Raw genomic sequence first — 115,343 nt, 5'->3', positions numbered from 1 at the left:
GACCTGTTACACCAGCTACCGAGGCGAATAATTTTTTGAGGATCGATCTGCGTTCTGTTTTCATACGGCTATTGTTATTTGAAAAAAAATGAATTTGCGACATTATTTATCCCACCACACAACACTGGAAAGGTCATTGGTACCTCCCTGTCTGGTTCTGGCTTCGATGAAGTTATCCTTATTGTAGGTGCCTTCTGAATCAGGGATCTGGAATCTGGTAGGGATTTTGCCTCCGGTCAGGTTACCAGGATAATTTGTTGGGGTTAACTTAGGATATCCGGTACGTCTCCAGTTGGAGAAAATTTCGTATTCGTCTTCCAAAAATAACGTTACCCATTTCTGCGTTCCGATCTGCTCCATTTTTTCATCAACGGTACCGGCGGTTTTGAAAGCATTGGCTGCGAGGTATGCGTTGATTTTGGCATCTGAAATTACACCTGCAGTACCGAACAATGTCCATTGCTTAAGGCCGGAAGTGACGGCGCTGTTGTATTCGGCTTCCGCAGTTGTGGCGGTATACCATCCACGAAGCGAGGCTTCTGCTAAAAGCAAATGCACTTCCGCACTTGTGAATACCAGTAATGGCGCATTGTATTTCAAAATGGTTGCCGGATTAGGCTCAGAATACGTGTCGAAATCGGCAGGACGGGAATTGAAAGCTGCATTCGGCATTCCTTTTTGAAGCGCCGTAGCGGTATCTGCAACATAAGGAGCGTTTGCAGAGGCTTTTGTCCAAACTACTGAAATGACATTCAAACGAGGATCTTTGGTCGTTTTCAAATGATCAATCAACGTTTTGGCGAATTTACCACCTTCCACATTATCTGCACCCGGCGAGATATAGTCGGAATTCATCAAACCGGTAGCAATAAAGTTTCTGCTTGCTGTAACCGAACCATCCACGTAGGCTATTGTAGCAATGTCGGAATCACTCGTAATAACCCCTCCGGCAATAGCTTTCTGAACCCAGGTTTTGGCCATAGCCGGATCCACCTGTGTAAGCCGCATCCCCAGACGAAGCATCAGAGAATATCCGAATTTTTTCCATTTGGTAATATCTCCTCCATAAATCAAATCAGCTTTCGCAAAAGTAGTTTTGGAGGCATCAAATGCATTGATGGATGCTTCAAGCTCCTTCAATAAATCCGCGTAAATAGCCGATTGCTGATCATACTTCGGTGTGTAATTTTTATCCGTAAGTGCCTTGGCAGCATCAGAATATGGGATATCTCCGTACAGGTCCGTAAGCCTGTGGTAAATGTAGGCTCTCCAGATACGTGATGAGGAAAGTTTATTTACATCATCGGCAGATTTGGAAAGCGCATCGATCACTTGTTCGATATCAATGACTGCACCCTGGGTGGTCTGATCTGTACCACCGTACATTCCCCAGCTGCCGGTAGAATACGTATAGTTGAAATATTTATCTCCAGCCGCAGGTACCTCTTTATAAGTTGCGAAATGCTGCATGGATCCACCGATGGTAAGATAGGCAGCGCCTGTATAATTATTGCTGACAGCCGAAAGTTGTGCTCTTGTAAACAGGAAGCCCGGAACTACTTCAAGTGAGGCATTCGGGTTGATGTTCATTTCTTCAAACCCGTTGTCGCAAGAGGCAAAGAGCAGGGCTGCGGGAGCCAGATATAGTAATCTTAAAAACTTTTTCATATTCACTAAAATATTTTAATGATTAAAATTTCACTGTTAGGTTCAGGCCAAGACTTCTTGTTCTTGGTACCCCAAATGCTTCAAGTCCCTGTGCATTACCATTGGTATAGCTGGATTCAGGATCGAAATAATTGTTTTTCTTATCCTTATAAAGCAGCAGCAGGTTACGACCAACCAGTGAAACCGAAGCAGATTGTAATTTCATGAATGACATTTTACTTACAGGTAGGTTGTAGCTCAAAATCACCTGACGAAGCTTGATAAAGTCATTATTGAAAGTGAACATGGACGTGTAATTCTTGTCGTTATCATAGTAAGTATCAATTTCCTCTTTTTTCCAGGTTTTGCTGAATGGGGCTCCTTCAGGCGTAACACCTGTAACAGTTAAACCATTTTCACGTCCGGGCAGGGTTTCTTTTGGCAAGCCGAAACGGTAGGCGTACTGGTACATGTTTGAGTAAACGATACTTCCGAACTTACCATCCACCAGAATGTTCAAAGAGAAATTTTTATACTTGAAAGTATTGGTGATACCCATCGTCAATGGCGGGATACCTCTTCCAAGTTTTTCAAGGTCGCCACGTACTGCATAACCGCTGGCTGTGTTGTACACGATGTTACCTTTATCGTCTGTTTTTTTCTTGAAACCCCAAACTTCGCCGTAAGATCCGCCAACTTTATTGTTGATTACACCGCCACCAACACCCGTTCCTACGGTAAGTGTAGGCAAATTGTCCGCTAACTGGATGATCTCACTTTTGTTGTAAGCCATGTTGTAGCTCACATCCCAGGTGAAGTTGGTTTTTTTAAGGGGCGTACCCGTGATCAGTAATTCAATCCCTTTGTTGCTCAATTCACCAACATTCAGAAGCGCCTGCGTGTAGCCGGATGATGCTGCGATATCACTTTTTACAATATCGTTCGTTGTCTTACGATTGTAAAGCGTTACATCAAGTCCCAGACGATTGTGTAAAAATCTTGCTTCAAGACCCGCTTCGTAAGTCGTTGAAGTTAAAGGTCTCAAATTTGGATTGGGTACCAATGATGAGTTTAACTGCTGAACCGGCTGGCCATTGTGACCACCCTGTGCCATGGCATAGCTTTGGTAAATGATATAGGGATCCACCGTTGCACCACCCACCTGTGCCCATGAACCGCGAAGTTTTGCAAAACTCACGGCAGATGGCAATTTGAACGCTTCGGAAAGGATAAAAGTACCACCCACAGCAGGATAGAAAATGCTGTTGCTTGCAGCATTCAAAACAGAGAACCAGTCCTGACGTCCCGACATGGTGATGTAAGCCAATCCTTTATAACCTACGTCAACCGAACCAAATAAGGAATTGATACCGGTTTTTGCGTAGTACGGTGTCGTGGTAGATGTAGCCAGGTTGGTGAAACTATAAAAATACGGGATCGTAAATTCCGTTCCCCGGTAGGTTGTTTCATCATAAATGCTTCTTTGCATGTTACCACCTGCCATAGCAGAGAAACTCAGATTTTCAAAGAAGTTGGTATTGTAATTCAACGTTAACATGCCGTTGGTTTCCGAAGAAGTCGTAGATCTTGATTCATAGGTTCCTAACGGTTGAAAAGCATTGTTTGTAGGGACAATGAATTCGTATTTGAAATTATAGTAATCCTGACTTACACTACCTTTTACGAATAAATTATCTAGGATGTCATAACGGATATTAGCCTGACCCAGGAAACGATTTTTCTTGTCATCGTTTTTGAATTTATTAACAACCATGTAAGGGTTTGGTGCAGCCGGTACCGGATTCCACTGGATCTCATTTCCGGACGCGTCATAGCCAGGAGCCAGGCTTCTGATGTCAACGGTGTTGGCAATCAAATACGTTGCCCAGTGCGGGTTATAATCGGCGTATCCAACTTTCGGGCGGTTGTGACCTTCTTCAATATTGTACTGAACAACCGTTTCGATACTTAGTTTTTTGCCAAGATTGGCATTGACGTTTAAGTTGGCAATGCGTCTTGTAAAATCCGAATTCGGTACAATGGCATTTGATTTTGTATTATTTAAACCGAAACGAAAATTGACAACTTCATTACCACCCGTAAAAGCTACTGAGTTAATATAGTTTGTACCCGTTCTGTAAAAGTTTTTCAGGTTATCTTTCTGAGGCGAATACGCGTGCATTTTGCCATCTACCTGTATGACCTGTGAACCGTCCATTTTCGCTCCATAAGACAAACGACCTGTACTTTTAGCCTGATCCAGTGTGGTTGGTTTTACGCCATCCAAACCTTGGCCATATTCATACTGCCAGTCAGGAATGATCGATAAATTGTCTGTTGTGAAATTGCTGTTTACTTCAACTCCGATACCTTTTTGCGCACGTCCTTTTTTAGTTGTGATCAAAATGACACCGTTGGAGGCACGTGCACCGTACAAAGCCGCTGCCGGGCCACCTTTCAAAACGCTGATCGATTCGATGTCGTCAGGGTTAATCCCTCCGATACCATCACCACGGTCGGTGTTGTTACCTTCCCCGTTGGAAGCGTTACCACCACCCGGTACGCTGTTGTCCATCGGCATACCGTTGATCACGTATAAAGGCTGGTTGTTTCCGCTCAGAGAGCCGTTACCACGAATGATAATACGGCTTGATCCGCCCGGACCTGTTGACATCCCCGTGGCATTAACACCGGCAATTTTACCGGTAAGGGCGTTTGCCACGTTGTTTTCACGTGCTTGTGTAAATTCGCTGCCTTTTACTTCGGTCACGGCATAAGCCAATGCTTTTTTCTCTTTGGAAATACCAAGCGCCGTTACCACCACTTCATTAAGCGCTTTGGCTTCCGGAGCAAGCTGAACGGAAATTTCCGATTTGCCGCCTACGGGTACATCCTGCGACGTGTAACCAACAAAGCTGAATGTTAAAACTGCGGTGGTCAGTTCTCCATCAGGAATTTCAAGAGAATACTTGCCATCCGCATTGGAGGAAGTACCGCGTTGCGTTCCTTTTACCAAAACACTAACCCCAGGGAGTCCTAAGCCTGTTTCATCGGTTATTGTTCCGGTTATATTTTTTTTTGGCGCTTCCTTGATTGAAGGCTTTGTTTCGGTCGTACTTTGTTCGCGCTTTAAAATGATGCGATCCTGGACGACTTCATAAGTCACGTTATATGGCGATAGAATTTTTCCAAGTACCTCGGACAACGACTCATCCTGGAACTTGAAAGAACCTTTTTGATTATTAAAGATTTGAGGGTTATACATGAACTTAACCTTCGTAACATTTTCTATTCTATCCAGTACTTTGTCGATTTCGGCATTGGATAAACGTAAGGTTACTTTTTGATCAAGCACACGCTGTCCGTTCACGCTGTTGGCATGAACGAAGGTCGTGAAGATCACTGCTAATAAAGCTTGATACAGACTCATGCGTATGATTTTCTGCAAAGCATGTTGATAATGTATTGATTTTGACATAATTTTGTTTTTGTCGGGTTAAATGGATTCGGCAAAATGATTCCCAGGTATCCGCAGCAGTGCGGAAGGTGTAATGAGCTTACAAATGGGATGACTGCGGTCGGTGATGTTGGCGCATCATCGACTGTTTTTTTTGGAGCGTAATCAGGCGAAGGTTGTTGTCATAGGCTTAATTTCATTTAGCGTTCATAATCGTTTAGGTTGCAGGGAATGCCCGTTTATTTCTGAAATCGGTAATGCTTTTTTAATACCGCGCTTGTGTGTTTTTTGGTGAAAGCGACTGGATTTAGCCTTTTTAAAGATTATTTACTCATTTTGATAGGAGCAGCCTTTGCTGTAAATGATAATACTTGCGTCAAGTTGTTCATACTGTGCGTTAATGGTACGGCAAATCAGGTCTACTTTTTCAAAAAGAGGCTCGTCTGATAATGAAGCGGTCAGATAGCAATTTTTCATGATCTCTGCGTCGAATAAAATTTTGACACCATATGAATTTTCAAGGGCGGTGAAAACATCCTTGATCGGTGTACCCTTGAAGTTAAATGACTGCTTTTGTATCGGTAAGTCAAGAAGTGCCGGATCGGCGATGAGACTTCTGGTCAGGCGGAGATCTTTCGGTGAAAAAACAATCTGCTGATTAGGCGTGAGTATCATGCCGCCAATTTTATTATCAGCCTGTTGTGTTTCCAGATTCTCGCCCGTCAGGGCAAAAACTGAAACTTTCCCTGTTTTAACAACGACCTTCACATCTTTATCGGTGTCAAAGGCGCTGATAATGAAGCTTGTGCCTAATACTTTGGTCACCAGATTATTGGCGTAAACGTAAAAGGGTTGCTCCGGGTTTTTAGCAACTTCAAAGAAAGCCTCCCCGGAAAGAAATACCTCTCTTTTTGTACTTGTAAAGGACTTCGGATAGCTGATGCTGCTTTTAGGTTGCAGCAAGACTGTACTTCCGTCCTGTAAAGAAACCAGTTTCGGGTGATCGGTATCATTACCGACCTTTAAAAGCGGTTCTTTAAGCTGGCTGATAATCTGGTTATATAAAGGATTATTTTGTTTGGTCGGAGCATATTTGTTGGTCAGCCACCAGCCAAGACCCAGAATAAACAGAATGGAAGCGGCTGCCCGATACCATTCCGGGCGGAAAACCAATCGCTTTGCAGACGCATTTTCTACGTGTTGTTCCAAAGAAACCGACAGGCGATCTACTTCATCACGCACCTCGTTGTCGCTAACTTTATCGAACGCCTGAAATACGGTGTCCAGTAAATGGCTGGCCTTATCGATCGTGTCTTGTTTGTCTGGATTTTCAGATAACCAGTTTGTCCAGAAATTGCCTGCATCCGTATCATTGGATAGTTTCCAAAGACGGAAGGAATGGTCAACAGCTAGTTCTTCAGGTTGTATATTTCTGTAATCTTGCATCGTAAGTCAGACGGTAGTATTGCGTATTCAGATAAAGGATGTAGAAATCATTGGCTAATACTCTCTTTTGTAAAATTATTTTTTGATTTTTTTTAAAAGAGTGGAATAAACTACGGGTTCGTAGTGAGCGATCGGGAGGTTTCGCTTAATAAATAAGTGTGTAAATAATTAGTATCCAGTGGCTTATAAATGGTATCTGGCTTTTTAACGTAGAAATGGCTTTGAACAGTAAATTGGCAACAGACTGTCTGTTGACGTGCATTAAATCTGCGATCTGCTCATTTTCCAAACCCTCATAAAATTTCAGAAATATGGCCTCTTTCTGGCGTTTCGGAAGTTCATTGATTGCATTTTTTACCCTGCGCTGGCTTTCGGAATACGCCTCGCTTTCTTCAATTTCTGTCTCTATCGTTTGGCTGTCGGTTATCTCTTCAATTTCATCAATATCCAAAAACGGACGCTTGTTACGACGGAACTCCTGTAAAAGCTGGTTGCGGAGAGATTTGAGAAAATAAATGGTAACAAACTGAATATTAATCGTCTGACGTTTTTCCCAGATATGGATTAACAGTTCCTGAATCGCGTCTTTTATATATTCGCGGTCTGTGGTAAAACTGGTGGCGTAGTTGAAAAGCGTGCGGTAAAGTTTATCAGCAAGGTGGCAGAAAGCAACATTGTCTCCGGCTTTTGATTGTTGCCAGAGATCCAGAAGAATTTCATTTTCTAAAAGGATGCGTTGCTTTTTATCCAAGAACATTAATCAATAAGTTATTGTAAAATAACAGTCAAATTATTGAAATATGAAATTTATGGCATAAAAAATATTATTTGCCAGAATATAATATTGTTTGTTTGTGTAATTTCAAAATAAGGTAAAGTTTATGACTGAAAATTTCGAAAAGATAATCCCACCGAATCAGCTAAAAGGCAGAAATTCAGTGGGATTGTCTTTTGATAGACCAATATTGAATGGACTAGATATAGGCGATGCAGTCAATTTCAACCAAGGAATTACCTGGTACGCCTCCGTAAACTGCAACCGTCGTACGAACGGGCGGTTTATTGCCGAAACGTCCTTTGTATGCCGCATTCATTGCTTTGTAGTCGTTCAGGTCATTAAGGAAAACACTGCATTTTAAAACTTTGCTCATGGAAGAGCCCGCTGCGATCAGTTCTTTTTCAAGTTCGTCCAAAACGTGTTTGGTATGTGCGGTAATATCACCTTCAAAGTGGGCACCTTTTCCGGCAATGAAAACCATATTATTGAATTTGGTATGACCTGAAAATAGCGGTACATCCTGCAAAGTAGTAACATTTCCAACCTCTTTTTCAGGTGCGCTGTCTGCCGCGTTGGCAACTGTTCCCAAACCTGCAACACCCGCGATGGATGTGAATAATTTTTTAAGGATTGATCTTCTTTCCGTTTTCATCTTCTAATTGGTTGAAATTTTGTTAAAGATTTATTAGACTCTCTTCATTTTCTTCAGCGCCTTGGCATCGCCGGGCAACGTGATTTTCCAAAGCGTACCGCCTGATTTTGTACCGCCCTGTTTACCACCGTATTCAATGATGTACATGTCATTGCCTATCAATACGGCGTCGGTCGGGCTGGTAAAGTTATCGACAATCCGGGTTGTTTTGACTTTATAATTGTCTGTTTTTTTATCATAAATCATGCGTAAATGAAGCAGATCCTTCCCTTGTCTTCTCAGCGGGTTCGGATTGGCCGAACTGGCCTTACCGCCTCCGGCATAACGCATGACAAAGCCGTCGCCTTTAAATTCCTTTGAAAGTGCCTGATCCTTGTCAAAAATTAAAGCCAAAGGGGAGGAGTGGGCATTAAAAGTACCAACGGTTACGCCGGTCGTATCGCCGTCCATCACTATGCCGGTTTTGCGGTCACGGTATTCATTGGCGTCCGGGCCCAGGTTTTGAACGGCTGGCGTAAAAGTTACACCTGCAGGGCGTTTCGGGAACTCAGGATCGTTGTGGAAATATTTCATTAACCACGCAAAAGCAAACTTGCTCAGGAACGGATCCGTTTCAGGATTTGGCTGCCAGTCAGGGTTTTGCTGCGGATTGTCAATGCCACCCATCACCCACGGAAAACCATAATGATGCCCTTTGCGTATCCAGAACATGTCTTCGGGATGGTCATAATCACCTGAATTTGAAACGGCGAAAAGGTTCCCTTTTTTATCATAAGCCATGTCATAGGCATTACGGATTCCTTCGGCAAAAATGTAACCCTGCTCCTTTAATTTGTCTGTATCGTCTACCAGTAACAAATCCTTCGAATTGATCGGAAAGCGGTATATTTTGGTCGTCAGGGCTTTGTCGCGGGCATTTGGGTAAATTCCGCCGTTGTCCTGCACTTCGCCATGGTCCGTCCGGGCGCCCGAGTTGACGATGATGTATTTACCATCGGGACTTATTTCCAAAGCATTCCAGCCATGGTCAAAGGTCGTTTTGTTGGCTCCGTACTCCACGGTATTAAACACGACAGCCATTTCAGGCTTGGCATCGTCCGGTAAAATTTCATAACGGACCATTCTTCCCTTGTTGCCTTTGTTGTTATTTACGTTGATATTTCCGGCAAGGAAGAGCGTGTTTTTATGGAATGCTGCACCTTGCAAACGTGTGATCCCGTGGTCGGCGGCGGTTAGCAACTGTACGCTGGTGGGTTGGCCTCCCTTGTTTACAATATGAAAAACGCCTCCGTCAAAACTGGTATAGTACATATCGCCGCTCACCGGGTTGACTATCAAACGCACGGCTTCCGGTTCTACTTTCATATAAGCTTCGACTTTAATGTCGTCGCGTAGTGCGTGGGGGATCTGTGTAGGCTGGTCCCTGCCTCCCTGCGCAAAATTTGTCAGTGGTATGGATAACAGCGAAAGTGCTAAAAATCCATTTTTAGCGATCTGGCTCATGGGGTTTTTCATGGTTATTAATTCAGAAAGGGTTATTCGGTTACGGATAATTTTCTCAGGTAAGCAACAAGCTGCCAGCGTTGTTCGGCAGTAAAAACATCCTGGAACGGCGGCATATTGCCTTTCCCGTTTGATAATTTCCAGAACAGTGCGCCGTTGGTCTGCTTTTTGACGATCGAATCGTGGAAATTGGCTGGTTTTTGGCCTAGTGCTCCACCCGCTGCGCCGTCTCCGTAGCCACTTTCTCCATGACATGATGCGCAATATAATCCAAAAAGTTCTTCTCCGTTGGCCAGGGTCAGTGGCTCGTCATGGTACGGACTTTTGAGTGTATCCGCCCAAACGGGCGCAACCCAGCGGTCCTGGGTATGCTGATGCACGGGGTGATTACTGCTGGTAAACGAGGACAAACCAACGCCCCCGATTCCCGCGGAAATTAAAAAGCTTGCGGCTATTTTTTGGTATAAAATCATTTAAAACTAATTATTGATTTAGGAATTGTATTGCTGTTATCATTTCAGTGCTTGTCTGGCCTTTTTTACTTCATCGGCGTCAACCGCGGGTGCAGTATTTCCGAAGCTTTGCCTTATAAAGGTCAGTACCTGTGCTATTTCCTCATTGCTTAGAAAACTGTGTGAGGGCATGATGTTGTTATACGGAAGTCCTTTTACTTCAATCGGGCCTTCAAGCCCTTTCAGCATAATTTCAACTAACCTTTTCTTGTCGCCATTGACCCACTCGGAACCTGCAAGCGGAGGGAATCTTTGGGAGTCGCCCATGCCGTTTCGCTGATGGCAGGCTGCGCAGTAGACGCTGTAAACCTGACCGCCGGCAACAGGTTTGTCTTTGTCCAGATTATCGGCAACAACATCGGGCGTGCGGATATGCGACATCGATTTACGCTTTTCCATTTGCGCCAAAGCGGTTGTTCCAAATTTGGATTTATTGCCCGTATAAGTGATTTTCCATATCTTTCCTTTCTCCGTTTCTGCGAAGTAAAGCGAACCATCCGGCCCCATGGCGATACCCATCGGACGATAAGCCGCGTCACTCGTATTGACGATTGGATCAACGCCGGCAAAACCGTCTGCGAAAATATCCCAGCCGCCGGATGGTTGTCCTCCCTTAAAAGGGACGAAACCGATGATGTAACTGGCCTGAGGATACGGTGCCCGGTTCGTGGAGCCATGGAATGAAATAAATGCCCCATTTCTGTAACGCTCAGGAAACTGCTTACCCTGATAAAACAGTAAATCATTGGGTGCCCAGTGACCCGGAAAACCCAAAAGTGGCTTCTCATATTGGTCGCAGTCGCCAACAATTTTTCCGTCTCCGCCATATTCCGGGCCGAGTACTTTTTTTTGCTGCATCTGATCAAAGTAACAATATGGCCAGCCAACGTTGCTTCCGTCTTTTACTCTTACAAATTCTTCCGCGGGCAAAACAGCACTTTGCCACGGGGTATAAAGGCCCGCCCATAACCGCAGCAGATCGTCCCGGCCGTGTTGTACGAGGTATAAGTTATCGTCTGATTTGTTCCAGTCAATCGCCACGACGCTTCTAATTCCGGTTGCGAACTTGTATCCGTCTTTTTGGGTCTGGTTTAATTTATTGGCATCAAAACGCCATACGCCGCCGTGGTCTTCAAGAAACGGGCATGGCGTCATGCCTTTTGAATTTGGCTTTCTGAACAGTTCTTCGCAGGCATTGGAAGGTGCGCCGAAAGGAACATACATATTGCCTTTACCGTCAAAAGCGAGCGGTTTTGCAATATGTTCGTGCATGCCATGCGCGTGGTCATCGGTTAAAATGATCTCTTGTTTGCTTTGCGGAACAAGCTCGCCGGGTGTAAGTTTATAGCGGTAAACGATCAGTTCGGAGCTGAAATACAGATATCCGTTGTGGATCCGCATGCCGGTTCCGTAACCGCGTTCTTTGACAGAACCTCCGAATCTTTTGATGATGTCCGCTCGTCCGTCGTTGTTGGTATCACGCAACGCAATAACCGATTCATCTTTTTCGGCGAATCTTGCTTTTACGTAAATATCACCGTTTTCGTTGACAGCAATATGGCGGGCCCTGCCGGGAAGGCTGTCTACAACCACGGTTGCTTCAAAACCCTCCGGTAAAAAAAGACCGCCATTTTTGGTATTGACTACTTCTGAATCGGGACGGGTGACAAATCCTGCGAAAAAAATAAGGATTAACGAGGAAGTAAGCTTTAAGTTCACGATCGACGGGTTTAGGGGGCCGAATGGAATTAACAATTATGAAATAAAAATAAGAGGGTATTTTTCTTATTTTAACTCAACGATCATTTCAATTTCAACGGGGATATTGCCAGGTAATGAACCCATGCCAACGGCTGAACGTGCATGTTTGCCATTCTCTCCGAAAATTTCTACCAAAAGATCCGAGCAACCATTGATCACCATCGGATGCTGGCCAAAATCCGGTGTGGAATTAACCATACCCAGCAGCTTTACGATTCTTTTTACTTTGTTCAAGTCACCGCCAAGAAAGCCCTTTAACGTCGATATCATTGAAATTCCGGTAAGACGTGCGGCTTCTTTGCCTTGTTCCAAAGTCAGTTCTGTTCCTACTTTTCCGATCATTTGTCCGCCTTCCGGCTTGTCGGGTCCGTGACCGGATAGGTAAACCAGCTTGCCTACCTGGACAGCCTTTACGTAATTGGCGATCGGGGCAACGGGCTTAATCAGTTTGATGTTTCTTTCTTTGATCCGGGCTTCATAGTCTGTCACCGTTTGCGCCTGAGCGTTCAGTGAAACCAGGGCGCAGCAAAGCGTCAAAACCGGTACCAGGAAAAATAAATTGCATGTCTTTTTCATGTAAATTTTTTAATTAATTGGCTGAATTGAGATTTTTTTATTTCGCAGCGACAGGCAGTGCGATGCCGTTTAAATCATAAACGATCTTCCCGCCTTTAATGGTCATCTCACATTCCAGTTTTTGTTTGCCTTCCATTTTATAACCTGTTTTGTCATAAAAGCCGAAATTTCCTTCCCGCATGGAAAAGATAGCCACATCTGCGATCGCATTTTCGGAAATATGTCCAAGATTTTCGCGTTTGATCACCTGTGCAGGCGCCCAGGTACTTTCCTTGATAACGGTTGGAAGGTCAATACCCAGCACCAAAAATTTTGACATGATGCTCAGCATATCTTTCATCGAGCCGTTCATGCTTCCCGTGTGCAAATCGGTGCTGATGGTATTGGGGTAAAATCCGCTTTTAACGGCAGGAATTGCCTGTGAATAGTTAAAGCTGGCACCACCATAACCGACATCGAAAATGATTCCTTTTTTGCGTGCGTCCAGCGCAAACTGGTTCACCTTTTTGGTCTTCTCATCTACGATCGTTTCTCTTACATTGCCTTCCAACAAGGTATAGGCGTGCGTGAAAATATCGCCCGGACGAAGATATTTCATGAATAAAGTTTCGAGTGAAAGGGGAGGATTGTTGCCTCCAAAGTCGATCATGACCGGCATATTTGCCAGTTTTCCGGCTTCAACGACACGCTTGATCGGTGTCCAGTCGGGCCCTATAAAGTGTGCCACTTTAAAACCAACGATGTCATTTTTATTTTTGATCGCAACGGCGGCTGCCATCTGCGTATCCATATCGCTCGTATCCTGTTCGTAGGCGCCGCCGCGCATGCCCTGCCCGACAATGTTCAGAAAGGAAAGTACCCGTGTTTTTGAGTTTAGGATAACGTTCTTTTTAAATTCAGGAAAGGATTCCCAGCCTGCGCCTCCGGCATCCACAATCGTGGTAACACCGACACGAAACGTAAAGCCGTCAGGCGGCAAAGCCACCAGGCCATTACTGAGATAATGATCGGGCTGGGTACCAAAAAAAACATGGCCGTGGATATCTATGAGGCCTGGAGTTACGTACATCCCCTTGGCATTCACGACCTGCTTGGCTTCTTTTGGGTCAATATTTTGCGCAATCTTTTTTACTTTTCCTTCATAAATTCCCACATCCATCAGCTGGTTGAGGTTATTCTTCGGGTCAATTACTGTTCCGCCTTTGATCAGAAGGGTGTAAGTCTGAGCACTTACAACGAAACTGTTCAGACTTAGCAGGCAGCAGATAATAAAGGATTTGCACTTCATTTTTCAAGTTGGGTTTAGGAATAATATCTTGTATCGGTGCTGCGCTAGACAGCCGCTTTCGACAATTCTTCTTTGAGTCGGGTTGCCACAATTTTCTCTTCACCGGGTTTTAACATCCAGGTCGTGATGGTTAATGTATTGTTTTCACCCGGCATGATTTCAATCGATGGGTTTCCGTTGCGCAGGTTTTCCTGCAACGTTTTAACCGGCAGATTTACTTTTGTGGCGTCCCAGGAAATCCGAAGCGTTGGTGTATGGTTTCCAAGTTCCGGTGCGAAGGTTTCTACTTGAACACCTTTTACACTTTTTGCCGCATTGGCAATCAGAGCGGCGCGGCCTTCCCACATTTTCCACTCTTTTTTGTGGTCCATTTTGACGAAATTGTCAAGGGCCACGTACATGCCAAGAATTTCTTCTTTATTTACCTTCATACCTCGTCCGATGGTTGAACCACGGGGTGGCATGCTTAATCTTGCCGCTTCTATCAAATGTTTTTTGCCCATCAAAATGCCAGCACTTTGCGGGCCACGCATCGCTTTTCCACCCGAAACACAAACCAGGTCAAAACCAAGGTCATTAAATCTCCACAGGTTTTCAACCGGTGGCACATCGGCAGCCATGTCGATCATGGTTGGTATGCCGTGCTTTTTAGCCACTTCAATCCATTTTTCATGCATGATCTGACCCTTATCGGATTGGATATGGAGAAACCACATCAGAGCCGTTTTGTCGGTAATGGCTTTTTCCAACTCATCCAGTGTTTCGATTTCTACCATCTTACAACCGGTATTGGTCAAAGCGTGAGAATATCCGATGCTATGGCCTTTCTGAATGATCACTTCTGATTTCATTCCGGTACCTTCCAGATGCGGAAGTGCTTCCACTTTCTTTTGGTCCATCCCCGTCAAAACGCCTGCGAGTCCCAATGTTAATGCAGAAAAGCAACCCGCAGTAACAACGGCCGCTTCTGCGTGTGTAAGTGCAGCAATTTTTTCTCCGACTTTGGTCTGAACTTCGTCCAGGATCATAAATTCTTTGGCAGCTCCCTGAATTACCTCAACGACCTCATCCTGCATCAGCGAACCCGTCATAAACGTGTAGGTACCCGCGGCATTGACAAATGTACGGATGCCCAATTCCTTCGCCAGATTCCGGGCTGGAAGCTTGGCCGTGAATCCAATAGACTCGATATTTCCTTGTCCCAGAAATCCACCTAAAAGAGGAAAAGTGGATAAATGTTTAATTAAATCTCTACGGTTTATCATAAAAGTAACAAGACTGAATAAAAGTGATAAGGGGGCGTTAAAACGGATTTGACCGATCAACAGAGAAAGGATGCAGGAAATATGCGGGAATACTCTTTTTAGTAAGAATTAATTTTTTTGATTGTTAAAAGTGTAGGAATAATATTTTGCCTATGTGGTTTTTGGAGCTTTTTTATTTCGAATGGATTGTTTTGGGAATTGCCTTCCGAGAAATGGTTTCGGAAGGCAATTCCAAATTGTTAATCAATATCCCACCAGATCGGTGTAGCGGCACTATCTTTTCCATTCAAATAAGCGGCTACTGCTGCTTTTACGGCATCGCCGCTGGAATTGGTAACAGCCGACGGATAAGTCAGGCGCTTGATAAATGTGCCAAGAGGTAGATCAGGATTTTTGCTTACTGCTATCGGATAGAGCTTTGGATAGCCAGTTCTGCGGAATTCAGACCAGGCTTCTGTTCCTTCCGGGTAAAGGGCAATCCATTTCTGGGTAATAATTCTTTCCAGTTTCGTTTCAAAATCTGCTCCATCATCCCATTTAACTGTAATCTTTGTCAGTGCAGGTGAGTTGTTTGCGGTGTTTTTAGGATCGACATAACTGATCTGAGGGGTTGTTCCTAACAAATAGGCTTCTGCACCAGATGCTCCATTGGCTTTGAATGAAGCTCTTACACCTTCTTCATAAAATGACTGTGCAGTACCACCCATGTTCCAACCTCTCAGCGCGCCTTCCGCTTTAAGGAAATAGCTTTCGGCAACATCAACCTGCTTTACCGGTGAAGTTGTCGTTACGTTTGGTAGCGAGAAAGACTGATACCTTGTTTTTTCAGGTCTTTCTGAGCCGGCTCTGATACCTTTTATTTTTCCTCCTGCGGCGGCGTCAGTGGCCGGTAGCGCATATAATGGTAATCTAGGATCGGCAAAGCCGGAAAGGAAAGTTTCGATGGCAGCCGACATACGCGTATCCGACCAGGCATTAGCCATGGTGTAATAAGGATTTGTAGTTGTAGGTATTACGGAAAAGCCGACGGTTTCAAGTAATCCGCCATTTTCAGCAGCCACAGCTTTTTCAGCCTGTGTTTTTGCCAGGTCAGGTTTTATCTTTGAAATACGGATTGCCAGACGAAGTTTAATGGTATTCGCCAGTTTTATCCAGTTGGTGTATTCGCCTCCGAGCGAGGACTTGTCCCATTTTGCAAAGCGGGTTTTGTCCGCATTCGGATTGGCTGCTTCTGCGGCTTTTAGGGCGGTAACGGCCTTGTCCAGATCTGCAAAGAATGCAGTATATGCCTCTTCTTCTGAATCAAAAGTTACCTGAGCGGCTGTTCCGTATTTTGTATAAGGATAAGGGCCAAAAGTATCTACCAGACGATGCGCGGCAGTCACCTTTATAATCAACGCGATCGCATATAAATCCGGATACTTGGTCTCATAACCTTTTTTCCACATTTGAAGCCATTGGTCCATTACATTTTGGGTGGAGGTGTTCCAGGCAGCATTGTTCCAGCCATCCACCATGAAATAAGTGGTGGTGTTTTCATTGTTCAGGAAAGGTGTTGGCGTTTCCAGATAACCGGCGTAGGATTCAGCCTGAAGATTTTGCTGGGTTTGTACTCCGGTAGTGGTGGCTACAATCCGGTTCATCATCAAAGGCAGAAGAATTCCTCCTTCATTTGCATCCTGAACGAGTTGTTCGTCCGTTAGTAGTTTTTCATCCTGGTTAAGCGTTTTCATGTAATCCTTACACGAAGTAGCGAAAGTCATCAGGCAGCTTAGAGCCAGGATGTTGTATTTATTTTTATCTATAAATAATTTCATGTGAATAATTTTTAGAATGTGGCACGAAGGGTTACACCATAGGAACGTGTTGCCGGAATGCTGAAGCCTTCAACGCCCTGCATGCTGTTTGCCGTTGTGATACTTACTTCCGGGTCAAATGGAGCATCTTTATAGAAGAAGAACAGGTTTCTGCTGATAAACGAGATGCTGATATCTTTTATCGCCTTGGAAACCTTCGGGAAGGTGTAACCAATTGCCAGCTCTCTTAAACGTACATTGCTAGCGCTAAACATATACTCCTCTGCCGCTGCCGCAACATCCCCTTTGCCAGAAATAAAGTTATAGTAAGTTTCTGCCGGGATGGTTTTGCCATTCACATTGACTCCACCTGCATCTCTGGCTTCACCAGATCTTTTCGATAAGCCTTTGAAGTCAAGCCATTGTTCCGTCAGAGACGCGATCTTACCTCCGAAACGTCCGTCAACCAGGAATGATAGGCTTACGTTTTTGTACTTGAACTGGTTGTTAAAACCAATCAGGAATTTAGGATTGGCGTTACCAAGGTACTGATCCGTTCCACTTGACAGAAGCGGAAGTCCGGTTTTTTCATTATACTTGATGTTGCCTTGATCATCACGCTGATAAGTTTTACCGAACAAATCGCCATAAGATCCATACTCACGTCCGCCAAGATTCGATATTCCCGGGCGAGTCAGGAATAGTTGTAACATACGCGTGTTTCCACCGGATTGAAGTACAAACCAGTCAGATTTTAAAAGACTACTCAGTTCTCTGATCTGGTTGACATTCCTTGAAAAGTTAACCGAAGGAGACCATGAAACACCACCAAAATCGGCTTTGTACGTTACTACTGCTTCCAATCCTTTATTACGGATTGTACCTCCATTGATGTAGAAATTGGATGCTCCCGCTCCGGCCGGTGCCTGAATCTGGAAAACCTGATCGTAGGTCGTAGCATTGTAATAGGTAAGATTCACACCCAGCTTGTCCTTGAAGAATTTAAGTTCGGCACCGATTTCGTATGAACGTGTACGCTCTGGTTTCAGACTAGTTGTATCTGTTCCGCTGAAAAATGGAAGGGTTGTTCTACCATTAACATTTTCATCATTTCCAAGCGAATAAGGAGGTGTCCAGTTGGCAAAACCGAAAGGAAGTGCATTTCCCACCTCAGCATATGAGCCCCGGATTTTTGCAAAAGACAAAACGTTGTTGTTTTTCAGGATATTCTCAGGCAACACGTACGACAAACCGACAGAAGGGTAGAAGAATGACTGATTTACCGTAGAAGACCATTCTTTTCTTGCCGTTACGTCAAGGAAAAGAGTCTCTTTATATCCCAATGTTGCTGTTCCGAAGAATGCCTGGGTTAGCCTTTTTTGAAGACTTTCCGTCGCATTGAAAAATCCCTGTCCTGTCAAACTTTGCAAAGCATAAATTGAGAAGAAGTTCGGGAATGACAAGGTGTTAGTGGATCCGTTGTTGCCCACGTTCATGTCATAAAAAGTGTTTTGCGTATTGCTAAAACCAAGCGTGACAGAAAGAAAAAGATCTTTTCCCAGTGTTTTTGTTCCACTTAACAAAAGGTCGGAATACAGCTGATCTGTATTGGTAAGGTTCTTTCTGTAACCCCCGTTGCTGCCTACGAGTGTTGGATCCGACGAGGCGTATTGACGGTATTCAAATGTGTCCTGCACTTTGTCATATGTCGCTCTTCCCTGAAGGTGAAGCCAGTCGGTAAGATTCCATTTCGCAGAGAATGAATAAATCGTTCTGTTACGAAATTGATCACTCTGGTTTCTATGGGATAACCAATAAGGGTTTTGGTTGGAACTCGCTTCGTTTTTAATGTAAGGCCAGTTCTGAACATTCATCAAACGTGCCGGATCCCATTTCTCAAAATTGTTGCCACTATATTTTGAGAAGTCATCTCCTGTTGGAAAAAGATAAAGACTGAAAATTGGGCTGTAATAAAATCCTGCCTGTGGGCGGTTGTATACTTTCTGCTCTATATAGTTTACGGATGCGTCGAGGGATAGTTTGTTTTTGAAAAGTTGTGTAGTTCCTCTCAAATTGACATTATGTCTTTTGTAGTCATTTTCAGGAACGATACCGTTGGCTTTGGTATTGGCATAAGACAAATAAAATTGTCCGATGTCGTTGCCATTGGTAATCGAAAGGCTGTTTACGAAGGTCTTTCCCGTGTTGAAAAAGTCTTTTAAATGTTTGTCGCTTCCATTGGTGATTTTTGGTCCCCAGCTATCGTTAACGGCAGTGTTGGCCACCCCTCCGTAACCCTGTCCGTAGGAAGTTTGCACCTGAGGCAAAGCAATCGGATTTTCGAAATTGGCAGAGGAGGAGAAGTTAATGGAAGAATAACCTTTACGCCCCTTTTTGGTCGTGACCATGATCACACCATTGGCAGCCTGGCTTCCGTATAAAGCCGCCGCCGAAGCTCCTTTCAGGATGCTGATATTTTCGATATCCTCGGGGTTAAGATTTGAAATCGCATCGCCCGCGTCTCTCGTATCAAATAAAGTACTTCCCTGTGCGCTGTTGGCATTATTCATCGGGATACCGTCAATCACATAAAGAGGCTGGTTGTTACCCGTGATGGATTTGTTACCGCGAAGTAAAACTTTGGAAGAAGAACCTGGCCCGCCGGTACCTTTTGTGATCACAACACCAGCGGCTTTTCCCGCCAACGAGTTAATCATGTTAGGGTCTTTTACCCGTGTTAACTCATCGCCGCCGACGTTTTGCTGCGCATAGGTTACACTTTTGGAGTCTTTTTCAATACCAAGAGCGGTTACGATCACCTCGCCAAGTTGTTTAACATCGTCAGTTAACACGATATTAACAGTCGTGCGGTTTCCAACCGTTACTTCCTGGCTTGTGTAGCCAATTGAAGAAAAAATTAGTACCGAACTGTCGTCAAGTACGTTAATGGCATACTTCCCCTCAGCATTGGTGCTGGTTCCTGTCGTAGAGCCTTTTACCAGGATGTTAGCACCGGGAATACCTGCACCCTGCGCATCCTTCACCGTCCCTGAAACTTCCTTAGCCGCCATTTTCACAGCAGCTGGTTGCGGAACATTTTCAGAAGAACTGGTTTTTGATACCGGTTTTGTGTTGATAATGATGTTGTTATTCACCTGCGTGTAGCCTAGTCCTGTGCCTTCCAGGATGGTTTCCAGCGCTTCTTTTACGGTTTTGTTTTCAAGTGAAACATTGACTCTCTTTTTGTTATCAATGCGTTCGATGCTGGTAATAAACTTGTAATCACTCTTTTTTTCGATCGCAAGAAAGGCTTTTTGCAGGGTGGCCTCTTTGAGGTACAGGGAGATTTTTACTTCTTCGATGCCTTGAACCGAGCCAGTCCGGATGGCGAATGAGGGCTGGATAACAAACAGCAATGCCAGCAGCAGGGCAATGGGTTTCCAGTGCCACTTTAGCGGCGGCTGTGTACGTAATGTTTTGTTCATACGTCTTTTGTAGAAAGGTTAAATTGATTTAGGTGATAATAAAACTCTGATACTGAAAGATTTTGGTTAAGTAAAACAATGTTACAGTTATTGCGGCTGCACTTATTTATCGTTACTTTTTTAATTTTCAAATCACCTGCACACGCCACCCCGGATCGTGACCTGTTTGCCATCAATGGTATAGCTAAAATGGTTAGATATACTGAGCAGCTTTAAAACCTGTTCCAGACTTGCATTTTCATTAAAACTCGCCATGACGCTGCAATGGGCAAGTGCTTCCTTCTTTAAATCAATCTCAACCTCATAATTTGCTTCCAGTCTCGCGATTACTTCAGCATAAGTATTGTTGCGAAAAACCAGTTGATCCTTTCGCCATGCACCAATGCCTGATGCGCTAACGATATCTATATACGTTTCATCCTTTTCTGTATCAATAACCAGTTCCTGCTGTGGGGTCAGCTGGGTGATCCGGATGGGATTTCCCTCCTTGATTTCTTTGCTTACTTCAACTTTCCCGGTGGCCACCGAAACGGAGGACATCTGATCGTTTTTGTATGCTTTGACATTGAACGAGGTTCCCAATACACGTGTCGATACGCTATTGCATTTTACGACAAATGGCTTATTCGGGTTTGGGATAACTTCAAAAAATGCCTCACCTTCCAGAAAAACTTCCCGTTGTTTTCCGGCAAACTGATCCGGAAATATGATTTTACTGTTTTTGTTTAACCAAACTTTTGATCCATCTGATAAGATAATACTCAGGATCTGGTCATTACCGCTGACTTTTTTAATGAATGCGACATTCTTAATCTTAGGATCAGATTGCTTTTTAGCGATAAAAAAGTAACCAAACCCAATCAGAAACAGAATACTGGCTGCGACCAGCCAGGAATACGTTCTGAAATAACTTTGCTTTCCATCCGCATGTACCGAATCTTCAGCATCGGAAATTAAGGCATTCAGCTTGCTTAGGCCTGACTCAGGATTAAAGTCCTCACTGATCTCAAAGGCGGACTGCTGCAACCAGGCACTTTTTATCTGTTCAAACAAAATCTTGTTGTCAACTTCTTCAAGCCACCATTCCATCGTGAGCTTCTCAGCTTCGCTGCATTCGCCTGCTATATACTTGGCGATTAAAGGCCATGGTGTATGATCCGACATGAATTTTTTGCTTTCTACTGTTAGGACAAATAAAAAATGGCTATACCCCCATTCGGTCAGAATATTTTTTATATCTGATAAGTTTTTTGCAGAAGTTTTAATTGCTTAATGGCTTTACCCATTTGATTTTCTACTGTTTTGGATGACAGCGAGAGGATTTCAGCAATTTCATTGTAGGTAAAACCTTCGAAACGGTTTAACTGAAAAATTGCTTTTCTTTTTTGGGGGAGATAATTGATAAGATTGGTGATGCGGGATTCCAGTTCGTGATAGAGAAAAACGTCTTCAGGGCCCGGCATATCTTCTATGATATCTTCACTGAGCTCTTCCATGACCAGTTTTTCCTGCTTCATATAATTGATCGCGGTATGACGGGTGGCCGTAAAAAGGTAAGCGCGCAGGTTCTTTTCGACTGCCAGATTTTCCCGTTTGTCCCAAATCCTGAAAAAAACATCGGCCACGATTTCCTCAGCCAGATCGTTCCGGCTGGTCAGGTATGAAGCAAAACGGCAAAGCGAATTATAGTATTTTTTGAAAAGACTATCCAGGGCACGCTTATCCCCCTGTTTAATCAGGGAAATTAGAAACAAGTCATTCTGGCCGTTAATCATAACAATACGGTTGCTTTTTTGATATCTGAGAATCTTAAAACCATTCAATTTTCAGGGGTGATGACCGATATTAATATTACCTTTTTATTGCATGTTATTTGCAGTATCATCAATAAAATTGGCAATAACTAATTTGGTTATTTTATAATTCGGTAGAATTATAAAATATTAATTGATAAAATTAAAAAAGTAAACGTGAATTTATATAATTGTTGTAAAATAATATTTTCCCGTTGCATGCGACAGGATTGGAGTTGCTTTTAAATAAGATTAACGGAAATGTTAAATTATTGTCGGAATACATGCTATATCAGCGGTTAATAATACCTAAAGAGCACAAGTATGCAACTGATGGTTACTGCCAAGCGCTGACAATACGCAAAGTTAACCCCCGGCTAATCCTGATTTAAACTGGGCTAACCGGGGGCTTTTTATTTAGAAGTTTCTTATTTCAAAAACAACTGCTTCACACAAACCGGTGTCGGGATGCTGATCTCCTTTTCGGTATAAGTCAACAGACCTGTGGCACTGTTCCTTTTGAAAAACACAAGGTTGTTGTTGTCGCGGTTTGTGACATAAACCAGTTCTCCTTTTTCGTCAACCAGGAAATTACGCGGATGTTTTCCGTGCGTTTCCGGATAGCCAACGGTGGTAAGTTTTCCCGTTTTGGCGTCTACGGCGTAAACCACCAGACTTTCGTGGCCACGGTTTGAGGCATAAAGGAATTTCCCGTCAGGCGAGAAATGGATATCAGCGGCATAGCTTTTTCCGGTGAAGTCAGCCGGAACCATACTTACCCGTTCTAAAGGCACCAAAGCACCGGAATTTTTCACGATCTGGAATGAATTCACGACGGAATTCAACTCGCAAGCCGAGTAACCAAAATTCCCGTTGGGGTGAATGGCAAAGTGGCGCGGGCCGTCGCCGGCTTTTACTTCTACATAGGGGACAGCTCCGGGCGTAAGTTTTCCGGTTTTTTGATCCACCTGATAAACCATAATTTTATCGATCCCAAGGTCCGATGCATAAATAAATTTGCCGTCGGCCGATGGGATAATCGAGTGCATATGCGGTTTTTGTGTCGCCGCGCCTTTGTCCTGAATGGCGTCAGCAAGCTCGCCGATGCTGCCATCCTTGTTTAAAAGATACACCGCCAGCTGTCCGCTCCCGTAATTGGAAACATAAATAAACCGTCCTTTCGGGTCAATGCTTACGTGACAGGGGCCTTTTCCTTCGGATGATTTTTCGTTTAAGGGCGTAAGTTTGGCCGTTACGGGATCAATTTTATAAGAGGATATCGTGTTATTGCCTTCGTTTGAGGCATAAAGGAATTGTTTGTTCGGGTGAAATTCCAGAAAGGAGGGACTGTTTTTGCTGGGTAAAATCTGTAATTCCTTGTAAGAGAAATTGCTTCTGTCGAATTCGTATACATAAATACCTTCGCCTTTTTGGGTATAGGTCCCTACGTAAAGTATCTCTCTGGTTTTGGGTTTCTGTGCAAATGTCATGATTGCAGATAGTAAACAAATGAAGGTAAGCGTGAATTTTTTCATGATTTAGGATTGATCTGAAACTAAGTTTATTCAAAAATGAGTGTGCCAAACTTGTTGAATTCGTGAAAACTGCCGCTGGTTTTTTTCCAGGAATAGTAGGCCGTCTCCGAATCGTAGTCAATACGATAGAAATTTCCTCTCCATTTGGTGCCGGATTTTGGGGGAGATTGTACGATCGGGTTCATCAGCGTATAAGGGATGAAAAATTCGGCTTTCCAGCCTTCCACAGCAGCCATGCTTTTCTTTTGGCCCCCTTGTACGCTGGTTGCGTGCTGAACCCGGTTGCTGTCGTTGTAAAACCAAGGTCTCCAGCCCTGGGCCCTTCCTTTTAAGTTGGGGACGAGAATGGCCAGCTCATAATCCAGGGGCGAAATTTCATATTCGAGATAGATCGGTTCCGAGGTATCCGGCCACAAAAAAACTTCTACAACATCTTCCTTAAATAAGGTGCCGAAATCTTCCGTGATGGTGGCGGTCAGTTTTTTATCCGCACAGTCAAAAAGGAAATAGACACCTTTATCGGAATAAAGGATTTTAACTTTGGTTGGAAAAGATTTTCCGGGAGCAGCTTGTCTGGGTCCCGTTTGAACGTTTAAATTAAACCAGTTTGTGGCGGCCCAATTTTTGGCATTTCCTTCGCCGTCCACTTTAAAATCCGTGGTTTTTTTTACAATCAGTGTAGAATCGGAAGCAGCGCCGGAAGCCTGGCTCTGATAGAAAACCCCGGTCAATAAGATAAACAGAGGGATGATTTTTTTTAACATTTTTAAATGGTTTAGGAAATTAGGGATAGTGAAAGGCAGCCGGTCTGGCAACAGAGCGGGGCCGAATAAGGAGTAAGAAATAAATTATGGTCTGGCAATTTCACAACGATTTTAGATAATACCAAATGTGTTGGTTAAATCAGTGGAAATATTTTTTATTGAAACTTTACCAGATTATTAACTGGCCGCCAACCCGATTTTATTGTGTACATCCTCGACAAAACCTAAAAATTTTCGATACTTAATTGGCCGTACCACGAATTGTATTGTAAGAAAATTTTGCTTCGGCTTTCGACTGTTATACAAATCCAAGAAACAATATTTTAGCGGATTGCTGATAGCCGACGGCCGATGTAAAAGAGGTTTACAGTATAATTCGTGATAAGATTTATTACTGGATTATTTGAGGAATGATTATTTAATAGTTATTGTTATACTAATAGTTAGATAATCAGGATTTTAAACTGATATTGTGATGATAACCAGGAGAAAAGACCCAGATGTATTAGATACAAGCAAGCCTATTCTGGAAGCGCCTGTATACCCCAGGTTTCCGGAAAATACCGCGAAACATCGAATGCCAAAGGACGAACCCAGTCTTTTTAAAGGTCGGGAGAAAAAAACGGCAATTCAAACGGAAAAAAATGACACTGCTCCAGTTGATGGTCTGGACGAAAAATAATGGGATACAATGAGTACTTTTTGTTCCGTAATGGTACTTTTTTAGGAGCCTTCCAATTGAGTTGGAAGGCTTTTTTTACTTTTTAACGAGTATCGAAAGGTAATTTTTGCCTTATCCTGCTAATTAATTGCCTTTTATCCTGGCAACCCTATTCCTTTTCATTTAATCATTACTCACCTTTTCCTGACCAATGCGTACGGACGACAATGCTACACAAAGCATCACGAAAGTGATTGCAGCCTCTTCACTGGGAACATTAATTGAATGGTATGATTTCTACATTTTCGGTAGCCTGGCCGTTATCATCGGGCATCAGCTATTTCCAAGCGACGCCGGGGCTTCGGCGTTGATCAATACACTGGCTATTTTCGCGGCTGGTTTTATCGTACGGCCTTTTGGTGCGCTGGTTTTTGGCCGGTTGGGCGATTTAATCGGACGGAAATATACTTTCCTGCTGACACTGGTTTTAATGGGAGGCTCCACGTTTCTGATCGGGCTGATTCCTTCCTATTCCAGCATCGGCTATGCCGCACCGATTCTTGTTTTGATATTAAGGTTGGTACAAGGCCTGGCACTTGGCGGAGAGTATGGCGGTGCCGCGACTTATGTTGCCGAACATGCGCCTGAGGGAAAACGCGGATTTTTTACAAGCTGGATCCAAACGACCGCTACGCTGGGTTTGTTTTTGTCTCTGGGCGTGATTGTGGGTACCAAAAATATTTTAGGTGCTGATGTTTTTGCCGACTGGGGCTGGCGAATCCCGTTTCTGCTTTCTATTTTATTAGTCGGTGTTTCGATATACATCCGGATGAAAATGCATGAGTCGCCGGTGTTCTCTAAATTGAAATCAGAAGGGAAAATTTCTGCAAATCCGTTAAAGGAAAGCTTTCAGAAAAAGGCGAACTTTAAAATGGTTTTACTTGCACTTTTCGGGGCAACGATGGGGCAGGGCGTGATCTGGTATACAGGGCAGTTTTATGCACAATCTTTTCTTGAAAATACCTGTAAACTTGATTTTAACGAATCGCGTTACATACTGTTATGGGCCATATTATTCGCCACGCCGTTTTTTGTCGTATTTGGTTCATGGAGCGACAAGGTAGGCCGAAAATGGATTATGCTTACGGGGATGTTACTTGGAATTATTTTCTACCGACCTATTTATCAGTATTTTATTGACGCTACCAACGTAGGTGAATTTCAGAAAACAGAATTGTTGTCTGTTTCGGAACCGGTTGTGACGCGTGCATTTTTGCAGGAAAAAGGAGACTCGCTTATCACGAGCGCGGTTGTAAAAACGTTAAAGGATGGCAGTACTTTCAAGGAGGTAAAAGTAGAAACCATTCATGCCGATCAGACATTGGCGGCTGTTGAACCGAAAATTTCCTTTGCGGATGTTACGCTGCCTTCAAGTACTTATTGGACGATCATTGCACTTGTATTTTTCCAGGTTTTACTCGTTACGATGGTTTACGGTCCGATCGCAGCTTTTCTGGTTGAATTGTTCCCAACACAGATTCGATACACGTCGATGTCTCTGCCTTATCATATCGGGAATGGTGTTTTTGGAGGATTAGTACCCTTTATCGCGACACTCGTTGCATCCTTTCAGGGGTCAACGCCTTTGTCGGGTCTGTGGTATCCGATCGGAATTGCTTCCCTTTCATTTATTATCGGGGCGGTTTATATCAATAACAAAGGTGATGAGAACGTGGCGGACTAGGCAATGAGTGCTCCCGGATTTTTATTTTGACATTTATCCAATAAATAACATGAACGCTTTAAAAAAATTATTAGGCATTGTCTGGATTGTGCTCGGACCCGTAATTATTCTATTTCTGGCCATGCAGGCCATCGAAAAAATTGCGGCTGCGGCAGAAGGAATTGACAGAACCAATACGACATTACAATGGTCGATTATCATCATCATCTTTATTCCGATTTGTGCGGGATTAATGATTTTTGGCTACTACGGGCTGAAAGGGGAATATGATCGTTTACCGCGAAGTTCAGAAGAGCTCTGATTTATCGGTTAATTGTTTTAAATTGTTGAGGGGATGAAGTCTTATTTTCTAACCCTTATATATTTATACTAAATCATTAAAACCGCTAAGATGATCGCTACGAAAGGTTATGCTGTTCATAACAGCAAGGATAAATTGGCTCATTGGGATTTTGAAAGAAGAGAACTGGGCCCGAAGGATGTCTTTATTGAAATTATTTTCAGTGGCGTTTGTCACTCCGATATTCACCAGGTGCGCGGCGAGTGGGGTAATTCGAAGTATCCGATGGTTCCCGGTCACGAAATTGTTGGACGAATTACGAAAGTAGGAACCGAAGTTTCTAAATTTCAGGTTGGAGAACTTGCCGGGATTGGCTGTATGGTTGATTCCTGCCGGGAGTGTAATAATTGCAAAGGCGGACACGAGCAGTTTTGTGAAAAGGGTCAGACTGTTTATACATACAACTCCGTGGAGCGTGACGGAATAACGCCAACTTATGGCGGTTATTCCAATCAGATTGTTTGTGATGAAGCCTTTGTGGTACACGTTTCGGAAAAGCTGCCGTTGGAAGGTGTGGCGCCGCTTTTGTGTGCGGGTATCACGACTTATTCTCCTTTAAAAAGGTGGAAGATCGGGCCTGGACATAAGGTAGCCGTTTTAGGTTTGGGCGGTTTAGGGCATATGGCGGTCAAGTTTGCCGTTGCTTTTGGTGCAGAGGTGACCGTGTTAAGCACATCACCATCAAAAGAGGCCGATGCAAGGCAGCTGGGCACGCATAAATTTTGCAATACCCGTGAGATATCACAGGTCAAAGAGCTGGGCAACTATTTCGATTTTATTGTTGACACGGTTTCCGCGCCGCATGATTATGATATGTACCTCAAATTGTTGCATACCAATGGGGTGATGATCTGCGTGGGAATACCACCAGAACCAATACAATTAACTGGTTTCTTGTTATTGGGAGAAAACAGAACGATTACGGGCTCGTCGATCGGAGGGATTGAAGAAACACAGGAAATGCTGGATTACTGTGCAGAACATAATATTGTTTCAGACGTGGAAGTCATTAATATCAATTACATCAACGAAGCTTACGAAAGAGTAATGAAAAGTGATGTAAAGTACCGGTTCGTGATTGATGTTGCTACTTTGTAGCGTATCGGTTTATAACTTATTGAACGGGACATAAAAACTTCTTCTTTTTCAGACCGGGTTTGTTATATTTATTGTTAAAGTAAATATGGCCGGATGGAGATAAACTCCGTCCGGGAATCAACAAAACCAGGAACATGAAAGAAGAAGTTTTTATTCTTGCCGCCGCCCGTACACCCATTGGCAGTTTTGGCGGCGCATTATCTTCCGTGCACGCCGCCCGTCTTGGTGCCGTTGCAATCAAAGGCGCCCTTCAAAAATCCTCAATTGCCCCGGATTTGGTGGATGAGGTATACATGGGTAATGTTATTGCTGCGAATTTGGGACAGGCCCCGGCGCGTCAGGCGGCTATTTTTGCAGGCTTGCCTTCCAGTGTTATTTGTACAACGGTCAATAAAGTTTGTGCTTCCGGGATGAAAGCGATGGCTTTCGCTTCGCAGACCATTCAGTTGGGGGATGCACAGGTTGTTGTAGCAGGAGGTATGGAGAATATGTCACAAATCCCATATTATTTGCCCAAAGCACGAAATGGTTATGGTTATGGACACGGCGAGGTGCTGGACGGATTGTTAAAAGACGGTCTGACCGATGTCTATGATCAGAGTGCCATGGGACTTTGCGGTGATAAAACGGCTTCAAAATATACAATAACCCGGGAGCAGCAGGATGAATTTGCCATCCGCTCTTACCGTTTGAGTGCAGAATCAAGTGAAAACGGATATTTTAAAAATGAAATTATTCCGGTAGAAATTCCTTCGCCGAAAGGTGCACCTTCCACTTTTGTTGAAGAAGATGAAGAATTTAAACGTGTTAAGTTTGAAAAAATACCTTCTTTAAAACCCGTCTTTTCACCTGAGGGAACGGTCACGGCTGCGAATGCTTCCACGATCAATGATGGTGCGGCGGCGCTTGTTCTTGCCAGTGCTGCGGTGGTTGCAAAGTCAGGGGTGAAACCCGTCGGAAGGATTGTTGCGTATGCGGATGCCGAGCAAGATCCATCCTGGTTTACCACAACGCCGGTTCTGGCGACGCATAAAGTGCTGAAAAAAGCGGTCTTGTCACTGTCGGATATCGATTATTTCGAGGTCAATGAAGCTTTTGCTGTCGTGGCGCTTTATTATATCAAAGAGCTTGGGCTGGATTTGCAAAAGGTTAATGTATTTGGCGGGGCGGTTTCCCTGGGGCATCCGCTCGGTGCATCCGGTGCCAGAATTGTTACAACGCTACTATCTGTTTTGGAACAAAAAAAAGGCAGATACGGTCTGGCTGCCATATGCAATGGTGGTGGCGGAGCTTCTGCCGTCATTATTGAAAGACTTTAAATCGTGTGATGATATAGCAACAAAAAATGCACCGGCGTCCGGTGCATTTTTTGTTGAAAAACCTTTTTTACTACCGGATAAGCACTTTCAGACGGTTGTAAAAACCTGTGCTTTTGAAAGTAAAAGTTTTATGCAGGATATAATTGCTGATAAAACTGAAACCCATCCCGACGATATAGCATATCATTTCATTGACGTTAACAAACTTTTTTGACCAGGGCAGCAGGTAATTGTACTGCTGAAAATAGTTGTCTGAAATGTAATAAGCACCCGTTGAAAAAATGTAGGTTACAAATCCTGAAAATACCGCAACCATTAAAAACTTCACCATTTCCCGTCGGGTCTGGTTGGTTTTACGCGCGTTAAACGCGAACAATTTTGTTAGGGCAAAACCGACAACGAAAGAGGCGGCGTAGGCAGGTAAAATAGATTCCTGAAATGTGAGTCCAAACCAATCTTTGAATAAACTACTGCAAAGCAACTGAACAACTGCCCCTGTTCCGGCTACAAGAAAATACGCAATTAAGTCTTTGGAATTAAAGATTTTACTCTTTGTCTTATCAGCCACCGGGCAATATGTTAGTTTTGAATAAAAGAAATATTGGGTCAATATTAGAAATAAATTGATCCTGAAACAAAGACCAATGCATAATTTGATTTAAAGGAAACAATTTATACCTTATCTTCAGGTAGTCGATATGTGACCAAAACACTACTTATTCGTCAAAGAAAATATTCAGACGCAGTCGTGAACCGGCCTGATTTTAATAGATTCATTATAAGCTGGTTTCTCGGGAAGTCGGATGTTTTTAAACCCAATTCTTAATTTTAGTCATACACGTTTATGAAAAAAGCTATTTTAATTTTTGCATTGTTTTTTACTTTTTCCATCGCCCATGCACAGCCTGAAAAATGGGCACTCGGTTTTAAACTGGGCGAGCCCGTCGGTGTTGTTCTCCGGAAATATGGAGACCGGAATGCCCTGGATGTTTCGATTGGAACTTATACGGGGCTGTTAAAAAGTAAAAAAACGTACAGAGCCGGTGAATATTCGAATATTGGTTTTATGATTAACGGAACTTATCTGTGGTACCTGCCGATGTTCAACGAAAAAATGCTGGCTTACGGTGGAGCGGGTGTTCAGATCAATTCGCGCCGTTATTATCCTAATCCAAACATTAAGGATGTACACACCAATAATATTTCCACCGGGCCTTCTGTAACGGCCGGTGTAGAATTTTTCTTTGCGCAGAAACCGGCATCATTTTTTATCGAAGGGGGAGGGTTTCTGGAGTTACTGCCCAAGGTATTTTATTTCAACCCGAATTTGAGTTTAGGATTGCGACATAACTTTTAAAACCCTGTTGTTGTATGCGTCGGATATCTATTTTCATCATAACCATTTTAGCGGCCTTACTTAATTTTTCCTGCGCGAATGTAAAAAGCAGCTTGAGTAGGTCAGATTCCTCGGGTTCCAGAAATTATTCGGGGCAGACGGATTACAGCAAAACGTCCCAGCAAAAGGACTCCGTGGCAGCGGTCAGATCTGCCGACGATGCTGGGCGGACTGAAAAGAAAAGTTATGCCACACCCGTCAGCAATACCGATAGCCGGGCAGCCAACGTGTCGGGACAAGGGGGCAAAGCGGAGAATAACCAGCGTTTGGTTGATCAATATGCCGAGATGGACAAGCTTGGCGAGTTGGTTTTGTACGAGCTCGATATCACAGAGCGCCGGAAAGACAGCCTTTTAGACCGCTTTAAAAATGCTTCTTCAAGTGAGCGGGAAAATATTACGCAGGAGCTTAACAAGCTCGATGGGAATCAGCTCACTTTGTATAAGGCCTATGTAAAGGTTTATAAAGAGGGAAAAACGGATTGGTCCGCTACGCGCAAGCAGGTAGAGGATACCCTTTTTAATATCCGTGGTATAGGCAATAAATAAAAATAAGGCTGTCGCAAAGCAAAAGCGGCAGCCTTATTTTTACCAGTTCGCTCCTTTTGTATTGGTTTTAATTCTGCACAAATACCCATCGACGGTCAGGTACAACATGGAACCATCGTTGCCCCATGCACAGTTGGAGGCAATTTCAAGTGTTTCTATTTTTCCGAGCAATTTACCCTCCGGTGAGATAATCAAAATACCGCCCGGACCCGATGTCCAGATATTTCCTTCAATATCCAGCTTGAAACCGTCAGGCAGGCCCGTAAGTCCGGTTTTGCTCATGGCGGTAGCATCATAAAATAATTTTCCTTTTCCCACTGAACCGTCGGCCAGTACAGGATATGCCATTAAAATCGCCTTTTCTGGGTCAGACTGACTGACGTACAGCGTTTTTCCATCGACTGAAAATGCCAGGCCATTTGGTCTTTGCAAATCGTTGATAATCATTTTTACCTCGCCCTTTGGCGTGATCTGATAAACGCCGAAATAGGGAGTTTCTCGCGAGGGGTCCTTTTCATAACCGGCCAGTCCGTAAGGCGGATCTGTAAAATAGTAGCTGCCATTGGCATGCTCAACAATATCGTTGGGGCTGTTGAACCGCTTTCCTTCGAAATGATCAGCCAGTGTAATTTTGCCGCCTTTGTTTAATGACATCGCTGAAATTCTCCTGTCTCCGTGTTCACAGGATACCAGTCTTCCTTTTTTATCAATCATCAACCCGTTGCTTCCCGGCTCATTGCTGTACTCGCCCAGGCCGGTATAACCCGACGGTTTTAAGAAAACGGAAAGCTCATTTTTTTCATCCCATTTGTATACCGTGTTTTTGGGGACATCCGAGAAAAGCAGATAACCGCCGTCCTTCACCCAAACAGGGCCCTCACACCAGACGAAACCCATGGCCAGTACTTCCAGTTTTGAATCTTTGGGCAGCAGCTTTTCTAGTCTGGGATCGTTGTAAGTAATTTTCCCTAATGTTGGATAAGCCTTTTGTGCGTGGCTAAAAGAGGCGAAAAGGGACTGTAATAAAAGGAAGAGGTATGTTGCTGATAATCTCATTTTACAGGACTGATCTGGTGTTCGATAGTTATCTGATAAAAAGAGCAGGCAGGCTTGTTCCCTACTGTATTTTAAATTTTTGTTCCGGGGTGTCCGGCGTTTTTATTAACAGAAGACTTCCAAATGGCGGAAGTTCCCATTTTTCTTTTGCATCCAATGTGGATGGGGCTGATGCAAAAAGTACATTTGCGAAATCCTTTTTACTTTCCGGCAAGCCAATAGATTTAACATCTGCGCTCAGGTTATGAATCATTAAAACCGGTTCGGTCGGATGTGTTCGGACGTACGCGATGATTTCGTCGTCGAGCGATTCCACTTCTTCGAGATTTGGATAAATAATCTGGGAAAGCGCCGGAGTATTTTTACGTATGGCAATGAGTTTTTTATAATGGTTGTATAGAGAGTCCTGATCCGTTTTTTGAACGGAAAGCGGGTGAATTGTTTTCAAAGTAGAAAATTCAGCCTGTTGCCAGTTGGTTTTATCGGGATCGTCTTCCTGTTCAGACCACAGGTAGGGTTCCCGGATATACGGATCGGGTTTTGTACCCAGCATCCCGATTTCCTCTCCGTAATAAATATAAGGCTGCCCAGGTAGGGTTAACAGCAGACAGGCCGCCAGTTTCATCTTTGCATGGCTGTTGTCGACAACACTGCCGATCCGGTCCTGATCGTGGTTGGTGAGCATAGTAGCATCTACAAATTCGGGGTTATAGGTCTCAAACTGCTGGTAACTTGCCAGGAGCTGCTGAACAATATTCTCATCCTTCTCCTGAATCAGGATACGTTGTAGGGCAAAACTCAGATCAAAATGGAAGGTGGCATTCAGGCTTTGCAGGTAGGGAGCGACTTCGTGCGTTTCTGCCCAAACTTCTGCGACCGTATAGGAACCGGGTTTTACTTTCTGAACAATCTGATTAAAATACGCCCAGAAATGCAGATTTTTTTCGCTTTCCCAAATGGGGTAAATATGCCTGGCTGCATCCAGCCGAAAGCCATCAATACCGATTTCAACAAGCCAGAAAGTGATAATTTTTTCCAGTTCTTTTTTTAACGACTCGGAATCATAATTCAGATCAGGCATACCTTTCCAGAAAAGTCCGTAATATTTTTCGGGGTCTCCCGGAATTTCATGCCATGGACAGACTTCATCCGAATCATCGGAAGTCTGGCGTTCGGCGACGCCAAGCTCCTCAATTTTTACCGGAGGCAGCCACCAGTAAAAGTTCCGGTAAGGATTGTCTTTTCCTTTGCTTGCTTCTGCAAACCAGGGATGATAGGTACTGGTGTGATTGACAATCAGGTCCAGGTAAACGGCAATGTTTCTTTTGTGTGCTTCGGTGAGAAGCCGTTTGAAATCAGCCATCGTCCCAAACTCAGGTTCGATAGCATAGTAGTCAACCGGATCATACTTGTGGTAACTCGGCGATGGATGAATAGGCGTGAGCCAGATACATTCAATGCCCAGGTCGCTCAGGTAATCGAGTCTCGAAATAATTCCGTTTAAATCACCAATTCCATCGCCGTTCGAGTCGCAAAAGGACCGGACAAATATTTCATAGCAAACGCGTGGAATAAATTTGGGAAGTGCCGGACGCATCAGAATGGTTGTAAAATTTAGACTGTGATACTTATTATCAGGACTATATTTTAATAAAAGGTTTTAAAAGCTGGTAAACGATATGAACCGGCAATCCCATAATGGTATAAAAGGAACCTTCGATCCGTTCGATGCCGATCATGCCGATCCATTCCTGAATTCCGTAACCGCCGGCCTTGTCAAAGGGCTTGTAATGCTCAATATAATGGTTTATTTCCCTTTTATCTAATGTACGAAATGTTACCTGGGCCGTATCAGACACGGTGTGAATGCTGTTATCAGCCAGTAAACTGACTGCTGTGATCACTTCATGGATTGTTCCCGACAGCATATTGAGCATTTTTAGCGCTTCCTGACAATCCTCTGGTTTATTGAGAATTGTATCGCCGATGATCACGACGGTGTCAGCCGTTAAAACCAGTTTTTCCGGATGTAAGGCGATGAACATTTCTGCTTTTTGCGCTGAAATGTAAGCGGCCACTTCACTGGTAGGCATGTTTTTTGGGAAAGTTTCATCGGTTGGGATGACTTCAACTTCAAAATCAAATCCTGTTTCCTGTAATAATTGTTTTCTACGGGGTGAGTTGGAGGCAAGGATTAAAGGTCTTGATAAGGGGAACATATTTTTTTATGAGAAAATTATTCTTAATAATATACTTGTAATCAGTCTGTTGTGTGTTTTGTATAAATGAAATGAAAAATATTTTCAAATATTTTTCAAGCACGTGAACTTAATCGAGTTAGATAGATGTTTTAACATTATATGTATATACACAGTATTGCATTTGAACGATTTAAGCTATGTCAATAGAAACCGATATAAAACAAATAAAATTTCGAAGCCCATATCAGCGCTTGGCGCTCAACTTGATTTATACCAGCAATTGGATTCAATACCAGCAGGTTGATGGTTTTCGTGAACACGATATTACTTCGCAACAATACAATGTTTTACGGATTTTGCGCGGACAATATCCCAGCCCGATCAAAGTTAGTGATATTGCCGAGCGAATGCTCGATAAAAATTCCAATACCTCGCGGTTGATCGATAAGTTGCTGGTGAAAAAGCTGGCGGACAGAAAATCCTGCTCCAATGACCGTCGTGCCGTGGATGTGATTATTACGGAAGCAGGTTTGGAACTTTTAAAAAAACTGGACCCGATGGTGGACGAATGGGATAACAATATGAATGCCATTACCCATGAAGAGGCTGATCTGATCAGCTCGTTGCTTGACAAAATACGCGAATCAAAAAATAACAACTAATCAATAAAAACAAACAACTCAATTTAATTTTAATCATGACTACAATGAATTCTTTAAAATCGTTTGCTGCTTCTGTTGCGGTTTCTTTGTTCACATTTACTGCGGTTTCTGCTGCTGATGGAAAAGTTAAGGCTACCAACCTTAAAGTTGATGCTACTAAAAGTGATTTAGTTTGGACAGGTAAAAAAGTTACTGGCGAGCACACAGGTAAAATTACTTTGAAAGAAGGTGCTGTGACTTTGGACGGTGCAAAATTGACTGGCGGTAAATTTGTTGCTGACCTTAACAGCATCACTTGTACTGACCTTACTGACAAAGAATACAACGGTAAATTGATCGGTCACTTGAAATCAGAAGATTTCTTTGGTGTTGAAAAACACCCAACGGCTTCATTCGTAGTTACAAAAGCGGTTGTAAAATCTGCTGGTACTTACGATGTAACGGGTAACCTTACGATCAAAGGAATTACTAAGCCTGTAACTTTCCCTGTAACGGTGAAACCAACTGCAACAGGTGCTGATGTAACTGGTAAATTGGTTGTTGACCGTTCTAAATACGACATTAAATACAACTCAAAATCATTCTTTGATGCTTCTGCTTTAGGAGATAAAATGATCAATGATGATTTCGTAATTGATATCAAATTGGTTGCAGTTAAATAATTGCTGCCCAGACGAAATTAGAATAACCCTCTTGGAGAAGTCTGTCGGCGTAATGCCCGGCAGACTTTTTTGTTTTGATGAGCCAGACTTAATTCCACTCTTTGTAAAAAGGAAAATCATTCAAAAACTGAATTCTGCCGTCGCTGGCCTTGAAACAATAATGGCTCATGCCATTTGTGACGGCAAGATAGGCGGGTTGGAGCGTGAAATTGTAACGGCTGATCTGCGCAAAAGTGGCTTCGGTTACGGGAATGAACGGTGCTTTACATTCGACCAAAAGAAACGGAGTACTTTCTTTGGAAAGAATCATAATATCGGTCCGCTTAGCGAGTGTATGGTAGCGCATACCGGTTTCAATGGCAAAAAGCGATTTTGGATAGCCGTAATGGTTGATCAGCAAGTGAATAAAATGTTGACGGACCCATTCTTCAGGCGTTAAGGATACAAATTTTCTTCGTATTATGTCAAAAATATAGGGTTTGCCGTTGACGTCCTTTACTTTGTATTCGAAAACCGGCAGATTTAATGATTCCATAAACGAAGATACTCAACACGGTTTCCGAAGCCAACAAACACAAGAAAATGATGACAACAAAAGAGCAAATCGTAGAAAACTGGCTTCCACGTTATACGGGCACAGCCGTTGAAGATTTTGGGAATTATATATTGCTGACCAATTTTGTTAATTACGTGACCATGTTTGCCGAGAAATTCGGCGTGGAAATAAAAGGGCAGGGCAGGGCCATGCAAACGGCCACAGCCAATGATATTACCATCATCAACTTTGGTATGGGCAGCCCGATGGCAGCTACGGTCATGGATCTACTTTCGGCCATCAGCCCCAAAGCCGTCCTTTTTCTGGGGAAATGCGGAGGATTGAAAAAAACACAGGTCGGTGATCTTATCCTGCCAATCGCGGCGATTCGTGGCGAAGGAACAAGCGACGATTATATGCCAAGTGAAATTCCTGCATTACCGTCTTTCCGTTTGCAAAGTACGGTTTCAGCCAGCATTGCAAAACATAAGCTGGATTACTGGACGGGCACTGTTTACACGACAAACCGGAGGATCTGGGAGCATGATGATTCCTTTAAGGAATATCTTAGAGAAATCCGGGCGATGGCCATAGATATGGAAACCGCCACGATCTTCATTGTTGGTTTTGCCAACGCGATTCCTCATGGCGCATTGCTTCTGGTTTCAGACAATCCGATGGTACCGGAAGGTGTAAAAACGGAAGAAAGTGATAAAAAAGTGACCGCTGACTATGTGACAACGCATTTGGAAATTGGCATCGAAGCCTTGACTGAACTGGCGAAATCAGGCGAATCGGTAAAACATTTAAGATTTGAGTAAATTTGTAAAATTCAAAAGATAAGATCGCCGGGAGATTTTTAAACTATAAAGAATTAACCGCTGTTGTGTTACGCATAGATACATTGAAAATAGATCTCAATCATAAACAAACTGCAAATACAGTTGTGGTCAGATGATTGAATAAATTATACGTTAGTTTACCCATGGAAAGTGCATCATTATACGACCGTATCGGCGGGGAAGAGACATTGAGAATTTTGACAGACCGGTTTTATGATCATGTGTTTGCGCATGAATTAATTTCACGGCTTTTCAAAAGTGATAAAGAGGAGATTAAGGAAAAACAACGTCTTTTTCTGACGCAGTTTTTAGGTGGCCCCGCATTATATTCAGAAGTACACGGGCATCCCAGGTTACGCGCCAGACATTTACCGCACCCGATAAGCGAAGAAGATGCCATAGCCTGGCTCACCTGCATGGACAGGGCTATTTCGGCATTAGATATTACGGACGATCTGAAAAAAGAATTGTTCGGCCGGTTTCCCCAATCGGCCATGTTTATGGTAAACAGCTGATTTACTCCGTTTTTTATGAAATTCCACAAACCTAATATGCTAAATATTAGGTTGTGTAGTTTATGTAAATAGCTTATTTATAGTGTATTAGTTTTATTTAATGTAATAGAGTTGATAATTATTATTGATAAAAATTACTATTTCAATAATTTTTAGGCTAATTTCAATTAAAAATTACGCCTCCGTCAATCTATTCTTAAAAAGGATACGTATATGTGAAATATACGTAGACCGACCCACCTGCGAGAATGAAAGTTTTCACAATTTTATCCTCTCTATTAGTTATGAATATGATTATTGAGTTTTTTCTTCGGAGTCTTATCGGTATAGTTTTACTCGCCGCTTTAATGATCACCACCGTTTTACTGGCGCCTGTACACTTATTGCTCATGTTGTTTGGCTCGATCAGGGAAAATGATGTCAGTTCGCAATGGGTCTGGTAAGCAGTTGATTATATCTTGCAAGAAGGCTCTATTATAAGAAGCATATCAGTGAGCCGTCTCTGCGGACCCAATTATAAATTCATCTTTCGTGTTTTGAGTAAGCTGTTGCCAAGGGGCTTTCAGGCCATCATTGGCAATGGAATCAATTCTTTTAGAATAAGGCAATAAATCAAAAGAACAAGAATTGCTTACCTTTGCGGCATGAATTTTAAAGAGCAACTGATAAATTACCCCATACTTGAAATAGTGGCCCGGGCTTCTGCTGAGCTGGGTGTTGAAGCATATATTATTGGCGGGTTTGTTCGTGACTTAATATTAAAAAGGCCAAGTAAAGATATTGATATTGTTTCCATTGGCAGTGGAATTGAGCTGGCTGAGCTTGTGGCACAGCAGCTTGGACCGGATGTGCATGTAAGTATTTTTAAAACTTTCGGTACCGCGCAGATCCGTCAGGGAGACCTGGAAATTGAATTTGTTGGTGCCAGAAAAGAATCTTATAGTCCTGATTCACGGAAACCTGCCGTGGAAGATGGTACACTTAAAGACGACCAGAACCGTAGAGATTTTACGATCAATGCCATGGGGATAAGTCTGATGCGCAATACCTTTGGAGATTTGATTGATCCTTTTGAGGGCATGCGGGATCTGCGCAAGAAAATTATCCGAACACCACTTGAACCGGGAATAACCTTTTCTGACGATCCTCTGCGTATGATGCGGGCGATCCGTTTTGCATCCCAGCTGAATTTTGATATCGAACCGGATACTTTTGATGCGATCATCGGCATGAAGGACCGTATTGGTATTGTTTCGATGGAAAGGATCTCGGATGAGTTGAATAAAATTGTGCTTTCACCTGTGCCTTCCTATGGCTTTAAGCTGCTTTTTCATGCCGGACTTCTGCATATTATTTTTCCGGAGATGATCGAATTGCTGGGGGTGGAAACCATCGATGGAAAGGGGCACAAGGATAATTTCTATCACACGTTGCAGGTTTTGGATAACGTATCGGAAAACACAAACGATCTGTGGTTACGCTGGGCGGCGATTTTGCATGATATTGCCAAACCGGCTACGAAACGTTTTGATAAAAAAGTAGGATGGACCTTTCATAACCATGAAGAAATCGGGGCCAGGATGGTTCCGGTGATTTTTAGGCGGATGAAGCTGCCGCAAAACGAGAAAATGCGTTTTGTGAAAAAACTGGTACGATTGCACTTACGCCCGATTGTTTTATCAAAGGAGGAAATTACTGATTCTGCGATGAGGCGGTTACTGGTAGAAGCTGGTGAAGATATTGAAGCATTAATGAAACTTTGCCGGGCCGACATAACGTCGAAAAATCCGGATAAGGTCAAGCGCTTTTTGCACAATTTTGATATCGTCGAACAAAAGCTGAAAGACCTGGAAGAGCGTGATAAGCTGCGAAGTTTCCAGCCTGTGATCACCGGCGAAATCATTATTGAAACTTTTGGCCTGAAACCATCACGTGAAGTGGGGATCATGAAAGAAATTATCCGCGAAGCTATTCTGGAAGGGATTATTCCGAACGAATATGAGCAGGCATATGCTTTTATGGTAGAAGAAGGCAAGAAAATGGGGCTTTCTGTCCAGTAAATGGCCATATTATGTAAAGAGTACGTTGGATAAATTCACGTATTTTCTATTTTTGCACACCTAAATAAACCGAATAAATCCCTTCATAATTATTCAAGATGGAAAGTACACAGTTTAAACGTTTTTTTGGCGCACTCCTTACCCTTCTTGGCATTGCGGTTTTGTTGTTCGCATGTGTAGCATTTCTTTCTGAAAAACCGGTTTTGGGGCTTACAGTGTCCAAATGGGAATCTGTCGTTCCATTTTTAGTAGGTTCTGTTTTTTTGCTGACGGGTGTGAATCTGATCAGCAGAATCTAAAACGGACGCACAAGCGCAGCGCCAACCACACAATCCAGACACTTTTTTGCCGAACAATAATGATTGTACCAGCCGATAAGGGCCTGGGAATCCGCAGCAGTTTTAACTTTCATCCCCAGCGTCTCCCATGTTCTGGTGATGTGGTTGTTTTCTGCCGGTATTTCGGACAACCAGCTCAATGCTTTATCCAGTAAATCCGGTTTTTGACGATGCCTCGAATATGCTACTAAAATGGGGACTGCTGCATTGATGATCAATAAATTAATGGCATCTTTGCCCATCACTGGGACGGTGTTTTTGGACGGTTTCCCAAATTGGAAATGATGAATCCAATAGTCTGATTGCTTTGATTCAAATAGGCAGTGAAGATCTTTTACTTTTTTTGCAGTCGTTAATGTTGAAAATAAAGCGCTGTTGCGGTTGAGCAAACTGGCAAATTGGGAGAGCCGGATGGTGGGAAAACCAGATGGTCTTAGACGAAGAAATTTAAATTCATGTGCATTCATTTGTAAATCAGTAAGGCCGTATTTATTCGCCATGAAGTTGTATTCTCTTCGTAGATCCGTTGCGTAAACTTCATCCACATCGTCGGATAAATCAGGAATGAGTCCGGCGGTCCCGAAGAGTAACGCTTCAAGCTGTATGATTTGACCGCGATGTTTTTGCAAAACTTTCAGGGGAATAATCTGCGTCAGCCTTAAAAATGCAGGGTCGTTAAGCTTGAAACCAAAATGCTGTCCGAGCCATTGATAGGTTGTTTCTTCCCAATCCTGTTGATTGGCTTGGAATAATTGAAGTACTTTGGAAGCCTTTTCGTCGAGCCTTTCCAGCAGCACCTTATCAAGCATTGAAAATTTTTGCAGTGCACCGACGCTTGGAAACTGTTCTGCACAAGGAATTGCATCGGCATTGTATCGCTCTTCGGCATGTATCAAATTGGCATATCGTTCCAGGATGGATAATCTGACAAGGCCTTTGAGGGACAAAACCGGCAGGATAGTACCGTCCGGGCGGTGGATAGGTTTATCGTTTTCCCAGACGACATGCAGAATAACACTTTCATAGGCAGCGTCGTTATTGTGCTGGTGTGAAAGCCAGTCCGAAGAAATGGTGTGAATTTCAACCGAACCGACCCATTCCACGCCATCGATACGAATACGGGCGCCAGAAAAATCCGGACCTGCGTTGGTATTACGATGTCCCGTCCGTAAAATATCAATATTTTCACCTGCTTCGGTATGTAAATCTGAGGCATCAAAATATTGGAATTGCCATATAAAACTGAGCAGATCTTCATTCATGGTAATTTCAGATAGTATGTGTTAAAAAAATATCCAATTCTGTAGGGTTTTTTCTTTGTCTTAACCTGAATTGTTTCTGTACTTTGTACGTGTTTTTATTGGTTTGGTTTCTTACCCTGAGGAAATAATTATTATATGCTCCGCCGTTTGCTATTATTTGCGTTTAAAATTTCCATTTACTTTTTGGTTATCTCCATCGTTTGGGTTGTGGTGCTGAAATTTGTGCCTGTCTGGGTGACACCTTTTATGATCTCACGAAAAATAGATGCTTTCAGAGCGGATGAGGATACGGAAATTCATAAAGACTGGGAATCTTACGATAACATTTCAAAAGAAGTAGCTTTGGCGGTCGTGGCCTCTGAGGACCAGAATTTCCCAAACCATTGGGGATTTGATTTTGACGAGATCTATGATGCAATGACGGAAAAGCGTAAACGAGCCAGGGGTGCCAGTACCATATCGCAGCAAGTGGCCAAAAACGTGTTTTTGTGGCATGGAAGAAGTTATATCCGGAAAGGGCTTGAAGTTTATTTTACCGTTTTGATTGAATTAATCTGGGACAAACGGCGTATCCTGGAAGTTTATCTGAATGTTGCTGAAATGGGAAAAATGACATTTGGCGTAGAGGCAGCTTCTCAGCGTTTTTACAAAAAATCTTCCAAGGACCTCACGAGATATGAGGCAGCCCGAATCGCGGCAGTCTTGCCAAATCCGGTCCGGTTTTCTATCAAAAATCCTTCGGCCTACGTCAATAAAAGGACCAATCAAATTGTAAGGCAGATGAAATATCTTGGTGGACGGGATTATATTGCCGATTTGTAGTGGTTAATGCGATTCTTTGTTTGGTATGTCTTCAGTTAGGCGACTCCGATGGAGTCGAAAAGGGATATTTTCTATAAACAGGCGGCTCTACGGAGCCAGAAGATTGAAAATTCGACCTCGTAGAGGTACCCTGTTTATAGCAAAAAAGAGCCGTTTAAATATTTTAACTCCGTAGGTGTTTCCTGTAAATGTTGAGGCGACTCCGATGGAGTCGAGAAAATCTTCGAAAAGGATATTTTCTATAAACAGGCGGCTCTACGGAGCCAGCAGGTTGAAATTCCACCTTGTAGAGGTATACTGTTTACACAATCAACCTTTTACCTCGTTCACCAGCCCTTTGCCACTCTCAAAATCCGATAGATTTCCGAGCGTGATCGTGGCGATTTCTTCCAGCGCTTCTTTCGTGAAAAAGCCAAGATGACCTGTGATCAGTACATTGGGAAAGGATATCAACCGGGCAATAACATCATCCTGAATGACAATCTCAGACAAGTCCTGGAAGAAAAGATCGGCTTCCTGTTCGTAAACATCAATCCCAAGAAAACCTATTTTTCCAGTTTTAAGACCGTCAATAGCGTCCCGTGTATTCATCAGCGCGCCACGACTTGTATTAATGAGCATGACCCCGTCTTTCATTTTTGCAATGGAAATCTGGTTGATCATATAAGCAGTCTGTGGATTGAGCGGACAGTGCAGCGAAATGATATCGCTATTCGTGAAAACTTCGTCCAGTGCTTTGTATTGAACACCCATTGCGACCAGCTCCTCCGATTCCCGGATATCATAGGCAAGGACTTTGCAGCCGAAACCCAGCATGATTTTACAAAAAGAGACGCCTATCAGGCCCGTCCCAATGACCCCAACTGTTTTTCCGAACAGGTTAAAACCAGTCAGATTCTCAATCGAGTAATTGCCTTCTCTAACCCGGTTGTATGCTTTATGTGTTTTTCTGTTTAAAGTAAGGATCAAGGCCACAGCATGTTCAGCTACCGATTCGGGAGAATAAGCCGGAACCCTTACGACTTTGATATTCCTGCTTTTTGCAGCTTTGAGGTCAACATTGTTAAATCCTGCACAGCGTAGGGCAATCACTTTGATTCCGTTGGCGCTGATTTCTTCAATCGTTTTTTGATTTATTACATCATTAACAAATACACAAACCGCCTCAAATCCGGCCGTCAGGCTAGCCGTTTGTTCATTCAGTGGGACTTCAAAGAATGTTAAATCATGACGATTATCGTTATTGAATTGATTGAAATACGCTTTGTCGTACGACTTGGCGCTAAAAAAAGCTACTTTCATGAGATTGCGTTATTGAATATTGTAAGAGGCGTTCAGGAATTAAGGTAGCAAATACTGCACTAGAAAATCCTCATTTCTACTTTTTTTCATAAATTTCCTTGGGAACATAGTCCATTATTCCCGTTTTCAGCGCATCGATCAAGCGCGTTTTTACCTGTTCACGGTTTACAACAAGGCAAACTTCCCGGGCTGGTTCTGGAAATTGAAAGTGGCGGATATGTTTTTTTCGTTCTTCTGATAATTCGAGTACTGCAAGTTCGGGCAGGATGGTTATTCCTCCGTTTTTTTCAACCATACGTATCAGGGTTTCAATGCTTCCTGAACGATAATGAAAGCTGTTGCCAAACTGGCTGCTGCGGCTTAGCTCGCATAACCGCTGGATTTGTGTGCGAAAACAATGTCCTTCTTCCAAAAGCCACAATTCGTTTGGTTCGATGTCGCCGGGAAGTATGTATTTTTTGTTGTATAAATCCGTATTTTCAGAAACATAAGCATAAAAAAGCTCTTTGTACAAGGAAATCTCCTGCAAGCCGCTATCTCCCGAAAGGGAAGCAACAATACCAACGTCCAGATTCCCGAGTTTAAGCTCTGTAATAATACGTTCCGTGATCATTTCCGAAACATGAAGACGGATGTTGGGATAATTTTCAATGAATGGCTGAACCAGGTGAGGCAGTAAATATGGGGCAATTGTTGGAATAATACCAATACGAAGTTCTCCGGAAAGGTCACCATTGAAATGTTTGGCGATTTCGGTTATCCGCCTTGCTTCAAAAAGAATCGTTTTTGCCTGATCAATGATCAAGCGTCCGATCGCTGTTGGAACGATGGGTTGTTTGGTACGATCGAAAATTTTTACACTCAACTCATCTTCCAGTTTCCGGATCATCATCGACAACGTGGGCTGCGTGACATGGCAATGTTCAGAAGCCTGGACAAAATGACGATGGTTATCAACGGCGACTATATATTCTAATTGTTGAATGTTCATAAAAAGGTATTGTATAATTATTTATCCGAACAGTTTAATTTTATTAACTTGCTCTTAATAAGACGTCGTCTAAGGGTATAAATTTGATCTATGCAAAGATAGATATTATCAGTTTGATTGATTTATTTAAATGTATTTTATTTGTAACATACTTCTTCTTAAAGGTTACTAAAACAGTTTAAGTTTAATTACTATGGCAGACGAAAAGAAAAAATTGACAACCGCTTCGGGCAAACCGTACACGGAAAATGAAAACAGCCAGACCGTTGGTCCGCGTGGTCCAATCCTTTTGCAGGATTTTATTTTGCATGAAAAAATGGCGCATTTCAACCGTGAGCGTATACCTGAGCGCGTAGTGCATGCAAAAGGTTCCGGTGCCTATGGTACTTTCACGGTTACCCATGACATTACAAAATATACCAAAGCCAAGCTATTTAACGAAATAGGGAAAAAAACGAAGACTTTTCTGCGTTTTTCAACGGTGGGAGGAGAAAAAGGATCGGCAGATACGGAGCGCGACCCGAGGGGTTTTGCGCTGAAATTTTATACCGAAGACGGGAACTGGGATTTGGTTGGAAATAACACACCGGTATTTTTTATCAAGGACCCTAAGAAATTCGGCGATTTTATCCATACCCAAAAGCGCGACCCGCGCACAAACTGCAAAAGTGCGACCATGATGTGGGATTTCTGGTCATTGAACCCTGAAAGTCTGCATCAGATCATGATTCTTTTCAGCGACCGCGGAACGCCGTACAGCTATCGCCACATGCATGGTTTTGGGAGCCATACATTCTCGCTGGTGAATGCGGATAATGAGCGTGTTTTTGTCAAATTCCATTTCAAAACACAGCAAAAGATCAAAAACTTTACGGATTCCGAAGCCGGAAGAATGAAAGGAATGGATGCCGACTGGGCGCAACGCGATTTGGTAGACTCGATTGATAACGGTGATTTCCCAAAATGGGATGTGAAAATCCAGATCATGACAGAAGAACAAACACAAACTTTCCGCTGGAATCCATTCGATTTAACGAAGATCTGGCCGCAAGGGGAGTTTCCATTGATCGATGTGGGTGTACTGGAATTGAATAAAATACCTGATAATTTCTTTGCTGATGTAGAACAGGCTGCTTTTGCACCGGCTCACGTGGTGGACGGTATTGGCTACTCGCCGGACAAAATGCTGCAGGGGCGTTTGCTTTCTTATCCGGACGCACATCGTTACAGGCTAGGTGCCAACTATGAGCAATTGCCGGTAAACCGCTGTCCTTATGCAACCAATAACTATCAGCGCGACGGCAGTATGCGTTTGGATGGAAATGGGGGGGGAGCTCCGAATTATTTCCCGAATAGCTTTGACGATATTGAAGTAGATCAAAGTTACAAAGAACCTGCGCAAAACATGGATTCACTGGTTGCAGACTGGTTCGATCGTAACGGAGAAGGTGATAACGATCATTATACGCAAGCGGGGGATCTTTTCCGCAAAGTATTTAATGATGAGGAAAGGACAACGCAGGTTAATAACTTCCTGGGATCACTGAAAGGTGTATCTGGTCCGAAACGCGAATTAATTCTTAACCGTCAGCTTTGTCATTTCTTCCGTGCTGATCCGGAACTGGGGTCAAGAATCGCGCAGGGTTTGGGCATTCAGATTGACGAAAGTATGTTTGCGCACAAGGGATAAAATTGAATAAACCAATGTATTACGATACAGAGCGGCGTGTGAAATTTCACACGCCGCTCTGTATTTTTTTTCGTTAAAAAATCATTAAAATTTATAAGTAAAGTGATGTTTTTTCAAAGGTGTGAAAAGGTCTTTACCGGTATGTTTTATCTTGATAAATGGATTAAATCGCCGGAAAAAGGCCTTTTCGCGATTTTGTAAGGTTAATTTTGTTTTAATCCGGCAATGTCGTGCTGAAGAGATTCTGAAATGAATTTAATTGACAATGGTTTTTTGTGCAAATTCGTGTCTTAGTCAAACAATTTTACAAAGTTGCTCACTTAAACAAACTTAAAATGAAAAATTTAAAGGCGATTATGATGGTGTTGCTACTGGTAATTTCCGGAACGGCCTTCGCTCAGACTGCACAGCCGGCGACTCCTGCTGCCAAAGCAACAGCTACAAAAAAGAAAGCGGACAAGGAAGTAAAAGCTACGAAGGAAGAAGTAAAAGCGGATGCAAAAACAGCCGAGGCCTCAGGTGCCAAATTGAAAAAAGACGGTACGCCAGACAAGCGTTATGCTGAAAATAAAAATCTGAAAAAAGACGGGACACCCGATAAAAGATTCAAAGACAATAAGGCGAAAGAAGCAGTAAAGGCTGAGAAAAAGCCTTGATCTAACGTTCTTCAAACGTATTTGGAGCAAAAGGGTGGCAAAATATTTGCCGCTCTTTTTGCTTTTCAGGGGGTGTCATAACCGGGAGCGAAAATAAATATTCATTTTCTCTGGAAAATTTAGGGTAAGTGCCTGGCTGGTTGTCATTTCAGTGAACAATCAAAGTCAGGCATTTTTGGTTCGTAATTATTTCATTGCAATGAATATAACCGGGGAAGATATACGCTTATTAGACAGGGATACGGAGGTGGAATTTGAGAAAGTCTTCAAGGCTAATTTCAAAAACCTTCATGCGTATGCATACACCATCGTGCACGATGATGTGATGGCCGAAGAAATGGTGCAAAATGTCTTTTGTCGTTTATGGGAAAAGAGAGAGCAGATTCAGATCAGGGAATCCGTAGGGGCCTATCTGTATCGATCTGTCTATCATGAAAGTTTGAATTATCTCAAACATTTGAAAGTAAGGGATGCTTACCAGACTTATGTGATCAATCAAATGGCTGACAGCAATAACGCGGCCTATGAAATTGAACTTTCTGAACTGGAAGACCGGTTGGATCTTGCTTTGAAAGAACTGCCCGAAAAGTGCCGGACCATATTTCAGATGAGCCGTTTTGAAGAATTGAAATACCAGGAAATTGCCGATAAACTTGACATTCCTGTAAAAACCGTAGAAAATCAAATGGGGAAAGCCCTGAAATTACTCCGATTGAAACTGGTAGATTTTTTACCGGCCGCTTTGATAGTATTACTGATGAATTAACAAAACAAGATCATGCGAAAAGAAATGAACGATAATATGGATGATCTGCTGGTGAAATATTTGCTGGGTGAAGCGACCATGCAGGAACGGGAAGCAGTGGAGCAATGGGTTGCGGAGAAAACGGTCCATCGGAAATATTTTGATAATTTTAAACTGATATGGAGTCGAAGCAAACAACTGGCAGCGCATAGTGAAGTGGATGAAGATATGGCCTGGCTCCGGTTTAAGGACCGTGTCGAGGAAATTCAGAGCCCGGTTGTTCCCATGTTTTCAAGCCCGTTTTTCAGGATTATGCGTATTGCAGCCGCAATTGCGATTGTCGCGGGAGCCGGATGGTTTGCTTACCTGTTATCGGTTAAAAATGATAAGTCGCAGGAGGTTGCCGTGCATTCGGGGAATAAGACACGCGTGGAGACATTGCCCGACGGATCTGTGATAACCCTGAATAAAAATTCGTCAATCACATACGCGGAGCATTTTACGGACGGTGATACCCGGCAGGTTGTTTTGACGGGAGAAGCATTTTTCCAGGTCACACCCGATAAGTCAAAACCATTTCTGATTCACTCCGATGATGTTACCGTGAAGGTGGTTGGAACGTCATTTAATGTTAAAAATACTACAGAGAAAACGGAAGTGATTGTGGAAACCGGGTTGGTTGAGGTTACAAAAAAAGAACAAAAGGTAAGAATCCGTCCGGAAGAACGGGTGACGGTATCCAAAGGAAATATTGATCTGGTCAAGCAAAAAAATGACGACCGTTTCTATGATTATTACAGGACGAAAAAACTGGTATGCGAGGATACTCCGCTGTGGGAACTCGTACAGGTTTTAAATGAAGCATATCACGCCAATATTACGGTGAGCCATGAAAAAATGAATCTGCCCATCAACACCACGTTTGATGACAAGTCACTGGATGAGATTCTGAATATCATTCGTGTAACCTTTAACATAGCCATTGTGCGGGATGATGGGCAGATAATTTTAAAATAGGCTGTATCTTTCGGCATGAATCGGACTTTTACTCTCTTAGGAGCCATTGCATCAGTAGCGTTGATTTTTATGCTATCGTCCGCTTGTTATGCCCAAAAATTACTCGACAGAACAGTTTCCATTCGGGTAAATCAGAAGCCGGTGTCTGAGGTTTTAAAGGCTGTAAGCGAACAAGGGAAATTTTATTTTTCCTATAACAGCAATCTTATTCCGGGTGATAGTCTGGTAACCTTGTCTGTACAATTCAAATCGGTAAAACAGGTTTTGGATGTGCTGCTTACCGGGGTTTATCAATACAAAGAGACCGGCGATTATATTATTATTCAAAGACCACCCAAGGAAAAATATTTTCACTTAACCGGCCATATCCTTGACCATGAGACGGGTAAAGAAGTGGATTATGCCAGTGTTTATTCCAAACAGCAACTCGCTTCAACGCTGACAGATGAGCAAGGTTTTTTCAAACTCCGGTTGCGAGACCGGAGTTTTCCATTGACGCTGACAGTCAGTAAAATTGGCTATGCGGATACTTCCGTTGTTATCAATTCAGATCAGGAAACGGATCTGAATTTGTTGCTTTATCCCAAATCCATTGACCTCGATCCGGTTTTTGTCCGTTATTCCGAAGGCAGCGGGACCTGGCTTGGGAGGCTTTTCGTTTCGTCAAAATTACGTTTGCAAAGCCGGAATATCAGCAGGTTTTTCGTTTCTCTTCCTTATCAGGCTTCGTTTACACCGGGACTGAGTACACACGGTAAAATGAGCTCTCAGGTCAGTAACAAATTCTCACTGAATGTCATCGGGGGCTATACGGCCGGTGTCAATGGCGCCGAAATTGCGGGCGTCTTTAATATTTCAAAAAAAGATATGCGCTATGTTCAGGTGGCGGGATTGTTCAATGTCGTGTCCGGGCATGTCCATGGCGTGCAGATGGCCGGTTTTTATAACCAGGTGCTTGATTCGCTCAAAGGTGTTCAGGTATCGGGTTTTGGTAATCAGATCAATAAAAGTCTTTCTGGTGTTCAGGTTTCCGGTGTTTTGGGCAGAGTTTCCGGCGATATGCATGGCGTTCAGGTTTCTGGTCTTGGAAACATTGCCAAAAGTACGATTCGTGGCGGTCAGGTGGGTGGTGTTTTCAATACAGCTGGGGCATCGATGGATGGCTTCCAGGTTTCCGGTGCCATGAATTTTGGCCGCGACGTAGTTGATGGCGTCCAGGTGGCTGGCGTTGGTAATATTAGCCGGAAAGATGTAAAAGGTGTACAGGTGGCGGGACTTTTCAATTATGCCAAAAACCTTCATGGCGTGCAGTTCGGTGTTATCAATATCGCCGACAGTTCCTCGGGTTACAGCATCGGGCTGATCAATATTGTTAAAAAAGGGAAAGGCGTAATTACTTTGTATGCGAATGAAGTACTGCCGGTTAACCTTGCCTGGAAATCGGGAAACCATAAGCTGTACAGTATTTTCACGATCGGTACGGCGTTAAATCCGAATAACAAGGCCTATACTTTCGGTTTTGGTTTGGGAAAAGATGTTACTTTAAACAAAACGCTGTCGCTAAGCGCAGAGCTTCTCAGTCAGAATTTTTATCTGGGGCATTGGGAAAATCTTCCCGTTTTAAACCGCCTTCAGACGGCGCTGAATGTCAGGCTGACTAACCGTTTGTCTGTTTTTGCTGGTCCGTCTTTCTCCGCGTATTATTCCGAATATAAAGAATTTAAGAAAGGGTATCAGTCGTTTTCAGACAAAGGATTCTCCCGTTTTAAGCTAAATAACACGACGAACGCCTGGATTGGCTGGCAGTTTGGATTGAGCTGGAATTATAAATCTGTTTATAGGTAATTGATTTGTTATCAAGTAATTATATTGTTTTTTTGGCGATGCTTTTATTCCTTTCTAATTTTTTTTTCAATTATTTAAAGTCTGAAAAAAGGGTAATTCCCATTCCGGTTGTCAATGCTGTACATACGGCAAAGGGAATAGATTGAAGGCCTGCAATTTTGGATTTCCCCGCTGTGTGTGTTTAAACTTCCATTTTAAATTTAGACACAATGAACAAGTATTCAGATATCATCAACAGGACTTTCATTATTTGCTTTTTCCTGCTTTGTTTTTCCATCAGCGCTTTTGCCCAGGATAACCATACGAGTGTTGCCCATGTGGGGTTGATTTACCCAGTGAGTACCAATGGGAAAAATGCCGGTTTATATACCAACGCTTTTTCGCTGCACGCAATCGCCGGTCTGTCAAAAGCGGAAACCGGGGTAGCGATCTCGGGTGTTTCTTTATTGATAAAAGATTCGGCAAAAGGAGTCCAGGTGAGCGGGGTAACCAACGTGATTTTGAATTCTGCGCAAGGCGTGCAGGTGGCAGGAGTCACCAATGTGATTCGTCATGATGCGCAGGGTGTGCAAATTGCAGGATTTTTAAACGTGAGCGAAACATCGGGGGCAGCTCAGATTGCGGGATTCAGCAATATCACGCATAAGTCAGCGAATGGAATTCAGGTTTCCGGTTTTTTGAACAAGGCTGGAAACGTAAATTCCCAGATCGCAGGTTTCATGAATATTGCTAAAAATGTAAAAGGAATTCAGCTGGCCGGATTGATCAATGTTGCCGACAGCAGCGATTACCCAATCGGATTTTTGAATTTCGTGAAAAACGGGGAGAAATCGATCAGTCTTACCATTGACGAAACTTCAACGTTGTTGGCGTCGTTTCGCTCAGGTGGACGTGTTTTGTACGGGATTTTAGGGATTGGTTATAATTTGAAAAGCGATAACAAATCGTTGTACGGACTGGAGGCTGGTTTGGGCGCGCACATTCCGGTTTCTGGAAAATTCAGGATCAATACGGAAATTACCAATCTTACTTTATCGGATTTTAAGCGTGGGGATTATTTCAAAAACAGCCTGCGTATACAGCCAGCGTTTAAACTTACCCCACAGCTTGAAATATTCGGAGGGCCAAGTTTGAATTACGTCAATTACGCCAAAGGAAAGGGGGATGGGCTGATGGATCACTATCTTTGGAAAAAGGTCAAGGGGGAAGATTTCCAGGGATTGTATCTGGGTTTCAATGCAGGTGTACACTTCATACTGTAAATGGTGAAGGAGCAATCTTTGAGGATTCCTATAAAGCAGGGTATTTTTAGGAAGGTGAATATCCGGAAAATGCTGCTGGTTGCCTTCTACGAGCTGATATCGGATGTTTTATTTGTTCTGTTATCGCGTGTTTTCAGATACAGGTCAAAAGTGATTAAGAAAAATTTGAGAAATTCTTTTCCATGGATTTCTCAAAAGGAGCAAGTTGATCTGAGGCGATCCTATTACCGTCATCTAGCGGATTTGATCGTGGAACCCTTTATGATCAGCGGTATGCGAAAGAGCGACATAAGATCATTTGCCCATTATGAAAATGGCCATCTGCTTAACAACATCCTGAATTCCGGCAAGGATGTTCTTTTAATGACATCGCATTATGGTAACTGGGAATATCTGCTGACACTGCCGCTTATTACCGATTATGAAGTTATTGCGGTGTATTCTCCGATGTCAAATCCGTTTATTGACAATCATATGAAACGGCTTCGCTCCCGGTTTGGCATTAATCTGATTGAGAAGTCGGATTGGTATCGGGCGGTTTTAAAACGCAAAAGTACCAGACCGGCGGTGTACATTATGATTGCGGATCAACGTCCTGTTCAGCCCTATAAATATGATGTTTGTTTCCTGGGACTTAAAACGTATGTGCAGGCCGGTTGTGAGAAAATTGCGCAAAAGTTGAAATGTGCTGTTGTATATCTGGATGTTGAAAAAGCGGAAAGACATTGTTACAAATATCGTTTAAAACTCTTGTCGGAAGATGGCAGCCATGAAAGGCCGGAAGGAATTTTGAACAGGTATTATAACGAACTTGAAAAAACAATTCTAAGAAAACCAGAGCTGTACCTATGGTCTCATGACCGATGGAAAAACCATGAAGTGTAAAAGGATTCATGGGTCGTGTGCCAATGTATCAATATGGGGCTAAGTTCTTCAAAAAGTGGTATGATTTCCACAATAGTTATAATTTAAATTACTGGAGTTATTGCCGTTTGACATAGGTTAGGGTTGGTTTTGACGAATCAGGCACTGTTTTGTTAGGGTGGCTTTCGTTAAAATGAATTTTCACTAAAATCAGCGAGTATGAAAAAATTAGCATTTATTGGTGTTTCCTTATTGTTTTTTGCATGGGGTTGTAGTAATGATGATGACGATGTGACTCCGCCAACGGAAGTTTTACCAACTTTGAAAGTGACGACAACATTGTCGGGTGCGAATGAGAGACCTGCCAATAATTTAACGGCAACAGGTGCTGTTGACGGGACGCTGGATCAGGAAACGAACATTCTTAAGCTAAATATTACATATAGTGACACTGCAAAGGCTGATTCAACTGCCGGAGATTCGACTGTTGCTTTTTTACCAACTGCGTGGCATATCCATAAAGGAGCGGCTGATACAACGGGAGCAGTGGTAATTGATTTTGGAACTACATTTGCAACGCCTTTTGCTTTTACAGATACGCTTACGGCTGACCAGATCGCTGATCTGAAAGCTGGTTTGTATTATGTAAATATTCATACGAAAGAGTATCCTGCGGGAGCGATAAGAGGACAGTTGACTGCGAAAGAATAATAAGGAAATGAAATAAAAAAGTGGAATCCGCAGCCGGATTCCACTTTTTTTGTATTGCTGTCAAATAGAAATTGAAGCTTAAAACAGTGTTTTTGCTTTTTCCAAAGCCTTTTCCAGGCCGCTTGCATCCGAGCCACCGGCCGTTGCAAAGAAAGGTTGTCCGCCGCCGCCGCCGCGTATTTCTTTGGCCAGGTCTTTTACAATAGCTCCGGCATTAAGTCCGGCATTCTGAACCACATTTTCAGCAATGAAAACGGATATCTGAGGTTTACCTGCTATTTCCGCCCCGAAAACGGCGATAAGATTTTCCACCTGGTCACGAAGTTCGTACGAAAGCTGTTTAAGTGAATCCGCCGAGGGAACGTCAACTCTTTGGATAATCAGGTTAAAACTCTGGTGGCTCTTAACCTGATCGAGTAACTGTAATTTCAATTGCTGAATTTTCTCATTTTCCAGCACCTCGATGCGCTTTTGTAATTGCGTGCGTTCTTCAAGCAAGCTTTCAACCGCTTTGATAATATCCTTAGGACCTTTTAAAAGATCTTTCAGCTGGTTCAGTGTATCTTCCTGCTGACGCATCAGTTCAAGCGCTTTTTCGCCGGTAACCGCTTCCACACGTCGTACACCTGCTGAAACGGATCCCTCGGAAATAAATTTGAAAACGCCGATTTCACCGGTTGAAGGAATGTGTGTTCCTCCGCAAAGTTCGAGTGAGAACTCAGGATCAAAGATAACTACGCGTACAAAATCACCATATTTTTCACCAAACGTAGCCGTTGCACCCATGGCAATCGCTTCCTGGATCGGCAGGTTGGACATTACTTTCAAAGGAATATTCTCACGGATCTTTTCATTAACGCGGTCTTCTATCCTTTTCAATTCCTCATCGGTAACTTTGGAGAAATGTGAAAAGTCGAAACGCAATAACTCGTCGTTCAGGTAAGATCCTTTCTGTCCGATGTGGGTTCCCAGAACCTCACGCATGGAGGATAGCATCAAGTGTGTCGCCGAGTGATTCGCCTTGATCTTGTCACGGCGTTCTTCGTCAATGTGCGCAACAACGATACCTGCATTTTGCAAGGGATCATCCAGATTTTTGTCTCTTGAAATATGAACGAACAGATCGTTTTCTTTTTTGGTATCGACAATGAAGGCAACCTTTGGTTCACCATTGACGGCCCAGCGCAAAGTTCCGGTATCGCCAACCTGTCCACCCATTTCCGCGTAAAAAGGAGTCCGGTCCAGCACAATATGATATTCTTCGCCGGTTTTGGTTTTTACCTTCCGGTATTTAACGATATGGCTATGCGTTTCTTCAAAATCATACCCTAAAAATTCAACGCCATCCGACTCACGCAGCTCGATCCAGTCCGTTGCCTCCTTGGCTGCATCCTGGCGTGAACGTGCTTTTTGCTCCGCCAATGCATCCTGGAAACCAGCTTCGTCAATGATGAAACTTTTTTCACGGGCGATAAGCGCCGTTAAATCCACAGAGAATCCAAACGTATCGCTCAGTTCAAAAACTTCGCTGCCCGCGATGACATTCGTCTCTTTTTCTTTCAAAGAGGTCATGATGATATCCAGGCGTTTCAGTCCTGATTCAAGCGTACGCAGGAAGCTTTTTTCTTCTTCGAGAATAACACGGGTAACGAATTCTTCCTGCGCAGTAAGTTCCGGGAAAACATCCTTGAACTGATCGGAAAGAACCGGTATTAATTTATGGAAAAATGGCTCAGAGAAGCCAAGATAAGAATAACCGTAACGCACAGCGCGACGTAAAATACGACGGATCACATAACCTGCCTTTACGTTCGAAGGAAGCTGGCCATCCGTAATAGCAAATGCAACGGCACGGATATGGTCGGAAATTACCCGCATTGCGATGTCCGAAAACGGTTCATCGCTGCCGTATGTTTTTCCGGATAATTTTTCCAGTACGTTGATCGTATTCTGGAAAACATCGGTATCATAGTTTGACATTTTAGCCTGAACCGCCATACAAAGGCGTTCAAAGCCCATCCCGGTATCGACATGTGTCGAAGGAAGCGGAATTAATGAACCGTCTGCTTTACGCTCAAACTGCATAAATACCAGGTTCCAGATTTCCACCACCTGCGGGTGATCATTGTTTACCAATGATTTTCCGGGCACTGCATCTACGTCAGCTTGCGGACGTAAGTCAATATGAATTTCAGAACAGGGTCCGCATGGGCCGGTATCACCCATTTCCCAGAAGTTGTCCTTTTTGTTACCAAGAATAATACGGTCTTCACCAACAATCGGTGCCCACAAATCCCAGGCTTCCTGATCAAATGGCACGCCATCCTTTGCATCTCCTTCAAATACTGAAACGTACAAACGCTCTTTCGGCAGCTTGTACACTTCGGTCAATAATTCCCACGCCCAGGTAATTGCTTCCGTTTTGAAATAATCACCAAACGACCAGTTTCCCAACATTTCGAACATCGTATGATGGTAGGTGTCGAACCCAACGTCCTCTAAATCATTGTGTTTTCCTGAAACGCGAAGGCATTTTTGTGTGTCGGCTATACGACGTGACGGAGGTGTGCCATTGCCCAAAAAGAAATCTTTGAACTGTGCCATACCCGAATTATTGAACATCAGGGTTGGGTCATTCTTGGCTACCAAAGGAGCCGAAGGAACAATAAGGTGCTCTTTGCTGCGGAAAAAATCCAGAAAAGACTGGCGTATCTGATGCGAGGTCATTGTATATAAGTTGGTACTAAGTCTCTTAAAAATTTCCGCAAAGTTAATGAAAATTGCATTCGGGTCGGTAACAATGGAGGATTTTCGTCGGCTAGGGCCTATGACCTAACCTAAGGGGCGTTGAGAAGCGGAGAAGTTAACGTCCGGTCATGTTGATAAAGGGCTGGATTTAAATCAAAAATCAATCCCTAAGGTTATCTCAAACGTCTCATGGCGGTAAAAAAGGTCAACGCCAGAGCATCAGGGCCGAGTTGAAGGCTTCTTCGACGCGTCTTCGGGGCTTATGGAAATAAATCAGACCGTGACCGGGTAACATGATATCCATGTCTACTTTCGCGAATTTGCCCAGTGACTGGGTATAAATGGTTTTATTAAAATCGATGGATCCGCTCCATCCGAAATCGCCACCGAGCAAAGTCCCGATCACATCACCGCTGAAAACGATGTGTTTACCTTCCCAAACAAATGAATAGGCTGTGCATCCCATGCTGTGGCCGGGCAGGTGCATAATGGTAAATTCGATGCCGAGCACGTTTATTTTTTCGCCGTCGGAAATGGTTTGGTCGACGGTAAACGGCGTGAAGATCTTATGATACAAATAACCGCAGCAACGTTCATCGCCCGTAGAGACGGCATCGGCAGTTTCGCCGATGGCTATAAATTTTACACCCTTTTCTTTGAGTATATGTCCACCACCGGCGTGGTCGTAGTGCGCGTGGGTGAGCAGGCAGACTTTAATATCGTCGGGCGAGAGGTGCCAGTAACGCATATTATCAAAAATCTGATCGATCGTATTGCCGCATCCGCAGTCGACCATGATCAATCCCTGCTCTGTTTTGATGACATAAGAGTTTCCATCATTCCATAAAGCACCGGGCTGATCGAAGGTGACACCATTTAAATCACCGCCAACTTGAAAAATATTTTTTAAAATCTGCATCCTTTGCTCTTTATAAGGTAAATACCGCAGTAGTAAATACGCTCAAACCTGCTTTTAAGGCTATGTGACTCTGCAAATGAACGTTGTGAAATCTTCTTTTTATTCAATAAAGAAAGAAGGTGAAATCATAAACGTTTAGCGTGAAAAAGCTAAAAGGTTTTATCTGGAAAGCCGTGAAACTGATCGGCATAATGTTTAAATGAGTTTTTAAAATCTTTGAGTATAATTGAGTGTTAACCTCCTTTTTTTATATAATCAACAAACAAAAATGGCACCAGTCATAATCTTAAATAATTGCGGGGAATATTTCGATTTGTGTCAAATAAGAAATATCTCTCTTACACTCTTAACGTGCGACAGATGAAACCCTACTCGGAGTATTCAGCCGAAGAGTTAGCGATGGAAAGTCTTTTTATCAGGTGGGTTAGATTTCCAAATGATCCTCCAATACGCTCTTTTTGGGAAAGCTGGATGACGAAGTATCCCTATAAAAGGGATACGGTGAACAAAGCGCGGGAACTGGTTCTTGTAGCATCAGAATGGAGGCCGGAAGTGCTTTCCAATCAGGATGTTAATTCAATTTGGGACCGGATCCGGAATTCTCTGGAAATAATAAAAGAACGCGAACCAGCCGATCATGATACAGTCCCGACTTCTTCTATTTTAAAGCCCAGAAACATCGTTTTCGGCGTGATCGCGATAGCACTGCTAGGCATACTTTGCCTGCTCCTATTGTCTTACTTTAGATAATTATTTTAATAATTCGGGGATAAAATTGAAATTTCCTTAAGGGTTTCTTGGTATTTTGTCGTCTCCTATGGGTAGTCTGGTGACTTTGTCTCCGGGCTGCTGTGGGAAGGATTATTTGTACAAAATCTCCTATGAAACCGGAAAATCCAATTCTTCTGACAGAAAAACGGGCACTTGATCGACATTTTAAAATTGATCTGAACGTGGAAAAGGCGTTTGGCAGTGAGCCTTTATGGGAATCGCTCAAAGCCGGAGAAACCGATTCTTTTGAGAAAATTTTCAAGGAATTTTACCGCCCGCTGCTGAATTATGGAATCCGTTTCAATAGCGACAGGGAAGAAGTGAAGGATTGCATTCAAATCCTTTTTATTAAAATTTGGGAGCGTAAGGAATATCTGGGGGAGTCGGACTCGATCCGGAATTATTTGCTGGCTTCTCTTCGCCGGTTAATCATCAAGCGAATGAATGCGGCTAAAAATACATTCATTGGTCTGGACGACAATGATATTGAATTCCATGCGGACCTGTCCATTGAGGCCCAAATGATTCATGATCAGACTTCCCTTGATAGTATTAATGTCTTGCAAGCCGCCATCGATAAACTTCCGAACCGCCAAAAGGAGGCACTTTTTTTAAGGTTTTATGGCGATCAGTCCTTTGCGGATATTGCTGAGGTCATGAATATTTCTACCAGAGCGGTTTACAAACTTATCTACAAAGCGCTCGATTCTTTAAATGAAGACCTGGCACCCTATGCCAAGCGTATTCCGCTGCTTCTCGCATTGTTTTTCAGCCTCCCGTTTGAACCTGTTATTGATCTGCTCAGAGAATCCTGAAAATATTTTTATGTTGTAATTTCTTGATAGTCAGCGTATTGTTTCTGTTATTTTATTTATATAAAAATTTGCTGAAAAAAAATAAATAAACGAGGGTCACTTTGCTTCATTTCTGGCTTGTGTATAATAAAGAACAAATATTATCCAATTGGAAAGACAAAGATACCATCAGTTTAAAGCGAAGGATTTCGTTTTGGACCAGGATTTTAGATCCTGGTTAAGCGGTACTGCTCCCGATAATGACCGTATCTGGGAGCGCTGGCTTGCCGAAGATGAAGAAATGGCAAGGGAGGTTGAAAAGGCCAAAATGCTGTTTCACGCACTGAATTTTAATAAATACCGTATTGAAGACGAGGCTGTTCAGGATGATTGGAAAAGGCTCAAATCTGTTATCATCAAAGACCCTTCCGAGCATTTACAAACGAAGTTCAGCGACAGAATAAACTGGCTTTGGAGTGTTGCCGCCGCCTGTGTGTTACTGGTTTCAATTTTTGCGGTGAAGCAATTCTGGTTTTCAAAGCCTGTTCCGGATCAAAACGAGCTGATCACCAGAATAGCGCCTAAGGGTGAACGTCTTACGATTAAGCTGATTGACGGCACATCGGTCCGGCTGAATTCCGGCTCGACCTTAACCTTTCCTAAAATGTTTCTTGGCGGCAAAAGGGAGCTTTCCCTCGTTGGAGAGGCTTATTTTGAAGTGGCACCTGATAAAAATGCACCCTTTATTATTCACACGGGGGAAGTTACCACCCAGGTTCTGGGAACTACTTTTGGTATCGAGGCCTATCCTGAAACAGGTGATGTGCGCGTGGCCGTGGTGGCAGGAAAGGTAAAGGTGAAATCCGAATCTGTTCGTGACAAACAAGAAGTTTTTCTGATCAAAAATGAAATGGCAACTTTTGACAAGACCGCCAAAAGACTTGCCGTGTCTGAATTTGACAGTAACAAACAGCTTGCCTGGAAAGACGGCGTACTCTACTTCGACAAGACTGATTTTTACAGCGTGATCAAAAAGCTGGAAAACTGGTATGGCGTGAAAATCCAGGTCAGCGAAAGTGTGAAGCCGGACCGGGAATGGAGGTTTAGCGGAAAGTTTGACAACCAGTCGCTGGACTATATCCTGAATGTAGTGCGCTACCCGAACCAGTTTTCATTTGAAATCAACAAGGATTTTGTAATCATTAAGTAAATGGAGAAAAATGAAGATACCAGCTAGCCGCGGAACAGGGATTTCGTGGGCAACAGGCCAGACGACGTGCTGGCAACGGATTTTACTGACTAACCTAACCAAATATACAATGAATGTAAAAGCTATACCACCTCCATTACGCACAATATTGAAAGTATATGCGATAGCCGGTTTGTTATTATTCAGCTTTTCTGCGGAAGCCTCCGTCAAAAACGAGAGGCGATTCCAGGAAAAAAGCATGGAACAAATCTACATTTCCATCAAATTAAAAGATGTTAAACTCGAAGAGGCATTCAGTGCTATTGTCGAAAAGGCGGACCTGAATTTCCAGTATGACAGAAAACTCGTCTTTAATAAGCGCCTTAAACGCAATTTTGAAAACGAAAGCCTTGGCGAATTACTTAGGTACATCTCCAGGGAAACGGGTCTGAGTTTTAAAAGGGTTAATGAAACCATTTATGTGACTGCGGCCGGTGCCCGTACGGTAACCGAGGAGATCAAAATACCGGGCACTTCCGGAAGTATTAAACCGGAAACTTCTATCAACAAGCCGGCAGATCAGGCTTATTCACAGCGGATCCAACAGGTGATGCACCATGCCATCCCGGCCATGGCGGTAACGGTTTCCGGCAGGGTTTCTGATGAAAAAGGGGATGCTTTGCCAGGCGTTAATGTGATTGAAAAAAGTACTTCCAATGGTACGTCAACGGATACCAACGGAGAATTTCGGATTACCGTTGCCAGCAGTTCTTCCATACTGACTTTCAGTTTTATTGGTTTTGTTTCGCAGGATATACAGGTTGGAAACCAGCAGAATTTAACTATTAAACTTAAATCGGAGGACAAATCGTTGGAGGAAATAATCGTTGTAGGTTATGGGACCCAAAAGAAAGTCAATCTGACGGGAGCGGTTTCTTCCATTAAAATTGACGAAAAAATAACCAGTCGCTCACTTTCCAATGTTTCGTCCGGGTTATCCGGACTTGTTCCGGGCCTTGCCGTTACACAGAATTCGGGTATGGCCGGAAGAAATAATGCGGCCCTGATCATCCGCGGGTTGGGTACGGTAAACAACAGCAATCCGCTGGTCGTGGTCGATGGGATGCCCGATGTTGACATTAACCGTATCAACATGAATGATATCGAAAGTATTTCCGTATTGAAAGATGCAACTTCGTCGTCGGTGTATGGTTCCCGGGCTGCGAATGGGGTTATTCTGATCACGACCAAGTCGGGTAAAGGGCAGGAAAAAGCCACGATCAATTTCACGGGAAATTATGCCGTTCAGGTCCCGACCAAAGCCTACGATTTTATGGCCGATTATCCGCGCGCGCTAACTTTACACCAACGTGCTGCCGGGGTTAACACGCTGCGCTCCAATCTGCTTTTCAAAGATGGAACCATTGATCAGTGGATGGCTTTGGGCATGATTGATCCGTTGAAATACCCCAATACGGACTGGTGGGACGTAATTATGCGCAACGGGGCGATCCAGAATTACAATTTATCCGCATCGGGCGGAGGTGAGAAATCCAACTTCTTTATTTCTGTGGGGATGATGGATGAAAAAGGATTGCAGGTCAATAATAATTACAAGCGCTATAATGCACGTTTTAATTATGATTACAAGATCCGTAAAAATATCAACACAGGTATAAAATTCAATGGGAACTGGTCTAATCTGAGCTATGCGCTTGAAGACGGATTTACCGATGATGATCCGCTCAACACGGCTGGTTTTGACTTGAAGGCCGCCATCGCCGGCATTGTTCCTTACGATCCTGTGACGGGTTATTTCGGTGGCGTGATGGCTTACAACGAAGATCCGCAGGCCTATAATCCCTACACGGTTTATGTCAATAACCTTAATAAACAAAACCGTCAGGAAGCCAATACCAGCATGTACCTCGACTGGACGCCAATCAAAGGGCTGACTGCCCGTATCGATTACGCGCTGAATTATTATAACCAATTTCGGTGGAACGCAAGTATTCCCAACCAGGCTTACAACTTCCAGACAAACAGTTTCGGTAGCCGGGTTTATGTAGGTGCCAATGCTGGTGTTGGCAATTTTACGAACACCGGTTTCAAAACGATGCTGAACGGTCGTCTGAATTACAACACGACGATTGCCAAAAATCATGAGCTGGGCGCGATGTTCGTATATAGTGAAGAGTATTGGTATGATCGTTATCAGGCAACTTCCCGAAACGACCGTTTGTATCCTTCCTTACACGAGGTCGATGCGGCACTTACGGATATTCAGTCGACGGGAGGAAATTCCTCAACAGAGGGTTTAAGGTCCTATATCGGAAGGATTAATTATGCTGCTTATGACAAATATTTACTTGAATTAAATTTCCGTACAGACGGGTCTTCCAAGTTTCTGCCTGGAAGCCAGTATGGTTTTTTTCCATCCGCGGCAGTTGGATGGCGGTTTACGGAAGAGTCATTTCTTAACGGGTTCACCTCTCGTTTTCTGACCAATGGTAAATTTCGTGCTTCTTACGGAAGTCTGGGAAACAATAGCGGCGTCGATCGGTATGAGCAGCAGCAGACCCTGGCGTCCAGCAATTATATGGCCGGGGGCGGTATCGTGAAGGGTTTTATCAATAAAAAACTGGTGAACCGTGATCTTTCCTGGGAAACGACGAAGGTATTAAACCTGGGAATCGATCTGGGCTTTCTAAATAACAGACTGACCACTGATATTGATTACTATGATCGTCTGACAACGGGAATGAACCGGCCTTCTGAAATGTCTATCCTGCTGACAGGCGCTTATGACGCACCCCGGAAGAATATTGGTGATTTAAGAAACCGAGGCGTTGAGGTTAATCTTGCCTGGCGGGACAAATTGGGAGATGTAACTTATATGATTAACCTGAATGGTTCCTACAATGCCACCCGGCTTGAAAAATGGAATGAATTTTTGGGAAGAGGAGCGACGACTTCGGTTAATGGTGTAAATGCATCTGGTAACACGGTTTTCATTGGCATGCCTTATAGCCATTTGTACACCTACGAAGACAACGGTATCGCGCAGACCTGGCAGGACGTTTACAACGCCACCCCGCAAGGTGCTTCGCCGGGCGATATTCTTCGCAAAGATATCAATGGAGACGGCCGGATTGATGACAATGATAAAAAGGCATATCCCAAAACGCAGCGTAACAGACCGACAACCAACTTTTCAATGAATGCAAATTTCTCATGGAAGGGAATAGACGTTTCATTTTTATTGCAGGGGGCCGCTGGGCGTAAAGATTTTTGGCTTAATGATTATAACAATGTCAACTTCGCCACGCAGCGATACGCATCCACTGTGAAACATTGGGAAAATCCCTGGTCGGTTGAAAACCGTGGAGGAGCCTGGCCGCGTCTGGGTGGTAGCGCAAACCGGGAGGAAACTACTTTCTGGCTTGATAACCTGGCTTATCTGCGTGTAAAAAATGTGCAGCTTGGCTATACATTGCCAGCGACCTTACTCAGAAAGATCGGCATCAGCAGCTTCCGGATTTTCGCATCGTCTGAAAACCTGGCGACTTTCACCAAATTTCGTGGCCTTGATCCGGAAATGGATGGAAATAAAAGCGATGCGTATCCCTTGAACAAATCTTATTCAGTTGGTATCAATATCGGTATCTAAAAAGCTATGCGTATGAAAAATATTAACCCAAAAATAATAACGGTAACGCTTTTGTCAGGATTGCTATTTTTTGCAAGTGCCTGTGTGCATGATTTGCTTGAACAAGAGCCAACCACGGAAGTAGCTACCAGCGTGTTCTGGAAAACAGAAGAGGATGCAACCTTCGCCCTTCAGGGGGCTTACTCATCGATAAGACCTTTGTTCGACCGTGATTATTATCTGGACGGACATGGAGAATATGTCAGAACAAGAGGAACCAGCGTGACAAACAACAACCTCAGGCTTGGGGATGCTTACCAGGGGGGAAACTTTAACCCAAGTGGTTATGCCGGAAGTTTTGATAAAATGTATCGCTACTTATATGGTGGGGCCAACCGTGCCAACTACGTCATTGAGAACGTAAATAAGATGATGGCAACAGCCAAACCTGAATCAATTCCCAGGCTCCAGACAATCCTGGGGGAGGCCAGGTTATTGCGCGGGATGGTCTATTTTCGCCTGATATCCATGTGGGGGGATGTTCCTTATATCCATAAAGTGATCAATAACAATGCAGAGGTTTCGGGCTTAACCCGGACGCCTATCGCGCAGGTGAAGGATTCCATCATGGCGGATTTTACTTATGCCTATGAAAAACTTCCCGCAAAAGCAGCAGCTACGGGTCGTGCAGGTAAGCCGGCGGCGTTGGCTTTCCGTGGGAAACTGCAATTGTACTGGGCAAGCTGGAATAAATTCGGATGGCCCGAACTGGGTACATTTAAGGCCGATGCCAATGCGGCGGATGCGGCTTACACGGCTGCGGCGGCTGATTTCGGCAAAGTGATCAATGATTTTGGCCTTACGCTTTTCCGTAACGGAGAACCGGGCGATATTGATTCTCTGGGAAAAGCCGAAAAACTGCCGAATTATTATTATCTCTTCACACCGGTTGCCAACAATGATCCGGAAATTATCATGGGCTTTACCCACGGCGGAACGGGAACCGGACAGGGAGAAGAATTGATGCGTGACGTTGCAGGACGCTCTCACGAGGGATCGCAGTGCTGGGTATCACCGCGCTACGAAATTGCAGACAGATATCAGTCGACTATCACGGGAGATTTTGCACCCAAACTGATCCCTATGAACGCAGCGAATGCCGGAGCCAGGACTACGCTGAACTCTGCGGTAAATCCTGCGAGTTATAAAAATCGTGACTACCGTATGAAATCATCGATTATGTGGGATTATGAGGTGAGTGTTGGTTTAATTTCCTTGAAATCAACGGGATGGTGCCCTTTTATTTATAAAACCTGGAACCAGCCCGTCACCATTGATGGCAATAAATACACGACTTATAATACCGATGGAAGTAATTCGGGCTATGTGTTCAGGAAATTCCTGCGCAATTATGCCGGACAAGGCCGAAGCGACGGAGATTACAATTATCCTGTTATGCGTCTTGCGGATGTGTATCTGATGTATGCCGAAGCCACAAATGCTGTCAAAGGCCCCGAGGTGGATGCGATTGCATTGGTAAATAAAATACGCCGCAGAGGAAATCTTCCGGCTTTGAAAGCTGAAAAAACGGCGAATAGCGCAGCGTTTTTTGCAGCCATCGAGCAGGAGCGCATCGTCGAGCTTTTCGCGGAAGGACACCGTGGCTTTGATATCCGCCGCTGGAGAGCGATGGAGCGGGTTTGGGGAGCTCCGTATACCGAAGGTGTATGGCGGATCGATTCTCATGGAGCCAATATGGATCGCTATTTTCAGAATACATCGGAAAGGACGTATCAGCAAAATTATATTTTCAGGATACCACCGGGAGAACGTGACCGTAATCCGAACCTTACCCAAAATACACCCTGGTTGTAATGTGTAAGCTCAGTTATTTCCAATATTAAACAGCGAAAAAGATGTTAAAAAATATAAGATTAATAGGCGCAGTATTTCTCACGGCCATAGCCATGATCGCCTGCAAGGAAGATTTTCCGGTTGATGAGGACGGCCTCCTGATCACCAGCAGGACACAGTGTTATGTCAGTAATTTTGAACTGCTTGGCTCTGATTTTCAAACAGTAAGGACAAAAAATGCAGTGGTTGATACCGTGGCCTTGACCGTTGATGTGGAAGTGTTTTATGGTACAGATCTTAAAAGTCTCAGACCGCAGTTTTCGCTTGTCACGGATGCGAAACTGGAACCGAAAATTACCGGTAAAGTGGATTTCTCAGACCTGGAAAATCCTAAAAAGTATACAGTCATTTCAGGAAACCGTCAGGTGAAAAAAACGTATACGGTGAAAATTACGGTTCAAAAACCTTAATCCCTAACTTGAAAAAATTATGAAACACAGTTATTTGTTCGGTTTGATTATGATGTTGTCAGTGACGTTTGTAATGACAGCTTGTGATGACGATGATGGTCTTACGGTTACGCCTAAAAATGAGTTGCAAAATGATGTGATCAAAAGGACACTGGGGCCAAACATGGTTGGGCTCAATATTGAATTTGCTTACGCGATGGCAATTCCCAAATCGTTGGGAAAGCTGGTGTCTGCGCAGGTGGAGGCATCCATTGGGGGAGCGGAAGGGACATATCTTGATAATAAGTCCTATTACACCAACGGCAGCGGGCAGGATGTGGGCATCGAAGTCGGGAGTGCTTCTGTGACTAGCGGGGCTAAAACGACGGTGACTTTTACGAAAGACACGATTGCTGCCACGCTGCGTTACTTTTACCGCATTCCCAATGCTGCGAGAGGGCAGGAGGTTACCTTTAAATTTTCTGCGAATGCAAGTAACGGGCAGACGGTGACCTATTCCATGGGGCCATACAAGATTGCACAAATGGACATGGTGCTCGATCTGGATGTCAAGGATAGCACGGCCGCTTACATATCCATTGCGGATATGGCTGTTTACGGTTCTGCGGACGCGGCTGCAAAAGCCGATAAAATTGACCTGGTGTATCTTTACCGGTCCATTCCCAACATTACTTTTAACCACGCGCTGGTTGCGCCTTCCAACAAGGAATATCTTCCTGGCGTGAAACTACCGGCCGGCGTCAACCGTAGCGCGAAGATTAACAAGGTCTGGGCACTGCGTGATCAGCAGCTGGCAAGGTTACAATTCGGTGTTTTTATTGATGATCCGGATTTTCAGCAGCTAAGTATTACCGACGCGCCTGATTTTGCCATTAACATGCGCGCAGAAGCCGGTGCCTGGGTAGAGACTGCCGATGGAAAGTACAGGGCATACATTTACATGAATTCAATAAACAATACGACCAAAAGTGCCAAAATCAGCATAAAGCGTTATACCTTGAAATAAATGATCTGAGCCAAATTTTTCCCGCATGACGTTTTTCGTTGTGCGGGAAAAATGGTTAATAGCCCACTTAAATCTTTCCAACTGGTTTCTGTAAAAGATCGACAATAAATGAAGTAGTGTTTTTATGTTTTTACGCTTTTGATAAGGCTGCCGGTTTTCAAGTGTTATTGATTGAATTTTCCAAACTCCAACGTAATCCTGAACCATGAAAAAAATCCTGATCCTGCTTTGCCTGTTGTTAACTAATATCCTGTTTGCCCAGGAAAATAAGTCTTCACCTGATGTGCTTAAATCGTTGAAAGCATCACATCCAAGGCTGCTTTTGTTAAAAGGGGAAGAACAATTAATCATCCGACAGACCAAAAAACATAAACAATGGAATGCCGTTCATCAGGGTATTTTGGCAGAATGTGATAAAATCATCGATCAGCCGCCGGTTGAACGGATTAAGATCGGGAAGCGTCTGCTGGATAAATCACGGGAATGCTTACGGCGGGTTTTTCAATTGTCATACGCTTACAGAACCACAGGCGATGATAAATATTTAAAAAGAGCCGAAAAAGAACTGCTCGCGGTTTCAGCCTTTGAAGACTGGAATCCAACGCATTTTCTGGATGTAGCCGAAATGACCATGGCTGTTGCGATTGGCTACGACTGGCTGTTTGATAAATTATCGGAAGAAAATCGCAAAACGATCCGCGAAGCGATTATCTCCAAGGGAATAAATCCGTCTTTTGATGATCAATACAATTCATTTTTAAAAGCCGAACACAACTGGAACCAGGTGTGTAATGCCGGGATGACTTTTGGCGTTTTGGCGATCGCGGAAGACGAACCGGAACTGGCAAGAAAAGTAATAACCCGTGCGGTTGCTTCCATTCCACGCGCTATGATGACTTCCTATGAGCCGGACGGCGCTTATCCGGAAGGGTTCAGTTATTGGGAGTACGGTACAAGTTTTAACGTGTTATTTAACAGTGCAATAGAAAAAGCGCTGGGGACTGATTTTGGATTATCCGCCGCTCCGGGTTTTTTGAAAACTGCCGGATTTATGCAAAATCTGGTGGGGCCAACGGGTTTGGCGGGCAACTGGGGAGACAGTGGTTTGAAAGGCGGATTAAGTCCCGCGATGTTCTGGTTTGCAGATAAGACCAAAGATACTTCTCTTTTATGGAATCAGAAAAAGCTGCTTGACAATCCAGAAAAAAGTTTTGTAAAAAACCGGATTTTACCAGCCTTACTGGTTTGGGGCGTTAAAACCGATCTGGAATCAATCAGGGAGCCGCAAAAGAAAATTTGGGTGGGCCAGGGGCCCAGTCCTGTGGGCCTGATGCGTACTTCCTGGACGGATACGAACGCGGTTTTTGTGGGATTTAAAGCCGGTTCGCCGTCGGTCAATCACGCGCATATGGATGTGGGTTCCTTTGTTCTCGATGCCAATGGTGAGCGCTGGGCAATGGATTTTGGGATGCAGGATTACAATTCTCTTGAAACAAAAGGCGTCGATTTATGGAACAGAGCGCAAAACTCCCAGCGTTGGGAAGTTTTCCGGTTAAATAATCTGGCGCATAACACACTGACTTTTGACGGACAATTGCAGCAGGTGAAAGGTTATGCGAAAGTTGATGCCTGGTCTGAGGCACCGGATAAGCCAGCGGTTATTTCTGATCTTTCCAAAATGTACGAGGGCCAGGTTGCATCCACGCAGCGTGGCATTTCTATCCTGGATCAGCGTTCCGTGGTGGTGAGAGACGAGGTAAAAACGCTGAATAAGCCGGTTACCATGCGGTGGAATCTGCTGACACCGGCAACTGTTAAAATTGTAAATGAAAAGACCATCGAGCTGTCGCAGCACGGCAAAAAGATGTTTTTGATTATCGACACGGAGGCGAAAATTGAGATTAAGACCTGGTCCACTGAGCCAACGCATGATTATGACGCGCCGAATCCTGATACACAGTTTGTTGGTTTTGAAGCCAAACTTCCAGCCAATTCGGTGTGGAGCTTTAATGTACATTTCACGGATTCAGAGCGGGTGGTTTCGATCCCGGCGCTCGACTCCTGGACTGTTAACATGAAATAAAATCCTGAAAATTCAATGAGCCCGGGCTATTCGTTTCGGGCTTTTTAAATCCTGATCCATGAAAAAGTATCTGTTCATTCTGTTGTTATTAAGTTTTCAGACAATCGCTCAAAACAATATCGTTTCAGAGCCGCATCGGTCGGTGCCGGTGATGCAGGGAAAAGGACAAACCAACGCAGATCTGGAATTGATCCGAAAAAGAGTTGTCGCAGACTTAATGGAACCGGCTGTTAACGTTCAGGAAATCAAAACATTGATAAAAAGTCAGAAACCAGACGGAACATGGCCGGAAATCAACTACCAGGACGTATCCAGAACAGGATTTGAACACAGTGAACATTTACGTAATATGCTGGAATTGAGCCGTGCATATAAAAAAAACGGATCTGCGTTCCATGAAAATCAGGAAGTGAAGAGGGTATTTTCAACGGCTTTGGATTTTTGGCTCGACCATGATTTTATTTGTGATAACTGGTGGTGGAATGAGATGGGAACGCCGCAGCTCATGATCAATATGCTCCTGGTCATGGATAATGATTTAACGGAAAGGCAAAAGAAGGAAGGTGTTTTTATTGCGGGAAGAGCCAACCTGGAAGCGTCCGGCGCAAGGCCGGGCGGTGATTTGATACAGATTGCCGGTATGCGGGGGAAACAGGCACTTTTTCAAAGAAATTCGCAGGAACTCGCGCAGGTTATCAACGTGATGGCGTCTGAAATTAAGGTGAGCACGGGGCGCGGCATGAAACCGGACCTGAGTTTTCATCACCGTACCGACAACGTGATTTCTACATTGGCCTATGGGACCGGTTATGCGGGTGCGTTTGCCTATTGGGCTGTAAAAATTGAAGGGACAAAATACAAATTGCCGGATCAGGCCATGAAATTGCTGGTGGATTATTTCCTGGACGGGATTTGTCCGTCTCTGATTTATGGAAAATACCCGGACCCGGGCGCAGAGAATCGTGGCATAAGCCGAAAAGGTGCGTTGAACCCGGTTGGACCTGAATTGGCTGAGAATCTTTTGACCGCAACCTCATACCGCAAGGCCGAACTGGAAAATATAGTAAAGATCAAAAAAGGCGAAGTGAAGCCTAATCTGACTGGGGATCATTATTTCTGGCATTCGCATTATTACACGCATCAGCGGCGGGATTACTATGTTTCGGTACGGATGCATTCCAGCCGAGCCAACAATATGGAGCAGCCGCACAATGAGGAAGGATTGCAAAATCATCATTATGGTGATGGCAGTAACTTTATTTCACGTACAGGAAAGGAGTATTACCAGATCTTTCCGGTTTGGGACTGGCAGAAAATACCGGGCACAACGGTCTTGCAAAAACCGGCTGTGGCACATTGGAAAGAGCTTGCCAAAAAAGGCCTGACTGATTTTGCAGGTGGTGTCACGGACGGAAGGTATGGCATTGCGGCTTTTGATTTTGCCAGCGTGCATGATCCTTTGAAAGCGAGGAAATCATGGTTCTTTTTTGATAAGGAATATGTGAGTCTGGGGGCTGGCATAAGCTCGGAGTCGGAACTGCCCGTTTTTACGACGCTGAATCAGTGTTTATTGAAAGGACCCGTACTGGTTAGCCATGATAAGCAGGTAGAAACGTTGCAGGAAGGAAGTCACAAGCTAGCCAACGTCAGCTGGATATTACATGACAGTGTCGCTTATCTGTTTTCAAAAGCAACAAATTTATCCGTAAGCAATACGACAGCAACGGGCAACTGGCGCAGGATCAACCATCAGTCCTGGGCGACAGACGAGCCAGTGAAAGCGGAAGTTTTCACGGCGTGGCTGGATCACGGAGGGAAACCGGAAAATAGTGATTATCAATACATTGTAGTTCCGGGCATTGGGGGAAATGGTGTTCGGGATTATGTGGAAAATCCGGTGATCAGCATCCTTGCCAACACACCGGAGATACAGGCCGTGCAGCATAGGGTATTAAACCAGACTGGAATTGTTTTTTACAAAGCAGGTAAGATCACCATGGGGAACGGAATTGTGGTAAGTGCTGAAAATCCCTGTCTGGTTATCATTAAAACCAAAGGTAATTCGATCGAGAAAATCAGTGTATCGGATCCGACAGCAAAATTGAAATCTATTCAGCTGGGGATGACGTGTAACGTTCAAGGTAAGGGCGCGCTATGGAAGGCTGAATGGAACAAGGAAAAAAAAGCAAGTATCATCACATTTGTTTTGCCTGTGGAGGGGTTGGCAGGTAAGACTGTGGTGGCGGAAGTGTTGAAGTGATCTTAACCTGTTGTAGTAGAGTAGCTTTTGGTTACAACCATCTTACTCGATAATAATTTATATGCTGTTTTAATTATTAGTTAATAACGATATAATACAATGAATTTATAGAAATTGTTGGCGTCAGTATTTTTAAAATTACTGGCAAATGTCCATATTTTACAATTTAATATCCAATGATTTCTATTCTGGCAACGTTCCCGAGAACGTTTGCGTAAATAAAATTCGTCTTTCTTTTTCAATTGTCTGCTCCTTTCCATAATCTCAACCATTAATACACAATTGTACTTTACAAGCAGAAAAGTAGATTTATTGATTTTGTTCTAATTAATGCAATCGGTTTAAATGAATCAAAACAAGAAATAATTGGATATAATTAATTTTAATGTTGCATTTTAAGAAGATAAGTGTCCCGGTAAGCCGGTGACGTATAGCGTAAATATCACCTAACCAATCTCTACATGCATATGGAACTTCAAACCAGAATTATTTCTCCGCCTTACACGTCCAAAAATCAGTTGGATAAACCAGGATGATGCCTTTGTTGACCTGACTCCATTTTTACGGGGTCTTGTATGATTATTTGGCGAAAAAATTATCTCATTTACATAGGGGCTAAATGTCTGTTTCTTCGTCAGCAACATAGCGTTTAAGAACATTTTGTAATTCTAACATATCCATTTTATATGAAAAAAAATTTTACGTGTATCAGGCAATACTTAATAGGTTGTGCCGTGGTGAGTGTAATGGGCCTGGGCGCGACAGCTCACGGAGGCACATTAGGTTCTTCTGTTCTGAACATAAGAACAACAATAGACAAAACGGTGACGGGGCAGGTGCTCTCATCCGAGGACAACACGCCAATTCCCGGCGTGTCCGTGGTTTTGAAGGGAACGCGAATAGGGACTAATACCGATGCCGATGGTAAGTTCAAAATTGATGTTCAGGATAATGGTTCCGTTTTGGTGTTCTCATCCGTTGGTTTTATTACACAGGAAATATCGGTGGGCGGGCAAAGTGTTATTTCGGTAGCGCTTGCCAGCGATATGAAAAGTTTGAGCGAGGTGGTTGTAGTGGGTTACGGAACGCAGCGGAAAAGCCAGACGACCGGTGCCATTTCATCTGTTTCAGCCAAGGAAATTACTGAAATGCCGATTACCAACCTTGGACAGGCACTGCAGGGTCGTACTGCCGGTGTTGACGTGAGCCAGGCAGGATCCAAGCCCGGAACGGTACCGAAGATTCTTATCCGTGGACGTCGTTCTTTCAACGCTGGAAATGATCCCCTTTATGTAGTTGACGGAATACCACTGGCAGCTGGTTATGAGGATATCAATCCCAACGATATTCAATCGATGGAGGTGTTGAAAGACGCAACGGCCACCGCGATTTATGGTGCGCGTGGTGCGAACGGTGTTGTCCTTGTAACTACGAAACGTGGTGGAGTAAAAGGCAAGACAACGGTGACTTATGATACCTATTTTGGACAATCGCAGGCACTTAATAAAATAGATCTTTTTAATGGCCCTGAATTCGCTGAGTATGTGAGAGAGGCGTATCGCTCAACCAAAAACAGCAAGGGTGAAATTATCTATACCGATGCCAATGGGGTGTATGTACCAACAGGGAAATCCGATCCGGCGGCCGATGCAAAAATTGCCGTATTGGGTGGAGATCCCAATGTCAAAGCAGGGATTGATGCAGGACGAAGTACAGATTACCAGGATCTGATTTTGAAAAAAGGGTTTCAGCAAAACCATACCCTTGGTGTTCAGGGAGGAAATGACAAAACCCAGTTTTACATTTCAGCAGGTGTTTTTCAGGATAAAGGTATTACGGAGGGCCTGGATTATACCCGGACTTCTGTTAGAACAAATATTGACCACAGTATTAACAAGAGGCTTAAAGTAGGTATTTCGTCGTACCTGATGTACAGCAATCGGAATGGGGAAAACCTGAATCCTTATAGCTTTACAATTCAGCAAAATCCGCTGGGTGCTCCATACAAAGAGGATGGAAGTATCAATTTCTCGCCAACAAACGATGCCCTTTTGACCAACCCATTGGCTGAAATTGTTAAAGGTGCGCAGGTTGATAATACCAAAAGATACAGAATTTTTAACAGTATTTATGCTGAAGCGCAAATTCTGGATGGTTTGAAATACCGTGTTAATTTTGGACCGGACATTACCGTTACACGTTGGGGAAGATTTGTTGGCGCCCAAACCAATGCGCGTAAAGGTGGTGATGCTCAGGCACTCAATCTCAACCGTTTTGGTTTCAACTGGACTCTTGAGAATATCCTTAGCTACAACAAATCATTCGGCGGCAAGCACAATCTGGGCGTCACACTGGTTCAGTCCATTCAGCGTGACAGATTTGAAAATTTTGGAACGAATGTGCAGGGTGTTCCTGTTGAGTCGCAGCAGTTTTATAACATGGGAAATGCAAGTTCCATATTACAAACTGTTAGTAACCTGTCGGAATGGACGATTAATTCCTTCCTTGGTCGTATCAATTATGACTTCAATGATAAATATCTTGTAACACTGACATTACGCCGTGATGGATCGAGCCGGTTTGGAGAGAATACCAAATGGGGTAATTTTCCAGGGGTTGCAGTGGGTTGGAACATCAGCAATGAGCCTTTTCTAAAGGGTACCTCATGGCTTGATTTACTAAAATTGAGAGCTGGCTGGGGTAAAGTGGGTAACCAGGGGGTGGCTCCTTACCAAACGCAGGGTTTACTTAACAGAACCGTTTATGCATGGGACAATACCGGTGCATTTGGTTACAGACCGGGTACGATCGGAAATAAGGATCTGCGCTGGGAAAGTTCGGCTTCGACGAACCTTGGTGTAGACTTTAGTATTTTCGCAGGTCGTGTGCAGGGATCTTTGGAAGTGTATCAGACCAATACGACCGACCTGCTTTTGTCTGACCAGCTTCCCGGATCAACCGGATTCAGCGCCGTAACACGCAATGTAGGAGAAACAAGAAACAGAGGTGTTGAGCTTGGTATTACAACCACCAACATGAATACCAAAGGCGGATTTAAATGGAATACCGATTTGCAGTTTACTAAAAACAGTGAAGCAATTATTTCTCTGTACAATGGAAAAGTGGACGATGTTGGAAACAAATGGTTTATCGGACAACCGCTTAACTCTTTCTATGACTACAAGAAAATTGGTATCTGGCAGGTGAGTGAGGCTGAGGAGGCGAAAAAATATTATCCGGGCGATCAAAACAATGCATTGGGTGCCGGTGTAGGCCAGGTGAAACTTCAGGATACCAACAATGATGGTATTATCAATGCGCAGGACCGCGTTTTACTCGGATCGGATGTTCCGGATTTCAGTGTTGGATTAACCAACCGGTTCGCTTACAAGGGATTTGATCTATCATTCTTCTTTTTCGGACGCTTCGGACAAAAGATTGTGAGCGGTTTCCATCAAAATAACAATGCGCTGGCAGGTCGCTATCAGCAAATTAAAGTGGATTACTGGACACCTGACAATCCGAATGCGCAGTATCCAAGGCCGTTTAGCAGCCAGGAATTTCCTCAGTACAATACCTCCCTTATTTATTTTAGCGGGTCGTTTATTAAGCTCCGCAACATTAACGCCGGATATACTTTTAGTAATAACATCACCAAACGGTTAGGTTTGGAGTCGTTGAGACTTTTCACAAGTATTCAGCAGCCTAAAATCTGGTCCAGCTTTATTTCCAAGTACAATGGTGTAGATCCGGAAACCGATGGAACCTCTGTTAACAATGGTATCACGCCGGCTACCAGAGTTTGGACCTTTGGTTTAAATGTTAAATTCTAAGGAAGGTTTCCTCAAAGAAGTTTGTAAAATTATTAATTGACTAAGACATGAATTTAAAATATATCATAAAACCTGCGAGAGTTGTTGCCATAGCAGCTTTGATGTTGTCGGGACAGGCTTGCAATCACTTACTGGACGAAGTAGTGATATCGGGAATCGACAACAAATACCTCAATACGGCCAAAGGGTTTGAGGATGGCGTTAACTCGGCTTACTCTGCTTTGCGGATTTACTATGCAACGCAGCTGGGCTTGACAATGACCGAATTTGGAACCGATATATATGCCACAGGAGCTGATGGCGGCTATAAAGGTTTCCATTTCTATGATACACAAATGAACCCGACTGTTGATTATCTGGCGACTTTATGGGATGAGTTCTACCGCGGAATCAATACCTGTAACGCGATTATAGACAGAGCTCCTAATGTGCAGGGGCTCAGTGAGGATACCAAAAAGTTACGAATCGCTGAGGTGAAATTTCTTCGTGCACATTATTACTTTATTTTATTTCAGCAGTATGGCGGCGTTGATTTACGCCTGACTGAAACTGTGGTAGCTTCAAAGGACACGAAGAGATATACTGATGCCGAAATGTATGCAGCAATTATCAAGGACATGAATGAGGCCCTGGCTGGTGTACCTGCGACTTCGGCGCAGTATGGTCGTATCATCAAGCCGGTTGTTGAGATGGGATTGGCAAAGGTTTATCTGGCAAAAGCATATTCCGCACAAAAAGCCGCCGACGATTTTACCAAGGCTGCTGACCTTTGCAAGAGCGTAACAACCAATTACGGCTTTAAATTACTGGATGATTTTGCCAGCGTGTTTGACGAAGGAAATCAAAAAAATACGGAGGTAGTCTGGGCGGCTCAATACACATCGGATCCACTGACCAACCTGACCAATAACACCGGAGCAACCAATGGAGGAAATAACCTGCATCTTTTCTTTGGCATGCAGTATGATGTTCAGGCTGGCATGCAGCGTGACATTTTGAACGGACGTCCATTCAAGCGCCTCAGACCAACCACGTATCTTACAGATGTTGTTTTTGGAGACAGAGTTAATGATTCCCGGTACAAAAAAACCTTTAAGGATACCTGGTTATCCAACAAACCTGGTACGTATAATACGGCATTTGATGATTCAAAAACCAGCGTAACTTTTGCTGCCGGAGATACAACAATATTCATTCCGGGATTTGAAATGTCAAAAGCAGACAGAGCGAAGAAGAAATACCAGGTTTTGGTGCCAAGTAAATATTCAGAAGCATTGTTTCCAACGTTGAAGAAGTTTTTTGATACCAAACGTCCTGATATGACCTATGAGGCAGGAAGTCGCGACTATTTCGTTTTCCGCCTGGCTGATACTTATTTGATGCTAGCTGAGGCTCAGTTGGGTGCCGGGAAAGTGAAGGATGCCACAGACGCCATTAATGCCGTGCGTGTGCGAGCAGGTTGGGCAGGTAAAAAGGACGCGATGGTTATCAAGGAATCCGAGATGACTTTTGAAATGCTGATGGAAGAGCGGGCGAGAGAGCTGGCTGGTGAACAAACACGCTGGATGGATCTTAAACGTTGGGGGAATTTGGTAGATCGTGTCAAAAAATACAATCCCCAGGCAGCAGCGAACATAGGAGAGCGGCATTTGGTGAGACCTATCCCGCAAACCCAGATTGACCGTAGTGCAAAAAATGCAGAAGGTGTTTCTGTTTTTGGTCAAAACCCGGGCTATTAATTCAGATGTTTTTCTGATGGCGTTTGATTAACTAAAATTTGAAATTGAATAGAGGAGGTCGCCCTGTTTCAGGACGGCCTCCTTTCGTTTTTTTTTATTTTTTTTATCCTCAATAAATATTCGTTTTGCCTGTATCAGACACACATATGATATATTTTAAATAATTCTGTTAAAAAATTGAACTAATCATTGTAGGGGTTGGAATGTTTCTATTTCGTCGTGGTTTTTTGATATGCAATCGGTTGCAACTAATATTTCAATCGATTGCATATATACCTAAACCGATTTACTCACCAATTCTAAACCTACATTCAATGAACAAAGGATCTTCTCAAATCCCTTTGCGAATGGTCAAGGGATGCGTGCTCATGGCATTGCTGGTTTCCCCTTCATTTGCCTTTTCCGGAGTCTTGCGGTCCAAGCCCGGAATAGCAGTCCTGGACCGGATCGACAGAAAAATTACAGGACGGGTTTTAGCCAAAGACGACAATACGCCGGTGCCCGGTGTAACGGTTCTTGTGAAAAACACGACCACGGGAACAACGACCGATGTGAATGGGAAATATGAAATCAGCGTTCCGGGCGACGACGTAATTTTAGTGTTTTCGGCCGTCGGATTTCTCTCTCAGGAAAAGCCGGCAGGTAACCAAAGCAGCATTGAAGTCATACTGGCATCCGATCAAAAAACGCTGGATGAGGTTGTTGTGGTCGGTTATGGTACGCAGAAAAAGCGCGATTTGACGGGTGCGGTTTCTCAGATCAACACTTCCAAACTGGAGAATGAAAATCCGAACTCGGTGCAGGACATTCTTAGGGGCAACGTTGCCGGTTTAAACGTTGGAATGTCGCCATCCGCAAAAGGTGGTGGTAGTTTACTGGTACGCGGGAGAAACTCAATTAATGCCGCTACAAGTCCCTTGTTGGTACTGGACGGCACAATCTATTACGGTGATTTATCAGATATTAATCCAAATGATATCGAAACCATCGATGTACTGAAAGATGCCAGTTCTACCGCCGTTTTTGGAGCAAAAGCAGCGAGTGGCGTTATTTTGATTACCACCAAAAAAGGAAAAGACGGGAAAGCAGTCATTAACATCAATTCCAACATGGGTATTGGGAATGTATCGAAGAACCAACCTGTGCTGGGCCCGGACGAGTTTGTTGCATGGCGCGGCGATGTCATGAAAAACATTAACGCAACCTATAAACCGCATCAGTTTGATAATCCTGCGAATTTACCCTCGGATTTAACGCTCGATCAATGGCTTGCCTACGATGGATCAAAAGGAGATCCGACGACGATCTGGTTACAGCGTCTTGGTATGCAGCCAGTTGAAATAGAAAATTACAAGGCTGGTAAAAGTGTGGATTGGTATAAAAAGGTTTTCCAGACTGGTGTCAGACAGGATCACACGGTCAGTCTTTCCGGAAAAAAGGAGGCAATTTCCTATTTTATGTCTTTGGGATACCTTAAAAATGAAGGTATCATTACTGGCGACCAGTTCAGTACAGTTCGTGGACGCGTAAACCTGGAAGGTAAAATCAGTAAATTTTTATCCGTCGGCATGACCACGCAGTTTGCAGATAAAGACGAAAGTCAGGTTCCGGTTGATTACAATCTGGCCAGGATACTTTCTCCCTGGGGCTCTGAATATAATGCGGACGGGACTTATAAATGGAGGCCGAATAACGAGGCGAGTGGCGGTAATCACCCTTATTACCAACGCCAGTTTATTGATCGCAGGGTTAAATACACAACTTTAAATACGACACTTTTTGGTGTTGTAACCTTGCCATTTGGGTTTTCTTATCGAGTTAACTACACGCCCCGCTATGAATTTTACGAGCGCTTTAATCATGAATCCGCGAAACATGCCGAATGGGCTGCCGTTGGGGGTAGTTCGAGTAGACAGAATCGTAAAACATTCAACTGGCAGGTAGATAATATTATCAAATGGAATAAAGTATTTGGGGCTCATAACTTCGATCTGACTTTATTGGCCAATGCTGAAAAATATCAGAGATGGGATAATACAATGACCAATAAAGGGAACCTGCCAACCGATGTACTGGGATATCATGGGATTGGGGGTGGAATTCTACCGACTGTTGCTGCGAACGACGAATATAGCACAGGTGATGCATTGATGGCGAGATTATTCTATTCATATAAAGATCGTTACATGGTTACGTTGTCCACCCGACGTGACGGATACTCGGCATTTGGGCAGCAAAATCCCCGTGCTACTTTCTCGTCAGCTGCGTTGGGCTGGGTATTTTCTGATGAAAAATTCTTCAAAAGCAGCTGGCTAAGCTATGGGAAACTCCGCGCTTCCTGGGGTAGCAATGGGAACCGGGACATCGGATTGTATGAGGCTTTGTCTGATTTGAATACGGGGAAATATTTGCACGTGCGGGCAGATGGTACGGTGTATCTGGTTAATCAGCTGTACGTGAACAGAATGCAGAATGCCAAGTTGAAGTGGGAGAGGACCGCGGCATTTAATCTTGGACTTGATTTTGGAATATTGAACAACGTTTTAGAGGGTTCTGTCGAGGTCTATAAATCCTCAACAACAGATCTTTTGGTGAAACGTGCTCTTCCTGATATCCTGGGTTTCAGCTCGGTTTGGGATAACCTGGGTGAAGTTGAAAATAAGGGGATAGAATTCAGCCTGAATTCAGTTAATATGAATCGCGAGAATTTTACATGGAGGACAACGGCCAATTTTCAGTTAAACAGAAATAAAATCGTTTCACTTTACGGAGATAAGGATGCTAACGGAAAAGAAAAGGACGACGTTGCCAACAAAAGATTTATCGGCCATGCGCTTGACGAAATCTGGGATTATAAAATTGATGGTGTATGGCAGGTTGCCGAAAAAGAAGCAGCTGCAAAGTACGGCGTGAAACCGGGTGATTTTAAAATCAGAGATGTTGACAACGATGGCAAATACTCAAATGCAGACAAAGTATTTCAGGGCTACACCAATCCGCGTTTCCGTTGGACTTTGAGAAATGACTTCAAACTTTTCAAGGTTCTGGATGTTGGTATTGCAGTTTATTCTTACTGGGGACATAAAGCAGGATTCAACCAGATGAAAAACAGGGATGGATTCGTTGACAGAACCAGTTCCTACAAATTTCCATATTGGACAGAAGAAAATCCTTCGAATGAATGGGCAAGGCTTTATTCCAGTGAAGGAGGATCCAGCGGTTTTAACGTGTACAGAGATCGCTCATTTATTCGTCTTGACAATATTTCCTTAGGCTACACGATACCTAAAAAACATGTGCAGAAGATAGGTATTGATAATCTAAAATTCTTTTTCTCAGCTAAAAACCTGGGCTACTATGCTCCAAAATGGAACTACTGGGATGCTGAGCCTGATGTGGATAATAACAATGTTCCTTCTCCACGCGTGCTCACCGTTGGTGTCGACATTACTTTGTAACAAAATATAAGCGATAAAAATTATGAAACATAGATATCAAAATACGGGCAAAAAGCTTCTGATGGGTGTATGCGTGCTGATGACAACACTTGTCGGCTGTGACGAGGCCAGGCTGAAACCCAAACCACTTTCGTTTTTTGCGCCGGAAAATACTTTTGGTGATCCGGCTGGATTACGGGCGACACTTATAGCCTGCGAGCGTAACATGCGATATGAGTGGTACGGCGACAATCCCCCAATTCTCACAGAGAGTATATTTTCGGACATAGCCGTCGAGGGAACTACCGACAAATCCGGACCAGCGCAGAATATGAACCTTCAGATCACGCCGGATGCGCAGCTTAACAGTGCAGATTATAACAGAATCGGGTGGTTTTGGCTGGAGGGTTACAAAGGAATAAAATATGCAAATGTGGCCATTTCCCGTATTGATGAGCCGACTTACAAAAATGAGCAAGAAAGAAATGAACTTCTGGGCACTGCTTATTTTCACCGGGCATTCCGGTATTACCGGCTTGTAAATCAGTTTGGCGACGTACCACTTATTCTTGACGAAGTGGTGGAAGCCAAGCTTGATTTTCAGTCTACCAAAAGAGAAGTAATTCTCAAGAAAATGAAGGAAGATTTGGAGTTTGCAGAGAAATGGGTACCTGTTATCGTGGATAAGGGAATGGTTAACAGGGGAGCAGTCAGTCACCTTTTGACCAAGGTAAACCTTTCATTAGGCTTGTTTGACGATGCAGTAAAATCTGCAAACAATGTTATTGATGGCGGGACACATAGGTTAATGACAAATCGCTTTGGGGTTCATGCGAGTGATGCAACCAAAAACGTAATTTGGGATATGCACCGTCCTGAAAACAAGGCCGCCAGTGTAAATACAGAAGCTTTACTTTTGGTCATTGACCGCCTTTTAATTGATGGAAACTTCGATGGCGGGATTCAAAGTATGCGAAATGGTGTTCCGTTTTGGCATAATAATATCAATACGCCATCTGGCAACAGAGGGACAATTGATACTTATGGCATCGAGTTTGATCAGGTTAATAAGTATGGAAGGGGTATTGGACGATTAAGACCGACCTGGTATTCCACGCATAGCGTTTGGGATGATAAAAACGATCTTCGCCACGCGCCGGGCAATTGGATGAGAATGCAGGATTTGATTTACAATAATCCGTCCATTAAAGCAGGTGATCGCGATTATGGTAAAAATCTTCGTTTGCGTACAGATGCAGGGGCTCTATTGACGATTGATACCATTCGTTGCTGGTTCGACTGGCCGCATTATAAGCTATATGTGGCTGATCCGGAGCGTGTTCAGGCGGCTGGCGGGCACACGGACTGGTATGTTTTCAGATTGGCGGAAACGCATTTATTGCGTGCAGAGGCCTATTTTTGGAAAGGTGACCTTGTCAATGCCGCGAAGGATATCAACGCTGTTCGCACAAGAGCCGCATGTGCACCCATTACAGACGGCAAAATTACGATCGGTACAATTCTGGATGAAAGAGCCCGCGAACTTTACTACGAGGAACCAAGGAAAACTGAACTTACCCGTATCGCATACATTTTGGCTCAAACGGGCAAAGCAGCGTATAACGGAAAAACGTATAGTTTGGAAAATTTTTCTGACAACAATTTTTTCTATGACCGTATCATGGAAAAGAGCAATTTTTACAATAAAGGCGTAAAAACACGTCACGGAGATGAATATACAATGAGCCCTTATCATGTGCTCTGGCCTATACCGTCGGCAACGATTCAAGGGAATACCCAGGGAGTTATTAATCAAAACAAGGGATACAAGGGATACGAAAATAATATTCCGCCGCTTACTTCCATCGCCGGAAAGTGAGGTGACGAATGAATTAGTACATGCAGAAAAGCTCCCGGTTTCGGGGGCTTTTCTGCATTATATTCGTCTTGTAAAAAAGTGATACAATTTTTCTGAACCTTGCCTAAAAAGACAACTATGAAAACAATTGAAGCCGCAGACAGAAGACTTTTTCTACGTAATTTTTCACTGGGCGCCGCAGCGCTTCTGACATCTTCTGCCTGGGCAGAAACGCTTTTGAAAAAGGGCGATGTGAAGATCGGATATTCCGCCATTACCTGGGGCGGAAAAGATGAGCAGGCCATGGCGGATCTGTCGGGGCTTGGGTTCAAAGGAATTCAGCTGAGGGCCAACACTTTTGGGCCCTACCGCAATAAGGTGTCCGAGCTGAGGGATGCGCTTGTGAAAAATCATCTGACCCTATGCATGTTTTCAAGTGGTAACGTAGAAATTGATCCTGCCAAATTTGAAAGCACCGTGGATACCCATGTTGCGCACGCCAGTTTTGTAAAGGCATTGGGCGGAAGTGCTTTGCAGCTAACAAATAGTTTACGTCCGAAAGACCGGGCGCCGTCGGTGGAGGAATTAAAAAAACTGGCAAAGGTGATGAATGAAATTGGTAAGCAAACGGCTGATTTGGGAGTACAGGCCGTTTATCATAACCACATGAATCAGCTGGGCGAAACGCCGGAAGAGGTGGATGTGATTGTGCAGGCGATGGATCCAAGGTATATTAAGTTGCTTTTGGATATTGCGCACTATAAGCAGGGCGGGGGAGAACCTCAGGATGCCATTGTCAAATACAAGGACATGATCCATTCCCTTCATTTGAAGGACACAAAACCGGCTGAAACCAAAAGCGGCTACAAGTTTGTCGAGTTGGGGCAAGGACGTGTGAATGTTCCGGCGGTATTTGAATCACTCAACAAAATTAAGTTTAAAGGGTGGGCTGTTGTTGAACTGGACGGTGTGCCTGATCCGGAAAAATCACCGTTGATTTGTGCGCAGATTAATAAGAAATATATCACGGAAACGTTGAAGTATCCGTTGGGGTAAAAGAAAGGTTATTTTATAATTCAGCATCGAAATAATATTTCTTATCCAGGTCATCTGGCAATGATTTTGTAAGGGTAATAGCCCAAAAATATCGTTATGTATTGAGGAGACTAAAATAATCACATTTTAGTCTCCTCGCCGTTTCAAATGATTAACAAAAATTGTAAAAGCAACAATGAATAAATTGAAAGTTTGCCTGACAGCAATGCTTCTGGCTAATGTTTTTTTCACCGCCAACGCACAAAAATCCAAAGACGGATGGCAGGATTTGTTTAATGGAAAAGACCTTTCGGGCTGGAAACAACTGAACGGAAAAGCGAAGTATGAAGTAAAAGACGGCGCGATTGTCGGGACTTCGGTATTGGACACGCCGAACTCGTTTCTAACCACTGAAAAAAACTACGGCGATTTTATTTTTGAATGTGATGTCAAAGTGGATAATAAACTGAATTCAGGTATCCAGATCAGAAGCCTTTCAACACCTGATTATCAAAACGGACGGGTACATGGTTACCAGGTAGAAATTGACCCGAGTGACCGGGCCTGGTCGGGCGGATTATATGATGAGGCGCGCCGGGGGTGGTTGTATTCTCTGGATATAAATCCGGACGCGAAAAAAGCTTTCAAAAAAGAGGCCTGGAACAAGTACCGCGTGGAAGCAATTGGAAATTCGATCCGCACTTTTGTGAATGGGATTCCGGTTGCAGATGTGGTGGATGACATGACGCCGAGTGGATTTATTTGCTTGCAGGTACATGGGATCGGAAATAAGGACAAAAGTCTGGAAGGCACGCAGGTAAGCTGGAAAAACGTTCGGATCAAAACAACGAACCTGAAACCAAGTCCCAAAACCAAGATTCGTATCGTGAACCTGATTCCGAATACACTTACGGATGCAGAGAAAGCACAGGGCTGGCAATTGCTTTATGATGGAAAATCAGTGGAACAGTGGCAGTCATACAGTGGCGCGGAATTTCCGACGAAACGCTGGACTTACAATGATGGTACGATCACGATCGCAAAATCGGATGGATCAGAAACGGGAAATGACATTGTTACCAAACAGCTTTACGGCCCGGCTTTCGAATACCAGTTTCAGTTTAAATTGACTGAGGGAGCCAATAGCGGCGTGAAATATTTTGTCGATAAGAAATTTAATTCAAACGGAAAATCAGGTGTTGGACTGGAATTTCAGGTGCTTGATGATGCCAAACATCCGGATGCAAAAATGGGTAAAAATGGCAACCGCACCATCGCTTCCCTTTACGATATTATCACTTCTGAGAAGCCAAATGGTGCCGTTAAAAAAATCGGGGAATGGAATTTGGGACGCATTGTCGTAAATCCTGACGGAACTGTGCAGCATTTTTTAAATAATCACAAAGTTGTAGAGTATGTTCGGGGATCGCAGTCTTTTAAGGACTTGGTAGCAGGGTCGAAGTTCAAAAACTTTGAAGGTTTTGGCCTTTCCGAAAAAGGCTATCTTCTCTTACAGGATCACGGAGATAATGTTTCTTTCCGTAGTCTTAAAGTTAAAGTGTTGAGTAAATAGTTTAAAATCTTACAAATTTTCATTTATAATCATGACCAGTAGAAGAGATTTTATCAAAAAGGCCGCTTTGGCTTCTGCCGGAGTTGCAGTAAGTGTTAACTCGGTTAATGCGTCAAGTTATCGTCGCATTTTAGGTGCAAACGACCGTGTTCGTGTAGGAATTATTGGTTTTTCCGATCGTTTCCGCAGCTCATTGGCGCCAAGTTTTGCTGAGCATTCCAAGGAATTGAATTTCGAGTTTATGGGCGTTTCCGATCTATGGAACCGTCGCCGTGACGAAGCTGAAAAGTTTATAAAAGGAAAAGGCTGGTCTGCCAGCGAATTTGTAAAGGCACGTAATAACGAAGAATTATTGGTGCGTAAGGATGTTGACGCGGTTATTATCAGTACTGCTGATTTTCAGCATGCGCTGCATTGCGTTGAAGCCGTGAAATCCGGTCGTGATGTGTATGTTGAAAAACCTTTCGCCGAATCTTTGGCCGATGGTAAACTGGCATTGAAAACCGTTGAAGCTTCGAAGCAAATTGTTCAGGTGGGATCTCAGCGTCGTAGCGCGCCGAACTACCATGCGGCCAATGACTTTATCAGATCAGGTAAATTTGGGGATATTTCAATGGTGGAAATGACTTGGAATGTAAACCAGCCTGGCCGTTGGAGACGTCCTGACCTGGTTGCCCAGATCAGAAAAGAAGATACAGACTGGGATCGTTTCCTGATGAACCGCCCAAAAACAGAATGGAATCCACGCCATTATCTTGAATACCGGTTGTTTTACCCTTATTCATCGGGGCTTCCGGGACAGTGGATGTCGCACCAGATTGATACAGTTCACTGGTTTTCCGGATTGGAAGCGCCACGCAGCGTAGTCGCAAACGGAGGGGTTTATGTTTGGAAAGACGGCCGTGTAAACGCGGATACTTTCTCTGCAACCTTCGATTACGGTCCTTTTGATAACCCGGATAAAGGTTTCCAGGTAATTTACTCGGCACGCATGCACCAGGCAGCCGGAGACGTGAAAGAATATTACTACTCAAATGGCGGTATGATTAACCTTGATACCAACAAAATTACTTCGGAAGGCGGGCTTACAGCCAAAGCTGCTGAGGCAATGGGTATGAAGGCCAATTTATTACCTGAAATGTCACTAAAAGCAGGAGATAAAATTGCTACCGACGCCAACACAGGATCTGATCCGATGACTTCACTTCACATGCGCAACTGGATGGAATGTATTCGCAGCCGCAAGCAGCCAAATGCTCCTGCGCGTGCCGGATTTAACCACTCTGTGGCAAACATTATGTCAACGCAAGCTTTGCATACCGGTAAAAAAGTAACCTGGGATTCAAAGAAAAGCGATATCATTCTAAGTTAAATTATTTTAAACGCAGAGGTAAGGGGAGCGGACGCCGCGCGGTTTGACGCAGAGTCACACAGCGTTTTATTTTATAATTAGGTAGCTGTTGGCAATTAGCTATTGCGATTATCTCAGCGAAACTCCGTGCAAAACTCCCCATACCTCTGCGTTTAACCCTTAAACCGAAACACAAGTGAAACATACCAGCATAGCAATTGCTGCTTTTTCTTTGGCAATGACCGGATTGGTGCAGGCTCAGAAAGTGGACCTGGTCGATAATAAAAAAGACAAAAAAGTGGAAGTAAGCATTGATGGAAAACCATTCACGTCTTATTTCTATCCGGGTGAAGATGTTTTGAAAAAAGCCGTGCTTTATCCGGTTATGACCGCAAAAGGTACGCTGGTAACGCGTGGCTGGCCGCTGGATCCTCGTCCGGGTGAGCGTGTGGATCACCCGCACCACGTAGGCGTCTGGCTCAATTATGAAGATGTAAACGGAAACGATTACTGGAATAATTCTGATGCTGTTGATCACGCCAAACGTGCTTACGGAACCATCAAACACACGGGAATTACTTCCATCAAAGGTGGAAAGGATAAAGGTGAGCTTGCTGTAACGGCCGACTGGATCGATAAAGACGGAAAACTGACTTTGCAGGAGAAAACAACCTATGTTTTCAGCGGCAAAGGTAATAACCGGACTGTTGACCGCATTACCACTTTGACGGCTGTTAACGGTGACGTTGCCATGCCGGACATCAAGGACGGGATGTTTGCAATCCGCGTTGCCCGTGAGCTGGAACTTCCGTCGACCAAGCCGGAGATTTTCACAGATGCTGCCGGTATTGCCACCAAAGTTCCTTCCTTGAATAACGAAGGAATTACGGGGAATTACCGCAACAGCAACGGCGTAGAAGGTGAAGCCGTTTGGGCCAAAAGAGCTACCTGGTGTAACCTGACGGGAAAAATCAAAGATGAAAAGATCAGCATTGCTATTGTCGATCATCCAAAAAACGTTGGTTATCCAGCTTATTTTCACGCAAGAGGTTATGGTTTGTTCGCGGTGAATCCGCTTGGGCAGAAAGCTTTTACGGATGGAAAAGAAGTGTTAAACTTTAAATTGAAAAAGGGAGAATCGACAACCTTCCGTTATAGACTGGTTGTTGCATCAGAACACCTTTCGGATGCTTCTCTGAATACCATTGCAGCAGATTTTGCCAAAGTAAAATGATATAGAGACGTTAGCTGCGCGTATTTTTTATGACGCAGCCAAGCACATGAAAATATTTCGCCGCCTGTTTTTACGCCCGACGTTAGGTCGTAGGGCAGTAAAACAGGCGGCGATTTTTTTGGTTTTTTGCCGGATTATTTTTCCAAAACCCGGAATACCGGATATCTTAAATATTCATTTTCACGATAAGGTGAATTTTCATAGATAAAGCGAAGCTGCGCATCACCGCTTTTTGCAAAAGTCTCGTCTGCTTTTCTCTTCTCTTCCAGAGACTTTTGCAGCTCGGGAGATTTACTTAAAATTTCCGCAGCCAGGTCTTCAAAAACATAAGCCGAATAACCTTCTTTCGCCTGAAGGATCGTATCAAAGAAATTCCATTTGAAAAAGGAATCAACCGCTTTGGGTTCCAGGGTTTCAACAATGTAGCGGTTTGTCCATTGATTAACCGGAATATACCAGTCTCCTTTTCGGAATTTCAGCTTTTTATTTTCGGTTCGCAGTTCGGTATTGGTATGCCAGTAATGTCCTTCGAAGGGTTGTTTGGGCGCGTCATAACTTTGGATGTAATAGACTTCAACCTCACGTTCTTCATCTTTGTCCATTTGCGTCATCTGAACCTGATTTAGTTTCAACAGCGCAATGATGTTAAACCAGCCTTGGGGAATGATGTAAGCTGCTGGTTTTGTGACGACTTCCAGCGGTTCATACGTATCGTAAAACGGAACTTTTTTATTGAGTGGTTTTACCCGGTTGTAATGCAGCCGATCTTGACCGCTGACTTTGCTGGGGAAATATTCCGGCTCAAAACCCTTGAAATCAATTTCTGTAAATTTCTCCTTATTGTTTTGCCAGGTAATCGCGAATTTTTCCTGCGTTTTTACGGCTTCCTTCGTCTCTTTTCGCATTTGCAGCAAGGGGTTGCGGTACTGCGCCATTACTTTTAAATTACCGTGCAAATAGGCATAAGTCGCTTTTACACGTTGGTCATAAGGTTTCAGCATGTGTGTTTCGGTCATCACACCAATGGTATGAAAAAGTGCCGCATAACCCGTTGAATACCTCGGCCAGTCAGGGAACTGAACAAATCCTTTATCCGGTGTTTGTCCCCAGGAATTCACGTAGGGGGTCGCTTCAAAACCTGCTTCTTTCAAAAATTTATACATAAAAGGAAGAAAGGTTTCCTTGTGGAATTTTCCCAGGGAACCGCCCAGTTTGTCTTGCTGCGCATAATCGAGCGTCATGATATACTGGTAATCCGCGCCATTGCTCACATGGGTATCGGCGAAAAGGTCCGGATCGAGCTCGTGGAAAATCGCCGCAAAACTTCGGGCATTTTTCGTGTCATTCTTAATGAAATCACGGTTCAGGTCGAAGTTTCGCGCATTGCCACGAAATCCGTATGCCAGTGGACCGTCCTGATTTGTCCGGGTCGTGCTGTTGCGGTTTAAAGCCCCGCCAATGTTGTAAAATGGAATGATGGCAATAACAACGCTGTCAAGTTCAGGGAATTTTTCAGGATGCAGCGCAATATCGCGAAGTAATAACATGGATGCGTCCACACCGTCGGGTTCGCCGGGATGTATGGCGTTGTTGATTAGATAGACCGCCTTACCCTGCGCCTTCAACTTCTTAATATCAAAGGTTTTGTTTTTGGAATAAAGTACCAGACTAAGTGGTTCTCCACTATCCGTAGGGCCTTTTGTACTAAACTGGATTTGTGGAAAATTTTTAGCCAGGAGTTTGTAGTAGGCTATTCCTTCCTGATAGGTTGGTGTCTCTTTTCCTCCGCTTTTTTCAAAACGGGTTTCATATTGTGCCGCTGCGAGTGTGGATATACATAAGAAAAGGGCTGACAGGAGTTTTTGCATAGGTATTTAAGAAATTGCATAAAGACAATTTTACTGATAACGATGTCGATATGCAATTTCTCCGTCAATTAATTGACGTTTTATTCCTCGTTTTCGGCAGCAATATCTGTATGCGAGCTGGCTTCATAATTATTCGCATATTTAATATCGTCAAGCCAATAAGCGGAGCTAACAATATCAAACACCATTGCATTTGCACTTTTCTCCGGCACATCCAGTTTCCAGATAATATTTTCGGCTTCCGGAAAGCTGGTGCCTTCCAGCTGATCACTAAAAAGCCGGTTGACAAGACTGCGATCCGACATGCCCTGCGCCAATAATCGCAATACCGGGGCTTTCGGAAACTGGTCAAATATCGCCAGGCTATCCGGATTTTGAGCAATGATTTTTAACTGAAACCGGACCGCTTCCGCCCTTGGAAATTTTCCGTTGTAGGCTTCATAGAGCAATTGTGTGGCTTTAAAAAAGCTGACGTGAAGATTGAGTTTTGGGTTTTCCTCCCACAATTTTTCAGTAAGCATTTGGTGGGAAAGATTTTCGATCTGTCCGTCTGTGAGCAGGTCCTGATCCAGGTATTCCAAAACGAGTTTTGCAGCCTCAGCAGGTTCAAAATCAGTGATGGACATCAGACACATCTCTTTCAGTTCCGTCTGAGGAATTTCATCCGGATTCTCATAGTCCATATTGACCAGTAATGCCTTGTAATCATCGCTGGTCCAGGAATCAGGGAGCTCCTGTATGGTTGTAAAGGACAAAACTTCTACGGCAAATTTATTTTCGTTTTCCATAAATTTTTAAAAGAATTTTTCGATTGCATGATTACCCTGTTCTGAGCTTGTTGATAAATCAAACAGTCAACATCCATAGGACGTCAGGCTCAGTATTAAGTAATCATGCAACGGATATAAGGAAAACCATGCCAGTAGCAGTGGTCAGTTACTTTTTCATCAGTTTTTCTCGGAGCGTTTTTTTGAAAAAAAAGGCGACCGGGAAAAGCAGGGAGATGAAAACAGCGGCTAAAAAGAAAGAGCCCAGTCCGCTCGCCAGATGATCCGCGATAAGATTGGTCATGACCAGGATATAAATAAAACCGATCATCACAATCAGCTTCAAAAATCTGACGATCCTGATTGCGAAATCAAAGTTCTTATTGGGAACGGCCGCCGCTTTTGCCGGATTGAAGACATATTTGACCGAAAGCGTGATGGCAAAAAATATGAAACAGGCAATTGCAAAAACCGGGAAAATCATGATTTTACTACCAAAACGATCCGGTCTTCCCATCACATTGAAATGCAGCGGGATAATGTCCTGTACATGAAAATAAGTAAAAACCGTCAGCAGGCCTAAGCTGGCCAACGCGAACCAGCCCGCAGTATCCAGTATTCTGTCAGTTTTTGAAAGCCCGGATCTGGATGCGGGCTTTTTATTGATTTGAGATTTTGCCATGAGTCGAAATTTGACAGCAAATCTAACGGTTATATTGGTCTATTAAATACAAATAAGGCTCCATTAAGTGATGAATGAATACATTTTCCCTTGATTCGGGAAAATGTTTGAAGTAAGCATCATCACCCAACAACGTGATTGTCGGACCAATTCTCACAAAATCAGCGGTGTGAACATACACGGGTGGTGTAAATTCGGGTAATGTTTTCTTTACCATTTTGGAAACAAAACCGCCCAGATATTTTTCATAATTCCGCTGTGCTTTTTCACTTGGTTTTTTCATTTTTTTGTAGGCATGCCGTAAAGCGATCCGTGTAAAAAACTTCTGTTTTTTAACCACACCATCAACATCCCTGAAAGGATTTGTCTCGTTGAAATCATCCAGTTTTTGTACCGAGAAAGGCGTTTGCGGAACCCAGTCGGCACCGTTAACGACATTGAAGCCCCAGCCTCCGTCTATTAAAGCTTCGTACTCATAAGCGTAATACGTGTTTCCGGCTTTTGGAGCGGCGCTGCAATAGGTTTTAAAACGGATATCCCTGGGAATTACATTTTGCTTCTGAAGATTGTATAAGTGCGAAGTCATCAGATAAGTAAGTGCACCGCCCTGGCTATGGCCCATGATAATAAAATCTTTGATCCCTTTTTTATAACAGGAATCAATTTTTGGAACGATGTCTTTTGCCAGATATGCAACGCCAATCAACCAGCCGACGTGAACGGCTGCGCGCGGATTACTCGCCAGGTTATATTTAAAAGTGAAATTATTGGAAAGTTTAATTTCTCCTTGCGCGGGTACCATGGCCGCATAAAAATTTTGAAGCCAGCTCACGGGATTCGTAGTCGTGCCTCTGACGTTAATCACCACAACGCCTTTGCTATTACCCCACAAATCCCAGCGGTTATCCATGCCAACCACCGGAGATCGGTAAATATTTTTAAAATGGACAGGATAGGGGACCTTATTCTTTGTGGTATCATAAAGTCTGGCGTGCATTTTAAGGAGCTCAATGTATTCCTGTTTGTCAAAACCAGGTTTTAATACATGTGTCTGAGCGTGGGTAAGCCCGCAGCAAAACAGCAAAATAATTACTGAAAACATCAGCCGGGAAACTTGATCCCGATTTTTTAGAAATGGAAGAAGTGTGATCATAGTAGTAGTTGAAGTTGTAGTAAATATAGAAATTTATGTTGCTCAAAGTGTACTTGATTCCACCATACAGCAGTTTTTTTAATAAATTATTAGTCTAAAACCATGTTTGGCTGTACTTTTTCCAACTATTAGAATACCCTTAGAGTTTATCTGATCCGGTCATTTCGTTTTTATGGCTGCTATTAATTTTTTATTTTAGCCAGTCTAAAAAATATTTTCATGGAGTTATACTATTCGTTTTCTGTCTTAATTGTCATATCTGCCATTTTTGCCTATCTCAATGCGCGCTTCTTAAAATTACCTGCTTCCATTGGTGTCATGGTGATTGCTCTGATGGTTTCTCTGGGCCTGTTAGCCACGGATAAGGTGTTCCCGCATACGTTCGACAGAGTCACTACACTGCTTAGCACCATTGATTTAACCGAAATTTTAATGGGTGCCATGCTGAATTTTCTGCTTTTTGCAGGCGCAATTCATATTCACCTGGGAGATCTGCGAGAGCAGCGCATACCGGTCATGGTGTTCTCAACGGTCAGTGTGGTGATATCCACTTTTGTGATTGGTGTTTTAATGTATCATATATTGCCCTGGCTGGGACTGGGCATACCATTTATTCAATGCCTGGTTTTTGGAGCCCTGATTTCACCGACAGATCCGATTGCAGTACTGGGGATTTTGAAACAAGCAGGCGTACCGAAATCTTTGGAAACTAAAATTGCCGGAGAATCTCTTTTTAATGACGGGATGGCTGTTGTGGTTTTTATCATCATGCTGGCCCTCGCAAGAGGTGAGGAAGTCAACACGTCATTTGTGGGTATATCAACTTTGCTGGCTAAGGAAGCCCTGGGAGGGATTTTGTTAGGGGTCGTGCTCGGGTTTATTGGTTCTCATGCGAACAATAAAGTGGAAGGCTACAACGTACACGTATTAATTACCCTGGCGATTGTGATGGGCGGGCATTTAGCCGCCGAAGCGATGCATATGTCCGGCCCGCTTGCGATGGTGGCCGCTGGGTTGATGATTGGCAACTACGGTAAAAACCTTGGCAATATCACCGAAACGGAACAAGATTATCTGGATAAGTTCTGGGAGCTTATTGATGAAATTTTGAATGCGCTTTTGTTCCTGATCATTGGATTTGAATTATTGCTCATACCGGACCTTAGACAATATGGCTGGATTGGCGCGATCACCATCGCTGTGGTTCTTTTTGCCCGGTTTATTTCGATCTATATTCCGGTAAAAATAATCCCTTTCCGTAAAAAATTCGGGAAACAATCGATTATCATTCTGGTTTGGGGAGGGCTGAGAGGAGGCGTTTCGATTGCACTTGCCCTGTCGATTGACAATGATCTCAACAAGAATCTGCTTTTGGCAATCACTTATTTCGTGGTGTTATTCTCGATCATCGTGCAGGGGCTTACCGTCGGAAAACTGACCGGTAAGATCGAAAATACGGAAGATGCAATTATTTAAGTTGATGGCATAACGTCACCAAACGTTCCTCTGGAACGATAGATTTCGTGTTATCTCTTTTTCTACCAACCAGTCGTTCCGATGGAACGGTTTCTCAAAGAAGTTGAAAATCCAACCTTTTTCAACTTCTTTGGTATTATCGTCCGTTCTGGACGTTTCGTTGGCAAATTGACCGGTAGGATCGAAAGTACGGAAGATGCGATTATTTAAGTTGATGGCATAGCGTCACGAAACGTTCCTCTGGAACGATAGCGGCGCTGTGCTATCTCTTTTTCTACCAACCAGTCGTTCCGAGGGAACGGTTTCTGAAAGAAGTTGAAAATCCAACCTTTTTCAACTTCTTTGGTATTATCGTCCGTTCTGGACGTTTCGTTAGCAAATTGACCGGTAGGATCGAAAGTACGGAAGATGCGATTATTTAAGTTGATGGCATAACGTCACCAAACGTTCCTCTGGAACGATAGATTCCGTGTTATCTCTTTTTCTACCAACCAGTCGTTCCGATGGAACGGTTTCTCAAAGAATTGAATATCCAACATTTTCAACTTCTTTGAGATTATCGTCCGTTCTGGACGTTTCGTTGGCAAATTGACCGGTAGGATCGAAAGTACGGAAGATGCGATTATTTAAGTTGATGGCATAGCGTCACGAAACGTTCCTCTGGAACGATAGCGGCGCTGTGCTATCTCTTTTTCTACCAACCAGTCGTTCTGAGGGAACGGTTTCTGAAAGAAGTTGAAAATCCAACCTTTTTCAACTTCTTTGGTATTATCGTCCGTTCTGGACGTTTCGTTGGCAAATTGACCGGTAGGATCGAAAGTACGGAAGATGCGATTATTTAAGTTGATGGCATAGCGTCACGAAACGTTCCTCTGGAACGATAGCGGCGCTGTGCTATCTCTTTTTCTACCAACCAGTCGTTCCGAGGGAACGGCCTCTGAAAGAAGTTGAAAATCCAACCTTTTCAACTTCTTTGGTATTATCGTCCGATCTGGACGTTTCGTGCAACGAGTCGTTGGGAGGGAACGGTTTCTTAAACAGTTGAATATTCAGGATTTTCAATTATCCTGGTCGTATCGTCCGATCAGGACGTTTCGTTGGTAGAAAAAAAGACGAGCTAACCAAAATGTCGTTCCAAAGGAACGTTTGGTGCTTTTGGAACCAATAAAAACGGTTTTAATTCTTCTGGACTACTTCCCTAATAAGACTATTTACCTTGCTTAACCAGATATTCTGCGCCTGGCAGGTCCAGTGCGAATCGCCTTTCAGATAGGCCTTATCTTTCATTTTTCTAAAATCTGATAAGACGTCGATATAGGGCATATCCATTTTTGGATGGTTATAAACACGGCTGATCAGGTTGTTATAATGACCATATTCAGGCATTAACACCGAAACTTTATTGGGAATAACCGAAAGAATGACGTGGTCAAAACCCAGTCCTTGTGCCAGTGACTTACTTTTTGAAAGATTTATCATCATGGTATCAAGCTCTCCCTCGCGAAGATCCGTAAAGGATGACGTGATTTTTGGCGTATCTGTATCCAGGTAATAGACAAGGTTTTTATCATTATTGACCAGCGTAACTTCCTTGTTGACCCGATGAAAGAAATGATAGGTAAAAGCTGATTTCATTTCTCTGAACTTTAACATGATATCATTCTGGAAAAATACGGCGTCCAGGCGGCCTTCAGTGCCGTCGGAAGCAAACGCTTTATCCAGTTTATTCATGAAAGAAGGTTCAGGCCCTTTCAAAATAAACGTAGTGGAGTCTGGGATCAGATTATGGATCGGAGCGGTCATTTTCTCTCTGAAATGCCTTTCAACGCATTCCATAAGGAGAATATTGATTTCGGAAGTATCTGTCTTTAGATGCAGGAAACTATCCCAGTGCACATATTGATACTTGTCGACGGCAAAATCTTCTTTTCCAACACGTTCTGCTTCAGTAAAACTATCGCCGACAATATACAAGTGAATTTTTTTCTTGCCCGGTATTTTTTCAACCAGAATCTGTTTCGGACATTGTTTGGCCGGATCTTTAAACTGCGGAAGATTGGATAATTTATACAAATCCCCAAAACGGTAGCCGTCTTTGATCAGCTTCCATTCAGCAATTTTATTAAAGGACCAAGGGCTCAGTCCCACCAGCCAGACCAGTGAAAAAATAACTAAAAATATGTATTTCAAATATTTCATATTCTAACGCAGCTTAATCGACCATACCTGTACTTTCTTTTCAGACCGACTGAAAATCAGTAATTTGTAATAGGACGGCAAATAGGTTAACTGTACTTTCAGTTCGGAAGGGATAGGTTTGTCACCCAAACGCTTGCCGGTCATGTCAAAAATAGTCGTGTAATTTCCGGAACGGATCGTTATAAAACGGTTATCTACACCAAAAAAGTGGTACTGGATAATCGAATTTGGTAACAGGTTTTTGATCTCGAAAAGTTCTTTGCCGTCTTTTGTCAGGAAGGCCGCTTTATTGGTGGAAGTTCTTACCAAAATCCAGTCGAGGGAATTTCTGTCAAAAACCGTCCTGAACTGGCAGGCGGGTTCTGGTCTTAACAGCTGCGTTTGGGAAGTAATTTTACCATCCAGACTGATGCGTGTGAGCGCCCCGTAAACGCTGACGCCTACCAGTTCGAGCTGGCCCGTGGCGGCGTTCTGCGTCCAGGTAAAGGGACTTTCGGTCCGTGCCAGAATGTCAACCGGAAATCCTTCTTTAACGGCTCCTGTTGTTTTCAGAAGGAATATTTTTCCATTTTTCTGGGTGACAATATAATTCCGGTTGCCAATCTGGTTAAGGGCAACAACGGGACTCTGAATGTTGTCAAAGTGATTGATCCGGTTCAGTTTCCGGATATCTTTGGTAACACTTTCCCAGATGTAAAGCTCCCCCTGCGCGTCGTTGACAACAAAACGGTTACTGCCATCCTCGCCGCCGTCGATCATGTACAGCGCCGTGATCGGGCTGCCGGACGGGATTGTTTTGGAGAAACTGGAAATAACATGGGTCGAATCATCTTCGTCAATCGCGTAAACGGAGGTGGATGTAGCAAAAATGCGCTGCTGCCGGCCGATATTCAGGAAGTCAACTTTGTATGCGGATGTTACAATCGGACCGTTCAGCCTGGTGATTGTCTCCGTTTTACCGGTTTTCAAGTTATTTACCCTAAGCAGATTATTTTCTTTATCCGTCAGTAAAACTTCGGAGCTGCCATCGATCGGATTTTGCAGTGCGGTCAGTTCAGTATCATACAAAACCGGCCATTCGATATCGATGTTCAGAAAGGTGCGGTTAAGTACCTTGTTTGCGGTTTGTCTTTTCTTAGGGCTGAGCGTAATTTCAGGATAGGCGTTGCTGCCGTCATAACGGCATTGCAGCACGACAGATTCAATTTTTGCCGTTAAATCGGAATAAGATTTGGTATAAGAACCCTCGCCCCGTGATTGTGCTTTTCGCAGGTTCACCACCAATGAAAGCTGGGCCTTCGATTTTGCGTTGGTTAATACGCTGTCATATTCCGGAGACTGCTTCCAGGTCAGTTGGTTCTCATAATCCACGATGTAATTTTGCAGCACCTGTGAGTTATTGCTCATCACCAGATAAGGTGCCACATAGGTAACATAAGTCCTTGGGAAACCGGAAAACATGGGGCCATAAATACCCGTTGGGAATTCAGGGATCGCAATTGAATAGATATCGTAACCCTGAAACTGGTCGGTCGAGACATTGGATTCTGGCGTGGAAAGCCGGGCCAGTTTCTTTAATACAGGTCTTAATTTGTCATAATTTGAAAATTCGGCCAGCAGTATTTTTCCATCACTGATGCTGTTATTTTCTTCAAGCTGACAAAGAATAAGCTCCGATCCCAGATTTTCCAGCAGCAGTGTACTTTCTTTCCCAATATGATAAACCAGTTTTTCCCAGGCTTCTGATTTTAGTTTTTTATGCCATTTCAAAAACTGTTTTTGGAAATCCGGCTTGTCCTGAACCGCAAAACGGTAAAAATAGGAGGTCTGTTGTGATATATGTTTATGGCCTTTAAAAACCGATCCGGAACTGTTTTTTAGCCAGTTTGTAATGTAATAATCCGGAGAATCGGTACCGTTTGAGACGAATTTAAGCTTGTTTCCGGCTTCTTCGCTTTCTGCATGATAATCCTGATAACCTGGAAATGCCTGCGCGAATTCTGCGAAATTACTTCCCTGTGTTGTCGATGAGGGAATGATCGATTTCCATGCTTCATTTTTAAGATACAGGCTCGTTCCGTAATTGGAATCGTCGCTTTTCTCAAATTTAGATTGCAGGTCAAATGTGGGTATGTGTAATGAAGTGGCACGGATTACATCTTCAATAAGTTCTCCGTAATAGCTGACAATCAGGTAATTGTCCTTAATAATGTACGAGAACAAAGGCTGTGACCGGGTGTCGTTAATATCGGTGATCTTGTGATCCTGAAAAGTGTGATGCAGCACCCGGATCGCATTATGGTGCGGACTTGCAAGCCACTTGGAATCCTTATCGCCCTCCACAGGAATATACATAACCACACCCCATTCGGTGCTGGTACGCGGATGATAGGAGTAGGAAATATCTTTTCCTTTGAGGAATGCCTGTAATTTTTTCTGGTCTGGTGAAAGCAGGTTCAGCAGCGACAGGTTATCGCTCGCAATGTCCAGCAACGGCAACCGTTTCAGGTCCAGATTCGCTTCAAGCGCAGTATAGGCGGAATCCTGCAAGTGCTCGCTGGTGATGACTACTACGGCGTTTGAAGGAATATATTTCCAGGCAGCCGAAGAACCGCGGGACCATTTGAATAGAAAATATCCTGCTGGAACCAGAAGGGCCGCCAGCAGGATAGCAATGATGCGTTTTTTCGACACGGGCTTAATGAGTAAACAGTTTCAGTAAAAGAAATTACAGGAAACTGTATTAATTTATCGATATAAAAAATACTCAGTATGAGCTGTTTTCTCTTTCGTTAAGCACGGATCGCTTTCACGTGCTGGTTCAGTTCCAGACGGAAGCGTAGCAATTCTTTAAAGCTGCGGATACAAACTTTCCAAAGATTCCATTTAACGATAGAAACTTCGCCTGTTTCGCGGTCTTTATGTGTAATCGGTATATCAAAAAGCTCTTGTCCTGATTTTTTTGCCATAACAGAAAGGAAAATGTTAGGTGCAAAAGGCTCCGGATTTGGAAGCTGATTCATCAATTTTTGAAGAAACGTACCTTTAATTAACCGGAACGGAATGTTGCTGTCCAGGATAAAAGTACCGTAAACAAATGAGATCGTTCCTCTCAAAAATTTGGTAATAAACAAACGGACACCCGCATCATGACGCACCTCGCGATACCCCAGAATAAATTCTGACTGGTTACGTTTTGCCCAGAGTTTATCAAAATCATCGGAAATAAACTGGTCGTCGCTGTCGGTCTGGAACACATATTGTGAGTTCATTTCCAGCGCTTTACGGTAACCATTTACCACAGCATTGCCATGGCCGCCATTTTTTTGGTTAACAACGGTCAGATTCGTTACTTCCTTTTCCAGCTTGTCCAAAAGTACTTTTGTATTGTCTTTGGAACCATCGTTGATCACGATAAGTGTGGTATTGTCGTTTGGAAATTTATTCTTTAGGAAACTTGTCCAGTTATGTACTACTTTTTCGATACAATCTTGTTCATTGTATGCCGGCATTACTATACTAAGAAGGAACGTCATGCAGAGAATTATTTGGTATGTTAATGCGAAATTAAGGAAAAAAGCCTGTATCCTAAAATTGGATATTTTTTATTTACTAAGCGTAACGATCTTTTAAAGAATTAATTGGTTTTTCGAAGAAATGCCAGGAGATAGAAGCGACAATAATTGTAAGCAAAGAAAAGAGACATGCCTCAAAGGTAAGCGACCCTTCCAAGGCCGGAAAATTCCTGTAAATTTTATGCAGGAGCCTCACAGTCGGGTGATTTGGGCCGCTGTGATAATGGTTGTAAATGAAGTTATGGTACAGATAAATACCATAACTGATCTTGCCCAAATAAACACTGACGGGATTTTCGAGAAAATGTTTCATCCCACCATTATAACCCATAACAGCCCTTCCTATCAGGAAAAAACTGAAAATGGAAGACACAAGACGGTCTATAACCACGTCAACTACGTTGTGGATGTTATCATATGACTTATTCCAGTACTGCATCGCAACCCAGCCTAAAAGTGCCACGAGTACCGGCCAGCTTTTATCAAAGAGTTTAAGAAAAACATCTTTTTTATAAAGTTGCAGCCAGGCCATTAGCCCGCCAAGTGCAAATGAGTCAAGACAGGCTGGCATCGTTACATAGGAAACACTCCAGTCTTTTCCCGAAAAATAAAAATAGAAACGCAGTAATACGCTTAAAACACCCATCACCGCAAGCCAGGGGATCAGGTTTTTTCTTGAAACAAAAAATATCAGAAAAGGAAAAAATAAATATACCTGTTCTTCGACGGCAAGTGACCACAAATGATCCGTTGAACCCAGCCAGGTCTGATAAATGCCAATGTAAATATTGGTACCGTAAAGTGCCAGCCAGGCAATTTTTTCGCGAACGGGCGGAACATTCAGAATAAATAAAATTGCGAGCAAAAGATAATAGATCGGAAATATTCGTATCGTTCTTCTGATCAGGAATTTACGGATGTATTGTTTGAAGCCGTCCGGTTGTTCAATGTAACGTTCTTTACTTTTGAGCAATATTCGGCTGATCAGGAAACCGCTCAAAACAAAGAATATAGTAACGCCTAATTTGCCGTAAGGAATAATGTTTACGCTTGAAAAAAAATGGTCAATGAGTACGAGGGCAACTGCGATGAAGCGGATTCCGTCAAGTTGAATGATATGTCCTTTTGTAGTTGCGTGCATAGCTACCAGTTTACTTTTACTTTATTTTGGCCCGATGAATGCACGGAAATTTTGTCCTGCTGAAACAAAATACCGGTTTCATCGCCTTGCTGACGAATGATTGCCACTTTATATTCTCCTTTTTCCATTTCGGAAAAAGGGATTTCAGCATGGAAGCCGGGAGCGAAATAATATTGTTTTAAAAATAATTCCTTGCGGTTGGTATTGCGGCTGCGTAACGTTGGAAAAACATAAAAACGCTTGTCGGAACTCAGCAAAATATAAATTCCGCTGTCCTGAAGACGCTGGCTTTTATAACTTGTATTGTCGACAACCAAAGCATTTTGTTTCTTATCAAACTTCGTTGAAGCGTATAATTCCGTAAGCACGCGTGAATTTCCGGCATAGGACTGCCTGTCCGCAATGGCTATGAATGGCAGCCATTTGTCATAGAATACGGGTGTTTTGGATACAACCCGCGCGGCAAAGGAGGTATCGACTACGGGTTTCAATTCCTTATTGACATAAGTCCAGTTGAACTGGCTCGTCGTTAACATTTTCCTTTTGTTACTTGCGTCAACCAAATGATAATGGTAGCTAAATACGTTGAAAATGACCGCGAGAAAAACGATAGCGGTGATGTAAGGAGATAAAAAACTGCCTCGTATCGGGATGACGACGTACAGATAGGCTACCATTAAAAGCAATACCGAATAAATCTTAAAACGGCTTGTTATCAGCCCTTCCATACCGAACCCTGCACGCCCGTAAACGACGATTAGTCCGGTTGCCAAAATCAGCATGATCGTTCCCAGACAAAAAAGATCGGTGATTCGCTCGAATTTGACCGTGTATTTTTTCTTTGAAATTCTGAAAAGAATTGTGGAAGCAATAGAAACGGCAACGAGAAATAATATAACACCCATGAAAACACAGGCACCAAAATGATCTTTGACAGGAATGGATTCGGCAAATGAGCCCAGAAAAGCCATATATCCTTTTGCCAGCTGAAATAAGGAAGCTTTTGAATCGGGATTGGTTTCGGGTTTTGTATAGGTCCAGAAATAGCCAAAAATGGCAGTCAAACTAAGAACTGACCAGATTGTCATACGTTTCCGGTCACCGGAAATGAAAAGCAGTACGGCGCAGATCGGTAAAATTAAAAGTCCGTTTCCACTGGTTGCGACCGTTAAACCGCCTACTAAAACGGATAATGCAAACAGCAGGGGCTTGGGCTGCACACAAAGATAGATCGTCCAAAGCCCAAGGGTAACGACCCCGAAGTTTTGAATTGAAGCCATCCCCCAATACATGTTTTCCTCAAATGCAAGGGTGAGCCAGATGAAAGGAATCGGGACAAGTGCAAATAATGGCTTTTTATTATTTTTTAACAAAACATGCCAAAGCGGAATAACGCACAGCAATAAAAGATTGCCGACGATCATCAGATGCCGGTAATTCAGTGAGCCGAAAACTGCGAAATCCAGCCAGGAAAAAAAACGGGTCAGCGCAATACGGTGCTCATTGTGTTGTTTAAAAATTGCTTTCAGCTTCTGCTGCCAGGTTCCGGCCTGGGCATATTCAACGATGAAAGCCTTTAAAGCATGGTCGTCCCACTTGGGAATATTGATCGCATAGTAATCCCATGCCCCGAAATAAATAAAAACGGGGATCAGGATAATCAGGCTTACAAACAGTGTCAGGCCCCCTTTACTCATGCAGGAATGATTAATTGATTGATATGCGCCGTTAGGGAGACAGGGTCAAGTTCTGAAATCTTTTGATGATAAGCCTGGCTTCCGTATTTCCCGTTTGGATAACCTTCGGCTTTCAAACTCTTAAACGAATTGATCTTTACGCCTCTTTCAAGCAGCTGAACGGAAAGCTGTTGCGCCAATCCTCCGGTACTGACATGTTCCTCTGCCACCAAAACAGCTGGCGCTTTTTCAATCAGCTGAACAATATCATCGGTTAACACCAACGGAAAATGAAGCGCGTTGATCACATTTACTTTCGCTGCGAGCTCGCCGGATTGGGAAATTGCAGCCAGTACATTATTGGAAACTGGGCCTAAAGCAAAAACGGTAATCTCGGCGTCACTGCCCTGATGAACTACTTTAAATGAGCCCGATGCATAACTGTTTTCCGGAGCGTTTTTTCCAAAACCCAGACGCAGGTAAGCAGGTTTTCCATCCGCCACAATTTGTTTAATAACCGGTTCTACCTCATCAGCAAAGGCTGGAACCCAGACATTGGCATTCTGCAAACCGCTCAGACACGCCAGGTCTTCCAGCGTGTGGTGCGAACTTCCCATGATCCCATAGCCATAACCACCGCCATTACCCACGATAAAAACGGGAAGGTTGTGAAAGCAAACGTCATTACGGAACTGTTCCAGGCAGCGGTAAACGATGAAAGGAGCAATGCTGTAACAAAAAACTTTATAACCCTTATGTGCAAAACCAGCGGCTACACCGACCATATTCTGTTCGGCAACCCCTGCATTGATAAATCTTTTACCAAGCTTGGCCTGCAACCCTTCCAGCGCAGCGTAACCAAGATCTCCTGTAATGAAAATAATGGATTCGTCTTCTGTCACAAGCTGCTCTAAAGCGGCTGAAAATTCTTTTCTCATTTTCTTAACTGTTTAACCAAGGTCCGTATTTCGTCCGCTGTTTTGTAGGACTTGCTGCCACGTCTGATGCGGGTACGAATGTATTTTGGCCGTTTTTTAGTCTCTTCAAAAATCTTGGTAATGTATTCTCCCAAAAATGAAATGCCCAGAATGGTCAATCCACCGAAGAAAACGATCAATACAATCACTGTACTGATGCCCTGGGGCGTATCCCGGAAGAAGAACAATTTGGCAAGAATCTGCCAGATAATGCCAAGGATTGACAATCCTGTCAAAGAAAATCCTGCATAACTCATCAATTCCAATGGAGCGAAACTGAAAGAGAAAATCGCTTTCTTAGCCCACCAGATATTTTTTGTCCAGTTATTGGTTGATACGCCAAACATACGTTCCGGCCTCACGTAAGGCACCCCGGTTTGTTTGAAACCCACCCAGGCGCGTAATCCGCGAAGGAATTGTTCTGTTTCGGGTAAATCAACGAGTTCTTTAACCACTTTCCGGTCGATCATCGAGAAATCACCGGCGTCACGCGGGATTGGAATATAACTCAGGCTCTGGAAGATCTTGTAAAAAGTTTTATAGAAAAAGTGGATATGCGGCTTCATTTCACGCTGCACGCGGACACCGTAGACCACGTCATAACCATCCATCCATTTTTCATAGAATGCCGGGATAATCTCCGGTGGATCCTGCAAATCGCCGTCCATAAGCACCACGCAGTCGCCGGTTGCAATTTCCATGCCGCTCAAAAATGCGGACTGAGAACCGAAATTCCGGGAGTGACTGATGCCCACCACGTTAGGGTCCTTATCACAGATTTTGTTAATCACTTCCTCCTGATTGTCGGGAGAATTGTCGTTAACAAAAATAATTTCATAACGCACTTTGAGCTCGTTACAGGTTTTTACGATTCTTTCGTACATGAAAGGAATCGCCTGCGCATCCTTGTAACAAGCAATAATCGCGGTGATTACCGGATTTAATTTCGGATTCAGGAAGGCAGGGAGAATGTTGTCTTCATATTGAAGCTGATCCTGCCAGGCCTTTGTTTTGGACAAACCATCTTCCAGGGAAGTTTTTGCTTTCCAGCCAAAATCGGTCTCAAAAGCTTCCGGATCTCCAAACCATTCTGCCAGATCCCACTTCCGGTTTGACATACTTCCCCATTTTGGCTCCTGTTTGATCCCAAAAGTCTGACGGGAAGTTTCAACCAGATCACCAATCGTGGTTTTACGGCCGGTGGCAATGTTATAGGATTTTCCTGCTGTGGCACTTGTGATTTTCAGTGCCGCATCCAGAAATGCTTCGACACAATCTTCAATAAAAACGAAATCCCGGCTGATATCCGGAGAAACCAGCGACGGAAGCACACCTTGCCTGACGCTTTCAACCAGTTTTGGAATAAGCCGGTCTGGCTCTTCCCAATAACCATAAATCGAGTACAGACGAAGATTCAGCGTTTTCAAATCAAAAACCCGCGCATAATATTCCAGCAGATAGGCCGCCGAAACTTTGGAAACCGCATAGTGGCTGTTAGGCTCGACACGGTCTGTTTCCTTTGGTGCGGTACAGTTAAAACCATATTCCGAGCTGCTTCCTGCGTGAATATAAACCGTTTCTTTCGAACAGTTTTGCAGGATATTGGCAGTCCCGATTACGTTCGTTTCGTAAGTCAGGTTGACACTGCTTTGCTTGCTGTAAGCTCCGTAAGCCGCCAGGTTAAAAAGCGTTTGCGGCTTATATCTTTCAAAAACTTCACGAACCGAATTGTCGGAAAGGATATCGCAATGGATAATATTTTCAAACGGAACATTCAATAATTTTAACCGCCAGGCTTTTGTTGCGTCGTGGGTAAGGGCGTAACAATCCTTTCTGATTTTGTAGATATCGTTGAAAAGATTGGCACCGATAAAACCACTGGCTCCAAATACAAAAATCGGTCCTTTAAGTTGTTCTATTTTATCGCGGTAATGCGGTAAATTATCAAGCATTCGTAAGTTCATTAAGATAGCGTTCTTTTACTTCCTGAGTGGCCTGCTGGTATAGGTCAGCGTTCATCGGCAGATAGTGCCATTCAAGTTTATTTTCCATATAGGAAACTCCTTTGCCTTTCACCGTACGGGCGATAATGGCTTTGGGGAGTCCGTTTTTATGGGTTTTTAATTTAGTAATTGTCTGGTGTATTGTGCGTATATCGTGACCGTCTATCTCTACTGTTTCAAATCCGATAGCTCTCCATTTTTCGGGAGAAGCCGTTTCGCCCAAAACCTGGTTTGTTGCTCCGAAACCCTGCAAACCATTTTTGTCAATAAACATAAAAAGGTTATCCAGCTGGTTTTGAATGGCATAATGTGCGGCCTCCCAGGTTGTGCCTTCGTTGGTTTCTCCGTCCGAAAGCAAGGCGAAAGAATAACTTTCCTCGCCGCTGATTTTAGCTGCGTGGGCAATACCCGTTGCAATTGGCAAACCATGACCCAAAGAGCCGGTAGCAAAAGGAATTCCTTTGTACTGACCAGGAGCCGGGTGAGCGGGCAGGGTGGTGCCGTCCAGGTAATAAGTGGCCAAATCTTCGTCAGAAATTTCGCCCAGGACATTCAGACAAGCGTAAAGTGCCGCGGCTGCGTGCCCCTTGGATAAAATAAAGGTATCTTCTTTTTCTTTATTCAAAAATAGAATAGCGATCATCAAGTCAATGCAGCTTAATGAACAGCCGATATGTCCGGCATTAGCCTGATTGTAAAGCCCCAGTATTTTCAGCCGTAATTCACCACTGATTTGTCTGGGTTCATTTATTACTTCATTTGCGGTCATGGCCAATTTGAATGTTGATGTTTGCTGTAAAATCGGGTACAAAGTAACAAGCAAAATTGTATTATTAAGTGCGCAATATACGAAATCTTATTTGACGGTTTTGCGCAAAGATGTCACTTCTGCTACTGTGAACCGTATCGTTTACCCTTTAAGTTGATGATTTCCAGTGTGTCTTTTTGAATATTCCGTTTAATTAATATTCTGTCAACCTGCGTTGTGTCCATACGCTGAATATAATTTAAACTTTTTGACAGATAGAGATTGGTCAGCTGGGCATCCTGGATGGAATATGGTAAATACGTCCGGTCCATCACCGACAAAACCTGAAGTTTGAAAGCGGGATACAGAATTGTGTCACCAGGCTGATAGACGGCCTTTATTTTCTGGGCTGCTTCGTAATAAGGATTGGGGACGCGTGGTTTTGCAAAATATCCGTATTTGACCGAGCGGTCTTCATAAAATTCCTGCAAACGTTGTCCCACAAAATAGAACTGAACCGCCAGGAAGAAGAAGATCAATATCCTGAATTCGGTGGCCAGGTTGGAATAGTATTGCAATAATATACTGACCAGAATGATGACATAAGGAAAGGAAAATCCTGAATAACGCTGGGTAAGACTGCTGGTATGTCCGCCCTTAAATGCCATGACAATCAGGAATAAAGTCGGAACAAGGGCCATCATGTAAAGCATGGTCAGCCTTTTACGCTGCAATTTGTCGGCGTTTTTATGTACATCATATAAAAATGACAGGGCAAAAATAACCACCGACAATACGCAAAACTGGATTTTGTTGCTGGTATAAACCAATGCGCTCAGCAATACAACCACGTAAGGAACCCGTGGCATGATAAATTCGTGCAGCTTAATGCGGTCTTTGAACCGGTACCAGACAATCAGGAAAATGCCTACAAGAATCGAAACGACAGTATTGCGTTTTCCCAGAAGTGAATCACTCATCCCGTTGGTAAAGATCAATAAGTCAGTAAACATTGGCAGCGACTTATTGAAGACATTAATGAGTGTTGCCGGATAAACACCAAAGGGGTTATTTCCCGGACTGGTTTCCGCGAATCTTTTGTACTCGGCCGCCTGGTGATTAAGGGAATAAAGCGTGTATTTTCCACCACCGTACAAAAGCCACCAGGTAACGCCTGACAAGGCTCCGACGGCGGAAAAAGCCATTTTTATCCAGCCGCTGATCGATCTCAGGAAGAAAACAGCGTATAATGCGTGGACCAAAAGCACGACCACCGACAGGAAATTGCATAATATGCTGAGTCCCGCCGCGAGAATGTACCCGATATAAAGCCAGATATCCTTTCTTTTTGCAGATTTGATCTCAATAATCTGCAAAAACAGATAGGTAGCCAGAAGTGTCAGAAAAAAAGTCAGTGAATAATTTCTTGCCTGATGGCTGTAAGCAATAAAAAATGGTTCGATAGCCACAATCCCGGAAGCAATCAGACCGGTATTAACCGAGAAAAAACGTTTGCCAAAAAGATAGGTAAGGCCAATAATGAACACGCTGAAAACAACGGAGAACAGTCTGGCAGAAAAATCTGAAAGACCGAAAATCTCCATCCAGAAATGTAATAGCAGATAGTAAAACGAGCCGTTGCCTATATCACTGCGGGTCATCGCTTCGTAATAATCGGCCAAAGTTTTTGGTGCCCAGAATTCGGCGGGTGTGAAAGCGCGCGGGTAAAAAGTTTCCTGATAGGTGAAGGAGGAGATGAGCCCGTCCTGCGGTTTCAGGCTGAACGGTGGTGCTTTCCAGAACTCAGGAATGGTCACTTTTACCGTTGAAAAAGCCTCCTTTTGGTTAGCGCCTTCAAGTACGATTCCCTGGCTGACAACCATGGTGCTTTTTTCATCAAAAAAGATACTGTAAGAGTCCAGGTGGTAGAGTCGCAGAGAAATACCAAGGATAAGTATGACTGCAAGTGTTAACCAGGATTGTAAGGTTTCCTTCTTGTATGTGTGCACCATGTTTATTGTGGGAAGTTAAAGCCGCGAAATTAAGGAAATTTCCTTTGATTAGGCACTTTTACATTTTAAGGATGGTAAACTCTACGCGGCGGTTTTTCTGACGGCTTGCTTCGGTGAGGTTGTTGGCAATTGGTTTGGCAGGACCCCAGGCTTTGGTTTGGATACGGAAAGCACTGATGCCTTTTAAAACCAGGTAATTTTTTACTCCCAAAACCCTGTCCTCTGAAAGTTTTATGTTTTTCTTTGTATCGCCCTGATTATCAGTATGCCCTTCCAGTAAAATTTCCATTTCCGGATATTCGTTCATGATGCCGATCATGCGGTCCAACTCCTGAAAAGAAGTTTCTGTAATGTCGGCGCTGCTTTGTGAGAACATATTATTGGCCAGTCTTATCTGCTGGCCGGGCTTGATGGGTTGCAAAAAGAGGTTTTTACGGATGGTTCTAAATCCGGTTTCGTCTGAGAGATCGACTTCTTCAGTGGATGAAAAATAGTTCTTTTCGTCTGCGGTAATCACATACGATTCTTTCAGCGGTAAAATCAGCTTGAATTCGCTGCCATCGCCTTCGTAGGTCGTTTTGCTGAATATTTCACCGGTCTTTAAAATCCGGGCAGAAATTTCGGCTTTTATCGGGGTTGTTGTTTCAAATTCAAAAACCGAGCCACTAACCGTCGCAACGGGATCTGGCTTAATAGCAGGCGTAAGTCTTATCCTGAAAATATCATCCCGACCTATTGCATTGTCCGTAGAACTGAAATATCCGTATTCTCCTGAAGCAGGAATATTGAAATAAGAGTCATGATTGGCTGTATTGATATTAGGGCCCAGGTTTTCGGGTTTTGACCAGTTAAGCCAGGTGTCATCCAAACGACGGGATAAAAATACATCACCACCGCCGTAACCACTTCGCCCGGACGAAGTAAAATAGAGCGTTTTGTTATCCAGGGCGAGGAAAGGAGAGTTTTCGTCACTGGCACTGTTTAATACATTCCCCATGTGTCTGGGTTCCGACCAGGTATCATCTTTTTGAACGAAAGAAACGTACAGATCTTTTCGCCCTTCAGTATCTTTTCGTTGCACAGACATAACCAGCACATTACCGTGTGGCGAGATGGCAAATCCAGAAAAATCATGATCGTTATATAAATTCTGAATTTTCATCTGTTTTGGAAAACTCCATCCGTTTTTTGTGTAAAACGATTTTGATAAACCGTAAACCAGCCCACCGCCGGGAAGGTAAGCGTTGATCAGATAAATGGTTTTCCCGTCGGCAGAAACACCAATGATAGCATTGTCGCCACCATTGTTTACAGGCGCGCCCAGGTTAACAGCTTCGGTCCAGTTATTATTCTTGTCCAGTGTAGAAACCCAGGCATCTTGTTTGTCGGGAGAGCCGATATTTCCTTCAAATTCAGCTCTTGTAAAGTATAAGGTTTTTCCATCCGCAGAAATAATCGGATTAATTTCCTGCCCTTTACTATTCACGGCTTTTCCAAGATTTTCCTTTTTCACTTCTTTTAAAACAGAAGGTGAAACGTTGATCAGGGCTTCAATTGGCTCAGCCGCCGAAGAGATTCCAATCGCGTCTATTTGATTAAAACCGGCAATTTTTGAAGGATCCAGAATTATTTTTATGGCATTGGCGATCAGATTTGCCTGGTTGGTGAAAATATGGAGCATCCTGCCTTTTACAGCAAGCGGGCTTGCTTTTTCATCGTATATCAGAAATTCTTTTCCGGTTTCATTGTAGGCATAAACCCGTGTCACGGAGCCAGGGTTGAAATTTTCCGCGATCGCCACCTGTTTGAGCGCAATGGATTTTTCAAAACCTACTTTGATCCATTCTTCATTTCTGCCGTCCGGTGTCGCCGGAGACCAGGCACACGGACTATTGCCGAAGTCGGGTAATTTACTAGGTTCTCCCAGAATTTGTTTTGACCGAAAACCCTGCCCCGCATTTTCGTTTCTGTATTCGGAGGAATATCCCAGGATTTTATCCGCCCAAAGAACAGGCTGGGCAATTATTTTTCCTGCAACCAATAGAATCAGGCTGCTGTAAATAAAAATTTTTCTTCTCACTAGGCTCATTCGGGGCGCACTTGCTTTTGATCATTCGTTTTCACGGGTAAAGACTTGTTCGGGTTAACAAACGGTTACTTTGCCGGTGATCGTATTATTTCAAAGTTAAATAGTGTGGTGAATATTGTAATAATAAAAGGTAATCCCAAAGATTTAATACTGATTAGAATGAATTTGAAAACCACATTTAGTTTTTGGCTCCAACCAACAGTATCCAGTCCCAATCCGCTTGTTTATCAGGTGGAACGATCAATGCAGGTTCCCCGCGTTTGAATTCTCCGCCCGTCCATCGGCGGCCAGTACGCGGACTGTACCACACAGCCCTGAATTCTGAGCCTGTGAGCTGATTCAGATCAAGCTGAAACTCCCGGGCCGTTGGGATATACAGGACAGCCATTCTGCGGTTGGATATGGTTGCCACCGTGATCTCACTGGTTTGGGTCGTATCCTGTACGAGTTTGAGGCCTGGGTCGGGCTGTATCAGATTCCAGGGAATTCCCTGAATAATTTTAGAAAAACGGACCATATATTCGCCTCCATCGCGACTGATATTGCCTTTCCAGGTCGGGTTGAAGTTTTTGATCGTACTCATGTGACAAAACCCGGCGGCTGAGCTCAGCAGGGATTCATAAGCCTGTTTACGAATTAAAGCAGATTGATCCTTAATCGGGAATTCAGAATTGGCAACCAAAAAAGGGCTTTTGATCGACTGTCCGATGGTTTTCTGCCAGGTAGCCAGCGCAGCATATTCGGAATCCGTTACCGTGGAGTCTGGAATGAAAACTTTAAGGTCAGTTCGGTTTTGATCCAGTGAATCCGGGGGAGAACAGGTCGAGAGCGATGCGATCATCCTGTTTTCCGAAGTTGCCCGGAGGCTTTCAGTAAGTGTTCTTGATACAAATGCCTTTTGATTTTCTTCCTCGCTGACGATCCAGAAAATGTTGGCGAATTTGGAAAATCTTTTTCCGACATAGGTACCATAACTCCGGCATGCCTCTTCTCCCTGTGACTCAAAAAGCGTGTTCCAGCTTTGGCGTGAAATAACCAGACCTATCAGCAGGTCGCGCTCTTTTGCCGCAGTAAGCACTTTTTCAAGGTAATCAAAATAGGCTTTGTCGGGGTTGGTAATATCGTTACTAGCCTGAAAAGGAGCTACTTTATGGAAATTTTTCTGTGTGGGTAATGAGGGCAAAACATGCAGTAATATGGTATTGAAGGACTGGGATTTACGGGTGTCCAGATACTCAACGGCATTGGGGTAATCGAGTTTTCTGAGCAGCTGCCAGGCTACGTCAGCCACAACCAGAAAGGGCGCATCGTTTTGATCGGATAAATGTTTGCCGTCTGCGCTCACTTTCAGGGGATATTTATAATCGGTAGCTGGCAGCGGAAAAGTTGATGCGTTTGCTGAAATGTGGATGGCAACGAGCAGGCAGATCACTAAAAAAGGGCGCGCGATCATAAGGCGCACGAAAGTTTATGCCTTCGGCGAAAACGGAAATTTAAACGATAACTATTCATGTAGCGCGGGGTAAGGGGTTAAATTTTAGTTTTTTCTTAATTCGGCAATGGTTTCAAACGGGTTTGCAGAATTGAATACAAAACTGCCTGCTACCAGTATATCTGCACCGTTTTCAACGAGAAGCTTGGCGTTGGTATTGTTCACACCGCCGTCGACTTCAATTTTAAAATCACATCCGAGTTCTTCGCGCATGCAATTAAGCTTATAGATTTTTCTGTAAGTATTCTCAATAAATTTCTGCCCGCCAAAACCCGGATTAACCGACATAATTAAAACCAGCGATAAATCAGGAAGAATTTCCGAAAGTACTTCAACGGGGGTATGCGGATTTAAGGCAACGCCCGGTTTTACACCTAACTCTTTGATCAGCTGAATGGTACGGTGCAGATGTGTGCAGGTTTCATAATGAACCGTCAGAATAGAAGCACCCGCATCACGGAAATGTTCCAGATAACGGTCAGGCTGTTCAATCATCAAATGGACGTCCAGTGGCTTTTTCGCGTAACGGTTGATCGCTTCACAAACCGGCAGACCGAAAGAAATATTGGGAACAAACATGCCATCCATGATGTCTACATGAATGTAATCAGCTTCACTATTATTGAGCATTTCAACGTCGCGTTGCAGATTTGCAAAATCTGCGGCAAGAATGGAAGGGGCAACTGCAGCCATTATGACAAGTAATAATGTTTAAATCCGGGCGAATTTAAGGAATTTCTCTACAAGATGTAAACGTGTTGGATTTGTGCAGGGAAATAGACAATGCTGAACAATGTTTTTATGGGCGTGTAAAGAGCCCGGGGAGTAACAGGAATGTTCTTTAATGAAATATCGCTTCGGAGAAAATTTTACCGCGACGTTGAATCAAAAATGTAATGATTACTATTGGTCTATTTAAGCGAACATCTTCGGTCAATGCATTCAAAAAATAGAATTAACTGTAAATTTGTGCGAAATGCTAAGGATCAAAATGCGATCCGCACGATATAATTATTACCAGGCTGTTAGCTAAAATTACCATGAACCCGGAAGAACGCATCAACGAACTTATACAAAAGATTGACCATTATAATTTTCAGTATTATCAGGAAAGTATTTCTGAAATATCGGATTTTGATTTTGATCAGTTATTAAAAGAGCTGGCGAAGCTTGAAAATGAATATCCTGAATTCAAACGCAGCGATTCGCCCACGCAAAGGGTAGGCGGAACGGTTACGAAAAATTTCAATACGGTCACGCACCGTTATCCGATGCTGTCGCTGGACAATACCTACAACGAGCAGGAGCTTCGGGATTTTGATGAGCGTGTGAAAAAAGGTCTGGACGGAGAAGCGTATGAGTATATCTGTGAATTAAAGTTCGACGGAATTTCCCTGAGTTTCACGTACGAAAATGGTATTCTGGTTCGCGGCGTGACCCGTGGGGACGGAACGCGGGGTGACGAAATTACCAATAATGTCAAAACGATTAAGTCGCTTCCATTACGCGTAAAATCAACCGAAATCCCACCTGTTTTTGAAATTCGCGGAGAAGGTTTTATGCCGTTTCAGTCGTTTCAAAAACTGAATGAAGATATGGAAGCGCTTGGTGTGAATGCATACGCCAATCCGCGTAACGCGGCTTCGGGATCTTTTAAATTACAGGATTCCGCCGAGACTGCACGCCGGGCGCTTGACTGTTACATTTACTCATTTTTAAGCGATGAGACCGTCTTTGCCAGTCATGAAGAAAGTTTGCTTGCACTTAAATCGTGGGGTTTCAATACGTCTCCGGGTTGGAGAAAAGTGGACAATATCGATGATGTGATTGCTTACATTCATGAATGGGAGGAAAAACGGGCAACGCTTCCACTGGCTACGGACGGGATCGTTATCAAAATCAATTCCTTTGCGCAGCAGCAGGAGCTGGGGTTTACGGCAAAAAGTCCGCGCTGGGCAATTTCCTTTAAATACAAAGCTGAAAATAAACCGGCTGTTTTAAGATATGTTAATTTTCAGGTAGGAAGAACCGGGAACGTAACGCCGGTTGCAAACCTTTGCGCGGAGAGCGAACGGATGGTTCCTTACAATAAAGTGAAAGGGGTGCATTTGTCAGGCACGTACGTGAAAAGAGCTACGCTGCATAACGCCAATGAGCTTGAACGCCTGAATGTTCAATTGGGTGATACGGTTTTCGTTGAAAAAAGCGGTGAAATCATTCCCAAAATAACGGGCGTTGATGTTTCCAAAAGGGAGCTGTTTATCACGGAGCCTATTGTGTTTCCTACCAATTGCCCCGAATGCGATTCCCTTCTGGCACGCAATGAAGGGGAGGTGGCTTATTATTGTCCGAACGACAGTGCCTGCCCGCCTCAGTTGAAAGGACGGATTGAACACTTTATTCACCGGAAAGCGATGAATATCGATAGTTTGGGGGAAGGGAAAATCGAGGTACTTTTTGATAACCAGCTCTTAAAAACGCCAGCAGATCTTTATGATTTAACCTACGAAAAGCTTCTCGGGCTTGAAAAAAGCATCGTCAACGAAGAAACCGGCAAGGCCAAGAAGATAAGTTTCCGTGAAAAGACTGTCGAGAATATTTTAAAAGGGCTGGAAACTTCGAAGACCGCGCCTTTCAAAAATGTGCTGTTTGGGTTGGGAATCCGTTTCGTTGGCGCAACGGTTGCTGAAAAACTGGCGGCTTATTTTAAGAATATCACCGCACTTCGTGCTGCTACCCTGGAAGAACTTGTTGCCGTCCCCGAAATCGGCGGCAGGATCGCGCAGAGTGTAATTGCCTATTTTTCAGTAGAGGAAAATCAGCAGGTGATGGAGCGTCTGGAAAAAGCCGGTTTACAGATGTCGACCGATGATAAGCCCGTTGAAATGGAAAGTACGATGCTGGAAGGCAAGACCTTTGTCATTTCCGGCGTGTTTGCCAGTTTTGAGCGCGACGAGCTTAAACATAAGATTGAATCCAACGGAGGACGTGTTTTGAGTGGTGTTTCAGGTAAATTAAATTATCTGCTCGCAGGAGATAATATGGGACCGTCCAAGCTTGAAAAGGCCAGAAAACTAGGCGTGACAATCCTGTCAGAAGAAGAATTTTTAGGAATGATTGAAAAATGATGAAGGAAATTGAGTCAGGTAACTAACTTTGTGTTTTAAAATCAACAATTATATAAGAAAATAATGCCATTGGACGAACGTTTCAAAGGAGTCGGAGCAGCGCTGATTACACCCTTTGATGAGCATCAGGAAATTGACTACGCTGGTTTAAAAAGGTTAATCGAATTCGTGTCTGACGGAGGAGTGGACTATCTTGTCGTGCAGGGCACAACCGGAGAATCTCCAACAATTTCATCGACAGAGAAAGACGAAATTCTGGCATTTTCGAAGAAGCATAACATAAAAGGATTGCCAATTATGTATGGTTTGGGGGGGAATGATACCAGAGCAGTGCTGGAAACGATCCGAAAGACCGACTTTGATGGTGTAGATGCAATTTTGTCCGTTTGTCCGTATTACAACAAACCAACGCAGGAAGGAATTATCGCGCATTTTACAGCAATTGCTGATGCTTCTCCGGTTCCTGTTTTGTTATATAATGTTCCTGGCCGTACGGTTATCAACATGAAAGCCGATACGATCCTGAAACTGGCAAAGCACCCGAATATTATCGGGATTAAAGATGCCGGTGGAAGTATTGAGCAAAGCATGGAATTGGCTGCACATGCGCCAAAAGATTTTTTGTTGCTTTCAGGAGATGATAATCTGGTAACAACCATGGTTAGTGTGGGCTGGCATGGCGTTATTTCCGTCATTGCCAATGGTTTTCCGCGTGAATTTACAGATTTGACCTGGCATGCACTGGAGGGGAATTTCAAAGAAGCTGCGGCTTTACAGCTGGCTTTCCTTGAATTTGATACCTTGTTATATATTGAGTCAAACCCGGTTGGGATTAAAAAATGTCTTGAAATAAAAGGCGTTTGCAGCTCGGAAGTACGTTTGCCATTGTTGAAAGCATCGGCACAGTTGGGAGAGAAGCTGGAAAAAGCAATGAAAAGAGAAGGGTTTATTTGATAGATCCGGATGTTTTTCGGTAGATTTAATAGCTATATTCTGTCACCCGTTCCGGGTTAAGAAGTTTTGAGACGGCTGTTTTGCCATAATACTTTCATCCCTTCGGGATTGTTAAATTGTAGCGAGGTTTGGATGAGAATTAAATGGATTATTTGCCAACAACGTTGAAAGATCATAAACCCGAAGGGTTGAAAGTAT

At 43.5% G+C, this 115,343-nt stretch carries 87 protein-coding genes (1 of these 87 running past the window's edge); 43 read left to right on the top strand and 44 right to left on the bottom strand.

Annotated elements, in window-relative coordinates; translation table 11 throughout:
- The 18 genes from RB622_RS01390 to RB622_RS01305 all read right to left on the bottom strand — a co-directional run.
- A protein-coding gene (locus RB622_RS01390) for a RidA family protein (RefSeq protein ID WP_308044690.1) crosses the window boundary here: on the bottom strand, positions 1-64 show its 5' end (the start). The gene continues 401 nt to the left of window position 1, outside the view; the window shows 64 of its 465 coding nt (coding positions 1-64); it begins with the start codon at positions 62-64; the stop codon falls past the left edge of the window.
- A 38-nt stretch (positions 65-102) separates the two neighbouring features.
- The gene (locus RB622_RS01385) at positions 103-1,668 is read right to left on the bottom strand and encodes a SusD/RagB family nutrient-binding outer membrane lipoprotein (protein WP_308044689.1); all 1,566 of its coding nucleotides are present in this window, start codon (positions 1,666-1,668) and stop codon (positions 103-105) included.
- A gap of 22 nt (positions 1,669-1,690) precedes the next feature.
- The gene (locus RB622_RS01380; protein ID WP_308044688.1) at positions 1,691-5,125 is read right to left on the bottom strand and encodes a SusC/RagA family TonB-linked outer membrane protein; all 3,435 of its coding nucleotides are present in this window, start codon (positions 5,123-5,125) and stop codon (positions 1,691-1,693) included.
- Between the two features lie 306 nt (positions 5,126-5,431).
- Entirely contained in the window at positions 5,432-6,550 is a 1,119-nt protein-coding gene (locus RB622_RS01375) for a FecR family protein (protein ID WP_308044687.1), read from the bottom strand.
- Positions 6,551-6,695: 145 nt separating this feature from the next.
- Positions 6,696-7,307 (bottom strand): sigma-70 family RNA polymerase sigma factor, encoded by a 612-nt coding sequence (locus tag RB622_RS01370; protein WP_308044686.1) that lies wholly within the window; start codon positions 7,305-7,307, stop codon positions 6,696-6,698.
- 217 nt (positions 7,308-7,524) lie between these two features.
- Positions 7,525-7,980, bottom strand: a complete 456-nt coding sequence (locus RB622_RS01365) for a RidA family protein (RefSeq protein WP_308044685.1) — start codon at positions 7,978-7,980, stop codon at positions 7,525-7,527.
- 33 nt (positions 7,981-8,013) lie between these two features.
- Positions 8,014-9,495: a cytochrome c class I gene (locus RB622_RS01360; protein WP_308044684.1), complete on the bottom strand. Its 1,482-nt coding sequence runs from the start codon at positions 9,493-9,495 to the stop codon at positions 8,014-8,016.
- Between the two features lie 20 nt (positions 9,496-9,515).
- Entirely contained in the window at positions 9,516-9,956 is a 441-nt protein-coding gene (locus RB622_RS01355) for a cytochrome c (protein ID WP_308044683.1), read from the bottom strand.
- A 39-nt stretch (positions 9,957-9,995) separates the two neighbouring features.
- On the bottom strand, positions 9,996-11,714 hold the full coding sequence (locus tag RB622_RS01350) for a c-type cytochrome (RefSeq protein ID WP_308044682.1): 1,719 nt from the start codon (positions 11,712-11,714) through the stop codon (positions 9,996-9,998).
- Positions 11,715-11,780: 66 nt separating this feature from the next.
- Positions 11,781-12,332, bottom strand: a complete 552-nt coding sequence (locus RB622_RS01345; RefSeq protein WP_308044681.1) for a RidA family protein — start codon at positions 12,330-12,332, stop codon at positions 11,781-11,783.
- Positions 12,333-12,369: 37 nt separating this feature from the next.
- Positions 12,370-13,620, bottom strand: coding sequence for an amidohydrolase/deacetylase family metallohydrolase (locus RB622_RS01340; protein WP_308044680.1), 1,251 nt, complete (start codon positions 13,618-13,620; stop codon positions 12,370-12,372).
- A 44-nt stretch (positions 13,621-13,664) separates the two neighbouring features.
- Positions 13,665-14,885: an aminotransferase class V-fold PLP-dependent enzyme gene (locus RB622_RS01335; protein ID WP_308044679.1), complete on the bottom strand. Its 1,221-nt coding sequence runs from the start codon at positions 14,883-14,885 to the stop codon at positions 13,665-13,667.
- A gap of 239 nt (positions 14,886-15,124) precedes the next feature.
- The gene (locus RB622_RS01330) at positions 15,125-16,702 is read right to left on the bottom strand and encodes a SusD/RagB family nutrient-binding outer membrane lipoprotein (protein ID WP_308044678.1); all 1,578 of its coding nucleotides are present in this window, start codon (positions 16,700-16,702) and stop codon (positions 15,125-15,127) included.
- An 11-nt stretch (positions 16,703-16,713) separates the two neighbouring features.
- Positions 16,714-20,166 (bottom strand): SusC/RagA family TonB-linked outer membrane protein, encoded by a 3,453-nt coding sequence (locus tag RB622_RS01325; protein WP_308044677.1) that lies wholly within the window; start codon positions 20,164-20,166, stop codon positions 16,714-16,716.
- A 132-nt stretch (positions 20,167-20,298) separates the two neighbouring features.
- Positions 20,299-21,330 (bottom strand): FecR domain-containing protein, encoded by a 1,032-nt coding sequence (locus RB622_RS01320; protein ID WP_308044676.1) that lies wholly within the window; start codon positions 21,328-21,330, stop codon positions 20,299-20,301.
- Between the two features lie 68 nt (positions 21,331-21,398).
- Complete coding sequence (locus RB622_RS01315; RefSeq protein ID WP_308044675.1) at positions 21,399-21,941, bottom strand: RNA polymerase sigma-70 factor; 543 nt, start codon at positions 21,939-21,941, stop codon at positions 21,399-21,401.
- A gap of 446 nt (positions 21,942-22,387) precedes the next feature.
- On the bottom strand, positions 22,388-23,494 hold the full coding sequence (locus RB622_RS01310; protein WP_308044674.1) for a lactonase family protein: 1,107 nt from the start codon (positions 23,492-23,494) through the stop codon (positions 22,388-22,390).
- Between the two features lie 26 nt (positions 23,495-23,520).
- Positions 23,521-24,258, bottom strand: coding sequence for a carbohydrate-binding family 9-like protein (locus tag RB622_RS01305; RefSeq protein WP_308044673.1), 738 nt, complete (start codon positions 24,256-24,258; stop codon positions 23,521-23,523).
- 872 nt (positions 24,259-25,130) lie between these two features.
- Here RB622_RS01305 and RB622_RS01300 point away from each other — a divergent pair.
- From RB622_RS01300 to RB622_RS01285, 4 genes are all read left to right on the top strand, one after another.
- Positions 25,131-26,663, top strand: coding sequence for an MFS transporter (locus RB622_RS01300; protein ID WP_308044672.1), 1,533 nt, complete (start codon positions 25,131-25,133; stop codon positions 26,661-26,663).
- Between the two features lie 49 nt (positions 26,664-26,712).
- A complete protein-coding gene (locus RB622_RS01295; protein WP_308044671.1) occupies positions 26,713-26,964 on the top strand; it encodes a DUF6814 family protein in 252 nt (83 codons plus the stop codon).
- A 90-nt stretch (positions 26,965-27,054) separates the two neighbouring features.
- Positions 27,055-28,101 carry an NAD(P)-dependent alcohol dehydrogenase gene (locus RB622_RS01290; protein WP_308044670.1) on the top strand — a complete coding sequence of 349 codons (1,047 nt, stop codon included), beginning with the start codon at positions 27,055-27,057 and terminating at the stop codon, positions 28,099-28,101.
- 134 nt (positions 28,102-28,235) lie between these two features.
- A complete protein-coding gene (locus RB622_RS01285) occupies positions 28,236-29,420 on the top strand; it encodes an acetyl-CoA C-acyltransferase (RefSeq protein ID WP_308044669.1) in 1,185 nt (394 codons plus the stop codon).
- A gap of 70 nt (positions 29,421-29,490) precedes the next feature.
- Here RB622_RS01285 and RB622_RS01280 read toward each other — a convergent pair whose 3' ends face one another.
- Positions 29,491-29,988, bottom strand: a complete 498-nt coding sequence (locus RB622_RS01280) for a GtrA family protein (protein WP_308044668.1) — start codon at positions 29,986-29,988, stop codon at positions 29,491-29,493.
- Between the two features lie 276 nt (positions 29,989-30,264).
- On the opposite strand from RB622_RS01280, the gene RB622_RS01275 reads away from it, so the two are divergent.
- Both RB622_RS01275 and RB622_RS01270 read left to right on the top strand, forming a co-directional pair.
- Entirely contained in the window at positions 30,265-30,777 is a 513-nt protein-coding gene (locus tag RB622_RS01275) for a hypothetical protein (RefSeq protein WP_308044667.1), read from the top strand.
- A gap of 14 nt (positions 30,778-30,791) precedes the next feature.
- Positions 30,792-31,364 carry a hypothetical protein gene (locus RB622_RS01270; RefSeq protein ID WP_308044666.1) on the top strand — a complete coding sequence of 191 codons (573 nt, stop codon included), beginning with the start codon at positions 30,792-30,794 and terminating at the stop codon, positions 31,362-31,364.
- A 39-nt stretch (positions 31,365-31,403) separates the two neighbouring features.
- Here the strand turns inward: RB622_RS01270 and RB622_RS01265 are convergent, their stop codons facing one another.
- From RB622_RS01265 to RB622_RS01255, 3 genes are all read right to left on the bottom strand, one after another.
- Positions 31,404-32,420, bottom strand: coding sequence for an SMP-30/gluconolactonase/LRE family protein (locus RB622_RS01265; protein ID WP_308044665.1), 1,017 nt, complete (start codon positions 32,418-32,420; stop codon positions 31,404-31,406).
- 61 nt (positions 32,421-32,481) lie between these two features.
- Complete coding sequence (locus RB622_RS01260; protein ID WP_308044664.1) at positions 32,482-34,017, bottom strand: alpha-amylase family glycosyl hydrolase; 1,536 nt, start codon at positions 34,015-34,017, stop codon at positions 32,482-32,484.
- A 43-nt stretch (positions 34,018-34,060) separates the two neighbouring features.
- Positions 34,061-34,639, bottom strand: a complete 579-nt coding sequence (locus RB622_RS01255) for a Maf family protein (protein ID WP_308044663.1) — start codon at positions 34,637-34,639, stop codon at positions 34,061-34,063.
- A gap of 179 nt (positions 34,640-34,818) precedes the next feature.
- Here RB622_RS01255 and RB622_RS01250 point away from each other — a divergent pair, with 179 nt between their 5' ends.
- Complete coding sequence (locus RB622_RS01250) at positions 34,819-35,283, top strand: MarR family transcriptional regulator (RefSeq protein ID WP_308044662.1); 465 nt, start codon at positions 34,819-34,821, stop codon at positions 35,281-35,283.
- Between the two features lie 44 nt (positions 35,284-35,327).
- Positions 35,328-35,945: a YceI family protein gene (locus RB622_RS01245; protein ID WP_308044661.1), complete on the top strand. Its 618-nt coding sequence runs from the start codon at positions 35,328-35,330 to the stop codon at positions 35,943-35,945.
- Positions 35,946-36,033: 88 nt separating this feature from the next.
- On the opposite strand, the gene RB622_RS01240 is transcribed toward RB622_RS01245, so the two are convergent.
- Positions 36,034-36,480 carry a type I restriction enzyme HsdR N-terminal domain-containing protein gene (locus tag RB622_RS01240; RefSeq protein ID WP_308044660.1) on the bottom strand — a complete coding sequence of 149 codons (447 nt, stop codon included), beginning with the start codon at positions 36,478-36,480 and terminating at the stop codon, positions 36,034-36,036.
- Between the two features lie 50 nt (positions 36,481-36,530).
- Between RB622_RS01240 and RB622_RS01235 the strand changes: the two genes are divergently transcribed.
- From RB622_RS01235 to RB622_RS01215, 5 genes are all read left to right on the top strand, one after another.
- Positions 36,531-37,301 carry an AMP nucleosidase gene (locus RB622_RS01235; RefSeq protein ID WP_254412053.1) on the top strand — a complete coding sequence of 257 codons (771 nt, stop codon included), beginning with the start codon at positions 36,531-36,533 and terminating at the stop codon, positions 37,299-37,301.
- 164 nt (positions 37,302-37,465) lie between these two features.
- Positions 37,466-37,837 (top strand): globin, encoded by a 372-nt coding sequence (locus RB622_RS01230; RefSeq protein ID WP_308044659.1) that lies wholly within the window; start codon positions 37,466-37,468, stop codon positions 37,835-37,837.
- Positions 37,838-38,121: 284 nt separating this feature from the next.
- The gene (locus tag RB622_RS01225) at positions 38,122-38,280 is read left to right on the top strand and encodes a hypothetical protein (protein WP_308044658.1); all 159 of its coding nucleotides are present in this window, start codon (positions 38,122-38,124) and stop codon (positions 38,278-38,280) included.
- 201 nt (positions 38,281-38,481) lie between these two features.
- Entirely contained in the window at positions 38,482-39,897 is a 1,416-nt protein-coding gene (locus RB622_RS01220; protein ID WP_308044657.1) for an HD domain-containing protein, read from the top strand.
- A 98-nt stretch (positions 39,898-39,995) separates the two neighbouring features.
- Positions 39,996-40,196, top strand: coding sequence for a hypothetical protein (locus RB622_RS01215; protein WP_254411293.1), 201 nt, complete (start codon positions 39,996-39,998; stop codon positions 40,194-40,196).
- Here the strand turns inward: RB622_RS01215 and RB622_RS01210 are convergent.
- Positions 40,193-41,497 (bottom strand): DUF2851 family protein, encoded by a 1,305-nt coding sequence (locus RB622_RS01210; protein WP_308044656.1) that lies wholly within the window; start codon positions 41,495-41,497, stop codon positions 40,193-40,195. The two genes, RB622_RS01215 and RB622_RS01210, sit on opposite strands and share 4 nt — an antisense overlap.
- Before the next feature lie 135 nt (positions 41,498-41,632).
- Here RB622_RS01210 and mtgA point away from each other — a divergent pair, with 135 nt between their 5' ends.
- Positions 41,633-42,319: a monofunctional biosynthetic peptidoglycan transglycosylase gene (gene mtgA, locus RB622_RS01205; protein ID WP_308044655.1), complete on the top strand. Its 687-nt coding sequence runs from the start codon at positions 41,633-41,635 to the stop codon at positions 42,317-42,319.
- 309 nt (positions 42,320-42,628) lie between these two features.
- Here the strand turns inward: mtgA and RB622_RS01200 are convergent, their stop codons facing one another.
- Both RB622_RS01200 and RB622_RS01195 read right to left on the bottom strand, forming a co-directional pair.
- Positions 42,629-43,621, bottom strand: coding sequence for a 2-hydroxyacid dehydrogenase (locus RB622_RS01200; protein WP_308044654.1), 993 nt, complete (start codon positions 43,619-43,621; stop codon positions 42,629-42,631).
- A gap of 76 nt (positions 43,622-43,697) precedes the next feature.
- Entirely contained in the window at positions 43,698-44,612 is a 915-nt protein-coding gene (locus RB622_RS01195; protein ID WP_308044653.1) for a LysR substrate-binding domain-containing protein, read from the bottom strand.
- A gap of 193 nt (positions 44,613-44,805) precedes the next feature.
- On the opposite strand from RB622_RS01195, the gene RB622_RS01190 reads away from it, so the two are divergent.
- The 8 genes from RB622_RS01190 to RB622_RS01155 all read left to right on the top strand — a co-directional run bounded on the left by RB622_RS01190 (position 44,806) and on the right by RB622_RS01155 (position 53,402).
- Complete coding sequence (locus tag RB622_RS01190) at positions 44,806-46,302, top strand: catalase (protein ID WP_308044652.1); 1,497 nt, start codon at positions 44,806-44,808, stop codon at positions 46,300-46,302.
- 335 nt (positions 46,303-46,637) lie between these two features.
- Entirely contained in the window at positions 46,638-46,958 is a 321-nt protein-coding gene (locus RB622_RS01185) for a hypothetical protein (RefSeq protein ID WP_308044651.1), read from the top strand.
- Between the two features lie 199 nt (positions 46,959-47,157).
- Positions 47,158-47,724 (top strand): RNA polymerase sigma-70 factor, encoded by a 567-nt coding sequence (locus tag RB622_RS01180; protein ID WP_308044650.1) that lies wholly within the window; start codon positions 47,158-47,160, stop codon positions 47,722-47,724.
- Positions 47,725-47,736: 12 nt separating this feature from the next.
- Positions 47,737-48,720, top strand: coding sequence for a FecR domain-containing protein (locus RB622_RS01175; RefSeq protein WP_308044649.1), 984 nt, complete (start codon positions 47,737-47,739; stop codon positions 48,718-48,720).
- A gap of 15 nt (positions 48,721-48,735) precedes the next feature.
- Positions 48,736-50,565, top strand: a complete 1,830-nt coding sequence (locus RB622_RS01170) for an STN and carboxypeptidase regulatory-like domain-containing protein (RefSeq protein WP_308044648.1) — start codon at positions 48,736-48,738, stop codon at positions 50,563-50,565.
- 209 nt (positions 50,566-50,774) lie between these two features.
- Entirely contained in the window at positions 50,775-51,827 is a 1,053-nt protein-coding gene (locus tag RB622_RS01165) for a hypothetical protein (RefSeq protein ID WP_308044647.1), read from the top strand.
- Positions 51,828-52,712, top strand: coding sequence for a lysophospholipid acyltransferase family protein (locus tag RB622_RS01160; protein WP_308044646.1), 885 nt, complete (start codon positions 51,828-51,830; stop codon positions 52,710-52,712). It abuts the gene before it with no gap.
- 198 nt (positions 52,713-52,910) lie between these two features.
- Complete coding sequence (locus tag RB622_RS01155; RefSeq protein WP_308044645.1) at positions 52,911-53,402, top strand: CHRD domain-containing protein; 492 nt, start codon at positions 52,911-52,913, stop codon at positions 53,400-53,402.
- A gap of 78 nt (positions 53,403-53,480) precedes the next feature.
- On the opposite strand, the gene alaS is transcribed toward RB622_RS01155, so the two are convergent.
- Positions 53,481-56,129, bottom strand: a complete 2,649-nt coding sequence (gene alaS / locus RB622_RS01150) for an alanine--tRNA ligase (protein ID WP_308044643.1) — start codon at positions 56,127-56,129, stop codon at positions 53,481-53,483.
- Between the two features lie 226 nt (positions 56,130-56,355).
- A complete protein-coding gene (locus RB622_RS01145) occupies positions 56,356-57,069 on the bottom strand; it encodes an MBL fold metallo-hydrolase (protein WP_308044642.1) in 714 nt (237 codons plus the stop codon).
- 360 nt (positions 57,070-57,429) lie between these two features.
- Between RB622_RS01145 and RB622_RS01140 the strand changes: the two genes are divergently transcribed.
- The 17 genes from RB622_RS01140 to RB622_RS01060 all read left to right on the top strand — a co-directional run bounded on the left by RB622_RS01140 (position 57,430) and on the right by RB622_RS01060 (position 87,205).
- Positions 57,430-57,819: a hypothetical protein gene (locus RB622_RS01140; RefSeq protein ID WP_308044641.1), complete on the top strand. Its 390-nt coding sequence runs from the start codon at positions 57,430-57,432 to the stop codon at positions 57,817-57,819.
- A gap of 131 nt (positions 57,820-57,950) precedes the next feature.
- Entirely contained in the window at positions 57,951-58,655 is a 705-nt protein-coding gene (locus tag RB622_RS01135; RefSeq protein WP_308044640.1) for a sigma-70 family RNA polymerase sigma factor, read from the top strand.
- 148 nt (positions 58,656-58,803) lie between these two features.
- Positions 58,804-59,844: a FecR domain-containing protein gene (locus tag RB622_RS01130; protein WP_308044639.1), complete on the top strand. Its 1,041-nt coding sequence runs from the start codon at positions 58,804-58,806 to the stop codon at positions 59,842-59,844.
- Positions 59,845-59,854: 10 nt separating this feature from the next.
- On the top strand, positions 59,855-63,493 hold the full coding sequence (locus tag RB622_RS01125; RefSeq protein WP_308044638.1) for a TonB-dependent receptor: 3,639 nt from the start codon (positions 59,855-59,857) through the stop codon (positions 63,491-63,493).
- Positions 63,494-63,505: 12 nt separating this feature from the next.
- Positions 63,506-65,347, top strand: coding sequence for a RagB/SusD family nutrient uptake outer membrane protein (locus tag RB622_RS01120; protein ID WP_308044637.1), 1,842 nt, complete (start codon positions 63,506-63,508; stop codon positions 65,345-65,347).
- Positions 65,348-65,388: 41 nt separating this feature from the next.
- Positions 65,389-65,796, top strand: coding sequence for a hypothetical protein (locus RB622_RS01115; protein ID WP_308044636.1), 408 nt, complete (start codon positions 65,389-65,391; stop codon positions 65,794-65,796).
- Between the two features lie 19 nt (positions 65,797-65,815).
- Complete coding sequence (locus RB622_RS01110; RefSeq protein ID WP_308044635.1) at positions 65,816-66,802, top strand: DUF4466 family protein; 987 nt, start codon at positions 65,816-65,818, stop codon at positions 66,800-66,802.
- Positions 66,803-67,007: 205 nt separating this feature from the next.
- Positions 67,008-68,885 carry a heparinase II/III family protein gene (locus RB622_RS01105; protein WP_308044634.1) on the top strand — a complete coding sequence of 626 codons (1,878 nt, stop codon included), beginning with the start codon at positions 67,008-67,010 and terminating at the stop codon, positions 68,883-68,885.
- Between the two features lie 58 nt (positions 68,886-68,943).
- A complete protein-coding gene (locus tag RB622_RS01100; RefSeq protein ID WP_308044633.1) occupies positions 68,944-71,145 on the top strand; it encodes a polysaccharide lyase family 8 super-sandwich domain-containing protein in 2,202 nt (733 codons plus the stop codon).
- Between the two features lie 686 nt (positions 71,146-71,831).
- Positions 71,832-74,978 (top strand): TonB-dependent receptor, encoded by a 3,147-nt coding sequence (locus RB622_RS01095; RefSeq protein ID WP_308044632.1) that lies wholly within the window; start codon positions 71,832-71,834, stop codon positions 74,976-74,978.
- Between the two features lie 47 nt (positions 74,979-75,025).
- The gene (locus RB622_RS01090) at positions 75,026-76,717 is read left to right on the top strand and encodes a RagB/SusD family nutrient uptake outer membrane protein (RefSeq protein ID WP_308044631.1); all 1,692 of its coding nucleotides are present in this window, start codon (positions 75,026-75,028) and stop codon (positions 76,715-76,717) included.
- A 314-nt stretch (positions 76,718-77,031) separates the two neighbouring features.
- A complete protein-coding gene (locus RB622_RS01085) occupies positions 77,032-80,175 on the top strand; it encodes a SusC/RagA family TonB-linked outer membrane protein (RefSeq protein WP_308044629.1) in 3,144 nt (1,047 codons plus the stop codon).
- A gap of 22 nt (positions 80,176-80,197) precedes the next feature.
- Complete coding sequence (locus tag RB622_RS01080) at positions 80,198-82,033, top strand: RagB/SusD family nutrient uptake outer membrane protein (protein WP_308044628.1); 1,836 nt, start codon at positions 80,198-80,200, stop codon at positions 82,031-82,033.
- 117 nt (positions 82,034-82,150) lie between these two features.
- The gene (locus tag RB622_RS01075) at positions 82,151-83,068 is read left to right on the top strand and encodes a sugar phosphate isomerase/epimerase family protein (protein WP_308044627.1); all 918 of its coding nucleotides are present in this window, start codon (positions 82,151-82,153) and stop codon (positions 83,066-83,068) included.
- A gap of 175 nt (positions 83,069-83,243) precedes the next feature.
- Positions 83,244-84,620 (top strand): DUF1080 domain-containing protein, encoded by a 1,377-nt coding sequence (locus RB622_RS01070; protein ID WP_308044626.1) that lies wholly within the window; start codon positions 83,244-83,246, stop codon positions 84,618-84,620.
- A gap of 31 nt (positions 84,621-84,651) precedes the next feature.
- Positions 84,652-85,992, top strand: a complete 1,341-nt coding sequence (locus tag RB622_RS01065; RefSeq protein ID WP_308044624.1) for a Gfo/Idh/MocA family oxidoreductase — start codon at positions 84,652-84,654, stop codon at positions 85,990-85,992.
- 175 nt (positions 85,993-86,167) lie between these two features.
- The gene (locus tag RB622_RS01060) at positions 86,168-87,205 is read left to right on the top strand and encodes a PmoA family protein (protein WP_409021407.1); all 1,038 of its coding nucleotides are present in this window, start codon (positions 86,168-86,170) and stop codon (positions 87,203-87,205) included.
- 134 nt (positions 87,206-87,339) lie between these two features.
- On the opposite strand, the gene RB622_RS01055 is transcribed toward RB622_RS01060, so the two are convergent.
- From RB622_RS01055 to RB622_RS01040, 4 genes are all read right to left on the bottom strand, one after another.
- A complete protein-coding gene (locus tag RB622_RS01055; RefSeq protein WP_308044623.1) occupies positions 87,340-89,073 on the bottom strand; it encodes a M14 family metallopeptidase in 1,734 nt (577 codons plus the stop codon).
- A gap of 80 nt (positions 89,074-89,153) precedes the next feature.
- Entirely contained in the window at positions 89,154-89,861 is a 708-nt protein-coding gene (locus RB622_RS01050) for a hypothetical protein (RefSeq protein ID WP_308044622.1), read from the bottom strand.
- 148 nt (positions 89,862-90,009) lie between these two features.
- The gene (locus RB622_RS01045) at positions 90,010-90,522 is read right to left on the bottom strand and encodes a DUF1648 domain-containing protein (protein ID WP_308044621.1); all 513 of its coding nucleotides are present in this window, start codon (positions 90,520-90,522) and stop codon (positions 90,010-90,012) included.
- Positions 90,523-90,544: 22 nt separating this feature from the next.
- Positions 90,545-91,675: a lipase family protein gene (locus RB622_RS01040; RefSeq protein WP_308044620.1), complete on the bottom strand. Its 1,131-nt coding sequence runs from the start codon at positions 91,673-91,675 to the stop codon at positions 90,545-90,547.
- A gap of 219 nt (positions 91,676-91,894) precedes the next feature.
- Here RB622_RS01040 and RB622_RS01035 point away from each other — a divergent pair, with 219 nt between their 5' ends.
- Together RB622_RS01035 and RB622_RS01030 are read left to right on the top strand one after the other, a co-directional pair.
- Positions 91,895-93,151, top strand: a complete 1,257-nt coding sequence (locus RB622_RS01035; protein ID WP_308044619.1) for a sodium:proton antiporter — start codon at positions 91,895-91,897, stop codon at positions 93,149-93,151.
- An 81-nt stretch (positions 93,152-93,232) separates the two neighbouring features.
- The gene (locus RB622_RS01030; RefSeq protein WP_308044618.1) at positions 93,233-93,361 is read left to right on the top strand and encodes a hypothetical protein; all 129 of its coding nucleotides are present in this window, start codon (positions 93,233-93,235) and stop codon (positions 93,359-93,361) included.
- 966 nt (positions 93,362-94,327) lie between these two features.
- Here RB622_RS01030 and RB622_RS01025 read toward each other — a convergent pair.
- The 12 genes from RB622_RS01025 to rpe all read right to left on the bottom strand — a co-directional run bounded on the left by RB622_RS01025 (position 94,328) and on the right by rpe (position 111,756).
- Complete coding sequence (locus RB622_RS01025; protein ID WP_308044617.1) at positions 94,328-95,350, bottom strand: hypothetical protein; 1,023 nt, start codon at positions 95,348-95,350, stop codon at positions 94,328-94,330.
- Positions 95,351-95,353: 3 nt separating this feature from the next.
- Positions 95,354-98,044 (bottom strand): hypothetical protein, encoded by a 2,691-nt coding sequence (locus RB622_RS01020; protein WP_308044616.1) that lies wholly within the window; start codon positions 98,042-98,044, stop codon positions 95,354-95,356.
- 98 nt (positions 98,045-98,142) lie between these two features.
- Complete coding sequence (locus tag RB622_RS01015) at positions 98,143-98,886, bottom strand: glycosyltransferase family 2 protein (RefSeq protein WP_308044615.1); 744 nt, start codon at positions 98,884-98,886, stop codon at positions 98,143-98,145.
- Positions 98,887-98,962: 76 nt separating this feature from the next.
- Positions 98,963-100,066, bottom strand: coding sequence for an acyltransferase (locus RB622_RS01010; RefSeq protein WP_308044614.1), 1,104 nt, complete (start codon positions 100,064-100,066; stop codon positions 98,963-98,965).
- Between the two features lie 2 nt (positions 100,067-100,068).
- The gene (locus tag RB622_RS01005) at positions 100,069-101,763 is read right to left on the bottom strand and encodes a hypothetical protein (protein ID WP_308044613.1); all 1,695 of its coding nucleotides are present in this window, start codon (positions 101,761-101,763) and stop codon (positions 100,069-100,071) included.
- Positions 101,760-102,680: a transketolase C-terminal domain-containing protein gene (locus RB622_RS01000; RefSeq protein ID WP_308044612.1), complete on the bottom strand. Its 921-nt coding sequence runs from the start codon at positions 102,678-102,680 to the stop codon at positions 101,760-101,762. Before RB622_RS01000 ends, RB622_RS01005 begins: the two co-directional genes overlap by 4 nt.
- Entirely contained in the window at positions 102,677-104,671 is a 1,995-nt protein-coding gene (locus RB622_RS00995; RefSeq protein ID WP_308044611.1) for an NAD-dependent epimerase/dehydratase family protein, read from the bottom strand. Before RB622_RS00995 ends, RB622_RS01000 begins: the two co-directional genes overlap by 4 nt.
- A complete protein-coding gene (locus RB622_RS00990; RefSeq protein WP_308044610.1) occupies positions 104,664-105,491 on the bottom strand; it encodes a transketolase in 828 nt (275 codons plus the stop codon). The genes RB622_RS00995 and RB622_RS00990 overlap by 8 nt, the downstream gene beginning before the upstream one ends.
- A 122-nt stretch (positions 105,492-105,613) precedes the next feature.
- Complete coding sequence (locus RB622_RS00985; RefSeq protein WP_308044609.1) at positions 105,614-107,482, bottom strand: glycosyltransferase family 39 protein; 1,869 nt, start codon at positions 107,480-107,482, stop codon at positions 105,614-105,616.
- A gap of 58 nt (positions 107,483-107,540) precedes the next feature.
- On the bottom strand, positions 107,541-109,571 hold the full coding sequence (locus RB622_RS00980) for an OmpA family protein (RefSeq protein ID WP_308044608.1): 2,031 nt from the start codon (positions 109,569-109,571) through the stop codon (positions 107,541-107,543).
- Between the two features lie 178 nt (positions 109,572-109,749).
- Positions 109,750-111,024 carry a DUF4038 domain-containing protein gene (locus RB622_RS00975; protein WP_308044607.1) on the bottom strand — a complete coding sequence of 425 codons (1,275 nt, stop codon included), beginning with the start codon at positions 111,022-111,024 and terminating at the stop codon, positions 109,750-109,752.
- An 84-nt stretch (positions 111,025-111,108) separates the two neighbouring features.
- On the bottom strand, positions 111,109-111,756 hold the full coding sequence (rpe, locus tag RB622_RS00970) for a ribulose-phosphate 3-epimerase (RefSeq protein ID WP_308044606.1): 648 nt from the start codon (positions 111,754-111,756) through the stop codon (positions 111,109-111,111).
- Between the two features lie 347 nt (positions 111,757-112,103).
- Here rpe and ligA point away from each other — a divergent pair, with 347 nt between their 5' ends.
- Both ligA and dapA read left to right on the top strand, forming a co-directional pair.
- Complete coding sequence (gene ligA, locus RB622_RS00965) at positions 112,104-114,191, top strand: NAD-dependent DNA ligase LigA (RefSeq protein ID WP_308044605.1); 2,088 nt, start codon at positions 112,104-112,106, stop codon at positions 114,189-114,191.
- A gap of 63 nt (positions 114,192-114,254) precedes the next feature.
- A complete protein-coding gene (dapA, locus tag RB622_RS00960) occupies positions 114,255-115,145 on the top strand; it encodes a 4-hydroxy-tetrahydrodipicolinate synthase (RefSeq protein WP_308044604.1) in 891 nt (296 codons plus the stop codon).
- Positions 115,146-115,343 lie beyond the last annotated feature (198 nt).

The sequence above is a fragment of the Dyadobacter sp. LHD-138 genome (assembly GCF_030929615.1).
GTDB lineage: Bacteria > Bacteroidota > Bacteroidia > Cytophagales > Spirosomataceae > Dyadobacter.
The sequence above is the reverse complement of the archived record's forward strand: the minus strand, read 5'-3'. Positions and strand labels throughout refer to the sequence as shown.

What these genes read in the sequence shown, in the direction of transcription:
- RB622_RS01030 (WP_308044618.1), top strand. Translation starts at nt 93,233, where the DNA reads ATGGAACGGTTTCTCAAAGAAGTTGAAAATCCAACCTTTTTCAACTTC.
- RB622_RS01315 (WP_308044675.1), bottom strand. Translation starts at nt 21,941, where the DNA reads ATGATTAACGGCCAGAATGACTTGTTTCTAATTTCCCTGATTAAACAG.
- RB622_RS01050 (WP_308044622.1), bottom strand. Translation starts at nt 89,861, where the DNA reads ATGGAAAACGAAAATAAATTTGCCGTAGAAGTTTTGTCCTTTACAACC.
- RB622_RS01195 (WP_308044653.1), bottom strand. Translation starts at nt 44,612, where the DNA reads ATGAACATTCAACAATTAGAATATATAGTCGCCGTTGATAACCATCGT.
- RB622_RS01105 (WP_308044634.1), top strand. Translation starts at nt 67,008, where the DNA reads ATGAAAAAAATCCTGATCCTGCTTTGCCTGTTGTTAACTAATATCCTG.
- RB622_RS00990 (WP_308044610.1), bottom strand. Translation starts at nt 105,491, where the DNA reads ATGACCGCAAATGAAGTAATAAATGAACCCAGACAAATCAGTGGTGAA.
- RB622_RS01290 (WP_308044670.1), top strand. Translation starts at nt 27,055, where the DNA reads ATGATCGCTACGAAAGGTTATGCTGTTCATAACAGCAAGGATAAATTG.
- RB622_RS01360 (WP_308044684.1), bottom strand. Translation starts at nt 9,495, where the DNA reads ATGAAAAACCCCATGAGCCAGATCGCTAAAAATGGATTTTTAGCACTT.
- rpe (WP_308044606.1), bottom strand. Translation starts at nt 111,756, where the DNA reads ATGGCTGCAGTTGCCCCTTCCATTCTTGCCGCAGATTTTGCAAATCTG.
- RB622_RS01385 (WP_308044689.1), bottom strand. Translation starts at nt 1,668, where the DNA reads ATGAAAAAGTTTTTAAGATTACTATATCTGGCTCCCGCAGCCCTGCTC.
- RB622_RS01215 (WP_254411293.1), top strand. Translation starts at nt 39,996, where the DNA reads ATGGAAAGTACACAGTTTAAACGTTTTTTTGGCGCACTCCTTACCCTT.
- RB622_RS01245 (WP_308044661.1), top strand. Translation starts at nt 35,328, where the DNA reads ATGAATTCTTTAAAATCGTTTGCTGCTTCTGTTGCGGTTTCTTTGTTC.
- RB622_RS01000 (WP_308044612.1), bottom strand. Translation starts at nt 102,680, where the DNA reads ATGAGAAAAGAATTTTCAGCCGCTTTAGAGCAGCTTGTGACAGAAGAC.
- RB622_RS01225 (WP_308044658.1), top strand. Translation starts at nt 38,122, where the DNA reads ATGAATATGATTATTGAGTTTTTTCTTCGGAGTCTTATCGGTATAGTT.
- dapA (WP_308044604.1), top strand. Translation starts at nt 114,255, where the DNA reads ATGCCATTGGACGAACGTTTCAAAGGAGTCGGAGCAGCGCTGATTACA.
- RB622_RS01045 (WP_308044621.1), bottom strand. Translation starts at nt 90,522, where the DNA reads ATGGCAAAATCTCAAATCAATAAAAAGCCCGCATCCAGATCCGGGCTT.
- RB622_RS01035 (WP_308044619.1), top strand. Translation starts at nt 91,895, where the DNA reads ATGGAGTTATACTATTCGTTTTCTGTCTTAATTGTCATATCTGCCATT.
- RB622_RS01170 (WP_308044648.1), top strand. Translation starts at nt 48,736, where the DNA reads ATGAATCGGACTTTTACTCTCTTAGGAGCCATTGCATCAGTAGCGTTG.
- RB622_RS01340 (WP_308044680.1), bottom strand. Translation starts at nt 13,620, where the DNA reads ATGAAGTGCAAATCCTTTATTATCTGCTGCCTGCTAAGTCTGAACAGT.
- RB622_RS01010 (WP_308044614.1), bottom strand. Translation starts at nt 100,066, where the DNA reads ATGCACGCAACTACAAAAGGACATATCATTCAACTTGACGGAATCCGC.
- RB622_RS01155 (WP_308044645.1), top strand. Translation starts at nt 52,911, where the DNA reads ATGAAAAAATTAGCATTTATTGGTGTTTCCTTATTGTTTTTTGCATGG.
- RB622_RS01120 (WP_308044637.1), top strand. Translation starts at nt 63,506, where the DNA reads ATGAAAAATATTAACCCAAAAATAATAACGGTAACGCTTTTGTCAGGA.
- RB622_RS01110 (WP_308044635.1), top strand. Translation starts at nt 65,816, where the DNA reads ATGAAACACAGTTATTTGTTCGGTTTGATTATGATGTTGTCAGTGACG.
- RB622_RS01100 (WP_308044633.1), top strand. Translation starts at nt 68,944, where the DNA reads ATGAAAAAGTATCTGTTCATTCTGTTGTTATTAAGTTTTCAGACAATC.
- RB622_RS01275 (WP_308044667.1), top strand. Translation starts at nt 30,265, where the DNA reads ATGAAAAAAGCTATTTTAATTTTTGCATTGTTTTTTACTTTTTCCATC.
- RB622_RS01310 (WP_308044674.1), bottom strand. Translation starts at nt 23,494, where the DNA reads ATGAAAAAATTCACGCTTACCTTCATTTGTTTACTATCTGCAATCATG.
- RB622_RS00995 (WP_308044611.1), bottom strand. Translation starts at nt 104,671, where the DNA reads ATGCTTGATAATTTACCGCATTACCGCGATAAAATAGAACAACTTAAA.
- RB622_RS01320 (WP_308044676.1), bottom strand. Translation starts at nt 21,330, where the DNA reads ATGTCGGATCATACACCATGGCCTTTAATCGCCAAGTATATAGCAGGC.
- RB622_RS01075 (WP_308044627.1), top strand. Translation starts at nt 82,151, where the DNA reads ATGAAAACAATTGAAGCCGCAGACAGAAGACTTTTTCTACGTAATTTT.
- RB622_RS01040 (WP_308044620.1), bottom strand. Translation starts at nt 91,675, where the DNA reads ATGATCACACTTCTTCCATTTCTAAAAAATCGGGATCAAGTTTCCCGG.
- RB622_RS01065 (WP_308044624.1), top strand. Translation starts at nt 84,652, where the DNA reads ATGACCAGTAGAAGAGATTTTATCAAAAAGGCCGCTTTGGCTTCTGCC.
- RB622_RS01370 (WP_308044686.1), bottom strand. Translation starts at nt 7,307, where the DNA reads ATGTTCTTGGATAAAAAGCAACGCATCCTTTTAGAAAATGAAATTCTT.
- RB622_RS01345 (WP_308044681.1), bottom strand. Translation starts at nt 12,332, where the DNA reads ATGAAAAAGACATGCAATTTATTTTTCCTGGTACCGGTTTTGACGCTT.
- RB622_RS01220 (WP_308044657.1), top strand. Translation starts at nt 38,482, where the DNA reads ATGAATTTTAAAGAGCAACTGATAAATTACCCCATACTTGAAATAGTG.
- RB622_RS01285 (WP_308044669.1), top strand. Translation starts at nt 28,236, where the DNA reads ATGAAAGAAGAAGTTTTTATTCTTGCCGCCGCCCGTACACCCATTGGC.
- RB622_RS00975 (WP_308044607.1), bottom strand. Translation starts at nt 111,024, where the DNA reads ATGATCGCGCGCCCTTTTTTAGTGATCTGCCTGCTCGTTGCCATCCAC.
- RB622_RS01380 (WP_308044688.1), bottom strand. Translation starts at nt 5,125, where the DNA reads ATGTCAAAATCAATACATTATCAACATGCTTTGCAGAAAATCATACGC.
- RB622_RS01145 (WP_308044642.1), bottom strand. Translation starts at nt 57,069, where the DNA reads ATGCAGATTTTAAAAAATATTTTTCAAGTTGGCGGTGATTTAAATGGT.
- RB622_RS01305 (WP_308044673.1), bottom strand. Translation starts at nt 24,258, where the DNA reads ATGTTAAAAAAAATCATCCCTCTGTTTATCTTATTGACCGGGGTTTTC.
- RB622_RS01300 (WP_308044672.1), top strand. Translation starts at nt 25,131, where the DNA reads ATGCGTACGGACGACAATGCTACACAAAGCATCACGAAAGTGATTGCA.
- RB622_RS01270 (WP_308044666.1), top strand. Translation starts at nt 30,792, where the DNA reads ATGCGTCGGATATCTATTTTCATCATAACCATTTTAGCGGCCTTACTT.
- RB622_RS01365 (WP_308044685.1), bottom strand. Translation starts at nt 7,980, where the DNA reads ATGAAAACGGAAAGAAGATCAATCCTTAAAAAATTATTCACATCCATC.
- RB622_RS01135 (WP_308044640.1), top strand. Translation starts at nt 57,951, where the DNA reads ATGAAACCGGAAAATCCAATTCTTCTGACAGAAAAACGGGCACTTGAT.
- RB622_RS01375 (WP_308044687.1), bottom strand. Translation starts at nt 6,550, where the DNA reads ATGCAAGATTACAGAAATATACAACCTGAAGAACTAGCTGTTGACCAT.
- RB622_RS01235 (WP_254412053.1), top strand. Translation starts at nt 36,531, where the DNA reads ATGACAACAAAAGAGCAAATCGTAGAAAACTGGCTTCCACGTTATACG.
- RB622_RS01190 (WP_308044652.1), top strand. Translation starts at nt 44,806, where the DNA reads ATGGCAGACGAAAAGAAAAAATTGACAACCGCTTCGGGCAAACCGTAC.
- RB622_RS01115 (WP_308044636.1), top strand. Translation starts at nt 65,389, where the DNA reads ATGTTAAAAAATATAAGATTAATAGGCGCAGTATTTCTCACGGCCATA.
- RB622_RS01255 (WP_308044663.1), bottom strand. Translation starts at nt 34,639, where the DNA reads ATGTTCCCCTTATCAAGACCTTTAATCCTTGCCTCCAACTCACCCCGT.
- RB622_RS01070 (WP_308044626.1), top strand. Translation starts at nt 83,244, where the DNA reads ATGAATAAATTGAAAGTTTGCCTGACAGCAATGCTTCTGGCTAATGTT.
- RB622_RS01165 (WP_308044647.1), top strand. Translation starts at nt 50,775, where the DNA reads ATGAACAAGTATTCAGATATCATCAACAGGACTTTCATTATTTGCTTT.
- RB622_RS00980 (WP_308044608.1), bottom strand. Translation starts at nt 109,571, where the DNA reads ATGAGCCTAGTGAGAAGAAAAATTTTTATTTACAGCAGCCTGATTCTA.
- RB622_RS01265 (WP_308044665.1), bottom strand. Translation starts at nt 32,420, where the DNA reads ATGAGATTATCAGCAACATACCTCTTCCTTTTATTACAGTCCCTTTTC.
- RB622_RS01140 (WP_308044641.1), top strand. Translation starts at nt 57,430, where the DNA reads ATGAAACCCTACTCGGAGTATTCAGCCGAAGAGTTAGCGATGGAAAGT.
- RB622_RS01185 (WP_308044651.1), top strand. Translation starts at nt 46,638, where the DNA reads ATGAAAAATTTAAAGGCGATTATGATGGTGTTGCTACTGGTAATTTCC.
- RB622_RS01055 (WP_308044623.1), bottom strand. Translation starts at nt 89,073, where the DNA reads ATGCAAAAACTCCTGTCAGCCCTTTTCTTATGTATATCCACACTCGCA.
- mtgA (WP_308044655.1), top strand. Translation starts at nt 41,633, where the DNA reads ATGCTCCGCCGTTTGCTATTATTTGCGTTTAAAATTTCCATTTACTTT.
- RB622_RS01085 (WP_308044629.1), top strand. Translation starts at nt 77,032, where the DNA reads ATGAACAAAGGATCTTCTCAAATCCCTTTGCGAATGGTCAAGGGATGC.
- RB622_RS01295 (WP_308044671.1), top strand. Translation starts at nt 26,713, where the DNA reads ATGAACGCTTTAAAAAAATTATTAGGCATTGTCTGGATTGTGCTCGGA.
- RB622_RS01230 (WP_308044659.1), top strand. Translation starts at nt 37,466, where the DNA reads ATGGAAAGTGCATCATTATACGACCGTATCGGCGGGGAAGAGACATTG.
- RB622_RS01005 (WP_308044613.1), bottom strand. Translation starts at nt 101,763, where the DNA reads ATGAGTAAAGGGGGCCTGACACTGTTTGTAAGCCTGATTATCCTGATC.
- RB622_RS01015 (WP_308044615.1), bottom strand. Translation starts at nt 98,886, where the DNA reads ATGACGTTCCTTCTTAGTATAGTAATGCCGGCATACAATGAACAAGAT.
- RB622_RS01180 (WP_308044650.1), top strand. Translation starts at nt 47,158, where the DNA reads ATGAATATAACCGGGGAAGATATACGCTTATTAGACAGGGATACGGAG.
- RB622_RS00985 (WP_308044609.1), bottom strand. Translation starts at nt 107,482, where the DNA reads ATGGTGCACACATACAAGAAGGAAACCTTACAATCCTGGTTAACACTT.
- RB622_RS01260 (WP_308044664.1), bottom strand. Translation starts at nt 34,017, where the DNA reads ATGCGTCCGGCACTTCCCAAATTTATTCCACGCGTTTGCTATGAAATA.
- ligA (WP_308044605.1), top strand. Translation starts at nt 112,104, where the DNA reads ATGAACCCGGAAGAACGCATCAACGAACTTATACAAAAGATTGACCAT.
- RB622_RS01200 (WP_308044654.1), bottom strand. Translation starts at nt 43,621, where the DNA reads ATGAAAGTAGCTTTTTTTAGCGCCAAGTCGTACGACAAAGCGTATTTC.
- RB622_RS01325 (WP_308044677.1), bottom strand. Translation starts at nt 20,166, where the DNA reads ATGAACAAAACATTACGTACACAGCCGCCGCTAAAGTGGCACTGGAAA.
- RB622_RS01125 (WP_308044638.1), top strand. Translation starts at nt 59,855, where the DNA reads ATGAAGATACCAGCTAGCCGCGGAACAGGGATTTCGTGGGCAACAGGC.
- RB622_RS01080 (WP_308044628.1), top strand. Translation starts at nt 80,198, where the DNA reads ATGAAACATAGATATCAAAATACGGGCAAAAAGCTTCTGATGGGTGTA.
- RB622_RS01095 (WP_308044632.1), top strand. Translation starts at nt 71,832, where the DNA reads ATGAAAAAAAATTTTACGTGTATCAGGCAATACTTAATAGGTTGTGCC.
- RB622_RS01355 (WP_308044683.1), bottom strand. Translation starts at nt 9,956, where the DNA reads ATGATTTTATACCAAAAAATAGCCGCAAGCTTTTTAATTTCCGCGGGA.
- RB622_RS01175 (WP_308044649.1), top strand. Translation starts at nt 47,737, where the DNA reads ATGCGAAAAGAAATGAACGATAATATGGATGATCTGCTGGTGAAATAT.
- RB622_RS01025 (WP_308044617.1), bottom strand. Translation starts at nt 95,350, where the DNA reads ATGAAATATTTGAAATACATATTTTTAGTTATTTTTTCACTGGTCTGG.
- RB622_RS01240 (WP_308044660.1), bottom strand. Translation starts at nt 36,480, where the DNA reads ATGGAATCATTAAATCTGCCGGTTTTCGAATACAAAGTAAAGGACGTC.
- RB622_RS01330 (WP_308044678.1), bottom strand. Translation starts at nt 16,702, where the DNA reads ATGAAATTATTTATAGATAAAAATAAATACAACATCCTGGCTCTAAGC.
- alaS (WP_308044643.1), bottom strand. Translation starts at nt 56,129, where the DNA reads ATGACCTCGCATCAGATACGCCAGTCTTTTCTGGATTTTTTCCGCAGC.
- RB622_RS01335 (WP_308044679.1), bottom strand. Translation starts at nt 14,885, where the DNA reads ATGATAAACCGTAGAGATTTAATTAAACATTTATCCACTTTTCCTCTT.
- RB622_RS01250 (WP_308044662.1), top strand. Translation starts at nt 34,819, where the DNA reads ATGTCAATAGAAACCGATATAAAACAAATAAAATTTCGAAGCCCATAT.
- RB622_RS01160 (WP_308044646.1), top strand. Translation starts at nt 51,828, where the DNA reads ATGGTGAAGGAGCAATCTTTGAGGATTCCTATAAAGCAGGGTATTTTT.
- RB622_RS01090 (WP_308044631.1), top strand. Translation starts at nt 75,026, where the DNA reads ATGAATTTAAAATATATCATAAAACCTGCGAGAGTTGTTGCCATAGCA.
- RB622_RS01210 (WP_308044656.1), bottom strand. Translation starts at nt 41,497, where the DNA reads ATGAATGAAGATCTGCTCAGTTTTATATGGCAATTCCAATATTTTGAT.